This window comes from Sphingobacterium tabacisoli (assembly GCF_017908035.1).
GTDB lineage: Bacteria > Bacteroidota > Bacteroidia > Sphingobacteriales > Sphingobacteriaceae > Sphingobacterium > Sphingobacterium tabacisoli.
On the sequence record NZ_JAEQMU010000006.1, the window covers coordinates 1 to 115343 of the forward strand.

Annotated in this window: 86 protein-coding genes (1 of these 86 running past the window's edge); 24 read left to right on the top strand and 62 right to left on the bottom strand. The window is 40.3% G+C overall.

Features of this window, described 5'->3' with window-relative positions:
- Window positions 1-148: 148 nt before the first annotated feature.
- From JKG64_RS18825 to JKG64_RS18835, 3 genes are read right to left on the bottom strand one after another with little or no spacing between them, the layout of a single operon-like run.
- A complete protein-coding gene (locus tag JKG64_RS18825) occupies window positions 149-1528 on the bottom strand; it encodes a RagB/SusD family nutrient uptake outer membrane protein (protein WP_210355815.1) in 1380 nt (459 codons plus the stop codon).
- 12 nt (window positions 1529-1540) lie between these two features.
- Window positions 1541-4708: a SusC/RagA family TonB-linked outer membrane protein gene (locus JKG64_RS18830; RefSeq protein ID WP_210355816.1), complete on the bottom strand. Its 3168-nt coding sequence runs from the start codon at window positions 4706-4708 to the stop codon at window positions 1541-1543.
- Window positions 4705-5343, bottom strand: coding sequence for a TlpA family protein disulfide reductase (locus tag JKG64_RS18835; protein ID WP_210355817.1), 639 nt, complete (start codon window positions 5341-5343; stop codon window positions 4705-4707). Before JKG64_RS18835 ends, JKG64_RS18830 begins: the two co-directional genes overlap by 4 nt.
- Window positions 5344-6019: 676 nt before the next feature.
- On the opposite strand from JKG64_RS18835, the gene JKG64_RS18840 reads away from it, so the two are divergent.
- On the top strand, window positions 6020-6355 hold the full coding sequence (locus JKG64_RS18840; protein WP_210355818.1) for a hypothetical protein: 336 nt from the start codon (window positions 6020-6022) through the stop codon (window positions 6353-6355).
- Between the two features lie 1308 nt (window positions 6356-7663).
- Here JKG64_RS18840 and JKG64_RS18845 read toward each other — a convergent pair.
- The 25 genes from JKG64_RS18845 to nagA form a co-directional block, all read right to left on the bottom strand.
- Window positions 7664-8599 (bottom strand): hypothetical protein, encoded by a 936-nt coding sequence (locus JKG64_RS18845; RefSeq protein ID WP_210355819.1) that lies wholly within the window; start codon window positions 8597-8599, stop codon window positions 7664-7666.
- A 1039-nt stretch (window positions 8600-9638) separates the two neighbouring features.
- Entirely contained in the window at window positions 9639-10292 is a 654-nt protein-coding gene (locus tag JKG64_RS18850; RefSeq protein WP_210355820.1) for a hypothetical protein, read from the bottom strand.
- An 80-nt stretch (window positions 10293-10372) separates the two neighbouring features.
- Window positions 10373-11812, bottom strand: a complete 1440-nt coding sequence (locus JKG64_RS18855; protein ID WP_210355821.1) for a serine hydrolase domain-containing protein — start codon at window positions 11810-11812, stop codon at window positions 10373-10375.
- Window positions 11813-11880: 68 nt separating this feature from the next.
- A complete protein-coding gene (locus JKG64_RS18860) occupies window positions 11881-12921 on the bottom strand; it encodes a phosphodiester glycosidase family protein (protein WP_210355822.1) in 1041 nt (346 codons plus the stop codon).
- 2 nt (window positions 12922-12923) lie between these two features.
- Complete coding sequence (locus tag JKG64_RS18865; RefSeq protein WP_210355823.1) at window positions 12924-13763, bottom strand: DUF4397 domain-containing protein; 840 nt, start codon at window positions 13761-13763, stop codon at window positions 12924-12926.
- Between the two features lie 11 nt (window positions 13764-13774).
- Window positions 13775-15364, bottom strand: a complete 1590-nt coding sequence (locus JKG64_RS18870) for a SusD/RagB family nutrient-binding outer membrane lipoprotein (protein ID WP_246512687.1) — start codon at window positions 15362-15364, stop codon at window positions 13775-13777.
- A gap of 12 nt (window positions 15365-15376) precedes the next feature.
- Entirely contained in the window at window positions 15377-18481 is a 3105-nt protein-coding gene (locus JKG64_RS18875; protein WP_210355825.1) for a SusC/RagA family TonB-linked outer membrane protein, read from the bottom strand.
- A 376-nt stretch (window positions 18482-18857) separates the two neighbouring features.
- Window positions 18858-19406 (bottom strand): hypothetical protein, encoded by a 549-nt coding sequence (locus tag JKG64_RS18880; RefSeq protein ID WP_210355826.1) that lies wholly within the window; start codon window positions 19404-19406, stop codon window positions 18858-18860.
- A gap of 1 nt (window position 19407) precedes the next feature.
- Complete coding sequence (locus JKG64_RS18885; protein WP_210355827.1) at window positions 19408-20574, bottom strand: TlpA family protein disulfide reductase; 1167 nt, start codon at window positions 20572-20574, stop codon at window positions 19408-19410.
- Window positions 20575-20593: 19 nt separating this feature from the next.
- A complete protein-coding gene (locus JKG64_RS18890) occupies window positions 20594-21715 on the bottom strand; it encodes a TlpA disulfide reductase family protein (protein WP_210355828.1) in 1122 nt (373 codons plus the stop codon).
- Between the two features lie 15 nt (window positions 21716-21730).
- Window positions 21731-23005, bottom strand: a complete 1275-nt coding sequence (locus JKG64_RS18895; RefSeq protein WP_210355829.1) for a zinc metalloprotease — start codon at window positions 23003-23005, stop codon at window positions 21731-21733.
- A gap of 18 nt (window positions 23006-23023) precedes the next feature.
- Window positions 23024-24502: a RagB/SusD family nutrient uptake outer membrane protein gene (locus JKG64_RS18900; protein WP_210355830.1), complete on the bottom strand. Its 1479-nt coding sequence runs from the start codon at window positions 24500-24502 to the stop codon at window positions 23024-23026.
- Window positions 24503-24507: 5 nt separating this feature from the next.
- The gene (locus JKG64_RS18905) at window positions 24508-28041 is read right to left on the bottom strand and encodes a SusC/RagA family TonB-linked outer membrane protein (RefSeq protein WP_210355831.1); all 3534 of its coding nucleotides are present in this window, start codon (window positions 28039-28041) and stop codon (window positions 24508-24510) included.
- 50 nt (window positions 28042-28091) lie between these two features.
- On the bottom strand, window positions 28092-29120 hold the full coding sequence (locus JKG64_RS18910) for a FecR family protein (RefSeq protein WP_210355832.1): 1029 nt from the start codon (window positions 29118-29120) through the stop codon (window positions 28092-28094).
- A gap of 624 nt (window positions 29121-29744) precedes the next feature.
- Window positions 29745-30323 (bottom strand): RNA polymerase sigma factor, encoded by a 579-nt coding sequence (locus JKG64_RS18915; protein WP_210355833.1) that lies wholly within the window; start codon window positions 30321-30323, stop codon window positions 29745-29747.
- A gap of 163 nt (window positions 30324-30486) precedes the next feature.
- Window positions 30487-31518 carry a TlpA disulfide reductase family protein gene (locus tag JKG64_RS18920; protein ID WP_210355834.1) on the bottom strand — a complete coding sequence of 344 codons (1032 nt, stop codon included), beginning with the start codon at window positions 31516-31518 and terminating at the stop codon, window positions 30487-30489.
- 6 nt (window positions 31519-31524) lie between these two features.
- On the bottom strand, window positions 31525-32658 hold the full coding sequence (locus tag JKG64_RS18925) for a TlpA disulfide reductase family protein (protein WP_210355835.1): 1134 nt from the start codon (window positions 32656-32658) through the stop codon (window positions 31525-31527).
- 70 nt (window positions 32659-32728) lie between these two features.
- Complete coding sequence (locus JKG64_RS18930; RefSeq protein ID WP_210355836.1) at window positions 32729-33655, bottom strand: hypothetical protein; 927 nt, start codon at window positions 33653-33655, stop codon at window positions 32729-32731.
- 4 nt (window positions 33656-33659) lie between these two features.
- Window positions 33660-35123, bottom strand: coding sequence for a RagB/SusD family nutrient uptake outer membrane protein (locus JKG64_RS18935; RefSeq protein WP_210355837.1), 1464 nt, complete (start codon window positions 35121-35123; stop codon window positions 33660-33662).
- A gap of 14 nt (window positions 35124-35137) precedes the next feature.
- Window positions 35138-38698: a SusC/RagA family TonB-linked outer membrane protein gene (locus JKG64_RS18940; RefSeq protein WP_210355838.1), complete on the bottom strand. Its 3561-nt coding sequence runs from the start codon at window positions 38696-38698 to the stop codon at window positions 35138-35140.
- A 95-nt stretch (window positions 38699-38793) separates the two neighbouring features.
- On the bottom strand, window positions 38794-39975 hold the full coding sequence (locus JKG64_RS18945) for a FecR family protein (protein WP_210355839.1): 1182 nt from the start codon (window positions 39973-39975) through the stop codon (window positions 38794-38796).
- A 152-nt stretch (window positions 39976-40127) separates the two neighbouring features.
- Window positions 40128-40724: an RNA polymerase sigma factor gene (locus tag JKG64_RS18950; protein WP_210355840.1), complete on the bottom strand. Its 597-nt coding sequence runs from the start codon at window positions 40722-40724 to the stop codon at window positions 40128-40130.
- Between the two features lie 635 nt (window positions 40725-41359).
- Window positions 41360-42067, bottom strand: a complete 708-nt coding sequence (locus JKG64_RS18955) for an N-acetylmuramoyl-L-alanine amidase (protein WP_246512689.1) — start codon at window positions 42065-42067, stop codon at window positions 41360-41362.
- Between the two features lie 31 nt (window positions 42068-42098).
- Window positions 42099-43763 carry a glycoside hydrolase family 10 protein gene (locus JKG64_RS18960; RefSeq protein WP_246512691.1) on the bottom strand — a complete coding sequence of 555 codons (1665 nt, stop codon included), beginning with the start codon at window positions 43761-43763 and terminating at the stop codon, window positions 42099-42101.
- An 11-nt stretch (window positions 43764-43774) separates the two neighbouring features.
- Window positions 43775-44884 carry an N-acetylglucosamine-6-phosphate deacetylase gene (nagA, locus tag JKG64_RS18965; protein ID WP_210355841.1) on the bottom strand — a complete coding sequence of 370 codons (1110 nt, stop codon included), beginning with the start codon at window positions 44882-44884 and terminating at the stop codon, window positions 43775-43777.
- 881 nt (window positions 44885-45765) lie between these two features.
- On the opposite strand from nagA, the gene JKG64_RS18970 reads away from it, so the two are divergent.
- Together JKG64_RS18970 and JKG64_RS18975 are read left to right on the top strand one after the other, a co-directional pair.
- On the top strand, window positions 45766-46152 hold the full coding sequence (locus JKG64_RS18970) for a RidA family protein (protein WP_210355842.1): 387 nt from the start codon (window positions 45766-45768) through the stop codon (window positions 46150-46152).
- Between the two features lie 210 nt (window positions 46153-46362).
- Entirely contained in the window at window positions 46363-47064 is a 702-nt protein-coding gene (locus JKG64_RS18975; RefSeq protein ID WP_210355843.1) for a hypothetical protein, read from the top strand.
- Between the two features lie 4 nt (window positions 47065-47068).
- On the opposite strand, the gene recG is transcribed toward JKG64_RS18975, so the two are convergent.
- Together recG and JKG64_RS18985 are read right to left on the bottom strand one after the other, a co-directional pair.
- On the bottom strand, window positions 47069-49174 hold the full coding sequence (recG, locus tag JKG64_RS18980; protein ID WP_210355844.1) for an ATP-dependent DNA helicase RecG: 2106 nt from the start codon (window positions 49172-49174) through the stop codon (window positions 47069-47071).
- A 110-nt stretch (window positions 49175-49284) separates the two neighbouring features.
- A complete protein-coding gene (locus JKG64_RS18985) occupies window positions 49285-50271 on the bottom strand; it encodes a hypothetical protein (RefSeq protein WP_210355845.1) in 987 nt (328 codons plus the stop codon).
- Between the two features lie 198 nt (window positions 50272-50469).
- On the opposite strand from JKG64_RS18985, the gene hflX reads away from it, so the two are divergent.
- The 3 genes from hflX to lipB all read left to right on the top strand — a co-directional run bounded on the left by hflX (window position 50470) and on the right by lipB (window position 52839).
- The gene (gene hflX / locus JKG64_RS18990) at window positions 50470-51660 is read left to right on the top strand and encodes a GTPase HflX (protein ID WP_210355846.1); all 1191 of its coding nucleotides are present in this window, start codon (window positions 50470-50472) and stop codon (window positions 51658-51660) included.
- A 36-nt stretch (window positions 51661-51696) separates the two neighbouring features.
- Complete coding sequence (locus JKG64_RS18995; RefSeq protein WP_210355847.1) at window positions 51697-52047, top strand: four helix bundle protein; 351 nt, start codon at window positions 51697-51699, stop codon at window positions 52045-52047.
- Window positions 52048-52137: 90 nt separating this feature from the next.
- Window positions 52138-52839 (top strand): lipoyl(octanoyl) transferase LipB, encoded by a 702-nt coding sequence (gene lipB, locus JKG64_RS19000; RefSeq protein ID WP_210355848.1) that lies wholly within the window; start codon window positions 52138-52140, stop codon window positions 52837-52839.
- Window positions 52840-52891: 52 nt separating this feature from the next.
- Here lipB and JKG64_RS19005 read toward each other — a convergent pair whose 3' ends face one another.
- The 7 genes from JKG64_RS19005 to JKG64_RS19035 form a co-directional block, all read right to left on the bottom strand.
- Window positions 52892-54661: a RagB/SusD family nutrient uptake outer membrane protein gene (locus JKG64_RS19005; RefSeq protein ID WP_210355849.1), complete on the bottom strand. Its 1770-nt coding sequence runs from the start codon at window positions 54659-54661 to the stop codon at window positions 52892-52894.
- A gap of 12 nt (window positions 54662-54673) precedes the next feature.
- Entirely contained in the window at window positions 54674-58207 is a 3534-nt protein-coding gene (locus JKG64_RS19010) for a SusC/RagA family TonB-linked outer membrane protein (protein ID WP_246512693.1), read from the bottom strand.
- A gap of 133 nt (window positions 58208-58340) precedes the next feature.
- Window positions 58341-59462, bottom strand: a complete 1122-nt coding sequence (locus tag JKG64_RS19015) for a FecR family protein (RefSeq protein WP_210355850.1) — start codon at window positions 59460-59462, stop codon at window positions 58341-58343.
- Window positions 59463-59546: 84 nt separating this feature from the next.
- Complete coding sequence (locus JKG64_RS19020; RefSeq protein WP_210355851.1) at window positions 59547-60068, bottom strand: RNA polymerase sigma-70 factor; 522 nt, start codon at window positions 60066-60068, stop codon at window positions 59547-59549.
- Between the two features lie 154 nt (window positions 60069-60222).
- Window positions 60223-61422 carry an SH3 domain-containing protein gene (locus JKG64_RS19025; protein ID WP_210355852.1) on the bottom strand — a complete coding sequence of 400 codons (1200 nt, stop codon included), beginning with the start codon at window positions 61420-61422 and terminating at the stop codon, window positions 60223-60225.
- Between the two features lie 59 nt (window positions 61423-61481).
- The gene (locus tag JKG64_RS19030) at window positions 61482-61922 is read right to left on the bottom strand and encodes a hypothetical protein (protein WP_210355853.1); all 441 of its coding nucleotides are present in this window, start codon (window positions 61920-61922) and stop codon (window positions 61482-61484) included.
- Window positions 61923-61939: 17 nt separating this feature from the next.
- Entirely contained in the window at window positions 61940-62344 is a 405-nt protein-coding gene (locus JKG64_RS19035; protein WP_210355854.1) for a hypothetical protein, read from the bottom strand.
- Window positions 62345-62466: 122 nt separating this feature from the next.
- On the opposite strand from JKG64_RS19035, the gene JKG64_RS19040 reads away from it, so the two are divergent.
- The 3 genes from JKG64_RS19040 to JKG64_RS19050 are packed head-to-tail and all read left to right on the top strand — an operon-like array spanning window position 62467 to window position 66031.
- Complete coding sequence (locus JKG64_RS19040) at window positions 62467-63747, top strand: hypothetical protein (RefSeq protein ID WP_210355855.1); 1281 nt, start codon at window positions 62467-62469, stop codon at window positions 63745-63747.
- 29 nt (window positions 63748-63776) lie between these two features.
- A complete protein-coding gene (locus JKG64_RS19045) occupies window positions 63777-64328 on the top strand; it encodes a hypothetical protein (RefSeq protein WP_210355856.1) in 552 nt (183 codons plus the stop codon).
- A gap of 11 nt (window positions 64329-64339) precedes the next feature.
- Window positions 64340-66031: a HEPN domain-containing protein gene (locus JKG64_RS19050; RefSeq protein WP_210355857.1), complete on the top strand. Its 1692-nt coding sequence runs from the start codon at window positions 64340-64342 to the stop codon at window positions 66029-66031.
- Window positions 66032-66227: 196 nt separating this feature from the next.
- Here the strand turns inward: JKG64_RS19050 and JKG64_RS19055 are convergent, their stop codons facing one another.
- The 20 genes from JKG64_RS19055 to JKG64_RS19150 form a co-directional block, all read right to left on the bottom strand.
- Entirely contained in the window at window positions 66228-66509 is a 282-nt protein-coding gene (locus JKG64_RS19055) for a Txe/YoeB family addiction module toxin (RefSeq protein WP_210355858.1), read from the bottom strand.
- Window positions 66491-66739, bottom strand: a complete 249-nt coding sequence (locus tag JKG64_RS19060; RefSeq protein ID WP_210355859.1) for a DUF2683 family protein — start codon at window positions 66737-66739, stop codon at window positions 66491-66493. Before JKG64_RS19060 ends, JKG64_RS19055 begins: the two co-directional genes overlap by 19 nt.
- An 82-nt stretch (window positions 66740-66821) precedes the next feature.
- A complete protein-coding gene (locus tag JKG64_RS19065; RefSeq protein WP_210355860.1) occupies window positions 66822-67601 on the bottom strand; it encodes a hypothetical protein in 780 nt (259 codons plus the stop codon).
- Between the two features lie 417 nt (window positions 67602-68018).
- Window positions 68019-69206: a TlpA disulfide reductase family protein gene (locus tag JKG64_RS19070; RefSeq protein ID WP_210355861.1), complete on the bottom strand. Its 1188-nt coding sequence runs from the start codon at window positions 69204-69206 to the stop codon at window positions 68019-68021.
- A gap of 119 nt (window positions 69207-69325) precedes the next feature.
- Complete coding sequence (locus JKG64_RS19075) at window positions 69326-70642, bottom strand: RagB/SusD family nutrient uptake outer membrane protein (RefSeq protein ID WP_210355862.1); 1317 nt, start codon at window positions 70640-70642, stop codon at window positions 69326-69328.
- 11 nt (window positions 70643-70653) lie between these two features.
- A complete protein-coding gene (locus JKG64_RS19080; RefSeq protein ID WP_210355863.1) occupies window positions 70654-74220 on the bottom strand; it encodes a SusC/RagA family TonB-linked outer membrane protein in 3567 nt (1188 codons plus the stop codon).
- A 126-nt stretch (window positions 74221-74346) separates the two neighbouring features.
- Window positions 74347-75453, bottom strand: a complete 1107-nt coding sequence (locus tag JKG64_RS19085) for a FecR family protein (protein WP_210355864.1) — start codon at window positions 75451-75453, stop codon at window positions 74347-74349.
- A gap of 52 nt (window positions 75454-75505) precedes the next feature.
- Window positions 75506-76057, bottom strand: coding sequence for an RNA polymerase sigma-70 factor (locus tag JKG64_RS19090; protein ID WP_210355865.1), 552 nt, complete (start codon window positions 76055-76057; stop codon window positions 75506-75508).
- Window positions 76054-77370, bottom strand: coding sequence for a chloride channel protein (locus JKG64_RS19095; protein ID WP_210355866.1), 1317 nt, complete (start codon window positions 77368-77370; stop codon window positions 76054-76056). The genes JKG64_RS19090 and JKG64_RS19095 overlap by 4 nt, the downstream gene beginning before the upstream one ends.
- Before the next feature lie 48 nt (window positions 77371-77418).
- Window positions 77419-78240: an MBL fold metallo-hydrolase gene (locus JKG64_RS19100; protein WP_210355867.1), complete on the bottom strand. Its 822-nt coding sequence runs from the start codon at window positions 78238-78240 to the stop codon at window positions 77419-77421.
- Between the two features lie 287 nt (window positions 78241-78527).
- Window positions 78528-79994, bottom strand: a complete 1467-nt coding sequence (locus tag JKG64_RS19105) for a PKD-like family lipoprotein (protein ID WP_210355868.1) — start codon at window positions 79992-79994, stop codon at window positions 78528-78530.
- A 24-nt stretch (window positions 79995-80018) separates the two neighbouring features.
- The gene (locus JKG64_RS19110; RefSeq protein WP_210355869.1) at window positions 80019-80792 is read right to left on the bottom strand and encodes a DUF4843 domain-containing protein; all 774 of its coding nucleotides are present in this window, start codon (window positions 80790-80792) and stop codon (window positions 80019-80021) included.
- 5 nt (window positions 80793-80797) lie between these two features.
- Window positions 80798-82285 carry a RagB/SusD family nutrient uptake outer membrane protein gene (locus JKG64_RS19115; RefSeq protein ID WP_210355870.1) on the bottom strand — a complete coding sequence of 496 codons (1488 nt, stop codon included), beginning with the start codon at window positions 82283-82285 and terminating at the stop codon, window positions 80798-80800.
- A gap of 3 nt (window positions 82286-82288) precedes the next feature.
- A complete protein-coding gene (locus JKG64_RS19120) occupies window positions 82289-85690 on the bottom strand; it encodes a SusC/RagA family TonB-linked outer membrane protein (RefSeq protein ID WP_210355871.1) in 3402 nt (1133 codons plus the stop codon).
- 10 nt (window positions 85691-85700) lie between these two features.
- A complete protein-coding gene (locus JKG64_RS19125) occupies window positions 85701-86843 on the bottom strand; it encodes a FecR family protein (RefSeq protein ID WP_210355872.1) in 1143 nt (380 codons plus the stop codon).
- Window positions 86844-86855: 12 nt separating this feature from the next.
- Window positions 86856-87893, bottom strand: coding sequence for a TlpA disulfide reductase family protein (locus JKG64_RS19130; RefSeq protein ID WP_210355873.1), 1038 nt, complete (start codon window positions 87891-87893; stop codon window positions 86856-86858).
- A gap of 123 nt (window positions 87894-88016) precedes the next feature.
- The gene (locus tag JKG64_RS19135; protein ID WP_210355874.1) at window positions 88017-88589 is read right to left on the bottom strand and encodes an RNA polymerase sigma factor; all 573 of its coding nucleotides are present in this window, start codon (window positions 88587-88589) and stop codon (window positions 88017-88019) included.
- A 38-nt stretch (window positions 88590-88627) separates the two neighbouring features.
- The gene (locus JKG64_RS19140; protein WP_210355875.1) at window positions 88628-90055 is read right to left on the bottom strand and encodes an L-serine ammonia-lyase; all 1428 of its coding nucleotides are present in this window, start codon (window positions 90053-90055) and stop codon (window positions 88628-88630) included.
- 328 nt (window positions 90056-90383) lie between these two features.
- Complete coding sequence (locus JKG64_RS19145; protein ID WP_210355876.1) at window positions 90384-92087, bottom strand: glycoside hydrolase family 3 protein; 1704 nt, start codon at window positions 92085-92087, stop codon at window positions 90384-90386.
- 96 nt (window positions 92088-92183) lie between these two features.
- Window positions 92184-92726, bottom strand: coding sequence for a TetR/AcrR family transcriptional regulator (locus JKG64_RS19150; protein WP_210355877.1), 543 nt, complete (start codon window positions 92724-92726; stop codon window positions 92184-92186).
- Window positions 92727-92948: 222 nt separating this feature from the next.
- On the opposite strand from JKG64_RS19150, the gene JKG64_RS19155 reads away from it, so the two are divergent.
- On the top strand, window positions 92949-95771 hold the full coding sequence (locus tag JKG64_RS19155) for an outer membrane beta-barrel protein (protein ID WP_210355878.1): 2823 nt from the start codon (window positions 92949-92951) through the stop codon (window positions 95769-95771).
- Here the strand turns inward: JKG64_RS19155 and pncA are convergent.
- The 3 genes from pncA to JKG64_RS19170 form a co-directional block, all read right to left on the bottom strand.
- On the bottom strand, window positions 95743-96333 hold the full coding sequence (gene pncA, locus JKG64_RS19160; RefSeq protein ID WP_210355879.1) for a bifunctional nicotinamidase/pyrazinamidase: 591 nt from the start codon (window positions 96331-96333) through the stop codon (window positions 95743-95745). The genes JKG64_RS19155 and pncA overlap by 29 nt on opposite strands.
- Window positions 96334-96527: 194 nt before the next feature.
- A complete protein-coding gene (locus tag JKG64_RS19165) occupies window positions 96528-97205 on the bottom strand; it encodes a response regulator transcription factor (protein ID WP_210355880.1) in 678 nt (225 codons plus the stop codon).
- Window positions 97202-98596: a sensor histidine kinase gene (locus JKG64_RS19170; RefSeq protein ID WP_210355881.1), complete on the bottom strand. Its 1395-nt coding sequence runs from the start codon at window positions 98594-98596 to the stop codon at window positions 97202-97204. Before JKG64_RS19170 ends, JKG64_RS19165 begins: the two co-directional genes overlap by 4 nt.
- 148 nt (window positions 98597-98744) lie before the next feature.
- On the opposite strand from JKG64_RS19170, the gene JKG64_RS19175 reads away from it, so the two are divergent.
- Together JKG64_RS19175 and JKG64_RS19180 are read left to right on the top strand one after the other, a co-directional pair.
- On the top strand, window positions 98745-100109 hold the full coding sequence (locus JKG64_RS19175; protein ID WP_210355882.1) for a DUF4270 family protein: 1365 nt from the start codon (window positions 98745-98747) through the stop codon (window positions 100107-100109).
- Between the two features lie 4 nt (window positions 100110-100113).
- Window positions 100114-101112 (top strand): Kelch repeat-containing protein, encoded by a 999-nt coding sequence (locus JKG64_RS19180; RefSeq protein ID WP_210355883.1) that lies wholly within the window; start codon window positions 100114-100116, stop codon window positions 101110-101112.
- 584 nt (window positions 101113-101696) lie between these two features.
- Here JKG64_RS19180 and JKG64_RS19185 read toward each other — a convergent pair.
- Window positions 101697-102686 (bottom strand): aspartate-semialdehyde dehydrogenase, encoded by a 990-nt coding sequence (locus tag JKG64_RS19185; protein ID WP_210355884.1) that lies wholly within the window; start codon window positions 102684-102686, stop codon window positions 101697-101699.
- Between the two features lie 295 nt (window positions 102687-102981).
- Here JKG64_RS19185 and JKG64_RS19190 point away from each other — a divergent pair, with 295 nt between their 5' ends.
- The 11 genes from JKG64_RS19190 to trhO all read left to right on the top strand — a co-directional run bounded on the left by JKG64_RS19190 (window position 102982) and on the right by trhO (window position 113949).
- Window positions 102982-104637, top strand: coding sequence for a lamin tail domain-containing protein (locus JKG64_RS19190; protein WP_210355885.1), 1656 nt, complete (start codon window positions 102982-102984; stop codon window positions 104635-104637).
- A 158-nt stretch (window positions 104638-104795) separates the two neighbouring features.
- Entirely contained in the window at window positions 104796-105746 is a 951-nt protein-coding gene (locus JKG64_RS19195) for an NAD-dependent epimerase/dehydratase family protein (protein WP_210355886.1), read from the top strand.
- A gap of 2 nt (window positions 105747-105748) precedes the next feature.
- Complete coding sequence (locus JKG64_RS19200; protein WP_210355887.1) at window positions 105749-106474, top strand: YebC/PmpR family DNA-binding transcriptional regulator; 726 nt, start codon at window positions 105749-105751, stop codon at window positions 106472-106474.
- 171 nt (window positions 106475-106645) lie between these two features.
- Window positions 106646-107857 (top strand): hypothetical protein, encoded by a 1212-nt coding sequence (locus tag JKG64_RS19205; RefSeq protein ID WP_210355888.1) that lies wholly within the window; start codon window positions 106646-106648, stop codon window positions 107855-107857.
- Window positions 107858-107887: 30 nt separating this feature from the next.
- Entirely contained in the window at window positions 107888-108631 is a 744-nt protein-coding gene (locus JKG64_RS19210; protein ID WP_210355889.1) for a DeoR/GlpR family DNA-binding transcription regulator, read from the top strand.
- Window positions 108632-108652: 21 nt separating this feature from the next.
- A complete protein-coding gene (locus JKG64_RS19215; RefSeq protein WP_210355890.1) occupies window positions 108653-110125 on the top strand; it encodes a lipopolysaccharide biosynthesis protein in 1473 nt (490 codons plus the stop codon).
- The gene (locus tag JKG64_RS19220) at window positions 110122-110994 is read left to right on the top strand and encodes a glycosyltransferase family 2 protein (protein ID WP_210355891.1); all 873 of its coding nucleotides are present in this window, start codon (window positions 110122-110124) and stop codon (window positions 110992-110994) included. The genes JKG64_RS19215 and JKG64_RS19220 overlap by 4 nt, the downstream gene beginning before the upstream one ends.
- A 3-nt stretch (window positions 110995-110997) precedes the next feature.
- Complete coding sequence (locus JKG64_RS19225; protein WP_210355892.1) at window positions 110998-111906, top strand: glycosyltransferase family protein; 909 nt, start codon at window positions 110998-111000, stop codon at window positions 111904-111906.
- An 8-nt stretch (window positions 111907-111914) separates the two neighbouring features.
- Window positions 111915-112667: a glycosyltransferase family 2 protein gene (locus JKG64_RS19230; protein WP_210355893.1), complete on the top strand. Its 753-nt coding sequence runs from the start codon at window positions 111915-111917 to the stop codon at window positions 112665-112667.
- On the top strand, window positions 112648-112884 hold the full coding sequence (locus JKG64_RS19235; protein ID WP_210355894.1) for a DUF3820 family protein: 237 nt from the start codon (window positions 112648-112650) through the stop codon (window positions 112882-112884). Before JKG64_RS19230 ends, JKG64_RS19235 begins: the two co-directional genes overlap by 20 nt.
- 90 nt (window positions 112885-112974) lie before the next feature.
- Window positions 112975-113949, top strand: coding sequence for an oxygen-dependent tRNA uridine(34) hydroxylase TrhO (gene trhO, locus JKG64_RS19240; protein ID WP_210355895.1), 975 nt, complete (start codon window positions 112975-112977; stop codon window positions 113947-113949).
- A gap of 38 nt (window positions 113950-113987) precedes the next feature.
- Here the strand turns inward: trhO and trmB are convergent, their stop codons facing one another.
- Entirely contained in the window at window positions 113988-114635 is a 648-nt protein-coding gene (gene trmB / locus JKG64_RS19245; protein ID WP_210355896.1) for a tRNA (guanosine(46)-N7)-methyltransferase TrmB, read from the bottom strand.
- Window positions 114636-115051: 416 nt separating this feature from the next.
- On the opposite strand from trmB, the gene fcl reads away from it, so the two are divergent.
- On the top strand, window positions 115052-115343 hold the beginning of the coding sequence (gene fcl, locus JKG64_RS19250) for a GDP-L-fucose synthase (protein ID WP_210355897.1). Its footprint extends 638 nt past the window's final position; 292 of the gene's 930 nt are visible here — the first part of the coding sequence; the start codon lies at window positions 115052-115054; the stop codon falls past the right edge of the window.

Here is a 115343-nt window from a genome sequence, read left to right on the forward strand (position 1 = left end):
AAAAATCAGTATGCCTACGAAAGCTACTAAGACAACCCTTGGCTCTTCCTCTTCTCACTATATAAAGCAAATCTATAAAACAAAAAATGTCTCCTATATTTGCTTACAACAAACATAGGAGACAGTCTCTTAGTAATTTAGCACCTGCCTATCTTGGATTTTGTTTAACCCTACTTATATCTACAATATCCTCAGGAATAGCGATTGCATATCGTTTATCATTAGGCTGTAATGTATATGTGTCACCGATTATCCGTGTCAACGTTATTTCAGCACCATCTCTATTAAATCTTTTAAGATCCCCCCAACGTAGCCCTCTAAATAGCAGTTCTTTCCTTCTCTCTTCTAGCACGATAGTCAGCGCATCTTTAGTATTTTCAAATGTATATGGTACAAAATGGCCATTATCCCATCTCTTAACCAACAGCTTATTCAAAACGAATGCACCATCAGAGAGCTTCTTCAAACGCACATTGCACTCCGCTATAATCAACATCAATTCACTTGTAGTAATTCCAGTTATCAATCCGCGATGCCCCATATGAGTTCCCTTAAAATAAAAGTTACCAGCGTTATCCTTCCTAAAATAGATATCCCGTCTCAGATCACCTTGCTTATACAATTCATAAAGCGAACTTGATACCCTCGCTATATTCAAGTTATTGACAATCTCGGAAGAATACATTCTTGTAAAAAAAATAATTTCTTTGCTCATTTGATTAACGACTGGAATCGGGAAACTCGCTTCCACACTCAAACCATTAAAATCAATCAATTCTTCATTATACTTCAGTGATTCTTCAGCGTGTCTCAACGATTCAGCATAATCACCAATTACCAGATAAACCCGCGCTAATAAACCGTGAGCAGCAGCTTTCGTTGGCAAAGCAGGTGACACTGATGTCAGAGGCAATAAAGGAAGTGCTTCCTCTAGGTCCTTAATAATCTGACTATAGGTCTCTCCCACAGTAGCTCTTGCTGAAATAATATTCACATCAGGATCTAGACGGATCACCATCCCTAGCTCCACATCAGCAGTCTCTTGTCGATATACAGGCGACCATATCTGTACACCGTCTAGATATCGAGCGGCTCTAAAGGTCAGTGCCTGCCCTTTCAATTTATCCGTTTCATAACCTTTCAGACCATTCTTCTCTAGACCGTCCAACACAGCATTACACACATATATCGCATTATAACAATGAGCCCACTCATTCCCTGCCGAAGCGACACTTCTCGACACATAATCAGGTTGCCATGTGTAGAGCCGTTTATCGCTCTCATAATGTAGCCCGTTATAATCCTCTGTTGTCAAATAAAGATCATCACTACTAGCATCACCTAGAGAAGAAAAAGTAGAATTCAAAACTCCCCAATCATTCAAAAGTGCTTCAAAATCCTCTATCGTAGAGGGAGTACCCAAGCTTTTATCAGATTTTTCCGACAAGAAACTTTCACAACCTGACAATACCATAGTCAACACTATAGTTAGCACAAGCTGAAAATCAATATTTTTCTTTTTTTGCATAGTTGTTTATTTTTAAAAACTGGCCCTAACTCCAATTGTATAATTTGTAGGCTTTTTAACCCGTCCTACCCCTATGTTAAAATCCGGATCAATACCTGCCTTATTTGCTTTCCATAAGATGCCCACATTATCGATATTGAGGTTTAGCCTAAGTTGATGAAACCCTTTTCCCACATTAAGATCATAACCTAGATTAATGTATTGCAGACGAACATGATCTCCTTTCTCCACTAGTACACTTGAGCCTGAATAAAATCGATCTCTATTATTATTTGTCGTAAATAGATTAACGGGAACATCGGTCATCTTTTCATCACCAGGGTTTTGCCATCGCTTAGCGTAATCAACATGCCCAGACCTACTATTGAACAAATCTGTATAGTTGATAGATGGGCGTCTAAACCAATACCCAAGCTTATAAGCAAGTCCAAATTGCAATTGGAATCTTTTATAAGAAAATGTATTCACCATATTACCGTAGTGAGTGGGAACTGCAGATCCAAAATACACTAAGTCTTCTACCTTCGTACCTGTTCCAGTTATACTACTATAGTTCTTACTGATTTCACCATTTAAATATCCCTGTGCTTCGCCAGTATTCGGATCCAACCCTGCCCACCGATAAGCATATATTGTATATACAGGGTGGCCGGCTATCCCTGAAATGGGCGGTATCGCTGTATTAACATATTCTCGAGCCACAGTACGCTCGATATTATACTCTTCAATCTTATCCCTATACAAGCTAAAATTCAAAAGTGTATTCCATCGGAGCATCCCTTCAAGATTCACACTCTTTAACTCAATATCCAATCCCCTTCCAGACATATCGGCAACATTTCTTAAAAAATAAGGAGGCACTCCTGTGGTATAATCAATTGGTGCTACTCCAAATAAGTTTTCACCCTTTTTATGAAAGTATTCGACACTACCTGACAAGCGATTTTTCTGTAGACGGAAATCAATTGCGATATTAAACATTCTTGTTGTCTCCCATTTCAAATTTGGGTTGTACCAATTATCGAATACAGCAATCGGATCGCCCGTAAATACAGAAGGATCTACAAACCTTATCGTATTGACAGCCACCATCGCAGGATCCACATTACCACTAAACCCATAGGTAGACCTGATACTTACATAAGGAACAGCTTCCCATTGATAGAACCTTTCGCTAGACAATTTCCAAGAGGCACCTGTCGACCAGAAAGGATTCCATTGATCATTTGTTTTTAGCCCAAACAAATTACTGGCATCCCTTCGTGCGCTCCCCGATACAGTATAACGATCCCCATATGTATATGCTGCATTCACAAACTGAGAGACAAATCTTGTATCTATATCCGATAGAGATTGATTACTCGGTATATATGCACCTCCTCCAGTGATAAAATTCGGATAAGGCCGAGTATAATCAATATTAGCCACCGTTAAATTATGGGTATTGTATCCATAAAATCTATTTCCCTGCCCCTGCGAATGCGCCAATCTACCCTCAACACCCGCTAATGCATTCATGTAATGATCTCCAAACTTATTGTCAAAGCTCAACTTACCTCGGATATTATGGGCATCCATCCAGCCACTAGATTTATCTAGAATACTTCCTTTAGGGATTATAAACTTAATTTCATCCCCTACCGTTTGAGCAAAACGATTTATGTAATCTCTAGCTACATAGCCTTTCTCATCAGACAAACTCGTCACTAAAGTCTGCTGTCTTTCATACTGATAATTTACAGCAGCATTGAAACCTTTTAAAAGTCCGTACTGTATTTCAGTGTTAACCAAGACATCTGACAGCTTATTGTTTCGCACCTGATACTTCCAGTCTGTTAATGGATAATAACTCCAATCCAACAATTTTCCTTCTTCCAATTTTTCCACGAAACTCTGCCGATAGTTTCTAGGTACCGCAAGAGGATCCCCATCTACGTCCGCCAAATGCATATAAGGCAGAAGATTAGGCACGTCATTATACCCCAGCCTACCAGAGGCACTTATCGATTGCGTATAATACAAATTTGCGGCTAAGGACAATCGTTCAGAAAAACGATATATGTTTTGCAATCGCAGATTTAGCCGCTGATAAGTCTCCCCTAAGCTTTCTTTATTATGATCATACCCCATAAAAGATAACCAAGAGAATTTCGCTGTACCCCCCGATGCGTCCAGAAAATACTGTTGCCTTACTGCTGGTTTATACATAAATCGGCTAAAATCATCTCTAGAATCGACCTCCCTCCAGCTATCGATGATATTTACAACATCCTCCTCAGACATCTTTCCCTTATCAGAAAGATCCAACAAATCAACAACAGGGCTAAGCCAAGGCTTACCGTTCGAATTAATACTACTCTTATAAAAACCACGGGAATACAACTCTTTTTCTACATCTATAAAATCAGAAGAAGACATCTGAGGAATATAGGACAGATCTGGCTTCTTTCCGATAGTGACGTTGGATCTAACCCCAACAGATACCGGCGTGTTAAACTTTCCATTTTTTGTTGTAATCACAATAACTCCATTAGCAGCCCGAGCTCCCCAAATACTAGCCGCTGCTGCATCCTTCAGAATAGTGATGCTCTCCACCAGATTAGGATTGAGATTGATCAAATCACCATCATAAGGGAAATTATCAACCACTATGAGTGGATCCTTAGGCCCCTTGATTGTACTCAACCCTCTTATCATCATCTGTGGGCTATATTGACTTCTTCCCGCATCCATTACCACACTATTAGCAATAGCAGGCAATCTTGATAAAATATCTGTCCCCTCTTGTTGATTGAAAAGATCGCCAGTCACCAGGGAAAAAGAGCCTGTAGCACGCTCGCGAGGAATATTCTGATACCCCGTAGAAACAATAACTTCCTCAATATCTACAGAACTAGCTTTAAGTACAATAGAAAATTCTCGAACATTAGAATCAAACACTTTCGATACCTGCGTATACCCCACATGCTGAATCAACAATTGCCCTTGGTTATGTATGGTTTGAACTTGAAATCTACCTCTCGCATCCGTTTTTACACTTCTACCTCCTAGTTTCTCCGTTACAGTAGCCTTTTCCATAGGATTACCCAAACTATCTTTCACCACTCCAACCAACAAAACCTGAGCTTGTACAACAGTCCCTAGAACCAGTACCCCCAATAACAAGCTTATTCCCTTCATGATTTCTTATCAATAAATGGAGCAATATATTGTCGATCAAGTAAATTTCGGAATGTCTTTAACTGATACAAACCAATATCGTTTATCCAACAATAACTAGGATATGCGGAAGGCGCAAAAAGCCTCTCAAGATAATCGTCCTCAATAACCGAGATTAGGTTGGATAATTTGAGATTTAGAAAAGCTTCGCTTTTAGTAAAGCGATTAAGCTTTTCCTGATCCTCCTTCGTTCGTTTTGTATTAACCATAACCACGACCAATTCATCTGCATACTTCTCCTTAAAAAAGTCTATCTCGTTTTGGTGCAACAGACAATTGAAACAACCAGAAAACCAAAAATCAAGAACAACCATTTTCCCTCTGTGTTCTTCAAATGTCTTTCTTACTGTATCACCATTGATGTAAAAAAGATGTTCCTTCGTCCAAAAATCATCTGGCACTTTCTGCCCTACACTTAGAGGTTTAATCCGTAAAAGGCCAGTAGCCTCCTGCCCTTGAGCAGGAGTAACCAAGGCCATACTAAACAACACACAGTATATTATAGTTAGTGATAATGTCTTAATTGTTGTTGGGATGAATGAGACATCGTCTTCTAAAAAGAGCAGACCTCTCCCACCCTTATTAAAATTCATCATTTTAGGGTTCTTTAGGTGTGACCTAATAAGGGCGGGTCAGAGCGTTACTTCCATCAATAACCAACCGTACCTAATCTTGATCAGGTCACACGGTTTAATAAATAAAATTGATTCTTAAAATTCGGCAGTCTTCTCTTTGTGGTGTATATCAGGGATTTCATAATGTTTATAATTGGAAGCTGCACCGAAAAGAATGGTCATCTAGACCACATCCGCCGACCGAACTATTCGGGGGCACAAATTAGATTTTTTTGAAATTGCTTTTTTAAATTCATACTCGTTATCTGCTAAACGAGCCTTGCTTTTGGGAAAGACTAAAGCAATAAGCATGGAGCCTGCATCCCGTGTCCCACATAAATTTTCTGACGACTTACGGCTTCACAGGTAAACAGCAGACCCCACACTTATCTTATTATTGATGCCAAATATAGCACTTTATAAGATAGTGTTAGGGCATATCCTGCTGCCTTGCTAGCCGTCGTCAGAATGTGAGAGCAAGACTTTAATAAATATGCCTTTTATTCTGTAGTAACACACTACAGAGTTTTAACTATACAAATATAGTTAAAAACTTACATATATGTAAGTTTTTACAAACATATAAGTAATTATAAATTTACTTATATGTTTAGGATGTGCAAATTGGAATTTCATAGTGTTACAAATAATCGATATTATGGCAATACCAGATAGAATTCATCAAGAGTTTTTGATGATTAAAGCCGCATTCGAAAGTGGTTCAGTTACAAAAATGAGTCAATTAGATAAACAAAAATCCACGAGAATAGCGGCATTAATCGGAATGAATCAAGGACGCTACGGAGCAAAACTATTAAACCCAGAAGATTTTTCACCATCGGAGATAACCCGAATGTCTTTGATTATTAATATTGACCCTGGGTTAATCATGAATGTCATCAAAAATCAATTGCTAAAAACCGAAATGGAAAGAGTATTAAAAAACATCAAAAAAGAAGAAGAGAAAAAGCTAGCAAAAACTAAAAAAGACTAATTAGAAAAGCGAGTAATTCGATAGCATTATAATAGATCTTGTAGCTACAAGTCGAGCCATCAAAGCTAAGTTTCAAATAAATGACTTACATTTCATTAAGTACGATGGGAATCATTGATCAGAAACTGGTGTGCAAAGAGAGTATCTTTCTTTATCCTCAATGTAATCGCAACTACACTCCCTATCTTCAACCATAATCTACAACTAACACATTCTAGATTCTTACTCAAAGTACCTTGGATCCGTGTTGAGTGCGAGTCTACCTTAGACACAGGGTAGTAGCACCTAAGGCTCAGTTCGCACACAGTTGCCTTCTTAATAGGTTCTTAATACGATCTATAGTATTAGCAGACTAAATAACCGTCCTCTAAACCATATACATCCATCGCTGAACCATATAACTACACTATAGGGAGTATCTCGCACTCCAATATAGGTATACTATACTTCCATATAGGTACGCCGCAAAACATTATACCCAAATAGCAAACCCGTATGGTTCCGGAGTGAAACATTTTAGCTATGTGGCAGTTCCATATAGGTGCGCCACAAAACCTTATGCACAAATAGCGAAACCATATCGTGCCAGAGAGTAACACTTTAGGTATGTGGCAGTTCCATATAGGTACACCACAAAACCTTAGGCATAAATAGCGAACCCATATCGTGACAGACTGAAACATTTTAGGTATGAGGCAGTCCCATATAGGTATGCCACAAAACCTTAGGCATAAATAGCGAACCCATATCGCACCAGAGAGAAACACTTTAGGTATGTGGCAGTTCCATATAGGTACACCACAAAACCTTAGGCATAAATAGCGAACCCATATCGTGCCAGAGAGAAACACTTTAGGTATGTGGCAGTTCCATATAGGTACACCACGAAACCTTAGGCATAAATAGCGAACCCATATCGTGACAGAGAGAAACACTTTAGGTATGTGGCAGTTCCATATAGGTACACCACGAAACCTTAGGCATAAATAGCGAACCCATATCGTGCCAGATGCCAAGTAAAAACATCAAAATAACCATCCTCTTTTGGAAAATAAGTGACACCTTTTTCAGAAAAAGGTGTCACTTATTGCGAACTTGTAGTCACTTATCTGTAAAAAGGGACTCCTTTTTACTAAAATGGAACATCTATTTTTAAACGACAGTCCCCTTTTCTCTACAAAGAGATCGGTTGTTCTAAACAAGGAACTATTATTTTATTTTGCCCTTTGTAGAAAGCAAAATTGTTTTCACAAGCCATAGTTAATCCTGGAGAACCATTCCTTTTAACCCTAATTCGGCAAGAAAGCTTTACTGCACCTCTTTGGCGAGCATCACCTTTTCATCAAATATATTCTGTTTAAACTCCAACATATTGATCTTCCGGCGCGCTACAGGTTTATATTCTCTCGATAAAGGATCCTTAAAATAGAAATCGTACGAGCCCCCTACAATACCTTTGCCCGGAACATACACAAACCGATCTATGCCACGCTCCCACTCATGATCATCCATGACACGCCCCCAAGGGACAAAAGTCCAAAACTGATACCCTACCTCGCCATTTTGCAAAGCTGGCTTTGAAGATAGGTAAAAACGTTCCAGACTATAGTTGTCATATTTCCGAGCATATACACCCGGGACGATAGGAAACTCGCCTCCCTTGAATTCGTTTTCATAAATACCCTTCATCTGCTTGATGGTAAGCAAGGGTTGATTGATATCGATGACATGACGCGGGATGGTAAATACATCAGGATAATCCTGTACATAAAACACCTGCAAGAAAGAAGCCCTGGACCTATAATATTTATTACCTTTTTTAAACAGAATACCATACTGTGCAGGCACATCCACATAGGGAAGATCGTGAAGAGTTTTTCTCCCTAATGTCTGCAACCGTTCAAAGCTCAAGTAATCTATATCGTCTGGCTTCTGGTCATATTCGATCCACTTGGATTTCCCATCAAACACCGGTAGCACAGAAAAAGTAAAAAGGTAACGGGTAGGCGCCATCAAATACTCGCTATCAAATCTTGGGTTTTCCTTCAGTATAGGCAAGACATTAAACACATCGATATCGAGATCAATCCCATAGAGTTCCTGTGTCGAAAGAGTAAAATGAGTGATTTTGTAATCTGCAGACACAGAATCCATATCTACTATAAAACACCTCTGTTGCCCCGCTGCCACAAATGGCATACAGATCAATATAAATCCTCTTAATAAAACTACTGCCTTTTTCATTTTTACATTAATTTTAATTTAACGTGACTCAGACACAACAACACCATCACCAACTTTAACAGACTCATAATAAACAATCTAAAAAAAACTTTTTTAAATAATCGCATCCCAACACCAGACTCTAAAAGATCCCGATATACATGATTTTTTACACCTCACCGAAGATTACAAAGAACGTGATATAGACAAACAACAATACGGCACATTATCCACGTCTTATTAAAGTTAGGCAAATGATTTGCTTTTATCGGTGGGGAGATGAATTTATAGTAATTTTCTTAGAAAATTTTATCCGTTAGACCTAAAAAGTAATACTCAATTCCCCATCTACAACCAGACTTTAGTAACAATCCGCTACTTGATGATTTCACGAGAGATGAGACTAAAAATTGGAATTCTCATTTAGGACAACATTTTGTTCACAAAGGTTTGTTTTTCGGCCAAATACGTGGGGAGGTTCAAAATAATTTTTGCCATTTTCCAAACCTTTACACGTCATTATTTTCTTCAAAAACAGCAAAAAATAAAGGCTAAAACTACTTTAAACCCATATTTAAGACTTCAAAAAACGTCTTAAACAGAATTTCGTCGAGCTACATCGCAAACGCTACGCGCTAGCGTACAGAGCCTACACGCTAGCGTATAGAATGCAACAACTAACACGTAGAGTCGAACTGCTATCATCTAGAACATACAAGCTAATGTACCGACCGCGACAGCTAGCGTATGAAACCAAACAGCTGGCGCATGGAGACGAACGACTAATGTCTACTATCAAGCAGCTAACGTGCCGACCACAGCAACCAGCCTCTGAGACACAACAACTAGCGCCTAGCGTCTAAGCTTTAGACTCTGAAGTCTACAAGATCTCACTACGAGGAGTAACGATAGCGCGCAAAGCCCAAACACTTGCACATGGAGGTGGTGCGCCAATACGCGGCCTGCAATCGCAATTCCTTATGGTTAAAAAGCAATACTACCGCAACTAAACAAAGAGGTATATCTTGCTACTTGCAATAATATAAAAAGAGATTAGCAATTATTTGGGGAGCAAATAAAAATAAATTCGTCCCGTTTGAATACTACTTTCCTCAGCACTTGTATTCGAACCTATTAAAAAAGAGACTAGATCCTTGGTATTATTTCCTTTATGAATTATAGGTGCACTGTACTGACCATTATCATTGATTACTGATACAACCTCATCCACATAAGGGAAATCTGGATAGACATAGGAATAATATAAACCAAAATGATTTGATTTGTATAGTTCTTCATAAGCTGTATGTCGGTTATAAACCGGCTTTTCCCCTTCTTGTATTGGCAACTTCACATACACACAGGTTAACTTAGCTTGTCCGCTGTGGATACCGGGGCTCCAAGGTTTCTCTCTACTAATAAAATCGTTAATAACCATTGATGTAGGAGAGACATTTTCTACATAGAGTTTTCCATTCTTTGCAACATAAAAGTACAGGTAAGTACCAGATCGCTCTGCTGAAGGTTCAAGAAACCTAGCAAGACGATCAAAAAACAAATCCATTCCACCTTTTGGTTCAAGTGGTGCCTCAACTGAATAGAAGATTTTGTCTATAGTATCCCGTGGCACCCCAACAGATATAGAATCTGAAAGATCGGTTGATTGCAAATTCCATGGAAACATAATTAACAATAGAAACTTTAATATTTTCATACTCTTTTATAGTTAAAGGAATATCCTATTTTTTAATCCTGTTTGTAAAACCATATCGCCTATAAGTTAAAATATAACATTTAAAGATTCAACTCCTTAGCTTTATCCATGATATTTTTTGTGAGGACGATAAGATCAGAATCGAAATTAGCATCGTAAGATCTTGAATTTAACAATACAGCAACACTATATTCTTCACCATAAATCCAAAAAGTTGCTGTACCGGCCAAATTCCCCCCATGATAATATCCTTTAAATAAAGTATGGTTAGTTCGCCAACCTTTCGCATAATTATTTCCTGACACGGTAGACTTAGTAAACATTAGATTCCGTATAGACGAATTTAATATATCCGCTTTTTTGCTCCCTCCATCTATTGCATAGAGTATCTTAAATAGATCTTTACTATTAATGATAATACCTCCAGCAGCCTTGTATACTTCCACGAGGTTGCCATAGGCATTATTGTTATTCTGTGCATAGCTAACTACCTCATTTTGTTGTCTTGTAGATGCCGAATTAGCAGACAAATATATATTTGAAACACCTGCAGGTCCATATATCTCTTTCAGATAAGTCAAGTAATCTTTACCCGTAACAACTTCAATTATCTTTCCTAAGGTTCCATATCCCATATTATAATACGCATACTTTGTACCCGGAGCAACCTGTGAAGAATTAAGCATAAGCTGTATACGTCTTTCTAAAGTATTAGGGTCAGCAGCAGAAAACATCGGGTCACCGCTATAACCAGCAGTATGCTCTAATAAATGTCTTACAGTAACTTGAGCGGACATAGGCCCTACTGTCGGCCACAGACTCTTCAATATTCCTCCCGGACCGAAAACCAAATCATCAATCCCTACTTTACCATCTTGGATTAATTTCATAATTGCAATAGCTGTATGCTGCTTAGACATCGAAGCCAGTCTAAATAAATGATCTGGTGTAGCTCTCTCTTTAGTTTCAACATTAGCAAAGCCAGAGGCATTCTGATAAACAATATCTTCCATACTGTTACGACCAATTGCATAGGATACAGCCGGCATACCGTATTTTTCTATAAATGGATAGATCATCGCATCAATTTCCTTTATCCCTCTCTGGGCCATAATTGTGTAAACTGGCGAAACAGAGCCATCTTCGGCTACAATAGTAATTTCTTTTGTTCCGCTGAGATCAACAAATCCGGCATTATTATTCAGCGAAGCCCCATTGATCTTGACCGCTGCTCTTGAAGAAATATTAAAACGTATAAATACTTTGGTTAAATCGACCAGCATAGGTACAGTAACATAACACTTAAACCCAGAACGATAAGTATAAGAAGCTTCCTCCAATAAGCTGTTATTTTCTGACTTCATTATAGAAATACTAGACAACTCCTTACTGGATGATTTCATCTCAACGTCAACTGGAGGCTTAACTTCCTCAGGTACAACATCATCCTTCTTACAGGACACAATAAATAGAAAGAAAAAAAATAAAAGAGAGAGACTAGATAAATATAATTTTCGCATAATAAAAGCTATGGTTAGGAAGTTTTGAAAAAAGAACTCACTTGAAAGGATCAAGTGAGTTCTACATCCTATTTAGGAACAACAATCGCTATTCCATTCGCCAAGGTTCCTGGGGCTATTACTCCAGCACTAGTTGTAGGCGCATTCACTAAAGGAAAAGTAGTCTTTCCTTTAGAATCCTCTTGTCTAATTGTCATTTGACCATACTGTGAGTAATAAGGCATAAATCCTTTATACATCCCCCACCCCCTTAATAATGTGGCCATATTTGGAAGCCCCATACCAACCGACACATTTGGGCGGTTGCCTTCTAAAACCACAAAAAACAACTTACTTTCATCTTGATTAACTCCAACGATACTACGCGCCAGAACTGATGTCGATGCTGTATTGGTATTATTAGGACCATACATTAACCATGTGGGGCCTGAAACCTGATGGACTAATTCACTTTGCTCTACCCAAGTTGTAGGATAAGTGGTAATATTTGGGCTATTTCCCAAGAATACTTCTCCACTTTTCTTAACTCCCAAATAAGGAATAAGTTTGTTCGCATTCGTACTGGCAACAGCTTTCATCACTTTATCATAATACACAAAACCATTGGTAGTAATCCCGTAGGTATTTGTTGTAGATGTACTCATATTATCTCCATTTATTGATGCTAGGATTTTACCCCCAATCCCTTCATTATCCGCTGTCATCTGGTCTAAAACCTGCCTATTGTTTAAAGCCACACCATATGCCGACATCGAAACCACTTTTACTTTAGGATTCTTGATATCCGCTTGAACGACATGTATCATTTGACGTTGATCCAATCCATCAATAAAGACAATTTTAGCATATTCCACACCCTCTGAAAGAGTCCATGTTGTGTCAGAGATAAAACTTTTAAACATTTTATTTTTACTGTCCTCTAAAGTTGTTACATACCAAGACTTCTGCGTATCTATAATCTCTTTATCCTTTTCTTGACTTGCCTTAAAGTATGCCTCTCTATCAAACTCCGGATAATCATCCCGTTGCTTACACCCCCCTATTAATAAACAACCAATAATCCCCAAACCTAACGTATATTTTAAACTAATTTTTTCTAAATTTCCCATGACTATCTCGTTATTGAAAATGATAAATATGGCATTTGATCTGAAGTTGTCATACCTGCATAACCCATAGTAAAAATGGTGAGCACTTTACGATCCAAATACTCAAAATAATTTGAAGATGATGTTGCACTACTGCTATAACGAGCCAAAACGTTTGACTCAATTACGGGTGCTTGGTGCGGACGAATTTTGAATGTCCGTTTAAATCCACTCCGAATTACGAAAGGCTCACTAACCTCCATATATTTAATGTTACTCATTATTAATGTATCCATTTCTGAAGAATGGTTAACAGCAGTAGTACCTGACGCCCACTTACCGATATACAGATCCACAGATTCTACATTCGGTATCATATTAATAATTTGATATCTAAATGTACCAGAATCTGGAACTGTTAGGTTTTCCTTAATAATTGTAGCCTTTGTTGCTGATAGTGTATCAGAAAACAACAAAGTATATTTCCCACCCTTTTCCAAGTCAAACCTCGCTCTGTGAAATACAATAGAGTCTTCACCATTATCTACTTTTTGGGGTAATGCCAATTCGAATTCAGTTGACCCCGCATCTAGTAAAATAAACTCATTTGTTGCAGCACCATTTGTCCCAAACCCTCCACCTGGATAAGGCTGCCTCATCAATATTTTTGGTGTAATGCGCTTGCCATTTGCTTTTACGTACATCCTAGGATTCCCCGGATATGCTGAACCAATAATTACTTTTACGACTGCCTTTGTCTCATCAAGTGGTTTCAAATCCCCATAATCTTCTACGCCAGGTTTACAAGCACTAGCGAAGATCAAAGAAAAAAGAACCAATATTAAATAATTAAAATTTCTCATAATTCACATTTTTAGTTATCTGGTGTTACAAACCATACTTTTTTTGTCCCATAATTAGGCTCTAATCCGCCCCATTTTTCCAATTCCTTTCTGTTCCAATTATATTCAGAATAGTATCTTGGCTTTAATCGATACGCGTATTCTCCATGTAACAAATTAACTGGGTGAAAATGTTTATAAATACTTAAATCATATTGATATTTTCGCATATCTGACCAAGTTTCAATTGATCCCCACGGCCACAGCGCAATGTACTTTTGCAACATAATGTCCTTTATACCCAGGCTCAATTTATCTGTTGACTGAACGACTTCAGAACTTGACACATAAGCCAAAGCTTCTGGTTCAGAAATTCTAGCTTCATCGCCCATTCCTGTTGCTGACAAATATGAATTGACAAAATCCATACTAGCAATAATACCTCTTCGATAGCAATCGTATGCTACATCCATATCTCCTTTATAAAACGCAGCTTCGGATCTAATAAACAACATTTGGGCATGTGTAATGATTGGAAAACTAGCATTATTCTTAAAAATAAACTTACCTAAATATTCATTATTGTCCATTCTACCCACCATTGCTGGAATTGAAGCATTTGCTGCCCCCGCTCCTGGCGTAGCAGCCCTGAAGACCGAATCAGAAAAAGTTCTAACAAGCATTCTCATTAATCGTGGGTCAGTCGAACTTGTCGTGTCGGCTTTAAACTCTCCATGTATTCCCCCTGTTAGATACTTCAAAATTGGAGTTCCAGCATGCATAAATTGAGTATTTCTCAATCTCGAAATCTCAGTTCCCCAAACATTAGAGGTTGCTTCGCTACTTGCTCTAAATCTAACCCTCGCATCATCATTCAAATTTGCAAAAGACAAGTCGGTATATTTCAAAACTGAATCTGCATAAGAGGTTTTGAAAGCAGGCTTATTTATAAGTCGACTATATTGAATTGCACGAATAGCGTGTGTAAATTTTGTCCATTTAATCAGATCTCCTCCATATATATTATCTCCGGAATAACTAGCCAAATGTTTTGCCGAGCTTTGAATAGGCTTAGCGTTTAGATATTTTAAGGCTGAATCACACCACTGGCGAACCTTTGCATAAACTTCAGGTTGATCCTGATAGGCAAAACTAAGCCTGTTTTCCTCGAATGCTTGATCCAATACAATGGGACCATGTAAATCTGTTAACATTTGGTACGCCCAAGCTTTTATGGCATAGCCAATTCCAACAAATTCTGTTTTGCCATCTTCCTTACCTAAACGTATCATTTCTTCTAGATTTTTACCTAGATCGAAATAAACAGTTCGCCACATCCGTTCACCTACATTTTCTTGTGGCTGATTATGTCCGTGTCTTTCCCAGTACAAAGACCCCTCGACATTATCACTACTCCCTACAAAATATTGTATGTATTTGTTGACCGTTCTATTATCAAAGCTGAGCCCCTCAGCCATTCTAAAAGTGATGGGAGCAATTAGCACCTCAGGACTTACCTCTTGTGGAAATGTTTTATCGGTATTAACATCTAAGAATTTTTTACAACTACCAAGAGACGTAGCTATTAAAATAATTACAAGACCTATATTTTTAATTCTCATACTCTTCAAATTTTATAGTTTTAATCTTAAGCCAAAGTTATAGCCTCTTGGTTTACCCATACCCCCACCGTCAATACCGAAACCACCAACTCCACCAATACCTGGCGTATTAGAGTTGGTTTCTGGATCAAAGCCAGAATAATTCGTAAACAAGAAAACGTCCGTAGCAGTAAAAAACACACTCATCGTTGTATTTTTACCAAATTTAGTAATCCATGATTTTGGTAATTGTTGACTCAAAGTGATATCTCTCAACCTAAATGTCCAGATATCTTTTTCAATGAAACTCCTACTGAGAAAAGAAGTATAATAAAGATAGTTGTAATATGGAGTTACCGCTATATTATTTAATGTCGGATTAGCTGTGTTCTCTAATCCGTCTTCCCACACACCCTCTATTACCCGAGGTTGCTCTCTATTTAAAGTTTTCTTAGACAACCCTAATCTGACCATGTTATACTCTAAACCGTTAACCACATCACCACCTACCCGCAAATCCCACAAAAATGTAAGTGACGTATTTTTATACCTTAAACTATTTATTGTTCCTAAAGTGTAATCAGGAATACGATTACCAACAGGTAAATAGTCATCTCTACCAATTACAGGTAAGCCAGTTTCAGGATTGATTAATACCAACCCATCGTTGTTACGCTTGTAATCCGTTGCCATCAAATTTCCAATGCTATAGCCTGGAGCGGCTCCCGAACGCATACCACCAAAGATCCATGTATCTGAATCATAAGTTTCAGGAAGCTCTTTAGCTAAGGAAATTACCTTTCCTTTATTCTGGGTAAAGTTAAATGTCAAATTCCAATTAAAATCTGGCTTTTTAATAGGATTAAGTTTAGCTTGGATTTCAATACCCTGAGATTCAACAGTACCACCATTCATCATTTTTAAAATATATCCAGTAGCATAACTTGTCCGAGGTCTAAAGATCTGATTTTTACTAACCCTCGTGTAATACGTAAAATCGAATGTCAAAAAGTTTTTAAAAAGTGAAAATTCAATCCCTGCTTCCTTATCTATTGTCGTCTCCGGCTTAAGAGTAGAATTAGCACCATTCACATCGTAAGCCATCCCTGCTCCTGTGGATGTTTGCCCAGTATATTTTGATAGAGTTTGGTAAGGTAAAAATGGTTGTTTACCTGTCATGGATACAGAAGCCCTCAATTTACCATCTGAAATAAATTTCTGATCCTTCATAAAATCCAGATCGGTAAAATTGAATGCAATAGAGCCCGACGGATAAGAGAACCAAGGTTTATTCGGCATTAATCTGGACGAACCATCGACCCTTAATGTTCCGGTTAAATAAAGAAGCGTTTTATAACCGAATACTGCCTGACCAAGAATACCAACATTCCTCGTTTCCGTCATCGACTGCTTCGCTTTCCGTTCTTCAGGATCGGTCACATTGATACTGTAAAAATCGGGATCCGCAAATTTTCTCCCATATTGAGAGTGCGTTCTAGTTTGATATGAATCAAAAGTTGACGCAACTACCGCATTTAAAGAAAAATCTTCACCAAATTTAAAACGACCTCGAGCTGAAAACTGACCATTCATCACTCTAGCTCGTTGATCGTATTGTGTAATTTCACCGGCGTCCGCATCAGCATCATCTGCACTGGTACCAGATCCTTTATACGACTGCGCATGGTAAACCTGTTCACCATGAGTCGTAGCATAATCCACACCAAATACCCCATTCAATGTTAACCACTTTAGTGGAGTATAGGTCAAATTAGCTGTAGCTCTTGTTCTATTAACATTATCAAATGATGTATTCCTGTAAACATCCCAAAATGGGTTATCCAATTCACTATAAATACTACCCGAATTTAATACACGATTACCAAACATATCAATCCAGTCTCTCACATCATAAAGAGGATTGAATCTTAATAATGTATACATAAAGCTAGATTGCCCCCTTCTAGTTTTATCATTCTGAGAATCCATATAATTAAAAGTCGTGTTCAACTTTAGATTAGGAGCAATATCAACTGAGTTATTTAAACTCGTTTGTAAACGCTTATACCGAGTATTAGGGACAACCCCTGTATTGTCATTGTATTCTGCCGACCATCTAAAACTCAAAGGGCCCGCTCCCCCTTCAGCTCCGATATTGTGCTTATTCGTATAACCCGTTCTAAAAAAATTCTTTATATTATCTGTATAAAGAAATGTTCCCTCTGGATACATTGGACCTTCTGCGTACGTAGAAGTTCCATTATAGATACCATTTACTCCATTCGAATAAATATATTGTCTCTCGGGAAACTTGTCTACATATTGTAAACGGCCCGCGTAGCTATAATTTACAGAAGTGCGTCCTTGTCTACCTTTTTTAGTGGTAATCAATATAGCCCCCCCTGCACCTTGACTACCATACAGCGCAGTTGCTTCGGCACCTTTCATAATAACATAAGATTCGATATCCTCCGGATTCAAATCAATACCTCGATTAGAATAGTCCATTGTGGTATTTGTCATTTCGCCGGCGTTATTGGGCCCCGTGGCAAGATCACTTTCATTCATTGTGCTATTGTTTACAGGAACTCCATCTACTACAATCAAAGCATTATTGTCTCCGGAAACAGAAACAAAACCTCTTAAAACTATTTGAGCAGAGGCACCTGGTAGTCCACTTGTACCATTAACCATTAATCCTGGAACACGTCCTTGTAAACCGTTAAAAAATTCAGCTCGTTGTGTGGCGGCAACTTCATCTCCATCTACTTTAGGAACCGAATACCCTAAAGATTTGCGATCACGATCGATACCAAATGCAGTGACCACAACTTCATCGATAGATGACTCATCGTCTTTCATCGTCACATTTAGCACATTATCGTTTCCTATTTTCATTTCTATTGTTGTAAATCCAACAGAACGAAAAATTAACACAGCTCCGTCTGAAACTTTAATTGTGTAGGTCCCCGAAGCATTGGTTGCTGCTTGATTAGATTTTCCCTTTTCTTGCACAGAGACGCCAGATAGACCAACCCCAGATCCATTGCTGACTTTTCCGCTGATACTTCGTTGGGCATACGCCTGCGTGCTAAAGAATACTAGCCCAAAGACGAAAAGAAGTAAACGTCCTTTCATAAATTTATTGATTTTAGGTGTATAAATAAATTGGCCAAATATGTTTGCACTACCGACACACATATCATCATAATTTGGTTGACACAATATTAAATAATAATCTTTTATATTTCTGCATTTTATTAAACAAACAATAAAAAAAATGCAGAAAATCGCACAACAAACGCAGAAACAACCGATTGCAAAGCGCAGTAAAATAGCAAACAACCGCATAAACAACTATTCCGACACAATACCGCATATCATATCCAAGTCAAATACACTTTGTAACAAAACATATCAGGAGAGATTCTCAATCACCATTCATGAGTATGAAAATAAAAAAGGTGCTCCTATATTAGGAACACCTTTCAAAATAACCCATTTCAATAGTAAACTATTTCATACTGACAGCAGGCACTGACTTGGGCTTGCTCAAGTATTTAGTATATCCAATCTTATATGCTTCAATCTCAGCTTTGAACTGTAGTATCAACAGTTCCTTAGCATCCTTTGAGCCTTCGATATTAACACGCCAATTGAGCTCCGAGATTGCATCTCCCTTTTCCTTGGTAAATAAAGCAAACTGAGCAGACTTAATACCCTTAGGCAAGGAGGTATCTTTCAGCTTGAATACCAAAAAGCGATGTTGATCCTCGACCTGACTTAATAATTCTTCACGCTTGCTACCATCCTTGAAGATCGCTTCACGCAATATCGGCATGATATCATCTTTGTTGACAAGCGATACCACATACCCATTGGATAATTTCTCTACCAAACTGTAATCTTTCATCGCAGCCCATAGCACATCACGCTCGACAGGGACCTCCAGTTTTTCATCAATAGCCCACTGCACCTGCTGTGCTGCCGCCATCTGAGCATAAATAGGTTTGATTGCTATCCCAATCAGCACGCAGCATAATAACAAAATCTTCTTCATCATACTATTTGTCTAAAAGTTTTGCAACGGCCTTTTCTAAATCATCACCCCTCAAGTTTTTAGCAACTACTTTACCATCACTATCCAATAGGAAATTCATAGGAATAGCTGTAATATTATAGAATTGAGCAGCTTCATTTTTCCAACCTTTCAGATCGGACACTTGTGCCCATGGCATCTTATCATCCTTCACCGCCTTCACCCATCTGTCTTTATTGTCATCTAGAGAGATTGCAAATACATCAAAACCTTTGCTCTTATACTTATCATAAACCTTCAATACATGTGGATTCTCGGCACGGCAAGGTCCACACCATGATGCCCAAAAATCTACCAATACATATTTCTTACCTTTTAGGTAATCGTACAGGTTGATATTCTTACCATTAGGATCCGCTTGGGTGATGTTGATGAATTTAGCGCCATCTTCCGTTTTCTTAGCGGCCGCCTCTGCACGATCGATTCCCTCTTTGACTTCCTTCGCTTCTGTCAACCAAGGGTATTTTGTGATCAAGGGATTGATATATTCTAAGATAAAATCCTTTTCCCGCTTCGAGCTCATATACCCAAATGCATACACCACTTGTGGATCATTCTTGAAAGTTCTTACATACCATTTAGCACGTGTAGCCATATTATCGTACTGTTCCATCATCATATCGGTCAGCGATTTGGTCATGGCTGTATCTTTTGCCTGCATAGCCATATACTGACGCTTGCCGATAGCAATCGTATTTTGGTAGTTTTGATAGTTCTCCCAGTTGATCATATTGATCAATTGGTTGTCTTTACCTTCAGACTGGATAAAGATATACGGCGGGTTCTTAATCTTCATCTTTGCCGTATCTTCCCCTCGAAAATCGATTTTCAAATCATCATTACCGGCCCAGAATGTAATACGATCCCAACCATATACGTCCAGTGAATATAGACGAGGTGTCTTGGCAGGTACTTTAATTTCGTATGTACTGTCAGCCTTGAGCTGAATCGTCTGGAATACCTCCGCATCCTTCATCGGCTTTGCCTTCAATGTAAAAGGGTATTTTTCCTGATGCTCTTTAGCTGGAGGGAAATTAACTTTACCCTTTACTGTGATATAATCACGCGTCTGTGCAAATAAACTTGTAGCCATCAACAGACCCGCTGCCACACTTAAAACTATTCTTTTCATCTTATATAATAATAAACGTTTAAAATTTAACCTTGAATATTTCTTCGAGTTTCTTCTCCATTTCGCCACCACCTTTTGGTTCAAAACCGATCTCTTTCATAATGATCTTGCCCGACGGATCTATCAAATACGAAGTAGGAACGGCACTAACATTAAAAAGCGAACTGGATATCTTCGTATCGTCGTACAGCTGCGGCCAAGGATTAGACTCTTCCTGTACCGCTTTCAACCAAGCCTGCTTATTCTGATCGATGGAGATATTGACAATTTCAAAATTCTTGCCCTGCAGTTTGCTATACACCTCTCGAATACGAGGAAAGGATGCTCTGCAAGGAGAACACCAAGATGCCCAGAAATCTAACAATACATATTTGCCTTTAAACTCACTGAAAGAACGCTTTTCACTTTTTTCATTAGGCAGTTGAAAATCTTTAACCACTGCGCCTATATAGGCATTCTTTAATCCTTCAATCTTGGCATAAAGGGTCTTGCCTTCTTCGGTTGTTTTCAATTTGTCTGACAACCGATTGTAATAGTCTTCAGCCTGAGCTGTAGATAGATTGGATAGGGTACTCAACACTAGAGTTGTCGAAACGACCTTATTCCCATCAAAATACTTATTCAATACAGAATCATACCCTTTATTGATTAACTCATTTTGATAAGTCGTAGCAGTCTCAAACTGCGCATTGCCTTTCTTCAAAGCTTCTTCACCATACTTGGTAATAGTAGCCTGTCTGGCCCCCATAAAAACCTTAGGCTTGTCTGCATTATAGTTGTAATAAGTCACAGCAGAAGGCATTCCCTTGATCGTCGCAGATGATAATCCTTTCACCACATCAAAAGCAACATTGATCGTACCTGACTGATCGTAAAACAAGACCAGCGGTGAATACATACGTCTTTTAGCTTGATCATATTGAATAGAAATAGCTCTGGATCCTGCGACCGGCTCATTGACATTGATTTCAAACTTACCGTTTTTGATAGTTGCAGAGTCTTTGGCCATACGGTTATAGAAATAAACCATATTGTGGCCTTCGGTGTCTCCTGTCACGGTTCCTACCACTTTCACTTTTAATTGGCCTAAAGCCATCTGACTGCATAGTATTGCCAGCCCAGTATATAATAATTTTCTCATAGTTCTTACTTTTTATTATTGTAATGACCAAGCTTTACGTACCGGAGAGCGCTCCATAACGAGTCGCAAACGCTCTACCTGTCCTTGAGTAAAATTGTTACGCAAGGAAGCATAGCGTATATCATCCATTGCGTTATTGGCTAAAAACTTATATCCATCGACACTGACTTTCATTAGCCCCGTTGAGATATTGGCTGTTTGTGTTGATCCTGTTAAATACTTACGTGTATCTGAAACGTAGTCGACAACCGTATTACCTGTCGAACTCGTTGGATAAGTGGCATAATATGCGGCAAGGTATGACGCAATCTCCACACGGTTACTCGGGTCTGGAAAAAATGCGGTACGATGTATACCTAGACCATAGTTTAAAAAGAAATCAGTAGTGGGTACATCTGCTACTGAATTCACTATTTTAGGAATTCCAAGAAGTGCCTCCTGACCAGCGGGAACAATCTGATAAGCCGCTTTCGTATCTCCTAAAAACGTGTTCGCAGCTGTAGGAAAGATGTAAACATTCAAAAACTTATCCTTATCCCATTGATAACTTGCCGTACTATTTATTTTTACAGTAAAATGCGATGGATTAAAGAGACTTGCAGTTCCTTTCCAGGTAGAATCATAAAATATCCGGTTATATCCTGGGATTGCCAAATTGACTCCTGAAGCATTTTTACGAGCCAATCTAAACTCAATCTGCGCATTTCCTCCATTTGGGTCGTTGCCAACCGAATTATTAAAAATAGCATTAGCATAATCTAATCCTTGTTGTAATAGTTTTGGCGTTACTTCCTGATAAGTAAGAGGATCATAAGCCGCATCAGTTCCACTTAACTCAAATACATGAAACACGACATCTACATAACGCTTTTCGCCCACATCTTTGGGTTTACGTATAGTGACCTGTCTTGTCTCCGATTTAGCATCCCCGATTTGCGCATAACAGCTTATCGTACCCTTGGATAGATCTGTCGTACTGTAACTTGTACCTTCAATCAATTTGCCTTCGACAAAGACCTTCACCTCATTCTTAGGCAACGCTCTGTAGTCAACGAACATTAGTGTATCTTTAGTTACTCCTGCCTTATTTTTAACCTCAACTCTACGGAAGGCCTCTAACACAAATTGCAGAGATGCTTTTCCATCTGCGATCAACGTAGGACTACCCGTAGAAAACTCAACGACATCAATATCTGAGGCACGGGGTTGATATACCTGATAGTCAAACTTTTCTTTTTCACAACCTTGCAGTACAAACAATAGTACAAGGACATATAATATTCTTTTCATCGTTCCTCTTTCTAAAAATTAAAAAACAATTGTAGTCCAACCCTCATTCGGAAAAATATCGGGATTCTCCTGCAGTTCACTTAACGGTATTGGTAGTGCATAGTGATAATCCCCAGGCTCGACTTTAATATTGTAATTCTTGTTAAAAAAACGCAAATTTCGCTCCATTGCTCCTACTTTATAACGTTTCATGTCCAACCAACGCTTGTCCGTATCGCAATAAAATTCTTTGCGCCTTTCCTTAATAATCTCATCCAATAGAAGCTCGCCACTTAATCCACTTTTAGCTACGGCACCTCTGAAACTTTTAAACTTATTTAAGGTTGTTAGAGCCAAATCTGCCTTACCATTGCGATAATAGCTCTCCGCCAATATCAAATAGGCTTCTTCTGGCGTGAACAAATGCAGGTGCAGAGTCTTGGAAAAAGTATCATCAGGCCAATTGTGCGAATGTACATTGCCTACAAAATAGGTCTCCTTTCGAAGATCACCAGCATCAAACGAATTAAAGAAATCTTGATTTACTTTAAGATTTGCTGGAGCCGCATAAGGTGATCCATAAATAGGTGCTACTGTACCAAATCCCACACTCTTCATATATACAGCCGGATATTCTGGGTCTAAATTCTTTTGTACATTCCTAAAGCTAACTACAGTTTTTGGAATATATCCCTCTGTACCATCAATAGCAGCCAAAGCGTACTTCTCAGATTCTATATAATCTTCCGCCTTTTTAGAGGAAGATTCCGCCTTAAACCAGTATACTTGTGCTAATAAGTTCTGAATGTAACGCTCGTTGAAAAAACGGGAATAGCCAGCATTAGGCCCAACTTCCTGAAAATATGCTAAAGCTCTTTTTAAATCTTCAGTTATTACAGCATATATCTCTGATGATGCTTTACGTTTCATCTTGATACCAACCACTTCTTTTCCTGTATGCAAATACAATGGAATCCCCAGCTCTTCGTTGTCCATTGGCGCGAAATACTGTTGCAACTTAAAGATGTAATATGCACGGTGTACGAGCATCTCTCCTTGTACGCGCTTCAACTCCGCAGGATCGGCCTCGCGCAGCTCTTCAGACTGGTCAATAAGTGCATTTAGAAATCCAATGACTTCATAATACTTCGTCCAGATCGCATCTATAGTAACTCGGTCGTTAAGCAATAATTTGTCTGCATAAAATGCTTCTTTAGCATGGGGATTAGCTCCTGGATTCGCAACATTCACATATTGACTCATGTTTGCTTCGAAATCAAAATTGTCCGAATGTGCTTCAAACATCATTTGATGTGCCTCCGTTACTACGGGCATTACCCCATATATAGGCTGTGTGTTAGATCTCGCAAAAGCGTCCAAATATCCTGCTAATACGGATTTCAAATCGGCCAAAGTCTCTACAGCACGTTGATTTTTAGGAGGTAAATCCAAAAACTTCGTACAACTATTGAGGAACAATCCTCCAAAAAACACATATAAAATAATTATCTTTCTCATGCCCGTTAAAAACCAATAGTTAGTGAAAATGTATAACTCCGTGTCGTAGGGTAGCCAAATGCCAACTGCGTCTCCGGATCTGTACCTGAATAAGGTGATATGGTAAATAAATTATTTGCCATTAGCCCCAACTGTAGTTGCTTAACTACTTTTTTGAACATCGCTGGATTGGCACGCCATTGCAAAGCAATCTCTGTACATTTAATATAAGCGCCCGACTCGATATCCTTGTCCGTCAAATAACTAACGTAATTTGAACTATTTTGAGAATAAAAAGGAATGTCCGTCACATCACCATACTGTTTCCAACGGTATTGCTGATTCTTAAGACGATTGGTACGGCTAGCTGTAACATCATCAGTCGCACCACTAGGTCCTTCTCTACGGTCCTGAAACCCTTTAATCATATTGCCATCAGCAAAGACAAAATTGCTGGTCAGTGTATAATTTTTATAACGTATACGCGTATTAAAACCGCCGTAAAGTTTCGGATCCTGCTGTCCCAAATGATAGGATCTATATTTTGTCTTTAAATCGGCATCTACAATGGTGGATAAGTCTATCAATTCATCACCTATTACGTTTTGATCCGCATCCAAGCGTTGTGCAAAAACCATCATATGTCCATTCGTCGGATCAATATGACTGTATTTATAGCCAAACCAAGAGCGCATAGCATAGTTTTCCACATTCTGCGGAGTTAAACTTGCTACAGAAGGGGTTCGATTGAAAAACACCTCGTCCAAGTTATTTTTTACCGTCGTCAAGTTGGCACCAACTTCCCATAACCAATCTGTATTTTTGATTGCCTCTACACGGGCAGACAACTCCCATCCTTTATTCGACAAAGACCCCACATTCACGGCTGCTGATTTACGACCAACTGAAACAGGCAACGTTACGTTGTCTAATAGATCCGTAACCTTATTATCATAATAGTTGGCTTCCATGTTTAATCGACTACTGAACACAGATAGCTGTACGCCATAGTTGATATCCCGCTTTTTCTCCCATTTTAATACTGGATTACCATAATCAAAGCCATTTGCTTTTACGACATCATCATACACCAATGCGGACAAGCGGTAGGTATGGAAAGGATATACCGATCTATTAATACTACCTGTGTAGCCGTATCCATAGGAGAAAACCAATCGGTTCAGCCACGTCACATTTTCTTTGACGAAAGATTCCTCATGCGCATTCCATTTTGCTCCAGCCGACCATAGTGGTGTAAACTGATTCGCAGAACCTATGATATCTACACCATCTGAACGAAAATTGGCATTCAACACGTATTTATTATTATAAGCATAAGCAGCCGAACCGATAAAGGAGACAGAACGGTCTTTTTCATAATAAGTACCTCCCAACCGGGTCAAATCCAACTTTTTGTAGGTTGAAGCTGGCACATCATCCCAGGAAGGGTAGCCTGCCATGCGATAGTCTTGTAGGTACACTGGATTGTAGTGAAAGAATCTATTGTTGGTACGCTCTGACACCTCGTTAGCAACAAATCCTTGCACAAAATGCTTTTGTCCAAATGTACGGTTATACTCTACAGTATTACGGACCGTATAATCAATGGTCTTACCAGAGTTCTCTTCCAAAAATCCGTAATTAAATTTCTCTAATAGCCCGGAACCACCTGTTTTAGCGGAATTAAGCCAATTCTCTGTGTAAGATCGATGCGTACCTGCACGCGACTCATCCATCGTCTGCACATTGGTATAATTCAACACTGCTGAGCCACGATATTGAAAGCCTTCTAAGAATTTCCATTCGACACCTATCTGTCCTCTTATGTTTCCATAGTCTGTACTTAACGTATTCTCACGTAGCTCACGCACCATATTAAAGGACTGATGATTCAAAAATGCAGATTCACCAATCTTATTACTCATATCCCTATAAGTATCATCCCAGGCATATGATCCATCTGCATTGTACGGCCGCTCATATGGATTTGCGAACATCGCATAGCGAAAAGGATCTAAAGCCGGTTGCCCTTCTTTATTCTTTTTTATCGTAGAATATAAGTTAAAATCGACCAATAATTTATCACTGATATTACGGGTCAACTTTGCATTCATCCCTCCCAGCTTAAACTTATTTTCCATCAGTGTACCACTAGCATCCTGATAATTAAGCGATACATTGTATTGTAGCTTATTGCTACCACCTGACATAGCTACATTGTGAGATTGCTGATAAGCAGGATCATATAGTTCATCTACCCAATCCGTATTTACCTGCTCGAATTGAGCAATTTGCCTTTCAGCCTCTTGACTAGTAATCATACCATTATCAACTTGTCTTAAAAGTTGAACCACTCTACCTCCATAAATCGGATGAAAATCATTATAAACCTGTCTTTCAAACGCAATTTTCTCCTTGGAGTTCATAAAGTTAAAACCATTTTTAGGAGCCATCGTCAGACCTTGATTGGTAGTATAAGTAATATAATCTTTACCAACCTCACCACGCTTAGTTGTAATCACAATAACTCCATTGGCAGCACGTGCTCCATAAATCGAGGCTGCTGTAGCATCACGAAGGATATCAATACTAGCAATGTCTTCTGGTGGAATATTGCCAATACCATTGGTCAGTAAATTATTTATATTTGAACTGGTCTTGTCCATACCCGCTACATCCCCATTCTGCAACGGCATACCATCTAGAATAATTAAAGGTTCTGCACTACCGGTCATCGTATTACTCCCCCGGATTACGATTGATCCTGTTTCACCTGGCCTACCCGACCCTGAGCGCACGTAGACACCCGTCATTTTACCTCTCAGGGCTTTATCGATAGTCGTGATTCCAGCTCCCTCTAAATCTTCACCTTTGATGGATGACACATTTCCCACGAGTTTACTACGTTCACGCTTTTGGAGTCCCGTAGATATGACCACGTCTTCGATTTCCTGCGCCCGGATACGTAGAGCCAATGTCACCATCTTCTGCGCCCCAACCTGTATTTCTGCGGGATGATAACCAATACTATTGGCTACAATTTCCTGAGCAGGAGCAATTCGCTGCATTTTGAAATTCCCCTCTTTATCTGTAGATGTTCCGATTTTAGTTCCCTTAATCAATAAAGTTGCACCTACGACTGGCTTGCCATTTTCATCAACAACCTTTCCTCGTATAGTATCTTTCTGTACCGCCTGCATAGCGACTGCCGCTGTCGAGGTACTGTTTGCTTTCTCTGCCTTCTTCTTTACCAATACTTGTTGTCCAGAAATTTTAAATTCGAGATTCGTTTCTTTCTCTAATAGCTGGATAACACGCTCAATGGAACAATTACTACAATCGAAAGAAATTACAGGAGAATTTGCTACGGCTTTGTCGTACAAAAAAACATATCTACTTTGCTTTTCAATCTGATTGAAAATAGCAGTCAATGACTTTTGCTTCACAGAAATGTTGATCTGGGCTAGAGCCATTCCCACTTGACAAATAGCTAGGCATAGTAGTATCGTTTTTATCGGATACTTCCTCACATGCCTGTACTTCATGAAAAAATGCTTCATAATGGTTTTGAGGTTAAATAAATTATAGTTGATTGATTGTTAGTTTTACATTAGTTCTTTTCGACCTGTATTTCGATATCAAAGAATCGAAGCATATCGACCACTGCTTTCATCGAATCCGTTCGTTTGATACGTCCAGATATTTTCTTGGTTGTATCTTGCTGTTTTATACCGATAGATACAGGGTACCATCGCTCCAACTCCTTAACGATAGTCTCTGCATCAGCATCATCAAAATAGAAATCTCCCTCTTTCCAGGCTATCACCGCTCCCGGATTACTCAACGTCTGTATAATAGGTCTTGTCTTTCCATCCAACTGAATGAACTGCTCAGCAGGCTTTAGCACAACAGGTTTACTGCCTTTATCAACGCTGGTCACTTGCACTGCCCCCTCTAGTAAAGTGACTGCCTTCGCACCTTCTCCCTTATACTGCCTGATATTAAAATGGGTACCCAGCACCCGCACTTGCTGTCCATCTGTTTTTACGATAAATGGTAACTTCTGATTATGCGCAACTTCAAAATACGCTTCTCCGTCAATTGTTACTTCCCGTCTGTCACCTTGAAAACGAGCAGGAAAAACAATCTTCGAAGAAGCGTTAAGCCATACTGCAGTACCGTCTGAAAGTATAATCCGCAGTTGCTTTCCTCGTGCGGTCTCTACAATTTGTTCCTGATCAAGTAAATCCTCTTGATTTAGCTTCCGAAAATCCAAAGCTTGATCAGCACTAGCCAAATAGGCAATATTAGTATCTAATCCATTTTGATCATCCAATAAAATGGTGTCTCCATTTGATAGCACAAGCTTTGATAAAGCCCCTGCATCCGCAAAAACTTCTCTCAATTGATTTTCACCGAGATACTGATGGTTAGTCGTACCACGATAAATCCAGATCGATGTAGACAAGAATATCAGCAATGCCGCGGCAACTACAGCCCATCGGCTTCTATAGAACGGAACAACTTTAGCATCGACAATAGCATCGAGACTGTAGTCTCCGTCCCGTTGGGCTTTGGCAACAATACCGCGCCACAGTTCATCCTTTTTGTACTTATTCGGTCTATTGGATAGCATCATATTTTTGAGTTCTATAGGTATAGTCTGTCTTTTTTTGAAAACATACTATGTTGGAATGAAATTTTTTGATTTTTTTTATTGTTTCTAGAAAAGTGAGGTATATAGTATTTAAGGAAGGTTTAAAATCAACATCTTCTTGTCGCTTGAGCCGCGACCAGGCTCTTCTTTCTCCTTGAACGAGAAAGAAGCAAAGAGTCAAGACGATGTAACCTATGTTCATCACGGCACATAAAGCTATACGTGCGGTTTCCTAGGTCGCCACAACGGTGCCCACCCATAGACTGGAAATCCTTGGTAACTGCAATATGTACGATAATTTGTGGATAGCTTTATGGCCTTAGTCTCCATATTTTACAAGGTCGTTTCTTTCACTTCTTCTTAATTATACACAAATAGTTATTTGATGTCCGCCGTTCTCAAAATGGTTTTGGCTTATTTGAGCTTGAAAGTTGTCATGATTAGAAAACAGACTGTTTGCATTTGCTTCCACTTTGGACATGGTCACCTTGGCGGGTTGCCAATTGTAGGAATGGAAATCCGTTGTGGCAAGCCGGCACAGTGACGAGTTTTGGTTACTTTTGAGGGAAAAGTAACATGCCTTGCGCCGGCAGAGAGGCGCACCTTTTAAAACTTAATGAAAAACAAAAACAGCAACCAAGTAGCTTTATCTCCAAACCGCAGCTTTAAACGTTTCAAAGCAGATGAGATTTGGTTTCTCACCGTTTGAACCGATATACCTAGTTTATCGGCGATCTGTTGAGCAGAAAGATTTTCAAAACGGCTCAATAGAAACACTTCCCGCATCTTATCAGGCATTGATTCAATTTCTTTCTTTACCAATTGATTTTCTTCTGAAAAATCATCCTGTTCACCCTCCTGAAAACTATAATCCCAATACTCTTCTTGCTCATTGAGCGGTACAAAAATCGGAAGCTTGTCTCGCTGTGCATAGAAATCATATATCTTATGCCTCAACATAGACAATAGATACCCCTGTATATTAGTCTTCACATGCCAATATCCTCTATTTTTCCATATAATATAAAATACGTCTTGAGTTATATCCGACGCATCCTCTTCTCGGGGGAGTTTCTGAAGAGCCATACGGTACACTTTTTTCCAATAGCTATCGAATAGCTTTTTAAAAGCTATAGGATCAGCATCATTGATCGCCTGTACCATTTCAAGATCTTCCCTGTTCAAAATGCGATGGGTTTATCCGTATTTAGATGAGTTAGTGTAAATTCAGATGCCAAGTATAAGAAAAAACACGTAAAAAAAAAACCGTTGATGAAAATGATCACCAACGGCTTTACACACTAACTATTAAGTATCACTTATCAAAGTGACAATCTTATATCTCTACTTAATTCCCAAAAAGCTTCACCAAATAGGCCTCAAGCTCTTTACCACGTAAGTTTTTCGCAACAATCTTACCATCAGGTCCGATTAAAAATGTCGTTGGCAACGTAGTCACTGCAAACTGGCTTACCGCAATCGCATCATCACCTGACTTGTCGTGCATCTGTAACCAAGGCAATTGCTGATTCTTCAACGCATTCTTCCAAGCCGTTTCACTTTTATCTGTTGAAATACTCAGAATCTCAAAAGGTGCCTTTCCTTTATATTTGGCATACACCTCTTTTAGCGTCTTGAATTCTTCAATACAAGGACCGCACCATGATGCCCAAAAGTCCAACAAAACATAATTACCGCGAAGCGAAGCAAAGTTCAACTGTTCTCCTTTTTCATTTGCCAAAGCAAAATCCTTGACGATAGCCCCTTCTTTAGAAAGCAAGGCCCCTTTAATCTGGTTGCCGGCCGACTTGCCAAAATAAGTTTGCTTCACCGCAGAAGAAAGACCTTCATACGATTTTAACGCATCTTCTGGCGTCATCACTTTACCATAACGCTCTAACAAAAAAGCGGACCCAAAGACATCTTTGTTTTTAGCAACTACCTCTGCGATAATAGCAGCTCCATTATCACCATGCCCTTCTAGTGCAGCAAAATACTGATTCAACACATCATGCGACTTTGAACCAGATACTTTCGACGTGTAGAATGACTCTAGATCACCTTCTACCACAACTGTTCCAGGCTCATCCACTAAAACACCAAAAGGTGCATAGCCCCCATGTTTTTTGGACTCTGCTTCTGAAGCCAACATATGTCTCGTTGGCACAGTAAATGGAAGCTCAATACGCCAAGCCCCATTTTCAACAACTGTCGTATCGTTATCTCCGGTGATATTATTGTATAAATACACTTTAGTACTATTGTACTTTGGATCGACTTTCCCAACCAAGACTACTTTATCTGAAGTCTGTGCCTGTACACTGAAAAACGAAAGTACCGATAAGGTGAATACACCTACAATTGATCTTAACTTTATCATAGTATACTAGTTTAAAAGTTCTGCTAATTTCTCATGCAATTGCTCACCTCTCAAGTCTTTAGCAACAATTTTCCCTGTTGGATCGATTAAGTAGTTCTGTGGCACGCCACGTACTCCGTACATTTTAGCAACCTCGTTATTCCAAAATTTCAAGTCACTCACATTTGTCCAAGTCAACTTATCGTCCTCTATAGCTTTCAACCAGTTTGCTTTCTTACCGGGTTGATCTAAAGAAACTCCTAGAACTGTAAAGTTCTTGTCTTTGAATTTTTCAAATGCAGCTACCACGTTCGGGTTCTCCGCACGGCAAGGTCCACACCATGAAGCCCAAAAATCCAAAAGCACATATTTACCTCGGAAATCGGATAATTTCACTGGATTATCATTCACATCGTTCTGTGTGAAATCAGGTGCCATCACACCTACTGCTGTAGTTTTTGCTGCGTGAATCTGCTTTGCGAACTCCAATCCAACCTCTGATTCACGTATTGATGTTGCCAAAGCATTATAAGCGGGCTCCATTTCTAACACCGTCTTTCCTGCCTGCAATTGATCCTGTATAGCGATCAAGCTAAAATAAGAAGATGGGTTTTTAGCGATATAGTCTTCCTGTAGTTCACGCTTTTTGTTTGCAAAAACCATGTACTGATCACGAAGAGGTGTCGCAAATGACTCGTCCTGGCGCTGCTCTGGTGTAGCACTACTGTATTTCATATTGATATCCTTGATTCCATCCTCAGACTCTTTCAGCATATTTTGATAAGCTGTATAAGCCGTCTGCAATGCAGAACCTTTAATAACCGCCGTTTTCAAAGAATCTTTCGCCTGAATAACAGTTTTACCCTTATCCACATAAAAGCCTACCATATCCGTATTATAGCTCACACGGTTCCAACCCTTATTTTCTTGATCGTAGATCATGTATACCATCGTAGGACCATTAGCCTCCCCTTTAAAAGAAAACTTACCCTTTACTACTGCTACTGAATCCAACACTTCGCTACTTGGCGTACGGATCGACATAAATACCTTGCCTTCTTTTTGAGGGGATTGTATTTTTCCTTCAATACTGAAATTTGACTTTTGTGCCATCGCTGCACCTGGTAGTGCCAACAACAACATCATTTTTAAAACTCTCATCTATCTATTAATTTTAACGTATTAGCATATATCAAGATCGGCAGGTCAATGTACCTGCCGATCGTACTTTCTATTGAAAGCTATTTAATTTTTCACGGTATTTATTACCTGCTGCCTGGATATCCCAGTTGTACTCCTTTTTCAGATATTCGGTAAGTACTTTATACTTTTCCGTTCTCTTTGGACTATTATCCAAATACTTCGTTTTAATATTATCAAAAGACTCCAAGACAAGTAAGCTCAACCATTGCGATAAATCAGTATCATAAGTTCTAGAGCCAGATGCTGAAACATAGCCCCTTTCAGCGGCCATCTTGGTCAATTCTGCTTGACGAATTTCAATTGCCTCTTCTGAGTTTCCAGGGTAATTTTTAGAAATCTCATCCATTATCTTTCCATTATCATAAGGCATACCCGCAGCCTCAAATCCTGGAATCTCTTGTTCCATCCGCTGTACAAGCATATTAGACAAACTACTCCAAACCATACGCGTCACCACTGAATCTTGATAATAATGCGTTTCAGGAACCGTAATAGGCTGTGCATCCTTTACCTTATTTGGCCAACACACGATAAGCCGGGTTCGGCCAAGTGCATGAATATTCTTCTCCCAATATGATCCATCATACGTTTTCACAAAGAAAAATTCTCGAGGAAATACCCGACGGACGTAGTCGGTCGAAACATTATGCAATAACGTGTCTACAAACATAATAGCACTGGGCTTCATTTCTTCTGCCAAAGGTGTAGCTCCATAACGATTACCTGGGTCTTGCATTAAAATCGAATTTGTTACTTCTTTCGCATCTTTGAAGTTAAGGCGTAACCACAAATCATAGGTTTTAAACATTTCCTTAATGACTGGTAACTCATCTTCTTTAGGTGAAAAACGCTCTTCAAAACCAAATTCTTCTGAAGCGCTTATCTTATCGTCCTTTTTACATGCATTTACTAGGAGCAAAACTGCCACTAAGCAAATTGAAAATATCTTTTTCATTTTTCTATCTTGGATTAATTGGCATATTCGGTGAATTATTCTGCTCAGATTCTGGAATCTGCAACACATATCTCGGGTCGTTTTTCTTCAGTACAAATTCCTGACTATTTTTATAGATATGCTTGATTTCCGGTTTTCCTAGACGTCTCAAATCAAAGAAACGCAAACCAGCGTCGAAAGCTGTTTCGAGGCGACGCTCATCAAGCACACGTTTCAAAATATCGTTCTTATCTGTATAATCAGATTCTTGAAGCCCGACGAAACTTCCTTTCTTGTATCTCGTCACCAACAGCTTATTGATATCAGCCAACGCCTTACCGTATTCCAGTTTACGGGCATATGCCTCTGCTCGTATTACATAGGCCTCACTTGCTTTCAGTCCAATAAAGAACCAATTTCTATCCTGTGTAGCAAACATATTATAGACGGTCTTTCCCACTAGAGCTGCCCCCTGTATACTAAAATCCTCAAATGAATCAAAGATATATTGGCGGTAGTCTACCAAATCCCCGTTACGCTTGGTTAACTGTAATAGTTCTTCTGTTGGTTTAGCTGCTGCCTGATAATAATAAAAGAAGTTTTGATTTGCTCTTCCAGCCGTAAAAAACAAAATTTCATTATTATAATCGGTATCAATAAAACCAAAATTACCAGAAAACGCATATTTGAGTTCAGCTGCTTTATCAATATGAGTCTGCATGGTATTCATATCCGATAGACGGACTGAAGCCATTACTTCGGAAGCATAATCGATCGCCTTGTCATACTTACCCATAAATAAGGCTACGCGAGCGTTCAAAAGCTGTACCGTTGTGATATTAAATCTAAAACGATCATTCCCTGGCTTTCCTTGTAATAAAGTTTCTGCCTGTTTTAGATCGCTTTCAATTTGTGCCCAAACCTTTTCAATGGGCTGCCGTACGTTATCTTTGCTAAATTCGTTGACATCTTCCGCATCCAATGGCATCGGTACTCCAGGAAGATCGAGGTTTTCTGGAGCGTACACATCCGCATACATATTGATCAGGTAAAAATACGCATAAGCACGAAGGGCATAAGCCTCCCCTTTTACCTGATCATATTTCTTCTTCTCTGACGCATCCGGGGTTATACCTGCAAATTTATCCAATACAGTATTCGCATAGAATATAGTCTGATACAATTGCCCCCAATAAGGATCAATAGGCTCACCTAACATATGCGAAGACGAAAACACAAACCAAGGCTCTTCCGCCGCGCCTAATTTATATGTTGTATTGAGGTTAACCATAGCGTTATCAGTCATCAACTCCGTTCTAAGGAAATAATCCCTTCTAGGATACCCTCCAAGCAAGATAGATTCGTAATCGCTTATCGTCTCTGGCTTCATGCCATTGACTGGTGTAATATCCAACAGGCCTGTACAGGATGATAGTCCGAGACCAACAGTCATAGCAACAAAAAGAAATGATTTAAATATATTTTTCATATTATTTACCGAGTTTAAAATTGAACTTGTAATGTTGCTGAATATGATCTTGGAACTGGTAGATAGGTATTTCCAAAAGACACTGCAACATACCGAGTATCTCCATAAGTCATATTACTACCCTGTGCTTCAGGATCCTGACCTTTCAACTTACTATTTTTCCATACATACAGATTGTTCCCTTGCAACATCATTCGAATATTCTGGATTCCCATTGCTCTCAATCTTGGTGTAAAATAATCGTAGGAAATAGAAAGATTCTGTAAGCGAAGAAAATTACCCTTCACTGTTCTCAGATCCGAATTATCATACATCTTAGCATTATAAGGATTGGCTCCTGTAACACCTAGTTCAAAAGCACTATCTTCTAATTTTGGAATGTCCGTAATCAACTCATCTCCGGGTTTACGCCATCTATCCACCCACTCTCTAGACATATTCTGTGTTGGCTCTGGGAATGACAAGGCCCAGCCGTTTGAAAGATTACGTAAACGCATCACATTTCCATAACTACCAATTAATAATCCAGAAAGGGTAAAGCCTTTATACGAGAAAGTATTGGTAAAACCAAGCTGTGTTGTTGGTGTTACCGGACCTTCGTATTTCAATCCGTCCAATTTGTTCATACCGTACAACACCTTTTCACCTTCTTTATTCGTATAGAAAGTAGCACGTCCATCTTGGTTCAGTCCAGCATAACGGTACGACCAAAGCCCGTCAATTGGCTTGCCTACTACCGCAGATGCTGCATATTTCGAACGCTTGGCATCGGTCAAACTACCATAGGAAGGAGCAGAGTTGACATCCAATACTTCGTTTTTATTATAGCCATAATTAATATTTGTAGACCATCTAAAATCCTTGGTATCTATATTAATCGAGTTAATTGAGAATTCCCAACCACTGTTGCGCATCGACGCCCAGTTTACCTGGATCTCATTGAAACCAGTTACTTGAGAGACTTGCTTTGAGCCTAACAAATCGGTTCCCTTTTTATTGTACCATTCCACATTGGCCATCAAACGACGCTTAAAGAAACCTGCCTCTAAAGCAACGTTGCTCGTATAGGTTTGTTCCCACTTTAAATAAGGATTTTTAGGAGCACTAATTACCAAGAAGTTCACAGGATTATCCACATTGACTTGACCAACCCGAGCCACTAAATCAGAATAAGCTTGTGACGCGACATTTCCTTGACTACCATAAGATCCCTTAAGTGTTAAATAAGACACCCAATTTACATCACGAAGGAATTCTTCTTCTTTCATCTGATAGTTTGCACCTATTGCCCATAATGGCTGAAACATTTGATTCGTTTTCAAACCAAAGCGATTAGAACCATCCGTACGCATATTAAAGCTTACTGTATAGCGATTGTCGTAAGTATAGTTGGCAGCTCCAAAATAAGAAACTGCAGCAGACTCGTCCAATTGCTCTGTCCAATATGGTAACCCCATCTTTTTCATAAGATCAAACTGCGGAATCTGTTGATGGGCACGATCATGGGCATAACCATACACTTCTGTAGTCTCTCCTTCTGTTTTAGATTTGCGGATTTCCTGTCCAACCATCAAGTTCAAGTAATGTTTCTCTTTAAAGAAAGGATTATATATCAATTGATTTCTAAATGTAATGGAACCATTTTTAGAGCCTTTTCCTTTACGGTAACCACCGTCTCTCCAAATTTCGGTATAAACACCGTCGATCAACTCTGTATTAGTCTGTTTTCTACTACGCACGAAAAAGCTATCTTCCAAAGAGATATCGATATCTGTAGTATGTTGCTTTGAATAGCTAAATAGAGAGGTAAATGTTAAATCTTTATAGAATTTCCACTCTAAATCCACTGACGAACGTAACCCAAAGTTTTTCGAATCTCTCCAGCCCTGCTCCCTATTCTCCATAAAGTTATACTTTAAGGTATTTTGATAGAAATAGCTGTATTTTCCATCTTCGTCAAATGCTGGTTGTGCACGGGTTGTATAAATAGCCCACTCATAAGGGTTCTCTCGGGAATCCATCGCAAAGAAACTCTTATTATCCCGCGCATTGATATCCATCATCACACCCAAACGCATTTTTGGGGTCAAGTAAGTATAAGCTTTCAGTGATCCTGTATAGGTCTTTTGTCCCACGCCTTTAGCTGTCGCTTGGTCATCCAAGTAGGATCCAGACGCGTAAAACGTCGTTTTCTCATCACCTCCTGAAATACTCAAGTTCTGGCGATTCGTCAACGAATTTCTGAACAAATGTTGGAACCAGTCCGTATTTACTTCTTCCAACATACGTACTTTATCTTCAAACTGATTCCAAGTAATTTTCTTATCACTGGCATCAATAAAATAACGCTCGAAGTCAGACACTGTACCATATTCTCCTACGCGAGGGCTTGAGGCATTAAATAAACTCCTGTCCAACATCTCCAAGTTCACACCAATACGCTCCTTGGAGTTCATCATATAGGCATCCTCGATACGTGGACGCTCTCCCATCGATAAAGTACTGGAGAAATTAATACGTGTTTTTCCGGCTTTACCTTTTTTGGAGGTGATCACGATTACCCCGTTGGCGGCTTTTGTACCATAAATCGCCGTAGCGGCGGCATCTTTCAACACGTTTATACTTTCGATATCCTCGACGTTAACGCCACCAATACCCGAAGCGATCAGGTTACGGTTGGTCATGATATCATCTACGGATACATTTACCGCGTCATCCAGGATAATACCGTCTACCACCCATAGCGGCTGCACGTTACCACTCAATGCTGCTGTACCACGAATACGAATCTGTGGCATCGCACCAGGGGCACCTGAGGTACTCATCACCGTCAATCCCGGGACCTGACCCTGAAGCAACTTATCGATATTCGGCTGGAATATCGTCTCCAGCTGCTCCATATTGACCGAAGCAACCGATCCTGTCAATGATTTTTTCTGCAAACTCTGATATCCCGTTACCACGACATCATCTAATTGATTCTCTGCAGGTGTAAGGCGTACCTCGGTCCAGGTTTTTCCCTGTAATGGGATCTGCAAAGTCTCAAAGCCCATGCTTTTGAATACCAAAGTAGCATTAGCATTGCTGACATTGATCACATATGTACCATCCACATCGGTACCTACTGTATTACGCACATTGTCCTTTTCGCTTACTGTGATTCCAGCAAGAGGTTTCCCCTTGTAGTCCATCACCCGTCCCCGGACCTGCACTTTTTGCTGTGCAATCGATTGTGGTTTTGCAGAGATCACAATCGTTTTATTATCTATACTATATTGCAACGGTTGATCCCTAAAACAATAATCTAAGACCTCTTGTACCGTAGCATTCCGCATATCGATATCGACCGATCTATTGGATTTGACCAATGATTCATTGTAAAAGAAATCACAGTTGCACTGTCTCTTGATTTCACTAAAAACTTGAGAAAGCGTCATGCCCTTTCTCGTAATGCTGACGCGCTGTGCGAAAGCGGCCATGCCCATTTGCGCAAAGGTAAGCGCAACTAGTAGGATAGTTGTACGTTTTCCCAAAGCCATACCTTTCAGTAATGCTCTGGCATTAGATAAATTCATTCAGTAATAATTTATTAGTTCAATATTTACGGTATTCGACTGCTTGTTCCCATCAAAGCAGTGGTTAGTTAGATTGAATTCGGCTTTTCGTAAATTTACACCATCAAGACGACCCTCCTTTCTTTAATACCGACAGGAACGATGTGATATCGGATCTGCCCGGTTCTATTTAATATCTCCAATACTTCTTCTAAGCTTCGTTTTTTAGAAATCGCCCCTGTAAATCCATATCCCTTTCCTCGGGTTACAACCTGTACCTCTACACCATACCATCTCGACAGTTCATTTCCAATCTGGTCGAGGCTGGCGTCAAAGAAGGCAAACTCACTATTACGCCATGCATTTACCTTATCCATCTGAGCAGGCCCGACCTTAATATCAGCGCCGCCCCAAGTGACCACGCTACTTTGACCGGGTTTTAAGGTATAAGCCCTATGATCTGTAGCGACCTCTACACTTCCTTCCATCAATGTCGTTGTTGTACGGTTTTCTCCATAAGCCTTCACATTGAAATGGGTACCTAAAACTCGAACTTTCTGATCATTAGAAAACACCAAAAAAGGCTTATCCTTATTCTTGGCAACTTCAAAATAAGCCTCTCCTTCTAATTCTACTTTACGGACACCTCCGATAAAGTTTACGTCATAGGTTAACTTCGAACCCGCATTCAACCACACTTTAGTACCGTCTGTTAGCAATAAGGCACCTGTCCTTCCTGCAGGTACGCTCACCACCTGAATCATCGGCTCTGTAGCTTCGCTTAATTTTTTTATCTCAAAGAATGAATCACCATTCTGCTTCTCAGTACTAGTGTAGTCTGTCTCCGAACCATCCGACAATGCTACCACCTCACCATTAGGCAATGTTAGTGTTACACCATCCGTCCCAGAAGGCTGTTTTTCCACTCCCGCAACGACCACATCTTTATTTTTAACAGGTGTTGCTGTTTCATTATTTCTTTGATAACCAACAAAAGCAACAATTACCGCTGCCGCGACTGCTCCCCAGCGCAAAAATGGCTTTAGGAAACGCTCTTTTACAGACGTTTGCTCTCCAAATATCAATGCTTCTACGTTGGGATACTGTTCTTTCGATAGTTCAGCCAACCCTTCGATTCGGTCTTCCTTCTCCAACTTCTCCTCAAATACCTCATCGACATACTGCTCCAATTCGGCACGAAACTCTTCTTCAGAAAATGTATCGACCAACCAAGCTGCTTGCTCGGGCGTACATTTACCTACCAAGTATTGTTCAAAAACTTGCTTTTTATTATACATAACTTCAGTTTTCCTGTGCCGCACTATGATGCGCATTTATCTATATACGCAGCAATACGACAAAGTCTATGCTCTAAAAATTATTTTTTTTTAAAAAAATATAAATGATGTGGAATCCCCCTCAAAGAGGGATACTTCAGAAAAGTAGAAACCTACCTATTATTAACCCAAAAACCCAATAGGACTACCAATAAGGCAAATAGCTTTTCGCCTAATTCACTCTTTAAAAAACGCATTGCTTTGGCCATGTGATCCTTAACCGTTCCTACAGATACACCATGTGCCTCCGCGGCTTCTTCATAGCTCTTCCCCTGAAACTTACAATACAGAAAAATCTCCTTACGCTTGGAAGGTAACCGATCAATAGCTACCGACAGCGCTTCGGTCATTGACTCTACATGATCGCTCCCCTCTTCCATTTCGTAATATAATGTTGCTTGCGTCAACAATGCTTTGCGTACAGCCTCATTCGATGCTGATTTTCGGAAATAATCGACTACTAAATTACGGGCTATCGTATGCAATAAAGGCCAGACCCCCTGCCCTTCCTGTATGCGCTCGCGCATATCCCACAAACGGACAAAAGATACCTGATGCACCTCTAGCACACTATCTTCGTCAGGAAGAAGCTGATTCAGCTTATGCAATAAAGATGGAGAGTGAAGGTTATAAAGCTTAGAAAAAGCGACACGATCTCCCTCTATCAATAGAGAAATCCACTTACTTTCACTAAATTCTTCTTTTTCCAAGCGTCCTTACTTTAAACGAAACAAAATTATGAATTTTTTATTAATAACGATTTTATAAATGTTTATGCTACATAGCGTCTGATTGAGAGGATACTATAATGAAGGTTTAAAATATTCCATTTGTCCTTATCAGGACAGGACCTTCTTTATTCCTTGATGAATAAAGAAGCAAACAAATCAAGGCTTGGGTATTGTTACGCTAAAAACAGTTCGAAATCCGGAATGTATTTGAGCCGTTTCACTTCTTAAATCCATTCTAATCGGACTTCTTCTGTTTTCTTAACGCTACAACACCCTAGGCCGGTTTAGAGCCTGTGGATAGCAAAAGGAACAGGCGATCAATAATCAACAGGTGAAAAAGACGACCTTGTAAGATATGGAGACTAAGGCCGTAAAGCTATCACACAGATTATCGTACATATTGCAGTAACCAAGGATTTCCAGTCTAGGGGTGGGGCAGTGTTGTGGCGACCTAGGAAACCGCATGTATAGCTTTATGTGCTGTGATGAACATAGGTTACACAGTCTTGACTCTTTGCTTCTTTCTCGTTCAAGGAGAAAGAAGAGCCCGGTCGCGGCTCAAGCGACAAGAAGATGTTGATTTTAAACCTTCTTTAAACTTTGACCTTATCAAACTATTGCGATGGCAGTGGTGCAATTTTCAGCGTCACAGGAAGCCCTAACTCTTTACGCAACGCATGCATAAATTTATCTCCTGGATCCCGCTTCGAAGTGATATATGTAGGGTTCGTTTCCTTCCACCAAAGCGTCTTTTTAAAAGCTTGATATTCATGATGCCCTATCACATACTCAATAGCATATTTTTTACGGAGATACCTGATCAGCTTTGTATTAGCTTCTAATTGTTTTTCAGTTAAAGGATTTTTAGGTGTACCGATATTCTCGATCCCGATAGCACAATAATTAAGACCTATAGTATGTCTGGCAAATTGATTTTCCTCCAGTAGCTGATAGATGCGGCCATCACGTCCGATCACAAACTGCGCGGATACATTTAAAGAACTTGCAGTCTGCAAATCCCTCCTTCCAGGAAGAAAGACAGGATTGAACGTCTTAATTGTCCCTGCTACACTCATATTCTCGGTATAATGCACCACCACTATGCGTGGATCAATAAGCGCTGTATCTGCACTAATACCATGTCGTTTCAACAGATATTCTAAAGAAAGACGCTCGCGATCCGCATCCCATTGTATAGGTCGTTTTATGACAGTAGGCTTGGTCTGTCCGGAAAGCAATAAAACACTTCCGACGACCAAGCCTACCATTGTTATTATTCTCCATGAAAGCATCTTCTTTTTAATAACCCAAGTTACTCCCATGTATAGTTCTTTTATATTTAAAAGCTATTTTTTAATTATGCTGCACACTTTTAGCGATATAAGCACTCTCATTACCTAAGCGATCTACTGCACGCACAGCCACATCATATAGCGTTTTGCCATCTTTCTGCTTCGGCAATTCCAATGAAGTAACCCCAGTATCAAGAATATCTGTGGTCCAGACTTCGCCATAGCGTGTATAAACAATCCAGTGCGCCACTTGATCCGGCTGTTTTTGCAACCACTTCGCGAATACCGTATTCTTCTGATTCGTCAACAATAACGTTGGACGTAATAATAGATTAGCCTTAAGCCATGGACTCTTTGGAATCAATGCTTTCTCTTTATACGGACCGTTTTTTAATGCAGGCAACATCGCAGGATTCTTCGTCAGACCAGCAATACTCCAGTGTACCGCTCCAGGACTATTCGGAACGATATCACGGGATGCCGCAACTTGATTTACGATTTCTTTTGTGCGATCTGATGACCGTACCTCCACCGTATTCAGGCCTGGCCACAAATGTCGATTATATCTATTTTCAGATTGCCACCATTTCAACAGCGCCGTAAAACTCTGTCTCTGTGGCTCAATAGGCCAGTAGAGCTGTGGCGTAAAATAATCAATCCACCCCTCGTTAAGCCACAATTTCGCATCCGCATACAATTCATCATATTGTGAAGAACCTGTTACTCCCGAAGGATATCCTGGCTTCCAAATACCAAATGGGCTCAATCCGAACTTAACAAAATTCTTCTCCGCTTTTATTTCCTCGTAGACACGTTTGATAAAACGGTTTACATTATCTCTACGCCAATCTCCTCTGGACAGCGTACCGCCATCTGCTCTATAAACATTCCATGTTTTATCATCTGGAAAATCTGCTCCACCATTGTACTCTGCATAGGGGTAGAAATAGTCGTCAAAATGTATCCCGTCAATATCATAGCGTTTTACGATGTCATTAACAACCTTCGATGCATGGTCTTGCGTCCGTTGATCAGCAGGATCAAACCAATACATACCATTCCGTAATCGAACAACATTCTCTGGTGTACGTTTCACCATAGATTCTGCCGTCACCGTACCTCCGTTAGAGTGGTGCGCGCGGTAAGGATTCAACCATACGTGCAGTTCAAGCCCACGCTTATGTGCTTCCTGTACCCAAAAATCTAGCGGATCATAGTAAGGTTCTGGGCGCTTACCAATCTCTCCGGTCAAGAAGTACGACCAAGGTTCAAATTGACTATTGTACATCGCATCTGCGGACGGACGAGCCTGAAAAATAACCGCATTGAAATTATTATCCTTCAACATATCCAATAAAGCGATCGCTTCTTGCTTTTGTTGTTCTGTAGTCAGATTACGTTTAGAAGGCCAGTTGATATTGGCTACTGTTGCTACCCAAGCAGCACGAAATTCGCGAGGCACGGACGGTAAATCAACCACCAAAGACTCTTCTTCCTTTGCTTTTACTGGTGGCGCCATCTCGGCCGACTGAGCTACTAATGGAGGTTTGACATCCTTTTTTGGAGTATCCTTCTGCACTGCTGCAGTCGCCTGAGAATTAGAGACCTCTGTCTCTGCTTTCTTTCTACCCTGTGTTTTCTTATCCTTGCGAGAAGCACAAGAAAACATAAAAACAGAAATTAACATGGCAGCAATGACTGCGCTTTTAATCGTATTTAAAGTCATAGTACGCAAAACTACACTTTCTCTCCCTCAAAGTAAACCTTTTTCACATTAAAGTATTGATCAAAAACCAATACATTCGCTTTTGCCCCTTCAGCCAAATGTCCAATATCTTTTCTCTCTATCAGTCGAGCCGGATAAGTGGTTGCCATACGAATAGCTTCATCTAATTGAATACCTACTTTTTCCACACAGTTTCGGATAGCCCCTAACATGGTCAAAGCAGATCCGCTCAGCGTTCCGTCGGGCAACACATAATGATCCTTGTTAAAAACATGTTGATAGATTCCATTTTCGCATTCCGTAACCGCATCTGTAATTAGAAACAATCGCTCTCTCAATTGTGCTTTACTGATCTTTATCACTTCATAATCCACATGAATACCGTCTGCGACTATTGAAGCACATACCTCCTTGTGGTTGAATATGGCACCCGGTACACCTGCCTGTCGATGGTGCAATGGCGACATCGCATTCCAAAGATGCGTAGCAGCTTTAATTCCCTTGTCAAATGCTTTCGAAGCTTCTTGAAATGTCGCATCAGTATGTCCAGCACTGATTAAAACGCCTTTTGACAGCAAATAATCCAAACATTCGTCCTCTAGCAGTTCGGGAGCAACAGTTACAATCCCTATCACATCTTCGTTACCTTCAAAGAGATGCCGTAGTGTAGGCAAGCTGGCTTTAAAAATCAACTCTGCGGGGTGAGCACCTCTTTTCTTCGGATTCAGGAACGGCCCTTCCAGATGTAGCCCTAGTGCTACACGAGGCGAAGCATCTTTAAAAACACGAATAGCCTCATCGAATATTTGAATGGTATTCGTTGCCAACGTTAGGTAAAAAGAGGTACACCCCTGTTTCAATAATTCCTTTTGTATTTTCTCCAGTGCATCGACACTTAGGATTTCGGAAAAGAGATTTCCTCCGGCACCATAAATCTGTAAATCGATCAGTCCGGGGCAAATATTACAACCTTCCACATCTACTTTTTCAAATTCATCAGAGACATCCCCTACAGGTACAATACCTACTATTTTATCTCCTGAAATCAGTAATGCTTGATTCTGTATAATATCATAACCAGAATAGATTGTTCCGTTGTGTAAAGCTAGCTTTCTTTCCATACTGCAATATAAAAAACTTTCATGATTCCTTCTGTTCATCAACAGACATGAAAGTTCTTGATGTCCATTAAACCGAACGAAGAGAGCTCATTGATCCCTCGGAATATAGAATCGAATCAATAATACAGACACTTTCAGAAAAAAAAGAAGATTTAAAATATTCTATTTCTCGCTCGAGCCGCGACCGGGCTCTTCTTTCTCCTTGAACGAGAAAGAAGCAAAGAGTCAAGACTGTGTAACCTATGTTCATCACGGCACATAAAGCTATACGCGCGGTTTCCTAGGTCGCCACAACACTGCCCACCCACAGACTGGAAATCCTTGGTTACTGCAATATGTACGATAATCTGTGTGATAGCTTTACGGCCTTAGTATCCATATCTTACAAGGTCGTCTTTTTCACCTGCTGATTATTGATCGCTTGTTCCTCTATTCTATTCACAGACTACAAATCAGCCTTAGCTTATTTGGCTGTGAAAGCAAACAGGATTAGAAAACAGGTTATTGGCATTTCCTTTCATTCAGTAACAATGTCGCCTTAGCGTATCGGCGACAGCAGGTATGGAAATCCTTTGTGCCGATACGGTACAGCGACACGCTTTTGTATACTTTTGGCAAGACAAAAGTATAAGCCGGTCGCGGCTCGAGCGACAAGAAGATGTTGATTTTAAACCTACTTTAAACTTTGACCTTATCAATTTACCATCTGCTTAAAAGTAATACAGAAAGTTTGTAACTTCGTTTCACACAAAACCTCAGACTATGGACAATCCAAAACAAAGCGCAAACAGCAGCATAAAAGCCATGCGTATTATCAATGTCATTGCGATTACGGTTTTTGTCCTAGGAATCCTTTATAAAATATTTATAGCTAAATAACAATGTCACAAAAAGAAATCTTCAACACAGACAAGGCTCCAGCTGCAATTGGGCCTTACAACCAAGCAATCAAAGCAGACAAAACATTATATGTATCGGGTCAGGTACCTTTCAATCCAGAGACAATGGAGCTGGTCAATACAGGTATAGCAGATGAAGCACATCAGGTATTAAAAAATGTGGGTACCATCTTAAATCATGCAGGATACGATTTCAAAGATGTTTGTAAAGCCACCATCTTCTTATCAAGCATGGATGACTTTGCTACGGTCAATGAAGTGTATGCACAGTACTTCAACGAGAACCAGCCTGCACGTGAATGTGTAGCAGTAAAAACATTGCCCCGCAATGTGAATGTCGAAATATCGGTTATTGCCTGGAAAGGGTAATCAAATAAAAGTTACACAAGGGTATCCCTGATATCAGGAATACCCTTGTCAAAACCAAACAGCGACTCCACATATTCACTCCACGGCTGCTACCCTTCCTCCTAGAGCTATCGCTTCTAAACTAAAAAAAATCTCCATTCTTACTTACAACTGTAGCGATTCTTATTCATCTACCGTATTAAGTACATTATAAATTTTAATTCAAAAATAATGGCAAGAACTAACCTCTTATTCTGCTACCTATTAGGTATTATCACCTTATTTGCGGCCTGCGACAAGGATGACAACAAATACGAAGAACTAATCCGCCTTGCTGATCTCAAATTGCAGGAAGCTATCAAGTTGGCCGAAAACCAGCCTTGCAAACCGATAGAAGAATGGCGCATAGACACACTTTCCTATAGATACGTTCCCGTACACCCAAGCTTTGAAAAAGAATATAATACCCTGATAAAAGAATATCGGGATCTATCCGAACAGGCCAGCAAGGTCTATAAACCAGGGAAAAACGATCCTCTCGTCTACAACACCTCCCCTGTGTCTCTACCTCCTCACTTCGGTCTCCGTTGTAAAGATGGGAAAATGATTGTCGCCTCTTCTCTGGATCTTGAGCTAACCGAGATAAACCAACTCATGGATGAACTATTCCCTCAGGTTCGTGATTTTTTCAAAGATGTACCCTGTACCGATGTCAGCAAATGGAATATTCTCACCATAAGGAAAGATTGCGAATTCGTATCAATTGCTGTTACCGATACTCCAGATTACAGAATCTTTGGGCAAAAGGCCGAGCGTCTCAATCATTTAAATTACGCTAAAGTTCAAAAAAGCGGGATGAACTGTCCTACAGAGAATCCCAATCATCCAAAAGGGATCATCTGCAAAGACGGTAAAGCCAGCATACAATATTAAATAGTTACGAAATTTTATCCCAGGAGATTCCTGGAGCCCTTTGATTAAGATAGATAGACAATTGCTGGTGCTGAGATGCCAGTAATTGTGGATCTTCTTTAAAGATTTCAATCACCCGATTACGGGCTTCACTTAGTATAGCCTGATCCTTCGCCAGATCGGCTATCTTCATTTCCAGCACTCCCGACTGCTGGGTTCCCGACAGATCCCCTGGACCGCGGAGTTCGAGATCCACCTCTGCGATTTCAAAACCGTCATTGGTACGCACCATCGTTTCCAACCGTTTACGCCCTTCTTTACTCAATTTGTCACCTGACATCAAGATACAAAACGATTGCTCAGCCCCCCGCCCTACACGCCCGCGCAACTGGTGAAGCTGGGATAGACCAAAGCGTTCGGAATTCTCAATGATCATGACCGACGCATTAGGCACATTGACCCCCACCTCGATCACAGTTGTGGCTACCATGATCTGAGTTTCTCCTTTTACGAAGCGTTGCATTTCAAAGTCTTTGTCTTTCACAGGCATCTTTCCGTGCACAATACTGATATGATATTGCGGTAAGGGGAATTCCCGCATCAATCCCTCCAGCCCTGCTTCTAGATAAAGCAGGTCCATTTTTTCACTCTCCTTGATCAGTGGATATACGATATACACCTGCCTACCCTTTGCCACCTCTTCCCGTATAAAACCAAATACACGCAAACGCTGGTTTTCAAAAAAGTGAACCGTTTTAATCGGCTTACGTCCAGCTGGCAATTCATCGATAATAGAAATATCCAAATCCCCATATAAGGTCATTGCGAGAGTGCGCGGTATAGGTGTCGCTGTCATCACCAGCATATGCGGCGGAATCACATTCTTTCGCCATAGCTTCGCCCGTTGTTCCACACCAAATCGATGCTGCTCATCGATCACAACAAAACCTATATTTTTAAACTTTACCTTATCTTCAATCAAGGCATGGGTCCCGATGAGGATATCTAGGGTACCATCTTCAAGCCCCTGATGTATCAGACGCCGCTCTTTGGTCGGTGTAGACCCCGTCAGCAATTTAATCGAACAGATATCCTCTCCGATTAACTCTTTAAGTCCATTATAGTGCTGTGTCGCCAATATTTCGGTAGGGGCCATCATACACGCCTGACATCCGTTATCCAACGCGATCAGCATGCTCATTAACGCTACAACCGTTTTACCAGACCCAACATCCCCCTGCACCAGTCGATTCATCTGCGCACCTGTATTGGTATCCTGACGGATTTCCTTGATAACCCGCTTTTGGGCATTGGTCAATGGGAAAGGCAACCGCTCGTTAAAAAAAGTATTGAACCGATCTCCCACCTTATCAAACCGATGCCCTTTGAATTTTTGGGTATTCAGTTGCTTATTACGTAAAAGCCGTAACTGTATAAAGAAAAGTTCTTCAAACTTCAACCTCCTCGTAGCGGCATTCAATTCATTTACATTCTGAGGAAAATGTATGGCCAACAATGCCTCCTTATGCCCAATAAGATTGTGCTTTTGAAGAATATAGGCGGGCAACAATTCTTCTATTCCGTTATATACCGATTCCAGCGCAGTCTGCTGCAGTTTTTGCAGTCCTTTCGTATCTAGATTAAACTTCTTTAGCTTCTCTGTCGACGAGTACACGGGTTGCATCGTCATATTGCCAACTTTCTTCTCGGCAGAACTATACAGCTCCATCTCTGGATGGGTCATCGAGATTGCTCCGTTGAACTCCACAGGCTTACCATATATAATATACGGACTACCGATTTTTAGACTTTTCCGAAGCCAGGGAATACTCTGAAACCACACCAACTCCATCGTGCCGGTCTCGTCACGAAACTGCGCCACTAAGCGTTTTCCGCGGCGCTCACCGACTTCTTTCAACGAAATCAATCGCCCCAATATCTGTGCACCGATCAGATCTGCATGCACCTGTCGTATTTTATGGAATTTTGTACGATCGATGTAGCGGAATGGGTAATACTGCAACAGGTCACCAATAGTGAATATCAGCAGCTCCTTTTTGATTACATCAGCTTTCTGCGGACCTACACCTTTAAGGTATTCTATCGGGGTTATTAAAGATAAATTAGCCATTCCTAAGAACGGCTAATTTACAAAAACTAAATTTAAAACGCTTCTGTATTTCGGTACACCATGAAAACCGGCACAGAAATGCTTACTGTTATATATAGAATTGGTAGGTTTTATTTTAGATTATTTATCATATTGACCAGATTGCTCTTTGTATCTCTCTGTACCTCTTCCTTATTAATGGTAATCAAACCCTTATCCTCAATCTTAACCTTTTTTATGACATAAGCTACAGCCCCATTACTTTCAGAGACAAACACGATATGCAGATTCAGTCCCACAGGCACAAAACCATAATGTTCCGAAAAGAAATGGTCTTTACTATCATAAGTATCCAACAGTGCCAATACATTCGGTTCGCCTTCATAGGCTAAAAACACGCCTGAGTTCTCTTTGTTATATCCTGCAGGCACCACCACTTTGATTTGCGTCTTTGGTCTTGCGTCATTATAAAAACGATCCACATTCGCCCATCCGAAGCTATTTCCCCATATATCATAACGGGCGGTCTCTGTGTTAGGACCTATTCCAGCTTCTTTTCCCTGTCCCCCCGGATTGACCTCATCCCAGACTAAATCCCCTGCTTCATTAATATTTCCTTTCCATAGCTTCATATTCATGTCCAGACCGCCTGTATTAGCTGCCGGAACGGTCACCGTAAATGTACAGCCAGGCTTAAGGGCCTTATCCCCCTGCTTAACCTGAATATTGTATTCTCCACCTGTTACCAAAGGCAATAAATTACCAGACGCATCCTTTCCCATCACAGGTTTATTAGTCATCACCATATTGCCTCTGTCATAGATCTCTACAAAGGAGAGCGAGACATCTCCAGAAACCAGATTATTGCCTGCATCCCGCAAACAGTTGGGATGTATCGTCACTTTAGCCCCTTTGGAAGAAGTAAAGACCACACCATCTTCTGCCTTAAAAGTTTTTGTCTGCGTAAGATCTTGTAGAGACTGTGCTCTCATTTCTTTGAAAGCAGCTGCTGATGGACCTGCTATTTCGGAATCTATTCCGTCATTCTTACAAGAAGTAGCGATAAAAGATACGGAAAGCAATATCGCTAAAATTTTAAAAGTAGCTATTCTTTTCATGTCGTTAGGATTTTAAATGTTTTATATTTAACCTGTTTACATGATGATATAAACCCTTCTTACAAATTGTTACCCCCTTTGTAAATATTTTTTGTAAAAAACATTCGTCCTCCCAATTATTCAACTGCTCCGCAAAAAAACCATTATCTTTGTTTCCTTGTTCTTAGTAGACAGTAAGACAAGTATTAAAAGACATATATGGGAAAAACTAAGATATACGACACCGCAATAAAACAAGAAACCGCTATTTTGGTATCGGTTATCACACCCGATATTTCAGAGGCTATAGCACAAGAGTACTTAGAAGAGTTACGCTTTCTAGTAGAAACCGCTGGTGGTGATACCAAAGGTATATTTACACAGAAAATGGCAAAGCCAGAACACGCTACGTTTGTCGGCACAGGTAAATTACAGGAAATCAAAGAATATGTAGAAGCGGAAGACATCGACATGATCGTTTTTGATGATGAACTTTCCCCTTCTCAACTTCGAAATATCGAGAAAGAACTGCAACGCAAGGTCTTGGACCGTTCCAGTTTAATCCTCGACATCTTTGCCAAACATGCACAGACTGCACAGGCAAAAACACAGGTCGAGCTTGCTCAGCTGCAATACCTACTGCCTCGCCTTACCCGGCTGTGGACTCACTTAGAGCGCCAGCGTGGGGGTATCGGGATGCGCGGACCGGGAGAGTCGCAGATAGAAACCGATAGACGGATTATCTTAAATAAGATCTCGTTACTGAAAGAGCGGTTAAAAATCATCGACAAACAGAACGAAACACAGCGCAAAAACCGTGGAGAGATGATACGTGTCGCTTTAGTCGGTTACACCAACGTAGGTAAATCGACTATCCTCAATATGATATCGAAGGCTGACGTTCTTATCGAAAACAAGCTATTTGCTACCTTAGACACGACAGTACGTAAAGTGGTCATCGACAACCTTCCTTTTCTAATGTCTGACACCGTAGGTTTCATACGCAAATTGCCGCATCACTTGGTCGAATCTTTCAAATCTACACTGGATGAAGTTCGTGAAGCAGACGTATTGATCCATGTGGTAGACATCTCTCACCCCGACTTTGAGCATCATATTATAGCGGTCAATGAGACGCTAAAAGATATCAAAGCATTGGATAAGCCAACTATTACGGTATTCAATAAAATCGATGCCTATAAACCACCTGTCGAAGTTGATGAGGAAGGCGAAGAGATAAAGGTAACACTTGATGACTTTAGAAACTCCTGGATGGCCAAAAACGCCGATCCAGCAATCTTTTTATCAGCGACAAACAAGACGAATATTGAAGAGTTTAAAGAGAAACTGTACGAAGTAATTGCTGACCTGCATAACAAACGGTATCCGTATAATAATTTGCTATATTAGGTTATAGAGTTATAAGAGTTAAGAAGTTATATAGGTATGGTAAAGTCACATAAGGATTTAAAAGTTTGGAAGGAGAGCATGCTTCTTGTAAAAGATGTATACGAAATGACCAATTCTTTTCCTCCAGACGAGCGTTTTACTTTAGGTCAGCAAATGCGGCGCTCTGCAATTTCTATACCTTCCAATATAGCCGAGGGGGCTGGGAGACGCGGGAACAAAGAGTGGATTCGATTTCTAAATATTGCCCTTGGTTCTATATCCGAGCTAGAAACCCAATTAGAGATAGCTAAAGTCCTAGAATTTGTTAACGATCCTACAAAAGAAATCGAACAGCTTATTTACTTTAGGCGAATGATTCTTAAATTAATTGCAAGCCTAAATTCGTAACTTTGCCAATTAAAACTTATTTCGATAACTCGATAACTCGATAACTCGATAACTCGATAACTCGATAACTCGATAACTCGATAACTCAAAATGCAAAATAAAATTGTTCAATTCACCGACTGGGGCTTGGTTGACTACCAAGAGGCTTGGGATAGGCAAGAGAAAGTCTTTGCGGAAACTTTGGCTATTAAGCACGACAATCGGGTAAACGACACGAAAAATCCCACCCCAAACCATCTTATATTTACAGAGCATCCACATGTTTATACCTTGGGAAAAAGTGGGCACCCTGAATATCTTCTTTTAGATGAGGAGGGACTAAAGGAAAAGGATGCTAAATTCTACAAAATAAACCGTGGCGGTGATATTACCTACCATGGCCCTGGCCAAATTGTAGGTTATCCGATATTGGACTTAGACAATTTCTTTACCGACATACACCTCTATTTACGCACCCTCGAAGAGGCTATCATATTGACATTAGCAGATTACGGCATACAGGCCGGGCGGTACGACGGTTTTACAGGTGTATGGCTTGATGCAGACAACGACAAAGCCCGTAAAATATGTGCTATGGGCGTACGTGCTTCCCGTTGGGTGACTATGCACGGTTTTGCATTCAATGTCAATGCTGACCTCAATTATTTTGGCAACATCATCCCCTGCGGTATCGATGACAAAGATGTCACCTCCATGGAGCGCGAACTGGGCTACAGACTAGACATGGACGAGGTCAAGGCTAAGCTCAAAAAACATATTGCTGCACTGTTCCATATGGAACTGACAGATTAAACGAAAGTAAATAAAAAAAGCACCTTATGAGGTGCCTTTTTTATTTAAATACTTATTCCAAAGTCGGATTAAATGTACCTCCCCAATCTTTGTTTTGCAACAGTTTTGGATTTTTATCAATCGACGATTGCGAAATAGGAAAGAAATAATAACTATCCGGGAGGATGTTTTCTTTCGCTCCTGTATTAGGTACCTGACGTACAATATACTTGAACTGATTCTCTTTCAATTGATAGGTCTTCGCCAATCCTGCGGCTACAGTCAGATCCATTTCCGAGCCATCCGCATTAATCGCTATAGCTTCTACTCCATATTTTGTCTTATTGTTTAACACATCAAGACGTCTCATTCTTCTCAGGTCCCAAAAACGATGGCCTTCGAAACAGAATTCAACGTTACGCTCTGCCAGTATAGCATCGCGCATCCCCGCCTTATCTGTTGCTTTGATACCATACAGACCATCGCTACCAGCCTCAATTCCAGCACGTGTACGTATCTCTTTCAATATTCCCATCGCAGTATTAAAATCTCCTGTCTCATTTGCTGTCTCCGCATAATTCAACATGACCTCTGCAAAACGCATGACCACATAATCCACGTCATACTGTGTCTGCACCTCCGTTTGTTTCAGTGATAATTTTGAATTTTTCAGGATAAAGAACCCACTGTATCTATTCAAGTTTTCTGAGGGCGTATTGGCTTTTGGATTTACCCCAAAGTCATCCAATGCCGGAGCTACCCCTACAGAAGTATATTGCCGTTTTCCGGCCTTACCTGACACCTCATAAAGCTTACCGTTCCAAACAATTGATTTATCAAAGCGGGGATCTCTATTTTCCCAATAAGATTGTAAGAAATCTGCATCTGTTTTATAATAGGCACTAGTAGGGTCATTATAAAGCTTACCATCTTTCATCGGAAATGCTTTCACAAAATCCCAAGAAGGGACAGCCGCTGCTGGTCCACGGCTTTCCGAGCCAGGCCGTACTCCATTATCCCAGTTGGCTACTTTATTTGGATATTGATTGATCACTGCAAAAACCACCTCAGGCCCCTTCTCTATCAAAGCAATATTCTGATAATCCGAAGTCAGGCTATAACCATTCCCCTTCAAGCGATCATACGCGGCCTTATTTGCCGTATGCGCCTCTGTCCAATAGGCATTACCAAAAGGATTGCTCGGATTGAACTGCGGAGAAGCCTTATATAGCAATACCTTGGCCTTAAAAGCGACCACAAAATTACCATCAATCCGGCCATAGTCTTCACTCGTCTTAGCAATAGTACCTGGCAACAAGGCCAACGCATTATCCAAATCCTTCACCATCAACTCAAAACATTCTTTAGTACTATTACGGGTGACCTGCAAATCGTCCTTTACCAAATCCTGTGGCACTGTAATATATGGTACCCCACCATGGTGCTTGACCTTATTGAAGTACGTATAGGCACGCATAAAAAGAAGCTGTCCCAAAGCTTTATCCTTATGCTCTTTAGCAAGAGCCGTACTTTCATTTATTTTATAGATTGCGGTATTAATCTTCCGTATCGTCGCATAATCCCAGGCTTTATAATTTGTACTATTTACCGTAACCGCATCCAAGGGAAAGTGAATTCCGATCAGCTGTTCCGAATTATTATCTGCAGTAGTATTCCAATTACCAAATATCTCATAGAGATTCGACAAATAGGCATTCACAAGACTGGGATCATTCCATACCTTATCTTCGTCCAGCGAATTTAAATCATCGATATCAAGCACGTTTTTACAGGAAGTAGCAATTAGAACCGATGCTATAATTATATAAAATATCTTCTTCATTGTCGTTCACATTTAAAATTTAACATCAATACCTACCGCATACGTTTTCATGACCGGATAAGAATCGTACATCTTCTGCTCAGGGTCATGAAATTCGGTCATCTTAGAGAATACGAACAGATTCGTGCCATTGAAGAATACATTCACTCCTTTAATCTTCATGCGATCCGTCAAGGTCAATGGAAGACTGTAAGAAACATTCAAATCACGGAGGCGCAGATAAGCTCCATTACGGATCCAGAAAGAAGAAGCTTCCGTTCCTGACTCCGCCCAGTTGGCACCGACCACTCTCGGGTACTGAGCCCCTGGATTTTCGGCTGTCCACACATCACCTGCCCATATCGGGTAGTACGGTCTGAACCCACCTCCATGCTGACGAATACCAGGGCCATCTAGGTTACTGATAATACGATCGTAGGCCAATACACCTTGGAATAATGCCGAAACCGAAATTCCTTTCCACGAACCATTCAGACCGAAGCCATAGTTGATACGCGGGGTATTATTTTCGGACAATAAGACCATATCATTTTCATCAATCTTTCCATCTGGTCCACCGGCATAGTTTGCTCCGCGCTGATCTTTATAAAGAATCATCCCCATATAAGGATCCCGACCATAGGTTTTAAACCCTTGGCTCTTTAGCGCATCCAGCTGGTCTTGGGTACGGACGATGTCAATAGCTTCAAGGCCTATAATCCGGTTCTCTGGTCTACCGACCCTAGATCTAAAATTCTGCACTCCGCCAGCACCGTAAGCTGGCTCTTCATCATAGATATCCCACTTATCTTTAGCATAGCCCATATTCGCACTGATACCATAAGATACCTCCCCAATACGGTCATTCCAATTCAAGGACACCTCGCCCCCTCTATAACTTCTAGCAGCATAGTTTTCTGGCGCCAATTCCCGACCGTAGGTATCTGGCATAGCATTCTGTCTACGTCCTAAAATATCCGTCTCTTTCCGTACAAATCCATCCAAAGACCCGCTCAATCTACTATTCAACATTGCAAAGTCTATACCCACGTTATAACTTTTAGAAGTAGTCCAAGTTAGATTCTGTGTAGGATTATTGCCATAGGCAATTCCATTATAGTATCGATCGCCAAAAATCGAACCTCCGCTTGGTGTATACTTTTCGCGGTATAAGAACTGTCCGATACGCTCCGCACTCACATTCAAATCATTCCCTGTTGATCCATAGGAAGCACGAAGCTTCAGGTCATTCACCGTATTTTTTAAATTAGCAAAGAAGCTTTCTTCCGACACACGCCAAGCCGCCGACATGGATGGAAAGAATCCCCAACGTTTATCATTTGGAAACAACGGCGAGCCATCATAACGGAATGAGAATTCAGCAATATAGCGGTCCGCATAATTATAGTTAACACGTCCGATTACACCTCTCCTCGAATCGATCGTTTCTCTCGCTGTAGTCGATCTATAATTACGATCCGTTGGATAGATAAACATCTGATCGAGGCTCACAATGGGACTTTCGGCACGGGAGTTAATAAAAGTACCACCTTCTTTAAATTGCTCGTAGACCAAAATTCCATCCACAGCATGTTTATTGAATTTACGGCTATAGTTCAGGAACCAGTTGACCTGATACTGCCAAGTTCTTTCGGGAGCATAATCCATAAACGGCTGTGCCTGACTAAACGTAAACACATTGATTTTGTCTTCCGAAGGAGGCGCTGGAATAAACCTATTTCCATTCGGGTCTAAAGAAGTAAAAGTATAGTTCTTCTGGAATGTCATGAATCTCTTTTTCATGTAATCCTGCGCCACGTACGATCCCACCACTTTCGTAGATAATCCCTCAATCAGCTTATCCAGCTTATAATTGAGTGTCAGAATCGGGTTCACCTGTCTCACTTTACGATTAACGTAGCGATTACCGATTACCTGATCGATGACATTCCAAGCCTGCCAGGATCCCATTGGTGTCTGTACAGGATATTCGGTCGGAGTATCACTTGGTGTTCCATCAGCATTCAGATAGAACGGATACATTTTAGGCCAGTTAAAGGTCACCCTATAAAAATCTGCCACATCAAAATCGGCATCATCTGCTGAGGTGCTAAACGGCCAGAAAAAGCGCTCTGAATTCGTCTGATTCATGGCGATATTTACATCCACACTGAAATCGTCCGAAAGCTGGGCACTGACATTACTTCTTAAATTAAACTTTTCATGTTCCAAAGTTTTATAAGACCCAAGCTCCTTACGATAGCTCACCAGATTATAATACGTAATCTTGTCACCACCACCGTTTACAGAAATGGATTGACGGTGACTGAATGGATTACGCCATATCACATCATTGACACTATATTTTTTATCCAGAAAATAATCAAACTCTTCCTTCCCATTGGGGGCCACAAAAGGGTTCTTACGATCTCCTTGTTCCCAGTTAAACTGAGCGACCCTGTTCTGATAAGTCAATTCGTCCGCTGCAGTGGTAATATCCGCCAGCAAAGTCTGCGTTGGTGCGCTGAAGTTATAGCTACTCTGGACGTTAAACACAGGTGCTTGGTTAATTCCTTTTTTAGTGGTCACCACCACCACTCCATTCCCCGCTCTTGTTCCATACACTGCTGCCGTAGCGGCATCCTTTAGGAAACTCATCTGATCCACCTCATTGGCTTCTAGTGCATCAAAAGCGGCCTTATCCCTTACTATACCATCGATTACATACAAAGGCTCCGCAAAGCTTCCTCGTATGCGCAAACTCGATGAAGCCCCAGCCATCCCCGATGTATTAGTCACATTCACACCAGGAGCGCGTCCTGCTAGTGTATTTGACAAATTAGATGGTGCAATATTCTTCAATTGATCTGCATTTACCGAACTTACCGGTCCCGTTAGATTAGCTTTACGTTGCCGTCCATACCCTACCACAACAACTTCGTCCAATGCATCAACTTCCTCTTCCAAGGTAATCCGCAATCCTTCGAGCTTTTCTACCGTAACGACTTTGGTCTTAAACCCAAAATACCGTACTTCCACAATATCACCCAGCTTACCTGCCACAGTAAAGTTTCCTTCTCCGTTAGATGCCGTAGACTTACCTCCTTGTACAGCCACTGTAGCTCCTGACACAGGATTCCCCTGTCCATCCACTATGTGGCCAGAGATCTGTTGCTGCAACTTGTACATAGCAGTAGCACGTTCATCTCTTTTAATGACCACCGTATTATTATGTATGGTATAGGTCAGATTGGCCTTATTCAGCACCTTAAGCAAAGATTGATCTAGCGATTCATCCTTGACCTGTACGGTGGTACGTTCCTCAGCCAACAATCCATGTTCGTACACAAAACGTACCCCTGTCTGTTTAGAGATTGTACTTAATACCTGTTCAACTTTCCCGTTCTTAACACTTAAAGTTACTTGACCATTGGTCGTAGCGAAGCTGGTGAACATTGAGGTTACTAAAATTAAACCTGTCAATTTCATCTTAATCAGCGTTTTCAAAAACCGTCTTTCCCTCTTGGTCAGGGACATGCCGATTTTTGAATATTTCTTAATATTCATAAATTTGTAAAGAATTTAATGGTTTATAACAAATTTGAATTCATCGTTAGCGGAGGTATGGCAGTACCTTCGCTTAGTTTATTCATTGGTAGCGTATCCTATCTCATATATTATCCTCCATATTTTAGGTTTATTATTTTACAATTAGTCTATTACCCTCTATTAAATACTGATAGCCCGTAAGATCCTTCAATACAGCACATACTCTTCCCAGAGTTACATTACGCTCAATACTGCCCGAGTATCTTTTTGGCTCCATTTTCCGTTCAATATCCAGATCTACACCATACCATCGTTTTACTTCTTCCAGAATGGTTTCTATATCCTTATTATTGAAATTAAAAAAACCATCCTTTATCCCCAATGCATCTTCTAGATGAGTCGATATACCCGCATGCAGTTTACCTTCAATCAAATCAGCCTGATATCCTGCTTCTATAATAGCTTCACTATGGCGTGCAGTCAGCTGCAGACGTCCTTCTGTCAATAAAACCTGAGGCTCTGACTTATCATAGGTATTCACCGAAAAAGCTGTCCCGAGTGCACGTATCTCTAAGCCATCCACTTCTACGATAAAAGGTCGTGTAGCATCCTTAGCAACCTCGAAAAAAGCTTCCCCTTTGAGGCTTACCCGACGCTCTGCCAGAGAAAATGCCGATAAATATTCAACTTCAGACTCTGGACTAAGCCATACTTTGGTTCCATCCCATAAGACAATAGAATAAGAAGAACGTGTTGGTGTAATGATCTTATGTTTACGGCTACCTGTATCAGAAGCTATCGGTTGCTTGCCCAATTCATTTCTTCCCAGCCGTCTAAACACCTTACCATCTACTTCAAAAATTGCCTGTTCATCGTTGGGCAGGATATCATTCTTATGTCCATACACTTTATCTTCCACAATATAATCCGGTTGCTCATTTCTAGCGAACCAAAGGATACCGAGCATCAAGACCGCAATTACTGCTGCGGCCACTGATGCATACCGCTTCCAATTAGGCCTGACCACCACATCTTCAACTTTATCGGTTACATTGGTCTGAAATCGCTTCCATTCTTCGTGAGAATCTATATTTCGTAGATCCACAGGGGTTTCAATCGCTCCGTTCTCGATAATAGTCCGCAGATAAACATGTCCATCCGGATATCTATCCAGTAAGACGGACAGCTCCATTTCCTGCTGGGCATCGAGTTCTCGTCCAGCAGCCAACATAGAAGCAAGTTCTGCAAATATAATTTTATCGGTTTCTATCATAATTTGTAGTTAAGTAACCTAAAAATCAAAAAAGGGTGAGCGGAAGTTAATCTTATTTACAACAAAACTTCAACAAACTGATTATTAGATAAATAAAATTTTTAAGAAAGCAACAAGATAAAAAAGAAGTTTGCTCTTCAATAGGCGGAGAGCACGCTGTCGTTGGCTCTTTACTGTATTTAGACTTATATTCAACAACTTAGCTACCTCTTCATATTTCTTTCCATCAAAATAGATGAGTTTACAGACGTGCTGGCATTTATCGGGCAATGTAGAGAGTTCACTATGAAGAACTCCTATTATTTCGGCACGGATTAAATCGGTGAGTTGATCTGTTTCACTTTCCTCCTTCCCCTTTAACTCGATATGTATCTTTTCTGCTGTGGCTTGTCTTCGTTTATAATTTAGGCATTGGTTTTTGACTGTACTATATAGAAAGCTTTTGATGACCTGCTCGGGGCGAGCAAGGATATCCGTTCTATCCATTAAGACAATAAACGCCTCCTGTACGATATCTTTAGCGACTTCTTCAGAGTCAACGAAGGGGTACGCATAAACCGTCAACCTTGCAAAATACTCTTTGAAAAGCGTTTCTATTCCCGACATGCCCAATCAATTAAGATTTTCAAAAATTGAACTCGGAGAAGTATCCAAGACATGCCAAATTATAAATTTTTTATCGATTTCAAGCACCTGATTATCAAATCTGCAAAGGCACGAGAAAATCTTTATCGAAAGCCAGGACGCTAATCAATTTCCATTAACAGTAATAAACCGATTCGAAAGATACGGGCACACCATTTTTGAAGGTGATGGCAAAGAAGCCCGCATCCCCATTGGCGATACGGTAATAGTGCGGGTTCGCAGCCCAATCTACTGTAAGGAGATGTCCAAATTTAGTAACGAAATCTTTCTCGCTATAGCTGCCATCAATAATTTCCTTTCCGAGCACCAGAGCATGCTGTTCCACAAAGTTCATCGAATATACCGAGCCCACCATCTTATTCTTTGCAGGATAATTTTCTTCAAATGCCAGAATCACATCCGCCGATCGGTAGAAGAACAAAGGTTCCCAACCGCATTCCGGTGAATCGGGAATATCTTTAACTTTTTTCAGATTCAGATCAGCCGCTTCCCTTTCGGAAATCTTACCATCCCAAAGCCTTCTGCCATGTATTAGGTAGTACATAGAAAGCTTACGCATTTCCTTTTCATAAACCTCATAGTCCAGATTCTCGAGCTTAGAGGCTAGAAGGAGCTCAAACTCGATATCCACTTTGGGATTGGTCCTTCCCGATCGCTCCCAGGACTCTTTGTAATAACGTAGCGCCTGCAACATATCTGCTTTGTTGCTCGACCATCCGATTTCACGCAGACGGCTAGCCGCATTCAGTTCTTCTGTGATATCCTTATCTTTAACTTTCAGATACGCTTTCAAAAGTTCTGCGTAGGTCAGTTCCATTCCCAGATACTTGGCCTGTATGTACTCCGGCTGTTCATGAAAATGATCACCTATATATACCCATCCATCATTATACAGTGGATAATAATCCAACGAAGTATGTTCATTGAGCCTAGCCTTACGTACAATCTTTCCTTCGGTCGAAGGCTGATTACGTACACGCAGTTCGGCCACCTGCACATAGAGGTGCGGCCCTTGCTGACCTTCAGGTCCCCGGTAGAAATACTGAGCCGGCTCACCAGCAGACCTCTTACTGAACATCCGCGTATCTAGCGGCTGCTTGGCTATATAGCCTACATCGCCATTACTGACCCTGATTTTATAATGCGTACGTGTCGAATCCAGTACCGTAATCGATGCTTCGGTACAAAGGACACCTAATATGGAGCTTTTATTGTCTGGTGAAGACAGTAAGTGATCCCATTTTGAAGTATATACTGGTCTCCATTCTTTAGTCTGTGCATTTCCTAAAAACACAGCCAGTACGCAGGTTATCATTCCTGCAAAAATTCTTTTACTTATACGCATCATCCGATTCTCGGCGAGCCCGCCGATCTTTACTTTTTCTTTTTCTTCTTTTTCTCGTCCTTTCCCTTCTTCTCGAGCACTTCCACCCGTTTTGTCAAGGCCTGGACATATATCGCTTGCTCTGCAATCAATGTGCCAAGCTCTTTGAGCGTATCGTACAATGCGAGATGTAATTCGCTATCGGACAATGGAGCAATATATTCTTTTGCCGCGATGGGCTTTTTCTTAACCGCAGGCACTTCTGTTTTGGTCATCTCCCCTTCTCCCAGCAACAGCCAGGACGGGTTTATTTCGGGATACTTGGACAATATCTTGAGCAAGGCATCCGAACTCAAACCTGATTTCTTCTGCTCACCTTTAAAATTAGCATAGGACATTCCTAAGTCCTTAAAAAACTCGATTTTACTCAACTTTGCGTGACCTGCTATCAGCAATATACGCTCTTTAACAGTAAGTGATAGATTGTCCATATAACTTTGTTTTATAATTAGTCTTTTCTTAACAGCGCTATTTCGCGCTCTAATAGCGCTAATTGCTTCTCCAAAGAGATAATTGTCTTCTCCTGGGATTTAATCGTCACTTCTTGGGAAGATATAACACGCTGCAACGAATGAATGACCGCATTACTCACCCCTTCCAGCTCAGCATTTAAATAGGTCTCCGTGCGTTCTTCCGTTTTATTGGCTGCCTGCAACATCTCTCCTTTGCCCGTCAATAACCAATCCGTAGAATACTGCGGATAATTTTCCACTACATTCAACAGCCATTTACTTTGAATATCAGTACCATTAGCCAAAGCTCTTGAAAAAACACCTTTACTCGCACCAATTGCCGCTTCAAAAGCTGTTACACTCATCCCTTCATTATCCGCCAAAACCTTAATTCTCTTCATTAAAGAGCTCGTACAAATATATTTTTCGTCAACAACTTTGTTTTGAAGATAATTAATTCTTAAATTAGATTTTGAAAGAAGTAAATTATAAACACAAGAGTTAATTACCCAAAACTTACATTATGAAAAATACGCAAAAGAAACTAAAAGCGAAACACTTTAGGTATTTAAATAAAGATACCGTGAAGAATCCGATGATATATCTCGTGGATTTTTTCTCCCATGAATCAGATTTCAATCGATGCCTTACGGATATAGACACCATCATCAATGCCTCTATAAATAAAAAAATGAGGAGTTCTAAATCGATGTTCTTTGGAGACAACATTATAGAACTCATTCGTCGGGTAGAAATTGCATACGTTATTTACAAAAAGTACAATATCCCAAAACAGAAGGAGCCTTTGGACTTTTTCTACAACCGACAGGATTATGTAAACTTTAGAGAGAACAAATCCATAACCAAAAATAATGAAGAAACACCCTACGACTCCATCAGTAAATTCTTTTCCTTTCAAAGTTTAAAAAAATGGTATGACACACTTGATACCCTGTGGATAAACATGATAGATAGAAGAGAAGAAATCGATATGCACGAAGCTCTAGGCGAAGACTACGTACTCGCAATCAGAGAGCTGTTCATGCGACTGACAATTTCTCTCCACCATATCTACGAAATAGGAGAGTTCCCTAAATATGAAACTAACGATCAGCTCGAAGAGAATGTAGTATCCAAAAACAACAATCAAAATACCAACGCAGCGACTGATTCAAACGACTTGGATACCCAGTCCAGCTCTGAAATCAGGAAAACCCAGATTAGTGACCCTCATAGAGATAGGATCCTAGAGGAGCTTAGAAATCGATTTGGAAAAGACGATTTAGAAACATGGCAATATGAACTTCATATTCTTCATTTAGGAATAAATACGGAATACGACAGTTGGAATGAAGCTTTTAAATTATCTGCCCCCGGAAGTACGTTTTACTTTTGCGCAAGAATCCATAAAATCATAAGATTGATTGGAGAGGAAATTAGATACATATGTGGTCCAAATAAATTCCCATTTGAACCTGCTACTCGGCATAAATCCTATAAACAAATCATTCATAAAAAAAGAACCATCAAATTACAGTATCTATCTCATGATGAAACACTACAGCCCGAATATTATTTATATCAACTTTTTGAAGAGCTTCCAGAAGATGAGTGGGAAGACAAATTCAATGAACTTATTGAAATATTTCTCTCTTTAGATAATAACGAAAGTTTTGACGGTAATGGAGGTTATTTCAAGTTCTTACAGCAGCTCCAAAAATGCATTGAACTCAGCTTCATTATAGCCTTCAAAGATGAAATAGAATTCATAAGTTCAACTGAATCAGAGAAACTAGAAATGTAGCACAAAACAATCACAAACCACACACAACAATGGAAACAAAAACACACAAAATCAAAAAGCTTCGGTATCTCGCTCCAGAACACGCAAGCGAACCCAATAGATTCCTTAAGGAGATTGTCCACGGTTGGGGTACCAATTGGTCTCTTAATTTTGGATTTCTATTCAGTTACTCCATGTGCCCCATGTTGGACAGAAACCGTGTCTTCGATTATGGCTTTACCTACCTCCATCTCGCACAGATGATAGAAGCAGCCTATGCCATACTTAAAATGCGGAATTGGCAACCGACAGCGAAGAAAAAACTGTTTCAATATAAAGATATTGAAGAATTAAGTGCATTACTATTAGAGAAAGAAAAAGTAGATGCACAACGCATCATCTGCGATTTCTTTGGCTTTATGAGCTTAAGCGGTTGGTACAATTTCCTCGATGAGCTACTTCTATCCAGCGATATCAACAATAAAAGGAAACAGGGCTATGAAATTGATCAGGAGCTCCTGATAGCCCGCGAATTCATCCTCCTACTTCCCGATGCTCTTCTACAAATCCACAAAGACAATGTAACCTATTTTCACCCTTAATCTTATTGGACATGACAGCAACACTGGAATCTAATTTTGAAATCATTTTCAAACATCTCACCGTCGACGAGATATTCTTATGGACCTACAACCGCAACGGAATCGTACAAACAATCGTACAAGTACATACGCACAACAAGCAACGCAGCAGCACCCTAAGGGAAAGATGCCAACGTGCACTGCAGCCCATGGAGGACCACTATTTTACCTTCTACAACACCAAAGAAGTACAGTCAAGAATTAATGATGGACTTGGCCGCTTATACCTCAACTGTCAGTCTAGAAACCGGATTTATGTAAATCCCGAACCGATAAATACCGTAATCCTTCCTGTGCTTAGTTCCGACGAGCTTCTTGAGCAAACAAGAGCATATATAAAAAGAGAAAAGGACAAAATCACCGCCTTTATGGAAGGATACCATCTTTATTATAGCAAGGAAAACTATCCCAATGCGGCATTTATGCTTCATCAAGCGCTTGAAATATCATTACGCGTAGCACAGAAATTGTTACTAGGTGTCGAGGAGCGCTCACACTCCCTTAAGCAGAACATCGATTTTTTTAGACCCTATGACTCCGTCTTGAGTACGCTGATCAGCACCAAAGAGGAGGAACAGGCCATCAATAGGCTCACAGAGTCTTATACCTGCTCACGCTACAAGAACAACTTTACGATGGATCTCCAGAAAATTGAGTTCTGCAAAGACATAACCGACCGTACAATGACTTGGATAGTAGACTACGAAGAGGAGCTACTGCAAGAAATAGAAGAAAAACTTTCATCCATCCAGGAGCTCCATCAACAAACCGACATTATTAAAACCAAAATAGATATGGAAAAGTCAACAAACATCAACAACAACCACCGCGACCTTATCCACAATGCGCTGGAAACCTATGGTCAGGTACATGGGCTGTACTGCTTTGCCTATGTAACCCGCCAGGACAGTATGTGCAACTTACTAAATGTACAACAGTCACACCATGAGATTCATCATTATTATCTCTTCGCGATTATGTCCAATCAGAATAGACCAATTATGGATCTTCAAAACTGTATTATGCAGTTACTACCGGATAAGATTAAAGTGACTTTAATCCAAGAGACACCGGAGCAGGTGGAGAAGAAACTGAAAAAGGGAGATGTATTTCGCACCAACCTACTCCAAGCTGGAGAGTGTTGGTATAGGGATAGGGAGTTTATAGGAGAGAAAACGGGGACTCAAACAGTAGATTTAGAAAAATCTAGAAAAGAATGGAATCAACGGTATCATAATGCTATGGACTTAAATTTCGCTTCCGCGGAGTGTTCTGATGATATCAATCGAGAAACTCAGGCTTATTTATCCGCAATAACCATAGAACAAATATGCCTAGGAGTAATAACTCTGCTTTTACACTACACACCAGCAACAAGCAATCTAAATTATTTGATGAATATCTGTGATATTTTATGTCCAGATATTACCATCATTTTCGATCGTGAAGATCCTATTCAGAAACTACAGTTCAATCTACTGATGGAAGCTCAAAACAAATATAGACACTCATCCCACTACTCAGCAAAAGACATTTGCTTGGAAAATCTAAACGATCAAATATTATCGTTCTTTGAAGAAGTAGACGACTTCGTTCAAATCTATTTCGAACAACAAGATCTACAAGAAGCCAATAAAACCGAAAACATCGAACAATGCGCATAATAGAGACTAAAAAGCCTTGGTGCATCTTATGCATCAAGGCTTTTTAGTCTCTGAGTTTCTAGATTTGCTTCGCAGAACCCTCCGGGGCACCTCTATTACGGCTACGCTTCAATCGGAACGATGATCAATCTGACAGCGTCTTTACCCCAGTTCTTACCGTGGTATCTAGGGACTATCAAAAAGCTTAACGAGAGGGTTACTTATCCTCATAATGCCCCTTCGCTCTAACGACAAATACCACAACCTCATCTTCCATGATCCGATATACCATTCGATCCTTTTTATTCAGACGTCGTGACCAAAAGTCTGCATAATTGCCTTTCAGTCGTTCGGGGTTTCCGGTACCGGTTTCTGGATGCTGGGCCAACTCGGCAACAATGTCCTGTATCTTTTTAACATCACTCTTCCTGCCACTTTTCTTATGGTATTCTAAATGAGTAATTGCGAGCTTGGAGAATATTACTTTATACTGTCCCATACATTGGTAGGGTCTTTTATTGTAACATAGTCACCTTCCTTATACTCTTCCATTGCTACTTTGATGTCATTAACAAATTCTTGGCTATAACCTTCGTCCTTTAACTCATTAATGGGCACAATCGCGAATGCCTGCCCTGGCCCACGATTTACCAATACCTTTTCCTTCTCTGCCACTTCTGCCCAAAACTTGATATTTTTTCGAAATTCGCTTACTGTTATTATTTTCATCAGAAGTATCTTAAATGTATTTCTCCTAAAACTACATTCACAAAGATAACAAAAAAAGTACATAAACATGTACACACAGAGCTTACACCCACTCGGTTCCCCCTTCTTGAGCAGATTTCTGCACCGGTGTTGATTCGCGGACCACATCTTTCATAAACTTTCCATTACAAATCCGAAAAACTTCCAGTATATCCGCTGCCATAAAAGCCTGACTATTGGACAAATAATCTTCCTTACCACCAGCATGCCATACGCGACAACGAACCACCCCTGTCACAACAATCAAGCAATTGTCCCAATCTGGCACCGAAAACGCTGTTTCTTTTGCCGGCGGTTCTTTACCTGGAAACACATGGAGTTCCTTCGAGTAGAGAAAGTCAATTTCATCCTCCAATTCAAAGGGCACTTTCAAAGCATGATAACGAATGCATAATGAACTTATCCCTTTATCAGTGCTTGCAACACGCCACAGCTTGTCGTCTAGAATTTTCACTAAAATATCTCTTTGATCCTCTCTATACCGAATCTCCGTTTGCCACGGAACAAGCCCGTAGAAGGTTCGTTTCTTATTCCAACGGAAATCTTTCAAAGTGGAGCTATTACCGTACCCTATCCGTAACTGCCCTAGCTCATGCTCCTCGTCCAGCCGAACGAGTTGACTTACCTTCTTCGTCAAACGATTAAAAACAGATCGGCTAGTCATCTCACGCCAATTTTTTTTACTGTATTGATATATCTTAGAACTCACCTTGCTAGCATAGGTAAAATCCACATTCGCAAGCTTGCTATTTTCACCAAGATTATAGTCTCCACCACGCTTACGCAATTTTTGGGAAACAACTTCTTTGATAATTTCGTCCATAAAAGAGACAATTGGGTTAAAAAAACTATAACACACTTAAAACCTACAAGTTAACAAAAACTAGACAGCAGAACAAATACCACTCACAAAGTCCGTTCAAGTCTCCTTAAGTCTGCTCAAGTCCCCTCAACTCCGTTATAGCTTCGACTACTCTCCGATACTCCTCCGTACCATCCTCGGGATTCCTTCGAGACAGCTTCGACTATCCTTCGGTGATTCTTCGGCTACGCCTTGACTCAAAGGCAAACGATAGCCGAACAACAACCGACCATGGCCCGAATCTGTCTCGAACCTGTGCCCTAGCATTCTCGAAGCACCATGCAAGAACTGTCGAAGGGCATAGCGTAAACCAGAACAGAAAAAAATGCCTTAGATAATACTTTATCTAAGGCTCATTCTTATAGGGGCACCGCTATGTTAATAGCCGTATATATCTAACAATGCTGCATCCAACTTGGATCCTCGCATGTTAAAATTCACAATACGCCCTTCGGGGTCTAATAGTATCGCAAAAGGGATTCCCTGAATATTATAAGCTTTGGTAATCTCTCCCTTAAACCCATTTGGATCGTTGAGCTGTGTCCAGGTCATTTTCTCCTCTTCCATCGCTTTCTTCCAGTGCTCATCCTTTTCATCGATAGAAATACTGATGATTTTAAAGCCGGAGTCCTTATATTTCTCATTGATTTTTACCAGATGTGGGATTTCGCCGCGGCATGGTCCGCACCAAGATGCCCAAAACTCCAACATACAATACTCTCCTTTAGGCACCAATGAGGACACACTGACTTTATTACCATCGGGATTGACTAATTCAAAGTCCTGATATCTGGTATACAAAGCCATCTTCTTGGCTCTTTCGGACAGCTCCATAAAGTTAGTATAGCGTTCTGTACCTTCCCATCCCTTCTTAATGATATGCTGAAGCTCTGTAATCTGATCCACCGTTAGCTCGACAAACATCCCCAAGAAATTCATTCGGGCCTGATCATAGGCTACCACTGAATTTGGATTTGCTCGGATAAAATCAAAGGTTGCCGATTTGATCTTCTTCTCCACAGGCTCCATGGCTTTCGTAAGACGTATACCTTCTTCTGTATTATAGATTCCATCCATTGTCGGCAGATGGTATTTTTCCATATAATCTTTATACAGATCGGCCATTTGCGCCCTTTCTTCTTTCAATGATTCCTTAAAGGCGGTGTATTCGTCTTCTGTTTTGGACCCTTGTACAGTAGCGGCTTTCTTTTTTGGATTGTGATAATAAGTACTCATGCTATCGATATGCGCTGTTATAGTAATCGGCGAATTCTCTAGATAAAAATGTGTACTGGTCCAGTTTTTCTGGTAAGAAACCTTTCCATTTGGAGTGCGATCGATGATAACACGGTAATACATAGGCGAAGGTACAGCCCCGGTAAACTTGAACACTCCCTTTTTGATTATTGCACTATCGACTTTGATATCTTCGGCATAGTCATTCTTGTATAGATAAACTTTGTTTCCTTCTACGTTCCCTTCAATATTTCCCGTAATTGTATATTTCTCCTGAGCAATGGTAGCAATACTGCAGAGAAGCAATGCTGCTGTTATCAATTTCTTCATCTGTATTTTTCTTTTTATTTCTTCGATCAAAAGACGTCCAAAAAGTAAAGCAATAAGAAGTTTGTAAACTGTTTACTTTCTTAGTAACTGCAAATACTTTTCGGACAACTCCCTATATTTTAAAAATTCTTTGGCATACCTGGATTAAACATTAAGACCCGTGAAGGTACTTCAAACGTATAGCTGTAAGTGGCAGGATCGATACTCAAGAGATCTTTATTATCAATAGATTTTCTGGTCGCCTTTGCCCCTAACCCTAATTTCGCCAAACGCTTCATATCCATCCAACGGTTAGAGCCAAAAGCCAATTCTCTTCTACGCTCGGCCAGCACCCAATTTAGAACTTCGGCTTTATCTGTAGACACCAGGGGTTGATACGACGATTTTGCAATGCGCAGTACCCGAAGGTCATTAAGAATCTTCAATGCACCATCCAGATTGCCAGCCTGGACCATAGCTTCGGCCTGCGTGAGTTTTAATTCCGAAAAACGTATACCATACAGCCCCCAATAATTATCAAGGCGCATATACGTCCCGTCAAGAAAATAGGAAAACAATTTCATTCTTAAATCATTTGCGCTAAAAGTATTGACAAGGTCGCTGGAGTAGCGAAGATCATATATCAACACATGATAAGTGGTCGTTCTCAACCAAAGAATCTCTGTATTTTTTTCTTGGGTAGGGTATGCGTAGGTATTGTAATCAATAATTTCATGTGGCTCTTTTAGGGCTAGGTCAGCATAATTCTTCGCCTTTTCAAAATCGCCCATATAGAGATATACTCTAGAAAGTATCGCCTGTACCACCGCTTTATTAAAGCGTGTCTTGTTCAAACGGTTGGATACTAAGTATCCTTCAGCTTCTTTGAGGTCTGTCAAGATGTGGTTCATGGTTTCCTGTAGCGTGGTACGTGGCGGCGTAGCTGTGGTCACGTCCGTATAGGTTACCCAAGGGATGCCAGGAAGACTTCCTGCAGTCGCTGGATCATAGGCTTTTGTAAATGCTGTTACGAGGACAAAATGTGCGTTGGCACGCTCTGCCAAAGCTTCTCCTAACAATTGTTTCTTTTTATCTTCACTGACATCTGTAACAGCAGCAATATTGTTGATGATAATATTGGTATTGTAGATCTGGCGATACAATGGCCCCCAAATAGCCGGTGTAGCATCATTGTCCACATCAATTATATCTCTCCAGAAATATGCATTGGCCAATGGATCCTGTGCTATTAATGAATGTGGTGCATATACATCATCACTAGCATACGCTAAATGATCCGGGTAACAATTAGTGTTGATCTCGGCATTAAGGATAGCATTAAACTCTTCAAAGCGCTTGGGTATCACGATCCCTTTGGGCTCTACTTCCAAGTATTTGTCGCAGGACGAGAACATGCTCACTGCAACAATAAATCCTAATATATATTTAAAGTTCATGTGTTGGTCGATTAGAAATTAGTGTATAAAGAAATACTGTACATCGCCTGTCTAGGTAGCGAGCGCTTACCAGTAGTACGCTCAATCGCATCGGGATCTATCCCATTATCGCTAAATGTATACTTGAGCGGATTCTGCACCTGAAAACGAAGCATGGCATTGGACAACTTGAATTTGTTTGCAAAATCCTCTTTCAAGCGGTATGTCACGACGATATCCCTCAAGCGTATGAAATCTGCTTTTTTCACAAACTTATTCGCATACGTATATCCTGTCTTCGCATAGGTGTTAAAATAGTTCGGTGTCCCTATTTCAGCAAATCCAGGTATATCTGTTGTCGCTTCATCACCTGGCTTTTTCCAGTAATTCAGTGCTTCTTCCATAAATGACCTATTGGTAACATTAGGATCTGGCGCCTGTGTACGCATCACATGCCCACCGTAGTACATAAACAAGAAAGACAGATCAAATTGTCCTAAGCTGAACTGATTGTTTAGTCCCGTTACATACTTGGGAGTGGTAGTCCCCATGTACAGCATATCGTCAATAGTAATCTCACTATTACTTCCACTGCCCGCTGTACTTACCATACGACGTACACCTTTTTTATCAATTATCTCAGGTTGTCCTTTTTCATTGAGCCCGGCATAGTTGTAAGCGTACAATGCTCCAATGGGTTGGCCGGCAGTATACTGCACCTGCGATATCAATGGCAACAGAGCCGCATTTCCCGTTGGTTGTGCTGTCAGTACTTCTTTGACTTTATTAAAATTAAAAGAACCTGTAAGTTGCGTCTTCCACGAGAAACCAGATTGTTGGATATTCGAAGATGTCACTTGCATTTCGAAACCGTTATTGACAATTGTCGCTGTATTGGCATTATATCCATTGAAGCCAGAAGTTGGATCAGAACTTAATAAGCCGATTACATCTGTAGAATTCTTATAATAATAATCTAAACTACCAGATAGACGGTACTTCCACAAAGCGAAATCTAGACCGATATTAAACGTAGATGTGCGTTCCCAACGCATAGAGCTATTTTCTGGAGATAGCACATCATAGAACTTCTCGAATGGAGAATAGGTATAATTTATATTTGAATTTAAAATGAGGTATTTTCCATTAGCTGAAGTTGGGGTATTTCCATTTACTCCATACGCTGTACGAAACTTCAATAAAGAGATCCAGTTCAGATCTTTCATAAACTCTTCTTGATGCATACTCCAGTTGGCCCCTAGTGAGTAAAATGGCTTGTATCGATACTGCGGATCGGTTCCGAAGAGATTGGACTGATCAGTACGGATACTGCCCGTTAACGCATAACGATTCTTGTACAGATAAGTACCGTCTCCATAAAAGGAAACAAAACGCCTATCATCGTAATTCTCTCCGAAATAGTTTTGATAAACAACAGCTGGAATCGATGTATTTGGCAGTGTGGTATCAAATACAGGCTTACTACTTGAAGCAAAAGCTACAAAATCAATCGGTGTATAAATCAATGTTTGTCCATCGTAACCAAATATGGAAGTTAAGTAACTACTATTTTCAATCCGACGGATTTCTGAGCCTACGACACCAGACAACTGGTGATCCTTAGAGGGGCTCGTATAGTTAAAGTTGAACTGTCCTCTTACAGTATAGCTTTTGATTGATTCATTGTTCCGGGATAATAAATCTCCTTTAGGAATCTTATTGAATACCGCCAGACCAGAAGCCGGATCTTTGGTCGCTCTATAATTCATCAATCGACGCATGTCAATATAATTCTCCTGTTGCAGGGTGTTCACAAGATTACGCTCATCTTCATATGCTCCACCAAAGTCAAAATCCAACCACGAAGTAATTTTGGTATTCAATCGAGCCTGAAAACGGACAGCAGAAGTATTCCGACCGATATTTGCTCTGAAGATATCAGCATAGGGATAATACAACTGATCATAAAGCCCTTTTTCTATGTTCAAATCATTGTTACTAGGGATAATGCTATGGTAGATACTACTTCCGCCTCCATAAGGATTCACACCCCATGCCACAGGTAATGCATTACCGTAATCGTCGACCAGTCTTTCGTAAGACTGGAAATCATTAATACCAACTCTACGATAAGGAGTATTGTTTTTTCCATTACGATAAATACCTTTAAAGTCCAGGTGCATCAAGCGATTCAAATGATGGGTCGACGCAAAGTTGAGTAGAATACGCTTATTGTCGGTTTCAACATAATCTCCTCGTTCGCCTAAATAATTGGCTCCCAATAGATAGGTATGCTTATCGGATCCTCCACTGAGATCAAAATCAACCTGATTGGTCAATGCATTTCTATAGAATAGCTTTTTGTACTGCTGTAGGTTATCAAAATTGCCCAAAGCTGTCACTCTAGCATCGAGCTCAGCCTGTGTAATCTTGCCTTCCTTATAGTCAAACACGGCATCATACACAGGTGTTGTAGCCAACAGACGTCCAGTATAGCCCGATCTCACTGCTGTCTCGTCCATCAAAAGATTGTCTTTCAGAATGGAAGTCAACATAGATGAGCTCGCGTAGTTCATATAATCGAAATCGGGACGTGGCTGTATCGCTGTGGTAGCACGCAGATTAAACTTTGTCTCCCCCATTTTACCTCTTCTAGTTTCGATTACAATAACGCCATTGGAAGCACGTGACCCGTAGATAGAAGCCGCAGCTGCGTCCTTTAGTACGTTGACGGATACAATATCATTGGGATTGATACTTTGTATATCGATTTCTGTTGGAAAGCCATCCAATACGATCAATGGTTTACGTACGGCATCAAAAGTGGACACTCCACGAATGGAAAGATCATTGGACTGGGGATTGTAAACTAATCCGGCCAACTTACCTTCCAGATTCTCCAGAAAATTACCGGATACAGCAACACGCTGATCATAGTCTTTTTGGTTAATGTTGGAAACAGCCCCTGTCAATTGAGCATCGGTCAATGCGCGATATCCTGTCTGTACAGTAACAACCGATTCGTCCAATGCATATTGTACGGCATCGAGAATGATATGCGACAGGTTACTGCTGACACTCAGCTCTTTGGTGTGATACCCCAACATGGAGATTTCGATATACTTGTCGCCCGGAAGCACGCCGATAGCAAATCGCCCCTGCGCATTGGTAGCAGAAGCCCGAAATGTGCCTTTCACACGTACTGTAGCATTATGAACAGGCGCACCTTCTTTATCAAACACAAACCCGACGATTTCTTTGGTTTGCTGTTGGTTAGCTCCTTTTTTCAGAATGATGGTATTATCGATTATCTCGTATTGGATAGGTAAATCTCCGATCGATGTGCTCAGCACTTCTCGAACGTCCTTCTGCTCAAAACTGACATCTTGAGCCCGCATGGAGCGTATGAGTTCGTCTTCATAAACGAATCTATAACTAGACTGTCGTTCAATTTTCTGAATCAGCTCCTTAAATGATATATTCTTGGCGCTAACATTGATCAACTGTCCATACACAGCAGCCTTAGTCTGCAAAAGTGCAGCTCCAATAAGGACACATACTAAATGGATTTTCATTAGTATTCCTCTTTTGTAATTCATAAATTTGATTGGTTTTGTTAGTTATTTAGTTCTCACGACATAGTATTAAATATTGACAGCCATCGAGGTCAGATATGTTCGAGCATATTTGGCCTCTTCTTTTGTCTATCAATGGTTAGTTTATTGTTATTTAATGATTATTTTTCTTCCTTCGATTTTAAAGCTTAAAACATCTGTAGCCTCTAATACCGCTATAACCTTAGTGAATGTTGAATATCGGGGGATACTTCCTGTAAAACGTTTCTCTTTTAGGTCTTCACGCTCAAACTCTACCTCTAGATTGTACCATCGCCCAATATCATTCATCAGTTCCTCAGCAGGTTTTTCATTGAACACGAATTCTTTATTCACCCAATCGACCTGCTGTGTCTCTCTCGATGTGAGCAGTAGTTCATTTCCTTTGTTGACGACCTGATCTCCTGGCTTCATCATAATCTCCTTACCTGTTTCATTACTGCTCACCTTCACACTTCCACGCAATAATTTGGTTGTGGTTTCCGACTCGATCGGATAAGCTTTAATGTTAAATTGTGTCCCCAACACGGTTACTTTTTGCTTCGCTGTACCCACAACAAAAGGTTTACTTGATTTTTGCACATCAAAAAAGGCTTCACCCAAAAGATCAACGTTTCTCTCATTTTTATTGTAGCCTGCCAATAATTTCAACTCCGAATCAGCATTCAGCTTTACCAAAGAGCCATCCGGCAAAGTGACCTCAAACTCACCTCCTTTAGGGGTCTTTATCACACTGGGTTCAACTTTCTCGCCGCCATTTTCTAACTGTCGAATCTGTATTCCTCCAGTAGCCAGCTTAATAATCTCCATTCCTCCTTTATTGAGTCTAGCACCAACAAGCATAGCCTTCAAATCGACTTCCTGCCCATTATCTGTCCGCAGAACAGCCGTCTCCTCTCCAGGCAGAATGCTATCAAGGGAAACCAATGGCTGCTGTGTGTCTTGAGTGGTATTCCGCATAACGTAAACACCAACTATAAGCATCAATACCGCAGCGGCAGTGGCAATCTGCTTCCACACAGGAGTTAGTTTACGGACCTTGTACAACTGTTTTATCTCGTCACGTCCCTGCGAATAATGATCCTGCAAAATACCCTGATGGATTGACTTAGGCTTTTCTCCAACAGCTAGATACCAACGTTCGACTTGTTCTCTCTCCTCTTCAGAGACATTGCCCTCGTTATATCGCTTTAGTAAATCTTGGAAGTTGTGGTCCATAACTTGTCTTTTGAGATAAGACAGGTAGCTCAGGCAGGGGGTGTAGAGATTTTTAGAAAAAAAGTAAATTTATTTTGGATCGTATGATTTTCAAGGCATTAACAATCTGTCTTTTTACCGTTTTATCGGAGATATTAAGCTGTTCGCCTATTTCCCTGTGGCTAAGATGTTCAAATCGGCTCAACTCAAACACCAGTCGCATCTTCTCAGGAAGAAGGTCTATTCCCTCCTCGATCTGCGCTTTCAACTCTTTTTCAAACATATACCCCTCAACGGAGCTGTAGCTTTGCTGCTGATCCAAAGTTTCTAAATAGCTGCTACGTACATTTTTCTTTTCTAAGAAATTTAGAATGTTGTTCTTTAACGAGACATATAGGTATCCGGAAAAATTCTGTAACTCTCCAATGATCTCTCTTTTCTGATATAAAGCTGTAAATGTGTCCTGGACCAGATCCTTGGCTTCCTGTGCATCGTCTAACTTGCGAAGGGCATGTACATATAATAAAGGAAAAAAGCGTTCGTAAAGCACATCAAAAGCGGCATTATCTCCATTTTGAACCAAGGAGAACAGGTATTCGTCGCTATATCCGCTATAGGTTTTCATTGCTTCAGAGGAAATCCAGTAGGTAAAGATAAGGAATGTTCCTCTTTATAGGTATATACATTATAAGGGTATACCCATTTGGCAAAGACTTTAGCAATAAAACTGGCGATCAATAAAGGGATAAACAATTGAATACCATTAGGTACTACACTCATGATGATAAACAAAGCCGCAAACGGTGCATGTATAGCGGCAGAAAGCATCGCCACAGCACCAAACAGTGCAAAATTAAGCAGGATTAACTCTGTACCGAACCAATGGTTGCACAGCTGGGCAAATAACATCCCCAAGAAGGCTCCCGCAACGATACTCGGTGCAAAGACGCCTCCGTCTCCACCAGCGCCCAGTGTCAATGATGCGGCCAGCGGCTTAAGAAATAGCAATAGTATTAAAGGCAGCCATGTCAGTTGGCTCATCGGATGGAGCTGGCCCCAGGTGAGCAATTCATGCAGACCAGCATAGCTGTCGCCATAGAGCTGAGGCAGGAAGAATATTAAAGCACCTAACGTTATCGCCCCCAGATTGACCCGGATAAAGTTGCTTTTGATTGTACCGAAATAATGTTTCGCATAGATGACCAACTTGGTAAAATAAAGCGCTAACACCCCTCCCAATATCGCTAATAGCAATATATAGGGCAAGGCTGATAAGTTCCAGTGTGTCACCTCAAAAGGTAAGATCGGCTTACTATAAAAAAAACAGACGAATGCATAGGCTAAAATCATCGACACCATACCACTGAACAAAAGTGTTTTGCTGAACCGGCGTGCGATGACTTCAAAAGCAAAGAGCAGACCGCCTATGCCACTTCCAAACAGTACGGTAACCCCGGCCGTAACCGCAGCACAGATCAGCTCGGTCTTAAACGCCCAAGCAGAATGTATCCGCTTATACGCTTGATTGCCTACTGTCGCGGTAGCGACCACCGTAGACACCTCCACTCCGGTCGATCCACCAAAGATGACGGTTAAAAAACCATTGATAAAATGAGACGGAATCTTAAAGAACGGCAGGTGATCTTTTCGCGTTTCTAATGTGGTATAGATCTCCTTAATTCCTTTGTTCTTACGATTCTGAAAAACATACTTACGCAGAAAGTAGATACTGGTAATTCCAATTGATGGCAACAGAATAAATAGAGCGGCCTGTTGCCCTTGAATATAATGATAGATATAGTGTTGAAAAAACTCGGTCAGATGCTTTAGACTAAAAGCCAATATACAGGATATTAGACTAACAAGGACGACGGAAAGAAAAAGCTTGAAATAGTTGTAACGAATGACACGCTTCCGAAATGTTTGTTGTTTTAACATATTGCGTTGAAAATGACCGTGCAAAGTTAAAACTTATTGGGGACTTTTTTAAAACTGTGTCAACGTTATCTGCTGTTCTACATACACAAACCTGGATATAGTCTGCATGGCCGGCACGTATTCGTACAGTGGTGTTTCTTCCGTCCGTAGCGCAATGGACAGCTCAATTTCTTCACAATGTGGTGCAAAGGTCTGCTCAACGATATCCACGGTATTATTCTCTCCAGACAGGTGTCCTAGGATCAGGTGCCGGAGTCGTGGGCTTCTGTTTTCTAACAACAACTCCAGTGCTTCTCTATTGGATATATGGCCCCAACCGGAGCTGATCCTATTTTTGAGGTAATAAGAATAACGCCCTGTACGCAACATCTCCTCGTCATAGTTAGACTCCAACAACAATACATCTGAGTGCTTTATGACATGCTTCACATTGTCACAACCTCGCCCTAAGTCAGTTAAGATGGATACATTGGTCGTACCATCCGTAACCACAAAGCTACAAGGCTCTTTGGCATCGTGATACTTCGGAATACCGATTACTGTCAGATCTCCGACGGCGGTTCGCGCATCCGCATGGATGATATGTACCAAATGCTCTGGTAACCTCAGCTTGGTTCCTTTGTATGTTCCTTCTGTCAGATAGACCGGTATTTGGTACCGCTTACAGAATACCGAGAGTCCCCGGATATGGTCACCATGTTCGTGGGTAATGAAAATAGCCTTGATCCCAGCAGGAGATAAACCCAACTTGGCCATACGCAGCTCCACATGCTTGGTATTGATCCCTATATCAACCAATACGACATCCTCTCCCTTGGCTACATAGTAGCAGTTCCCGTTCGACCCTGAAGCTATTGCGGCATATTTCATATGTATTTAATTTGTCTTTTATCTGTCATATGGAATATCCAAATTACATCAGTAGTGTTTGTGCAGTTCTGCTACATAGATATTTCATATGTATTTAATTTTTTCTTTAATGGCCATACGGAATACTCATGGGTGTTTGTGCTTCGCTAAACATGAGTATTTCATACTCACAAAAGTAAAGAAAAAAGCCTTAGCTTGTTAGGCTAAGGCTTTTGTTCCGACTTGAAATAACCGAATAGCAGCTTATAAAAGCATAAATTCACTTTAACAAATCATGCTTATACCTATTAATTCTCTAAAATACCAAGGTGCACATCCACAATTTTATCCAAGATATTTGGAAAGGATTGCTCTAATTGCATTGTTTTTGCATTATAAATATAAATAGATCCCGGCTTTGCAGCAGATGAATCATTGACCGCGACCATAATCTTGCCGTCGAAAGCCTTAAACTTAACAATACTTCCTTTTTCAGAAGCGGGCAGGGATAAAAACTTTTGAAACTGAACACCCATATAGGATGCGGAATAAATGGTATTATCTACTGTCATATACCAAACATCGGTCATAATGTCGTAGAATACGTAACCTATATTACCAGCAGCAGGCATTGATCCAGTCGCTTGCATGACCAACTGACTGGGCGCATAAGAAGCATCATAATCCAATCGATATGATGTTAAGTTATCACCATCTCTAAACAGGTATATTTGATTTATCGAAGGTATACCTGCGAAACTACAAGCCAAGAATTCCTTTCCATCGGGAAGACTTATGCCTGGTATATTTTCATAATCATGGGTATATGCAAAGCTATTTCCAGACATCCCATTGCCCCAAACCCTGATTTTCTTGTTTTTTTGGTCGTAAATACTCATAAAGTATTTTCCATATCTAAAAGGAGTGGCAATACCATTGGGGGCAATCTCATAATCCGACTGCTCGAATGCACCAATAGGAATAACTCCTTGTTGTAAAACATGGAACTTGCCATTATTGACAACATATACCATCTTATCAAGGGGGTCCGTCACTACCTGGGTTGGCTTAAAAACAAAACTGCCCGTACCCAAATAACTGGATGAGCTATAAAACAATGTCGGCGTAAACTCTCTAGAGTCGATAACCACAACCGGATTAATCGCATCCTTAACTCCTAGCGTCAGGATATTATAGAAGTCACTTGCAGAAGAACCGTATTGCTTCCTTCCACTTAATGTTATCGGATTTTTACCCAGATCGGGATAGGTTGGCATAAATATAGATTCCCACTTAGGTGATTTACTGATTGTCGACAGACAATATATAGCTGCGTTATACTCCTTGTCTTCTGTCAATGCATAGTACCCCCATTTATAAGGGTTTACTACGTTGAAGAAACAGTTATATTTGGTAGTGAGTCCTGTTGATTTATCTAAAACAGAAAATTCTGCGTTGATTCTACCATACCGTTTATCGGCAACATACACCAAGTCTTTGCTTGCTGTTACTTTAACCGAATCTACCATCCAACTAAATTCCAGATTACTCATATCACTTTGAGATAAGGTACCGACCACGGAAGGATTCACTGTCAGCGTATCCTTATAAGGAATCTCGAAAATCCTATCTGTAGTGTGATCTCCTTCTAATATTCCCGAAATCTCAATCTTATTCACATCTTGGTAATTATAATTACCAAGATCTTTGGAACACCCCCCCAGCAATAGCAGCAGGGCGGCCAATATATATGTAACTTTACTTCTGTTCATCATTTATTTTAATAAAAAAGACAATACTTATGGCAATAAGATCCGCTCTTGCGTTGTATCTCCGTTAGGATATACTACATTGTTCTCAAAAAACTGCTTTAATATTGTTATATAATTAAAGGTAACTGGATACGAATCCGCATTTGCATACGAAGGCATATTGTCCCAGTAATAAAATGGCCCTGGATTATTACCACCCAACTCAGGAGATGGGTCCGCTCCAAGATAATACAGCTGCATCCATTTTTGAAAGACTTCTTTTTTAAATGGGCCAAAATAATTTTTCCAAGTGTTCCACCACTTGGGCTCTCTCAGGATATCATCGACAACTATTTTCATCGTACTATTGTGTACATTACCGACTTTAAAGTCATCATTTGCCTGAAGGCCCAGATGTAATACCATTTGATTTGTCAACAGATACGGATCTCGCTTCACCGTCACATAAAGTGTGTCGTTGTATTTACCTGCTTTGATAACTGGCGATGTCAATTTTATCATATCTGGATCATATTGCGACGCTCCATCGACTACTAAGGCATACATTCTATCCTTATCCGCAGCGGCACCACCTATATGTACAGGAATCTTTAATACCTTTTCTGTTATAGTGATATTCTCATCTAATGAGAAGCTATAATAGGTACTGTCGATATATCTCTCAACAGATTTTGTATTATCGTCTGGTAAAGCAAAATATACATAACTGTCGGCTATGTCAAATTCTAACATATTATGGCTATCCTTACAGGCTACCATCGTCAACAGCAGAAGGCATGTTATTATAAAGTTACTTTTCATCTTATTTAATTTTGAGGATTGAACAATAATTCATCATCAGGAATCGGAAGGTTAAATATTTCCTTCTTGGGCTGCACTATGGGAGAACGATCTATAGCTCTAAAGAGTCGCTTATACTCCGTAAATAAATACCCTTCAGCAATATTCTCTTTTCGCATTTCATCAAAAATCAAATCCTTTGTCTCTTTCTCTGTTGTGCTTGAAGTGTAAGAAAGATCTGTCGTTATATTTCTTGCGTTCCGAACTTTGTTCAAATACGCAAAAGATTTTGTCGGATTTGTACTGGCATAACTCTCAGCGGCAATCATATATATGGTATGCAGCGATATCACCTTGTTCTCATAAAAAATTTTATACGATTTATCGGTATAAGGTTTTGTAAAGTCAAACAGATATTTGGACAACTTCCAAGGATAACTCGTATTTGGTCTACTGAACCAATTAGTCAACCGATTATCATTAGTCGATCCCGATCCACTCTTATTATAAAGGTTAGTATTCAACCAGCTGTAATTAGGAAACAAATACGGACTGGTGCCGGCACTTGTAGAACTTTCCAAGGCTACAAAGCTTTTTGGCACATAGGTTGCCAGCTTATTCGTAAACAATGCAAAAACACTTTCCATAGGTAACCGGACGTTACCCAGGTATGCAAAATCCGTATTTATAGCTAAGCGGATACTTTTCAATTTATCCACCTCAGCAATTAATTCTTCCGCAAATGTACCTGCTGCAGCGAGATCCCCCTCCCACTGTGCGACCATAGCTTGTAATGCTATAATCGCATAATAGTTCATCCGAATCACTCTATAATCAATCAAGCTATTATATTTTTCATAGTTGAATTGATCTTGCGTTTCACCTCTCCCTTGCGTTCTGATCGGATCATTTTCAAGCAGCGCGCGTGCCTCAATCAAATCTTTTTTCAACAATTTGATCACCTCACTAGCGGTAGAAAACTTTACACCTTGAAAAGAAACCTCCGTCTTATAGGGAATTGCCAGACCTGCGCTTCCTTCATTTGCGAAAGAAGGTCCAAACAGTTTCAATAATTGGAAATGCGCAAATGCTCTTAAGCCAATAGCTTCTCCTTTTACTAGATTATAGTTTGGATCCGATTGAATATGGTCAATGTTCTTAAGGATTACATTCACCTGATTTATAGTTTTATAAAACTTAGACCATATCTCCTTGATAAACTTTTTCGACTCCTCATAATTATATTCGTATCTGGAGGGTCTGTAATATTTATGTCCAGCACTCAACGAAGAATATGAACCTACCAAGGTTTCCATGAGACCATATTTCATATCCCTTCCGTACAAGGTATCGCTTGCCAGCGATTCATAAGCACCACCCAATGCCGCTTCAAAACCAGACCTGTCCTTGAATAGGTCTTCCTCATAGGCCTTGTTAATCGGGTTTACATTTAAAAACTTTTCGCAACTACTTAAACCTACAAGCAGAGCGATTGCTATCAATACTTTCTTCATCAGTTAAAATTGTATCATTAAACCAAGATTAAACTCACGCGCATAAGGATAGTCTACACCTCTTTCCATACGAACGGTACTCCAACGAAAGGCGTCATTCATGGAAAAATTCAACCGTAGCCTTTCTAATTTATATTTCTGTAAGGTTACATTGCTAAAAGAATAGTTTATATTAATACTGGATAGTCTTAGAAACGATTCTTTTTGAACAAACCTGCTTGATGGTTGTGTCGCCGTAAGGTCATCTATAGCCTTGTATAGTGCTTGATCTCCAGGCTGCTTCCAACGCTCTTCTAAAACACGCTTATCTGCATTTTTATATGGATTGTTGTTTTCGATCTTGTTCATTAAGGTTTTATTAAAAGTATCGCCCCCTAAGGAGTAGTTTCCATAAAGCTGTACCGAAAGACCTTTATAATTAAAAGCCGTACCTACCGATCCAAATAAATCTGGTTCTTCATCTCCGCTGACCACTTGATTATTGGCTTGCCAAGTATAGGTTACATTACCATTACGATCTAAGAACAACTCTCTACCATTTGCCGGATCTATGCCGAGCGATGGGACTGCTCGGATAACACTCAGAGATTCCCCTTCTTGGTAGTACTTAGATGGTGCGATAACATTTCCTTTTTCATCTTTTTTTACCAAGGATTCATTCATCATTCTCAACTCATTGGAAATTTCCTTTAGTGTTCCTCGATTCTGAGCCACACCTAATGATATATACCAACTCATATCTTTTACCGTATTATTCAATACTCTCATATTAGCCATTGTCTCCACTCCTTTATTCTGGACCTTTCCGAGATTTTGGAAGAAATAATCATCTGCAAAGCCATAAGATGGTGCAACAGTGGTTTTGGATATCATTCTATTGGTCGTTTTATTATAGACGGAAACATTCAACTTCAAAAAATCACCTAATACACCTATATCTGCACCGATACTTTTTTCCTGTTGCTCTGGCCATCTCACTGCCGGATTTCCCTGTCCTGAATATATAGCTGCATATTGATTATAATAATTGCTACCTGTTATGAACCGATAAGACGTACTGACCATACCTACGTTAAAGTCATTAATCGTACTGGAAGTACCGGTGTTGACATACCATCTGAACCGCGTAACAATGTCATTTTTAAACCATTCTTCATTGTGCATATTATGAGAAAAACCTGCACTCCAAAATGTACCAAAGCGATTTTGCGAACCATAGATGGATGCTCCATCGGATCGTAAAGTTCCACTTACATTATACCGATTATCGTAGGTATAAAAAAGTGACCCCAAGAACCCTACCGAACGTACAGGACGCGAAGTGGACTCTGGCAACGATCCTGCGGCATACTGTAAGGCCATTTGTGGTGTCATAAAACGATCATCGATGAAGCCATTCATCGTCACGGAGTTACCTTCCTCATTTTGCATACGCAGCTCCGCTATCCCATTGGCAACGATTTGATGTTTTCCAAACATATTAGAGTACTGCATATCGAGTTTTCCTTCAAACTTAGTCTGCGCATCATTTCCGAATACATACTGTCCTTTTTGACTGGCATCAACAATGTTAGCGTATTGGGTATGAAAGGGGGACGTGTATTTATCTCTTTGGATTGTCGCGCGAGACATCATCGCCGATCCTCGTAGAATAAAATTGGGTGAAATATACCAGTCCACCATCGTGTTGTTCTGTAGTGTTTGTGTTAGATTTACGTTTTTAAAACCTAGACTGGCATTGTACAAGGGGTTGAATAATGTCGGTCCCCAGCTATACCAAGGTCCCAGTTCGCCAAAACGAATATTGTAATCTCCATTTGCATCATAAATTCGTTCATAGGGGTTGAGCTCCGTATAGGCGGCAAAACTACCATATGGGCTATTATACTCCTTGGTATTCATATAAGTAGCTACATTTCTAAAAGTGATAACATCTGGAATACGGTATATCAAAGTAAATCCGGCGTTACCTCTCTTCCTTCCAGATTCTTTCATCACTCCTTTAAAATCGTTGTAACTTCCCTCTAGACTATAGCGTACTCCAGCACCACCACCTTCCATACGTAAACTGTTATTGACAGAAAAGGTATTTCTGACGGGTTGCTTCAACCAATAGGTATCTACTCCCGCTTGTATGTTTCTTTCTCGAGTTGTCAAGAGATTATCGTAGAACTCTTGTTCAATATGATTAAAGTCAGGATTTATACCCTTCGACCGATAAAGGCCAGCAAATTTTTCATAATCCAGTTTTTCACGGGCATTCATTAAATTATAATCCGAGAGATCAACCATACTGAAAGAGGGCTTCATATCATAAGTCACCGTAAACTTCCCATCCTTGGGCAAGCGTGTTTCGATAACGACAACACCATTCCCCCCTCTAGAGCCATATAGACTCGTCGAACTGGCATCCTTCAGAATCGAAATAGACTCAATACGGTTCACATCTATATCATACAAAGTAGTAATAGGTACCTCAAACCCATCCATGATAATCAACGGTTTACTGTTGGAATATTCTCCTACACTGGAAACACCGCGGATATTAATCTGAGGCAATGCATTGGGGTTAGATCCTACATCTACGCGCTCATCCACTTTAAAGGAAGGGTCAAGCGCCTGTAACACGGTGAAGATATTGTTTGAGTTAAATTTCTCTAACTCTTTTCGTGTCACCACTGTTGCAGCTCCAGTAAAATTCTCTCGTCTTACCTTAGTATACCCTGTCACGACCGTCTCTTCAATCTCATTATCTTTTTGCCTGAGGATGATATTGATATGATTTCGTCCATCGACTTTTACAGTTTGAGGTTCATAGCCCAACATCGAAAACTGTACCTGTGCTTGTTTATTTGTCCGCACGGAGTATGTACCATCTTCTCCAGTGGTACTCGCCCAATTGCTGGAGTTAAGTAATTTTACGGACACACCTTTTAGTGGCTTGCCTTGCTCATCAGTCACCGTACCTACTAAGCTATACTCCTGTTGAACTGCTGTCTGTTGTACAGCCTCTACACTGCTGACAGTCTTTGCTGGAGCAGTCGCTTTTTTCTTTACAATGATTGTATTGTTCTGAAAGGAAAGCTCTACAGGTTGGTTTGCCGATATTTCTTTCAGGACAGCCTTGAGGTCTCCATTCCTGATGTCAATGCTAAGCGGCTTTGCTCCCTTTAGGAGTGCCATATCACCAATGAGGTCTACGTTGGCCTGTTTGCGGATTTTCTCTAGAACCTGATGCAATGATGCTTTCTGTTCTTTCAATGTAACAGTCTGCGCAAGAGCACCGCCTAAGACATTTGCCATAAATACCCCACTAAACAGAAGCATAGCAGTCCCTCTTCCAATGTCTTTTTGGAGCTCCCGCCAGCCGTTTTTTAGGCTATAGCGGTAAAAATTTTTCTTCATTCAGATTAGATTATTTGTTAGTGTTAGCTTTGTTGATATATACTTTATTATTCTTTAAATAAAACTCTATAGGAGAAGTCTGAGCGACCAACTCCAAGAGTTCTTTTAAATCTTTATTCCTGTTAATTCCTCCAAACAGACGGTGACCTTCCAACCCACTGTCAACCGTTATCTCCACACCATACCAATTGGATAACTTTGTTGCCAGATCATATAGTGTCAACCCATTCAGATCAAAATACCCCTCCTTCCAGTCGATATACTTTTCAATATGATCCACGGTACGGACCTTTCCGTGTTGATAGAGTTGATTGGCCTTCAATTGAGTCGCATATTGAATATCTTTAGGACCACCGACGCTGGTCCCCTCATCTGCAATAGCTACATGGCCTTCCAACAAAGCGGTTATATGCTCATCCGTAAAGTTGGCATTAAATCGAGTTCCCAAGACTTTTATGCTCTGCTCATCTCCTCTCACATAGAATGGCTCTCGCTGTCCAGCATCTGTATTTACCTTAGCTACTTCGAAATAACCCTCCCCTTTCAGTTGTACCTCACGTTCCTTCCCCTTAAAATCTATCGGATAGACCAACTCGGAATTGGCATTCAACCATACCAAAGAACCGTCAGACAGTTTGACAAAGGCAATACCTCCGGATTTGGTCCGCAATGTATTGTAAACGACGGCATCTGTATCCCCTGCATGCGTAATATAATGCAATTCTCCGGTCGCCAACTTGGTAATCAAATATCCTTTTGCAGACAGCGTATCTCCTACACGTATGCTGTCTAAACTATATTCGGTATCATCCTCCAATACGACGATAGCGTTGGACGAGAGAGGGGCTTTAATTTCCTCTAATGCAAAAAACTGAACTTCTTCGCTTCGAAAAAAATTGAACTTTAACATAGTCAACATCCCAACAAGCAAAACAGCAGCCGCAGCTCCCCACTTCCAATAGGAAAGCGATCTGACTTTGACACCATGGATACGACGATCTAACGATGTCAGTCTTTCCAAGAACTTTTCTCCAGATACCTCTCCTGCTCCTTCTCGTTGGTACTGATCAAACCATTGTTCGACCAATGCCTTTTCTCGCGAAGAACACTTTCCTTCTGCGTATCTTTTCAGAATATCATTATCTATCTTCATCCAGTTGGCAATCTACTTTTTCAATATATTCTCTAAAAATTGGAGCAGCTCTTCTCCTCTTAGATTCTGTGCAATAATCTTGCCTGTGGGATCAATGAGGAAGTTGGAAGGCACAGCCCTTATTCCATATTGAATCGCTACTTTGTTTTTCCAGCCGTTTAAATCGGAAACGTGCTCCCAGCTTAAGCCATCCTGCTCAATAGCAGCCAACCAATTTTCCTTTTTATTATCCAGCGAAACACCCAATATTTCGAAATTATTGGCGTTAAATCGATTGTAAGCTTTCACGAGCGTAGGATTCTCGTTACGACAGGGTACACACCAAGACGCCCAAAAATCAATCAATACGTATTTGCCTCTATAATCGGCCAGACTTATGGATCTACCGTCCGGTGTTTCTTGGCTGAAGTTCTCCGCTGTAACGCCGGGCATTATTTTAAAAGTCTCCACGAGGTGCCTTAATTTTGTTCCTACATTGGAATGCTGCAGATCTGCTCCCAGTAGATTATACAGACCAATTGCTTCGTCATAATTCTTACTATGGCCTACATACTCTTTAAACTTGTACAAACTATACACATCATCTGGATGTTCCGCGATAAATTCCTTCAGCAGCAGATAGGCATTATGTTTTCCCCTCTCCTTCTTTAATTTTTCAAAAGCACGCTCCGATTCCAAACCAGAATTAGCACCCAGTATTTGGTTTTTGCCGTCTTCAAAAGAAATAAGCGTTTCTCCTTTGAATAAGGTAAACCATATATTCTTTTTATCAGCCCATCTTTGCGAGGCTGTATTAAAATCAGAGCCAAACAATACGCCTCCATAGCACGGCCCTTCTATCTGCCCATGAAATGAAAACTTACCATTAGTTACTGTAGTAGAGTCAATCATCTGATTGTCTCCGTCAAAGGCATAATACATCAAGTAAACTTTCTCGTCTCCCGATTTACCTACTCCATTTATGGTGAAAGGCGCAAAAACCTGCCCTTGAGAATAAAAAAACAGCGAGCAAAATACAGCTGGGAGTAGAAATCGACAAAGTTGAATCATTGTAAACGGTTTTTTTCATTTGATTAGTTTTAGAGGTTTTTACCAAACGCTCTATATACTATAACGGGATAGCGAAAAGATTGTCCCGAAAAAAGAAAATATTTTTTTGTCGTTGGAGGACGACTATCTGGCTGTCAACAGTAAAATAAGCAGGAACGGCAATTTATCTTTTAGATACTTTAGAATAATAGAGTATTGGTTTCGAACAGTTTTTTCGGACAGTCCTAGTTTTTTTGCAATTTCGGGGTTACTATACCCTTCTATACGCAATTTGAATATCTCCAAGTACTGCGGATTGAAATGCTGTAACAACAATTGGATCCCTTCGAGAAAGAGTGCTTCTCTTAACTTGTCGTCTGCCCTATCCATGGAATAGGTTTCGGCAAATGTACTCAATGCATCCAGATATTTCTGTGCACTGGCGTCTCTGGCCATGTGATCAATAATTATATGTCGCAGCGATTTAAAAAGATAACCGGCAAACTTTTCACTGATTTCGATCTCGTTACGATTGTTCCAGATGCGAATAAAAACATCATGAACGAGATCTTCGGCAATCTCTAGAGGCACGCGCTTTGCTGCATACATCAACATCGCAGCCTTGTAGCGTTCATATATAACATGAAAAGCTGCACGCTTGTCTTCCAACATTAAAGCGTACAGCTCTTCATCCAATAAATGCTCCAGGTTAGACATATAATTGTATCAATGGAGCAAATATAGTTTTTTTTATATTAACACTCCGGTAAGCTCAACGGTACTTTTACCGCCAAACCACCATCGGCTGTTTCTTTGTATTTGACATTCATATCCTGAGCAGTCTCCCACATTGCAGACACTACCGCATCTAGACTAACTTTTGCTTTATCGGGGTTGGATTGTAACGCCAATTGAGCTGCTGTAATAGCTTTAATCGCCCCCATGGTATTACGTTCGATGCATGGTATCTGTACCAATCCGCCGATCGGATCGCAGGTAAGTCCCAAATGATGCTCCATAGCGATTTCTGCGGCCATCAATACCTGACGTTGCGAACCACCCAGACATTCGGTCAATGCGCCTGCAGCCATTGCTGATGACACTCCAATCTCCGCCTGACAGCCTCCCATTGCCGCTGAAATCGTCGCATTTTTCTTAAAAATAGAACCGATCTCTGAAGCTGCAGCGATAAACTGTATGACCTTGTCGTCATCATAAGCATCGTGAAAAGTAATGTAGTATTGAAGTACGGCTGGTATAACTCCTGCTGCTCCATTGGTAGGCGCCGTGACAACACGTCCAAAGGATGCATTTTCTTCGTTCACAGCAAGTGCAAAACAACTCACGCAGTCTAAGATATAACCAAAATCCTTTCCGCCCTGACGGATAGCATCAATCCAGGTGTCATAGTCTGTGTACTCGCGTCCCTTCAGCATGCGCTTGTTCATCTTAGCGGCACGACGTTCGACATGTAGCCCTCCTGGCAATACGCCATCGGTATGACAACCTTTATAGATACATTCTTTTATGGTCTGGAAAATACGTAAAATTCCGGTTTTGGTTTCTGACTCCGGGCGCCATGCACATTCGTTTTCTAATACAATTTCAGATATTTTCAATCCTGTGCGCATACAGGCACTCATCAATTGTTGTGCAGAGTCAACCGGAAAAGCGAGATCGACTTCGGAAAGTACCGTCTCGGAATCATTTTCCTGCACTACAAAACCGCCACCAATAGAGTAATAAGTTTCTGAAATCGCTTTCCCATCGGTCAAAAATGCCTGGAAAGTAACGGCATTAGGGTGAAAAGGTAAACTCTGGTCAAATAAGAACAGAAGCTGTTCTTCGTAACTAAAATCGATCTCCTGATTTCCGCCCAGAATAAGCTTATTGGTAGTTTTTATATTCTCCACTTTTGGCATCACTTGTGATACATCAAAAGTCACAGGATCATCTCCACTAAGTCCTAGTAAAACAGCAATATCTGTTCCGTGACCTACTCCTGTTTTGGCCAAGGAACCATACAGTAGAATATTGATCTGCTGTACCTTCTCGAAAACGGCTGTATCTACAAGTTTCTGCACAAAACGCTGCGCTGCTCTCCAAGGCCCCAAAGTATGCGAACTAGAAGGTCCGATACCTATTTTAAACATATCAAATACAGAAATTTGCTCTTGTGCCATTACGATAACTTAAGTCTATTTTATAAATCAGGTTCAAAGTTATCATTAATATGAATGAAATAAAAAGAAGCATTCACAAAAGAAGAAAATGTTTACATTATGATGCTTTTAGGTGTGCCCTTTGGGAATTCTTTCGGTAGGGAGGTAAGTTATCATGTTAACGAGTGATTGTGCTAACAAGTTATCGTGTTAACAAGTTATCGAGTTATGGGAATTATGCAGTGATGGAGTTAGGAAGTTAGATTAGGTTAGAGGATAAAAGAAGAAAACCGTAAAACTGTCTTTCTTTTTGACAATTTTACGGTTTCACTCCTTACTACTTTACGAATTATACTCCTTTTCCGTAGGAGAATTCCTTGTTAATAGTCACAGGTAATTTACCCGTTGCTTTAATCTGTTTCAATACCACTTTCAATGCAGCACGTTGCATGAAATCATCATTCTGATAAGCTACAACTATAGATGCACTGCGCGCTACATCAACAGAGTTGATCGCATAAGGATTAGTAAACATCACAGTAACAGTACGTCTTCCTGCAATCTTATCAATGAATTTTTTCACTGGAGCTTTCACATCTAACTCACTACGAGGACGAGAACGGTTATCATGTATAGCAAGTACGATTTGTTTGTGCTCTCTGATCACTTTCACTAAACTATCTAATTGCTCTTCCGTCTCATTACCTTTAATATAATAGTTTGTTCCCTGTGTTAACTGTAGACCTAACCCTTTTTCGAAATCCTGAGCTTGGTCTATACCGATACTGACCACAGCGGTTTCTTGCTTAGAATCAAAGGATTGAATGCGCTTGTTTGATTTCAACACCGTAATGGAAGCATCTGCCATTCTCTGAATCAAAGACTTAGTCGCTGGTCTGTTCAAATCTTCGATTAAGCCATTACGATTTGTAGGACGATAGTTGTTCAACCCTAACCAGTACTTAGCGGCCAATACACGTTTGACACGTGCATCAAGCTCAGCTTGTTTAATTCTTCCACTTTTGATTGCTTTTTCTACGAGATCAATAGCACGGCCACTATTCTCAGACACTTCCAATAAATCGTGCCCAGCTTCGATGGCCATTACATCGGCTTCTCCATTGGGGAAAAATTTCTTAACACCTTTCATATCCATTGCATCAGTCACAGCAAGGCCCTTAAACCCTAACTCGTTGCGAAGCAAATCTGTAACGACCTTACGGGAAATAGAAGATGGCATATTGGGAGTGTTATCTAAAGCTGGAATATTCATGTGTGCAACCATCACCGCTGGCGCCCCTTGCTTAATCAATTCTTTGAAAGGGTACATTTCTAACTCTTCTAATCTCTTCTTAGAGAAATTAAGTTGCGGCAGATCATGGTGCGAATCTACGTCTGTATCCCCATGCCCAGGAAAATGCTTCAACGAAGCTATAATCCCTCCGTCGACCATCCCATCCATATAAGCCTTGGATTTGCGCGTTACATTCTCTTTATTATCTCCGAATGAGCGGAAGTTAATAACGGGATTTTTAGGATTATTATTGATATCTACTACTGGAGCAAAGTTGAAATGCATTCCGATTCGTAAAAAATCTTTTGCGACTTCACGGCCCATATCATAGATAAGACTATTGTCCTGTATCGCTCCCAATGTCATCTGATAAGGAAAGGATTGTGTAGAATCTGGTAGACGCATACCTAACCCCCACTCGCCATCAAATGTCATCAACAGAGGTACTTTTGCAAGCTTTTGATACTGGTTAAACATATCAACATGACGTACCGGACCTCCCTGAAAAACGACCAATCCACCAAGTTGCTCTTTTTGGATCACGGTCGCCACAGAATCGATATATTTTTGTCCCAAATTGGTATGTGCACGTACCAAAAACAATTGTCCAATACGTTCTTTGGGGGTTAGACTATTAAAAACCGAGTCCACCCATTGGTGTTGCTGATTGATAAAAGGAACAAAGGCTGGTTTCTTCTGTGCGAATCCTACCATTGTCAAACCGCACAAAAATGCACTGGTTATAATTGACTTTAGCATATTATTTGTTTTATAATTAAGGCTCTAAAATAACACTTTTATATATAAATGCAGTATCATGCAAGAAAGTTTTTACAAATACGGCATAAAAACGCATCACACTAAATTGTATTTTTCTTCTAGCATCATTGCCAAATCTAATGAATTCGTAATATCACCACAAGCTTCTTTCTTCCATAACATATCGATAATAAGAAGCATGAACTGTGTTTCTAACTCGGGTTCTTTATAACCTAACTCTTCGAATGCGCGCTGTATAATAGGATGTACAGGCTTCATGAACTGCTCATGCTGTTGCCTAGAAAACGGTGTATGGGACAGCCGTTCTTGTAGCTTCCAAAACAAAGGTTCGTCGGCCACGAGTTTGCTTGGAAGAAATATCATTGTCTTTAAAAAGTCTTTTGCATTTTTATAGGTCATCATTCCCCTATGATGCTGTAACACCCTTCTGTATCCGGATTTTATCAAATGCGCCAATAGGGCATCCTTATTCCCGAAATGCTTAAAAATTAAAGCTTCGGACACCCCAGCCGCGGCTGCGATTTCTTTAGTAGAAGTAGCCGCATACCCGTTTTCTGCAAACAGGGTCAATGCTGTCTGCAAAATCTTCTCCTTTCTACTTAACGTGGTTTCCTTCATATAACAGTTTAGAACAGCACAAAGATATTGATTTTAGACCCAGAATACGATAGCAGGGTTTAACTCGAATGTCATTTTAAAACGGTTCGAAACAAAAAAAGAACATCTGCTATATGATGAGCAGGATTCAAATCAACTAATTCATTTAGCCTTAACATAATGTAACAGTAATTAACGAATAAAAAACTTAATATTGCCCCGAAAAGTATAAAGACCAAACCTGTGAGACCAAATATTTTAAAACACTTCTGTACGGCATTATTGCTGCTAGCAGGCTTACAGATGATGTTCGCACAGAATAGGCTATCTGGGAACATTGTGGACAAGACCACCTCCAAGCCTCTATCTGGTGTGACATTGCATATAGTAAATCTCAAAGACACTGCTACAATCAGGCTCTCTTCTAATGAAACTGGTTTGTTTTCACAGCAGAATCTTAAAAAGGGGGATTATACCATCAGCACCAACTTCATTGGTTTCAAATCCGAATCAAGGTCAATTTCTATTGACAGCAAACCTGTATATCTGTTCTTTCGGCTCGAACCTTCGGAAATCGCCATCGAAGAAGTGGAGATCGTTGCCTCTCCTGCCATTGTCTTAAAAGGTGACACCATGGAATTTGACGCTAAGAATTTTTCTACACGGGAGTATGCTGAAGCAGACGAATTGGTAGCTCAGATCCCTGGTGTAATGATCGATGAAGAGGGAAATGTGGAGGCACATGGAGAAAAAGTGACCCGTGTCATCGTGGATGGCAAGGAGTTCTTCAGTTCGGACCCGCGTATTGCCTTAAAAAATCTGCCTGCTGAGATCATAGCAAAGATCCAGCTGATTGATGAAAAGTCGGAACAATCCCGCTTTTCAGGGTTCGATGATGGCAAACGGAATAAAATCATCAACATCGTCACCAAGCCAGACAAACGACACGGTTATTTTGGTAAAATCAACGGCGGAAAGGGAGATGGGGATAAATTCGGCATCAATGTATCTTTAAATGCATTTGATGGCGACAAAAAGTACGCAATCAACCTTATGGCCAACAATATTAATGAAACTAATTTTGCAGAACAGGGCCGTGGCGGTAACCGTCGCGGAAATAACAACACGGAACGGGGACTTTCAGAAACCTACGCGGGTGCGCTAAACTTTACGAACACGTATCTCAATAAAAAAATGGAGGTTAGCGGGGATTATAATTTCAGGTCACTCTCTACATTAACAAATACGGTGTCGAATATAGAATACCTAAGTGAAAAACAAGCCAATCAATTCAGAACACAAGAACAGCTATCGGATGACTTGAACAAGGAGCATAAATTTAATGGTCGGGTAAAATGGAACTTAGATTCGACCAACCGAATTGACTTTTCTCCCAACCTAAGCTATACCGAAGTCCACAAATTGAACAGTTCTGATAGCCGAACGAACCGCAACCGCACGGAGCCAATCAACCACTCCATCCGGTCGGGCGACAGTAACAACAAAAGTTTCAATATCGGCGGTTCTCTCACCTATATGCATCGGTTCAACAAGAAGGGGCGATCGCTTTCGCTAAACGTAACAGCGAATAAAAGTACCAACGATGCACTGGCTCTCAATCTAGCTACCACATCGTACTACAAGAAATCAATGTCCGGCACCTTAGATGGTACCGAACCAGTATTGAGCCGCATTGACACGAACAACAACCGCAGCTTGACCGAAGGGTATGGATCGGGTATAAATAGCCGCCTATCCTTTACGGAGGCGCTATCTGCCCAAAGCCGATTACAGACAAACTACAGCTTTCGGAACACCTCGAACTATTCCAATCGAGAAACGTTTGAATTTTTGGCGGAGACAGGACAACTGGGAAAATTACGGGAACGCCTTTCCAATGAATTTAGAAATGATTACAACTACCACAGTGCTGGGCTATCGTATTCGTACAACAAAAAAGATGCGCTACGCATCCAAGCAGGCCTTAATTACCAACATGGTATCCGCACGAATAACCGTACTGTCCCAATAGACCTGAAAACCACGGCTGACTTCAGTAGCCTACTACCGGAATTCACGACGGCATATAAGTTTTCGAAGGATAGAAATATTGAATTCAACTATAACACCCAAACAAATACACCAAACATCAATCAACTCCAGGACTTTGTCAACAATAGTAATGAGCTGCGCATCACAAATGGTAACCCCGATCTAAACCAAGAATACGCACACACCTTACGCTTACAATATAAGGATGTGAATAAGCTATCGGGACGTACACTGACTACCAACGTGAACTTTGAGTACATCAACAATAAAATAACGAATGCTGTAATAACCACCAACCGAGACACTACTTTGATTTTTCAAGACACTTCGTTTTTACTAGGTGCCGGCGGACAATACACAACTCCCATCAATGTCAACGGTGCTTACAGCTTCAAGCTCAACAATAGCTATGGGCTCCCAATAAAGCCGTTAAAGATTAATCTACACACGAATACTAGGTTATTTTTTGACAATGACATCGCAGAGAATAACGGGGAACTGATTAATAGTACTTCTTATGGATTTGGACAGAGCATTGGATTCAACTCTAACTTTAGTAAGCAATATATCATAGGCCTGAGTTATAATATCAATGGAAGATACACGCATAATCCATTGGGCAGGCTACCAAAATATGAGGTATTCACACACCGGTTGAATAATAACATCACTGTGGAGCTTTTCAAGAAACTCGTGCTCTCGTCTCAATTCACCTATTTATTAAACGGTGGAATCATGGGAGCCCCCGGCATAGAGACCACGCTATGGAACGCTTCAATAGGTTACAAGCTTTTCAAACGTAGAAATGGGGAGCTTGGACTAAAAGGTTTCGACTTATTGAATAATGCACAGAATGTAAACAGACGGGTCAATGTCGACAATATTTCGGACGTGACATCGAATACCCTAAACCGTTATTTTTTACTATCCTTTACCTATAATCTACGTCAATTTGGCGGAAAGGCTATCGCTGAAAAAAAAGAATCTAGAAAAACAGCCCTCCCGCATGAATAAAAGTTTGCTTTTTATCCATGTATTCTTCTCTATTAATGGGCTTTGTCGCCTTGGATAAGATAACTGTTCTATACCCTAGACTAAGTGCGTCCATTGCGGTAAAATGTACACAGAAATCTGCTGCTAGTCCACATATATGGACTTCCGCAATACTACGATCCTGCAAATAGCCGTGGAGTCCGGCATTTTTACGCCGTCCATTGTCGTAAAACCCACTATAACTATCTATCAAAGGCTCTACTCCTTTCCGAAACACGGCTTCTACCCTAGTCTGATCAAGGCTATCGGCCAATTCGGCGCCTCTGGTTCCTTGGACACAGTGGTCCGGCCATAATACCTGCTCCAGACCATTGAGATTGATCTGATCAAAAATATTATGCTCCACATGTTGGGACGCAAAACTTTTATGGGCGATGGGGTGCCAATCCTGTGTTGCAACAACCAAGTCGTATTTGGACTGTAGACTGTTTACTGTTTCAATAATCTGGTCTCCATTTGGGACTTCAAGTGCTCCTCCTGGAAGGAAATCATTTTGAATATCAACGATTAACAATGCCTTCATCTGTATATCTATTTTACCGAAAGTGTCCACTATCTATAACCACTAAGAATATCCCCCCTCTTTCAGCACTATTCAACAAGTGGTTGTAGTTTTTCAAAAAAGTAACGTTACAGCAGACATCTCGAATCTCATTACCATTCTTCATGCCTTTGTATTGACCATAAAGCTAGATTCCACTGATTGACAGCATTAAGTTAATCAATATTCATGATATAGCCAATGCCTCTGACATTTGTAATCTTGATCCGTTCATCCTGTGCGAAGTACTTACGTATCCTACTGATAAACACATCGAGGCTACGTCCGGTGAAATAGGTATCATCTCCCCAATAGGCTTTGATGATATCTTCACGTGGAACGACATTATCTTTGTTCTCAAAGAGACGTCGAATAAGTTCGACCTCACGATAGGATAATTTCTCTTCTGCAGCCGCATGAGTCAACATGTTTTTATTGGTATCCAACACATAATCACCTATTTCATAGGATGCATGCACAGGCCTCTTGACCCGCCTAGAAAGTGCTTCGATACGAACAATCAACTCCTCTATCTTAAAGGGCTTGCGGATATAGTCATTTGCTCCCATATGAAAGCCTTTGACGACATCTTCCGTCTGCGTGAGCGCGGAGAGAAATAGTATAGGTACATGTGGATTGGTTTTGCGGATTTCGGCGGCTGCGGTGAAGCCATCCATCAATGGCATCATCACATCCAGTACAATGACATCCGCATTTTCCTTTTTAAAATAGTTCAGCGCTTCTTGTCCATTCTCGCGGTGTATGACATCAAAACCGTGATCTTCCAAACTATCAGCCACTATCAATGCTAAACTTTGTTCGTCCTCAACGTATAGTATCTTTACTTTGTTCATTGTTTTGGGATTGTTAGAATGAATACAGTTCCTTTTTCTAAAATACTGTCTACTTTTATCGTACCGCCATGCTGTTTAATTACCTGTTTGACATAGGCCAACCCTAGACCAAACCCTTTTACGGGATGTAAATTGCCATTGGGCACCCGAAAGAAAACCTCAAATATATCTTTAAAATAAATAGGATCTATCCCTAATCCATTATCTGCAATAGATAATATGATATTTCCATTCTCTTCTTTCAGCCCAACCTGTATTTTTACGGCATCGCCAGAGTATTTAATGGCGTTATCAAATAGATTACTGATTACGTTCTTGAGGTGAGCGGAATCTGCGACAATAGTCAGCTTGGGCAGTTCACCAATGAAATCGATACTGACATTTTTCTTTGCCCCTAACTGCGCAATTTCGACACCTTCTTCCAATAGCCTGACCAAGTCTACCTCATCTCTGCGTAAATTAACCCCAGTCACCTCGTCGATATCAAGCTGTAATACCTTTTCTATCATATTTGCCAGGTGCTCAAGCTCTCGGTGTGATATCCTCAGATATTGCTCCATTTTCTCCTTGTCATCTCGTGCTCCATAACGTTGGATCGACTCTACAGCGGCCATTACCGTCGCCACAGGAGTCTTTAGTTCATGCGTCATATTATTAACAAAGGATTTGCGCAGTAAAGCGAGTTTATTCTGTCGATTAATCGTCCATAACAGATAGATAAAAGCACCGATCAATGCGAATATCAAGAGAACAGATACCATTACCTGCACCGCCATTTTACCCAGAAGATAAAATACCGGTTGCTCAAAGCTCGCTATGAGATACTCATCTTCTGTAGGATTGACCAATATAGGACGGGTTAAGATGGTTCCATCGGCTTCAACTTTAACACGATATTTTCCCTGTCCTCGCCGCCCATCTTTCAGTGTCTTGATTGCTATTTGGACAGGTGTAGCTACACCTTTGGCATCTAGGCTCTCGGCTAACAGTTTATTAATCTCTGCTAAGGTATTATCATTGAAGGTAATATTCTGTAACATAAAGGAAGGCATGATTGCGGTAGGTTCACCTGCTTCCTTTTTTGCCTCTCTACGTTTAGTATATCTACGCATACGCTCCTGAGCAAGACTATCCCACAGCGTCTGTATTTTCTCTTCATCGATGTTGCTATACAAGGACTTGATCCGCGCTACAAACACAGCACCTTCCTTTGAGATCCCTTGATCTCGCTTATCGTTTATCATGTTTTGGTGGTCATCGTAATAGGTCTGTATTGCATTAAACAGACTTCTCTCGACCTCAGTGACTAAAATCTCCCGCTTATTGACATACCCACCATAAAGCCAAACACCTACGATTCCTCCGATCCCGACAAGGGATAGAACAATCATAACTACCAATATTTTATACTTTTTTAACATGATTAAAACAAATTTAAATTCTTAGATTTGCACGACGAATTGTTTAGGGTCATATTTAACAAATTATAACACATATTAACAATACGTATTACTTACATTTGCATGTCAACTAATATATATGAGGCAATTATTACGTTTTAGATACCTTTTCTTTTTATCCTTATTTGCTGCGACAGTTTCCTTTTATAGCTGTGATAAAGATATGAGTGTTTCTTTGGAAAATTCCAATGATAACTTAGGTGTCGTCGTTCTTGATTCGATGACAATCAATACATCGACCTATCAATTGCTCAATCTTCCTTCTTCTGCTACGGGATCTTTATTAGTTGGTAAATCGACCCAGCCAGAAAATGGATCGGTCACTTCTTCGTCTTATTTCAGAGTACAATTACAAACATTGACAAATGACATTCCTGCGAATGCGGTATTTGACTCGGTAAATCTAGTGGTAAGACCTAGTATCAACAAGTATTATTATGGTGATACGACTAAGACGCAGACCATATCGGTACACCGTGTCACGGAAGAGATTGTTCTGAAAGACATCACAAATAGTATAGACCAATACAATACACCAATATATGTCACTGGTCCTACTATTTTTAATGATCAGAAATTCAATTATGATGCAACGCCTCTTGGAGACCAATCATTTCTACCTAAAATACGTTCGATAGATAGTATCAGTATTAAACTGGATCAAGCTTTTGGTCAAGAGATTTATGATATGGTCAAAGCCAACGATTATAACGTCACTACGAATCAGTCCTTTCAGCAATACCTTAAAGGTCTTGTATTAGTTCCTGGAAACCAAAATACGGCCATATTAGGATTGAATGACACCTTACATGTGAATATCAACTATTCGTACATGGGAGCAGATGGTTTTATGAAAAAGGGGGCTAAAGTGATCACTTCGAGCTCAAAGGCTTACCAGTACAACAATATTGAATATGACCGTACAGGCACGCCTTATGCAAGCATCAACTCAGTCAACAGAGAGCTAAAAAGTTCGGCAACGAATGGCGAAGTATTACTTCACGCTGGAACTGGACTTGTAGCGAAAATCAACATCCCTTCGTTAAATGATTTTATGCATGAAGAAAATCTAGCGATAAATAAGGTGGAGTTGATTGTAGAAACGGCTGGTCATAATTTTGGTTCGTACCCGGTTCCTAATGCACTGATGCTTCTTATAGCAAACAGTAACGGGGTTCCGATTTCTTATGTACGCGCACCATTCTCAACCGCGATTCAGCAAGCAACCTTTATTCCGGGTAATGATGTAGGTATAAATGGCCGTTACGTCTTTAACCTAATAGATTATACTAAAAACGTCAACCAATCGGAATATCGCGGAACTTCTTTATTATTATCTACTGCTTCCCCATCCTTGTTTGGAACCGTAAATAATACTATTATTGCGACAGAAAATGGCAAACCGAAAATTAAATTAAACATTGTATATACTAAATTCAAATAATCGTATGAATAAGAAAAATTGGCTTTTTGTAGTTGTAGCCTGTGTTTTTTCATTAACTGTTTTCAACTCTTGTAAAAAAAGCAAAGATAATGACAATGAGGATACTGGCCCAACAGAATGGGTAAAAGCTTCAGCTTTTGACGGAGATCCAAGATCTTCTGCTGCATCTTTCCAAATTGGCGAAGTGGGATATTTGGCTACTGGTATCTTAACAACAAATGAAAGAACTAAGGATGCTTGGACTTTCAAGAATAACTTATGGTCACGTATCAAAGAATTTGGTGGTGAAGCTCGTAATGGTGCAGTTGGTTTTAGCATCGATGGTAAAGGTTATATGGGAACAGGTTTCAATGGTACAGATGTACTTAATGACTTTTGGCAATATGATCCTGCAACTAACGAGTGGACAAAAATTGCAGACTTCCCTGGAGAAGCACGCTACGGAGCTGTTGCATTTACATTGAATGGTATCGGTTATGTAGGTACTGGTGCTACAAAAACACAGAAAACTTTAAAGGATTTCTACAAATACGATCCAAAAACAAACACGTGGACTTCTATTGAGTCTCCTTTAGAAAACAAACGTGTAAATGCTTTTGCATTTGTGGTAAATGGCAAAGCGTATATCGGTGGTGGTACAGACAACAACCAATTTCCAGAAGATTTCTATTCTTTTGATGGTGGCAATGGTGCCACAGCATGGAACAAGTTAGCACCGTTGAAAGACGCATCTAATACCTATGACCTAACTCGTCAATCTGCTTCAACATTTGCTATTGGTAACTTCGGTTATGTAGTAGGCGGTAAAAAAGGTTCTGTATTGGGTAACGTTTGGAAATATGACGTTGCGGCTAACAAATGGGAAAGCAAACACCAAGCATTGCCTCAGAACGCAAGAGAAGGTGCAGTTTCATTTTCTATCGGTGGAAAAGGTTACCTAACAACCGGTATGAACAGTGCTACAAAATTTGACGACACTTGGGTATTCACGCAAGTTAGATAGTTAACATTACAATATTCTTTAAAAGGCGGGCACTATTACAGTATCCGCCTTTTTTCTGTAAATAAGGTTGCTTTGCTAATAACCTGAGTTCGAAGATTACTACACTGATTATCAATAGCATTTCATCATTGATAATCAAGCCGGAGGGGCTCATACTTTTTATCCAAAGATTTTTTACTTTCAAAGGAATGGATGAGGACTTCGTCGTTTTCCCCAAAAAAGCATACAAAAACCGAAACGAAGTGGAGCTCAGCGAAGCTAAACTCGTCGCTGTACCGTATTGGCAAAACGGAAGTACACCCTAGTGCTATTGCCAATCCGCTACTGCGCAAGCAGGCATCAAGGTCGAGTGCGCGCCTATGTGGACTGATGCAACATTGGCGACTTTTTATAAGATGTAAAGCTTCTGCATTAATCGAACTCAGATTAGTAGATATTCCAACCGGCCTCATTTTATACCAAAGATTAACGGAAAGGCTTTTGAAAAGACTATGCGCTCTATATCCGCCCATTAACTGCATAAAAAAACGCCCTCGAAGAAGGACGTTTTTTGGTATATATATGATTACGGTTAGTTCGTTATTTTATATCAAGCCTTTTTTATTCAATAGCTCAGCAACCTGAACAGCATTAGTCGCCGCACCTTTTCTCAAGTTATCAGCTACAATCCATAGGTTCACCGTATTGGCCTGAGATTCGTCTCTGCGTATACGCCCTACAAATACTTCGTCTTTTCCATGTGCATCCTTAGGCATTGGGTAAGCCAGGTTGCTTGGATCATCCACAACGATTACACCCTCCTGTGCTGCTAATGCCGCACGTAACTCCTGTACATCAAAATCATTTTCGAATTCCACATTGACCGACTCCGAGTGTCCTCCCATTACAGGGATACGCACTGTAGTAGCGGTTACTTTAATGGAATCATCCTGCATGATTTTATTGGTCTCCTGAATCATCTTCATCTCTTCCTTAGTATAGCCATTTTCTTGGAATACATCAATATGCGGAATAACATTCAAATCGATTTGGTAAGGATAAGCCTTTTCACCCTCTACACCTGCACGTTCATCATTTAATTGCTGTACGGCTTTTACTCCCGTACCTGTAACCGATTGATAAGTCGATACAACAACACGTTTGATTTTATATTTCTCGTGCAATGGCTTTAAGACAACCACCATCTGAATGGTCGAACAGTTTGGATTTGCAATAATTTTATCTGCGGCAGTCACTACATCGCCGTTTACTTCGGGTACGACAAGTTTTTTAGAGGGATCCATCCGCCAAGCAGATGAATTATCGACCACTGTAATTCCTGCTGCTGCAAACAAAGGAGCATACTCTGTAGATACGCTACCTCCTGCCGAGAATAAGGCTACATCAGGTTGCATTGCAATAGCTTCATCTGGTGTTACCGTCTTGAACTTCTTACCCTTGAATTCAATTTCCTTGCCCTTACTTCTTTCAGAGGCTACAGGAATCAATTCTGTTACGGGGAAGTTTCTTTCCGCTAGTACCGTCAAAATTTCTGACCCAACAAGACCTGTTGCGCCAACTACTGCTACTTTCATTGTTATATGATTTACTGTTTAGTATATAGTGTGAATTCTATTTCTAACTTCACGATGCCAAACATAATAAATAAACAGGAGTATTTAATACAAAAAATTACATTTTTATCATTTTAACTCGGCAAATATTAAGATAAAACCACCATTCGAACCGTATAAATTATTAATTTATCAATAAAAAGAGGACCTACGCCGAATATTTGCTATACGAAAACCTAATTTGGGCAAAATATATTCTTTATATTGCCTAAGTTAACGAAGTTATACTTTCGTGAAAAAACCAATTATAACTGGGATGAAAACCAAACTCTATACACTCTGTATTTGGCTCACGTCTGTAACATGTGGGTATGGTCAGGATATTTTGATCAATGAGATAATGGCTAATCCTAAGAATGGTCAGCTCCCCGCCTTCGAGTATATTGAACTTCTGAACACCTCCGCTTCGGTTGTAGACCTCTCATCAATTCGTCTAGACATTAACAAAAAAAGCTTACAACTTCCATCATATTTCCTTGCTCCTCAACAGTTCGTTATTCTGTGTACAACAGAAGGTGAAGAACTGTTGTCCAATTATGGTAATGTCATCTCTTTCGGCAACTGGCCCAGCCTTAACAATTCGGGTGCAACAGTAGGGCTCTATCGAGAGGATACCGTATTGGATGAGCTTTCCTACAAAGACAGCTGGCACCAAGGGAGCGTTCAAAAAGCAGGTGGTTGGAGCCTAGAACGGATTAATCCCAATTGGAAATGCAATATTGCGGCAAACTGGTCTTCATCGATTGCACGTCGTGGAGGAACCCCCGGAGGCCCAAACTCAATAGCGGATAGGACTTTTATACCCAAAGTCGCGATCACAACTGTAGAGACTGCAGACAAAGGCGTTCATATCCGCTTTAATACGGATCGGACCTTTCTGCCTCATTTTGAACGCGAACATTTCCGTATTAATCCCGGCAATATTATTCCAACAGCGGTTACTTGGGACGAAGAAGCTGAACAGCTTATCCTCGGTCTTGATAATGAGCTGAAGCCCCAGGAAGCGTATGCACTGACCACAAAAGAACTGGATATATGTGGCCTAAGACTTCAAATCCCAGATTATTTGATCTTCAATCAGCCAAAAGTTCACTATAATGATGTGGTCATCAATGAAGTTTTGTTTAATCCGCAAAAAGAAGGCAGTGATTTTGTCGAGTTATATAACAGAACCTCTCTCCCCATAAATCTTCAGGGCTGGAAATTAGGAAATCACACCATATCGCAAGAGATATTACTTCTACCTGCTCAGGATTTTTTGGTGCTCACAGCAGAGCGAGATAAAATCATCAACACGCATGCGAACGCAATGACCGAACGTATCCATGAGATGAAAAGCATCCCCTCCTATCCAAACCAACAAGGAGTCGTCACACTGTTCTCGCCAGATGAACTGGTTGATTCCTTGTATTACAATGCGACAATGCATGCGCCATGGATCAATAATCCCAAGGGTATTTCCTTGGAACGGCAATCCTATGAAGAGGATAGTAATCAACTGGACAACTTTAAATCTGCGGCCACACTCGTAGGTGGATCCACGCCTGGTTATCGCAACTCCATCGCTACGGACAATCTCTATAAAAAAAATGAAATATTTTTGACGGCAAAAACAGTTTCACCAGACGGTGATGGCTTCGAAGACGAACTCGAAATAAACTATATATTGAACGATTCGGACTATCTATTCAACCTAAATATTTATGCCGAAACCGGAAGATTAGTCAACCGATTGATTCGACAGGAAAGTGGGGGTTCTGAGGGAAAAATCACCTGGGATTGTAAGGATGAAAAGAAGCAAAAATCACCCTCAGGACACTACATCTACTGGATGGAAATCTATCGGGAAAATGGCTCCAGAGAGATCTTTAAGGGAGCTTTTATCCTAGTCCATAAATCACATCACAATTAAGAAAAACGCGATAAAACACCTATCTTTGCAACAGGAGAATAAATGGTTGGTTTTGAAATATAAAAAGGTAAAACAACACGTATCTCCATATTACTTTAACAAGAGAAACCGAGTTCGATAGAACTGCTAAAAGCTATCTTCTCGTAAATATTTATTTAATGAAAGAAACTATTATAATCTTAGGTTCCAACGGTCAGATTGGCACAGAACTAGCCGATGCTTTAAGAACCAAGTTTGGTGCAGAAAATGTTATCACGACAGATATTAGAGAGCCTCAAACTACGGTTGCTACTCAAAACTTTGAAATTATCAATGTACTGGATAAAGGTGCCTTAAAATCACTTTTTGAAAAGCATAAACCTACTCAGGTATATCTATTGGCAGCAATGTTGTCTGCTACAGGAGAGCAATATCCGCAGAAGGCCTGGGATTTAAATATGAACGGACTACTGAATGTATTGGATCTCGCTGTAGAGCTGGGTGGAATAAAGAAAATATTTTGGCCAAGTTCGATCGCCGTATTTGGTCCAAATTCTCCGAAAGTAGATACTCCTCAGTACTGTGTGATGGACCCAAATAGTATCTATGGCATTAGCAAATTAGCTGGAGAGCGCCTTTGCGAGTACTACCATGAAAAATACGGTTTGGATATCCGTAGTATCCGTTACCCAGGAATAATATCCTGGAAAACTGCTCCGGGAGGAGGAACAACAGACTATGCTGTACACATCTTTTTTGAAGCATTGGCCAAAGGGAACTATGAGAGTTTCCTTTCTGCACAAACGGCGTTGCCAATGATGTATATGGATGATGCTGTTCGCGCGACAATTCAATTGATGGATGCTCCATCGGAGAATCTAACCATACGTTCCAGCTATAATCTTGCGGGTGTTTCTTTTACTCCGGAGATGATCGCACAAGAAATTAAAAAAATTCTTCCTAATTTTGGGATGTCCTACAGCTCGGGAGATCCTCGCCAAGCTATTGCCGACTCTTGGCCGCAAAGTATTGACGATGAATATGCCCGTAAAGATTGGAACTGGGAAATAGCATATGACCTGGAAGCCATGACCAAGGACATGATCGAAAATCTTAAAACAAACAAATAAAAATGGGTAGAGCTTTTGAATTTAGAAAAGAAAGAAAATTTAAGCGTTGGGCCAAAATGGCTGTCCAATTTACACGCTTAGGGAAAGAAATCGCAATTTCTGTAAAAGAAGGAGGCCCTCACCCTGAAAACAACTCTCGCCTACGTACTGCTATTCAAAACGCGAAGGCTGTAAACATGCCCAAAGACCGTGTGGAAGCAGCTATTAAGAGAGCTTCGGAAAAAGACTCGAAAGGCTATGAAGAATATGTGTACGAAGGTTATGGTCCGCACGGTGTGCCCGTATTGATTGAGACTGCAACAGACAACACGAATAGAACAGTTGCTAATATCCGTAGCTACTTTACAAAATCAGGTGGCTCACTAGGCAAGACTGGTTCCCTGGATTTTATATTCCAACGTAAATCTATTTTTCGTTTTCCAGCTACTGAAGAACTCGATGTAGAGGAATTGGAACTTGAACTGATTGATGGCGGACTGGAAGAGCTTTATGTAGAGGCAGACGAAGAAGGCAATGATACTGTTGTAGTACAGACTTCTTTCGAAGACTTCGGTAACATGCAACGTCTTTTGGAAGAGAAAGGTATTGAAACAACGTCAGCAAAGCTTGAGCGTATCGCTCTGTCACATACGGCATTGACCGAGGAACAAGCGGCAGATGTCTTAAAACTCATCGATAAGATTGAAGAGGATGACGACGTACAGGCGGTATACCACAACATGGAATAATAAGATACCCTAAAAATAATTGTATCACAGAACCTTCATACTTTAATGTATGAAGGTTTTTAATTACCTAGAAATAGTACTTTCGTCCTTGGCTACACGTCAGATATAACGTTATAGCATTTTTTAGAGGATACATTGTGCGAATGCAAAGCATTTTATTTAAGTTTGAGTATGCTCAGTTTTGAAGAATTTTTTATAAAAAAGAAAATAGATCTTTTTGCATTGAAATCTGCAAACGAAGAGCTGTATAATGAATTTAGGGTACACTATAATTCAATGGGTGAGAAAAGTTTTGATCACTCTAAGAAATTCTGGTTCAACAAGCTTAGAAAGAGCTATTTATTAACCGAGGAGATAGTCGCTAACTCAACGCCTAGCCGAGAAGAAACGACCTCCAAATCAGTCGAATCGACGAGTAAAACCTCTGCCCCTGCGGGTTTCAAGCCTAGGTCTATTCCGAAACCTGTAGCAACATCAAGCCAAGAACAAGACGAAGAAACACAACAAGTAGCTGCTCCTACAGGATTCAAGCCTAGGTTTAAGCCAGGAGTGACCAAAACAGCCGCTACGGCACCTGTAGAAGCGGAAGAGAAAACTGCAGAAGCTCCTGCTGAACCGGTCGAGAATACGACTGAGGTAAGCAATAAGCCAGCGGGTTTTAAACCCAGGTTTAAAGCAGGCGTAACCAAAACAGCCACTACGGCACCTGTAGAAGCGGAAGAGAAAATTGCAGAAGCTCCTGCTGAACCGGTCGAAAACACGACGGAAGTAAGCAATAAGCCAGCAGGATTCAAGCCCAGGTTTAAAGCAGGCGTAACTAAAACAGCCGCTACGGCACCTGTAGAAGCGGAAGAGAAAACTGCAGAAGCTCCTGCTGAACCGGTCGAAAACACGACAGAGGTCAGCAATAAGCCAGTGGGTTTTAAACCCAGGTTTAAAGCAGGAGTCACTAAAACAGCCGCTACAGCACCTGTAGAAGCGGAAGAGAAAACTACAGAAGCTCCTGCTGAACCGGTCGAAAATACGACGGAGGTCAGCAATAAGCCAACGGGATTTAAACCCAGGTTTAAAGCAGGAGTCACTAAAACAGCCTCCACAGCACCTATAGAAGCGGAAGAGAAAACTGCAGAAGTCCCTGCTGAACCGGCCGAAAACACGACGGAGGTCAGCAATAAGCCAACGGGATTTAAACCCAGGTTTAAAGCAGGAGTCACTAAAACAGCCTCCACAGCACCTATAGAAGCGGAAGAGAAAACTGCAGAAGTCCCTGCTGAACCGGTCGAAAACACGACGGAGGTCAGCAATAAGCCAACGGGATTTAAACCCAGGTTTAAAGCAGGAGTCACTAAAAACATCCCTCCAACGGATAGCCCCGAGCAATAAACAAGCAACCTTATATAATTCGCTAAAATTATGTTAAAAGAAGAAAGACAGGCTTATATTGTCCATCAAATAAACCTTCACAACAAAGTATTATCATCAGACCTTAGTATACAACTGAATGTATCAGAAGATACCATTCGTCGTGACTTGAATGAGCTTGCCGAGAATGGACAGGTTATCAAAGTCTACGGCGGTGCACTATCTAAATCCTTTCAATTCCCTTTTCAGGAGGGAAATGTGTATGCCAAAGAAGGTAAAAAAGAAATCGCCAGCAAAGCGCTTTCTTTGATTGCAAATGGCATGAGTGTATTGATTGGTGGTGGTACGACTATGATTGAATTGGCCCGTCTCGTGCCCAATGATCTCCAATGTACCTTCTTTACAATAAGTCCGCTAGTAGCTCTTGAACTTGCTGAAAAAGATAATATCGATGTTTTTTTATTAGGTGGAAAATTGTCCCGTAATACAAATATTGTAACAGGATCTCAAGTCGTGAATGAGCTGGCTGACATCCGAGTTGACCTTTGTCTATTGGGAACAAATAGTCTTTCTCTTGAGGAAGGAATCACAGATTCGGACTGGGAAGTGGTACAGATCAAACGAGCGATGATCAAATGCTCTAAAAGTCTAGCTATCCTCAGTATCGCGGAAAAGCTTAATTCCAATCAAAAGATGAGAGTAGTGCCACTTAAAGAAGTTACTTACCTTATTACGGACCTTGCTCCAAATGACAGATCATTAAAAGATTTTGCAAATAGTATTAAAGTAATTTAAAATTAGACATTATTATCATTAATGAGTACTCAGGATGAGAGTGCAAATAGCTCACTAAAGAGCAAGACGACGAAAGGACTTGTCTGGAGCGGACTTTCAAACGGTCTGCAACAGATCCTTGGTGCCCTTTTCGGAATCGCATTGGCGCGTATGCTGACTCCATCGGATTATGGGATGATTGCTATGGTGACCATATTCTCTCTTATTGCGTCAGCCTTTCAAGAGAGTGGTTTTGTCAACGGAATCGCCAATAAATCGACAGTAACCCATCGAGACTATAATGCCGTTTTTTGGTGTAGCATCAGTGTCGGTAGCATCTTGTATATACTACTATTTTTATCGGCTCCCTTGATAGCATCCTACTATAATATCCCCGAACTTACGCCCTTATCGAGGTTAGTCTTTTTGGGATTTTGGACAGGGAGCTTTGGTATTGCCCACAACGCATACCTATTCCGCAACCTAATGGTTAAGGAGAGGGCTATCGCAATGTTGACTGCAATTGTTTTCTCCAATATTGTAGGGGTTATTCTTGCTTATCTAGGTTTTTCTTATTGGGGCATCGCTATACAGACTATCCTCTACGCGGCGACGACTTCCGCCTTATTCTTTTATTTTTCAAAGTTCAGGCCATCATTTAATATTGATTTAAAACCCATCCGTGAGATTATTGGATTCAGTAGCAAAATATTCATCACCAATGTATTCATCCATCTCAACAACAATGTGTACTCTTTAATATTGGGAAAATTCTATAAACCTGAGGACGTGGGAAATGTCAACCAAGCTATAAAATGGAATCTGATGGGCCAGTCTGTGATCACGAACATGGTAAATAATGTGACCCAGCCTGTCCTCCAAAAAATACAAGCAGATCAAGATCGGCAATTGCGTGTTTTTCGAAAAATATTAGCTTTCACCTCCTTTATTGCTTTTCCTTCTTTATTTGGCCTGGCACTGGTATCCAATGAATTTATCCTGATTGCATTAACCACTAAATGGTCAGATAGCGCTGCTTACCTCCAACCCTTATGCATAGGAGGGGCTTTTTTAGTGGTGTCAAACGTGTTTGCAAACTTTATATTAAGCAAGGGAAAGTCTAACTTGTATATGTTCAGTATTCTTTCTTTCGGCATTTTACAGCTTCTTATTCTATTAGTTGCACATAGCTATAGTATCCTATTTATGATACAGCTCACAGTACTACTTCAGTTTTCTTGGATTTTTGTCTGGTTCACCATCGCTAAACCATATGTCAAATATTCTTTAAAAAATATGTTTCGTGATATATTTTCGTACGCTATATTAGCCGCTTTAGCAGCTTTGGTAGCCTATTTTACATTTTCTCTGACTACCAATATTTATCTCCGCTTTGTTATAGCAGTTTTGACGATGGGATTTTCATACATAGCATTAAACAAACTATTTTTGCCTGCGATACTGGACGAGGTGTTAGAATACGTTAAAAATATCAAACGCAAAAAGACTGCATGAAAAAAGTCCTCACCATCATCGTAACCTACAATTTTGAACCCTGGCTGGATAAGTGTATTCAGAGCCTCCTCAACTCGACGTACCCTAACGATATTCTTATTTTAGACAATAACTCTCAAGACACAACGATACAGTCCATAAACCAGCGTTACCCTTCCTTACGTGTGATTGCCAACTCGTCTAACTTAGGTTTTGGACGGGCTAATAATGTGGGACTGAATATAGCACTGGAAGAGGGTTACGATTTTGCGTTTCTAGTCAATCAGGATGCCTGGATCGCTAGCGATTGCTTGGAAAAACTAATTACTAACTATCAACCTGAATTTGGTATAATCTCTCCCATGCATTTAGATGGGACCGAGCGTAACTTGGATAAAGGTTTTGCTGAATACATTAAAAATGCGACAGAAAAAGATAACTATGGTGTGGCCCCATTTATTAATGCTGCTTTTTGGTTGCTACCGAATCAAGTATTAAAGAACATTGGGGGATTTTCGCCTATTTTCTTTCATTACGGTGAAGATAAGGACTATGCTAACCGGATTGGGTTTCATCATTTGAAAATTGCTTTCATAAAAGACGCCTTTGCATATCATGATCGCCAGAATCGCCCGCTGAAAAGAGAAGCACATTACAAAGGTGAATTTGTCTACCATCTTACGGAGTATTGCAACATCAATTATAACTGGATGACAGCATTTGCCAAGTCATTTGGTGCAGCCCTTAAAAAGGGGACTATTGCTTTGGGAAAACTAAATTTTTATGATGGAGGTTCCTATCTTAATATAGCTTGGCGGATTTTTTGCTTGACTCCTAAGGTAATACAAACACGAAGCTTTAATAAAAGAACTCAACAAGCAATTCTGTAGCATATGGATATATTAGCGCCCATTATATTATTTGTCTATAATAGACCTAAACATACGAAAAAGACGTTAGAAGCCTTGGAGAAAAGCATTGGTGCTTCTGAATCGGATATCTATATCTATTCAGACGGGGCAAAAAACGGAGAGGAAATCGAGCATGTCAATACGGTACGTGCGCTCATACGAGAACCTTGGAATTTTAAAAGTATACATATTATCGAAAGGTCCAAAAATCTAGGACTTGCAGCGAATATCATAAAGGGAGTAACAGAAGTAATTTCAAAACATGGCAGAGCTATTGTATTGGAAGATGACCTGGAGATTTCGGAATTTGGCTTGCAATATTTCAACGATGCGCTTACCTGCTACGAAGAAGATGAGCAGGTGATGGAAATCAGTGGTTACATGTATCCTGTAAACCATGCAGAGCAACTACCGGAGAGTTTCTTTTTCCGGGTTGCAAATAGCTGGGGCTGGGCCACCTGGGATCGGGCATGGAAGCACTTTGAAGCAGATATTGAAAAATTGACTGCTGATTTCTCTAAAGCCGATATCAAACGCTTTAGTATCGACCATAGTGAAAACTTTTGGAAACAGGTAAAGCAGTTTAAAGCTGGAAAGATTAATTCCTGGGCCATCCGCTGGTATTTGTCTATTTTCAAACAAAATGGCCTGGCCCTCTATCCGAGAACGTCAATGATTCAAAATATCGGAACAGATGGTTCTGGCACACATTCGGATGAAGATCTGGCCTATAGGGTAACATTGGCAAGTCAAAAAGTAACTCAATTTCCAAAAGAAATAAAGGAACACCAGGAAGCTTACGAAGCTATTAAGTACTTTTACAAGACCCGTAAGGGATCTTTTGCAAAACGTGTGGTTCGCTACCTGCGCAAACACTGGAATAAACGATAAAAGAAACTGTGAACACTGTCAAAATATCCATAATCACGATTGTATACAATAATGTCAGGGACATTGCCTACACCATTTCTTCTGTACTCCAGCAATCGTATCCAAATATCGAATATATCATTGTAGACGGTGCCTCTACTGATGGTACACTAGAGGTAATACGCCGCTACGAGGACCGTATCACCCGTGTCATCTCGGAGAAAGACAAGGGTATCTACGATGCTATGAATAAAGGATTGGCACTCGCAACGGGAGATTATGTACTGTTTTTGAATTCGGGCGACGAGCTCTATGCTCCGGATACCATCCAATGTATTGTCGAAAAAGGTAATGGCGCTGATATTATCTACGGAGAGACCAAACTCGTAGATGAGCAACGTAATATTGTCGCGGACCGGAGGCATAAAGCACCAGAGCAGTTTAACTGGAAATCATTTCGCTATGGAATGAATATCTGTCATCAGGCAATCTACATCAAAAGGGAGCTAACAACGCCTTATGATCTAAACTATCAGTTGAGTGCTGATATCGATTGGGTAATCCGTGCGGCTAAAAAGGCGAAATCTACGCAAAACGTACATCAGTATGTGGCTAAATATCTCGTAGGAGGTATGTCCCAAAAACGACACCGTCAAAGTCTAAAAGAGCGTTATGCAATATTTAAAAAACACTATGGGATATTTGCGAATTGGTTCAACCATGGGGTGATTGCATTACGATTGATCAAATACAGAATGAAACATGGCAAAACAAGAGAATAACGGTTTGAACCCAGAGTTGCTCATCGAGCTGGCGAACAGTAAAATGCCGTATGGAAAATATCAGGGTTGGACCTTATATAAACTACCCGAGCCGTATCTTGCCTGGTATCGACAAAAGGGCTTCCCTGCTGGAAGAATGGGCATTTTATTGGCTACATTGTATGAAATTAAAGTCAATGGTTTAGAATACTTGTTGCACCCTCTCGTTAAAAAGTGACGAGCATCATTTTTTGGTTTCTCCGATTTAGTTAACTTTGCATAATTAATTCAAACATTAAACGCCGTTTGCAGCGGTATCAATGCACATATGACAAAATATCAAACATTGCTGTACTACTGTTACAGCCCTATCGAAAATGCGGAGCAATTTGCTTCAGATCACCTCGAATTTTGTAAATCACTCCATCTAGTAGGTCGTATCATTGTTGCGGATGAAGGTCTCAATGGCACCGTATCAGGCTCTCCTGAGGCTTGTAAAGCCTATATGGATGCCATATATGCGGATGGAAGATTCAATCATACAGAGTTTAAAATAGATGATGTCGATGAACCATCATTTATCAAAATGCACTGTCGCTACAAACCAGAGATTGTCCATTCGGGATTACGTGACCCCAAAGAAATAGATCCAAACCAACAGACAGGAATTCATTTGGAACCACAAGACTTTATGGAGATGAAGGACCGCGAGGATGTCGTTGTTCTTGACGTGCGTTCAAACTATGAGCATAATGTAGGGAAATTCAAAAATGCCATCACTTTGGACATTGAAAATTTCCGGGAGTTTCCAGAGAAAATAAAAGAGCTTGAACAATATAAAGGCAAGAAAATCCTAACCTATTGTACAGGTGGTATAAAATGCGAAAAAGCATCTGCCCTACTATTAAAGGAAGGTTTTGAAGATGTATATCAATTGCATGGCGGTATCATAAAGTATGGAAAAGAAGCCGGCGGAAAGGACTTTGAAGGAAAGTGTTATGTCTTTGACAACCGGGTTACCGTTGAAGTGAACTCAACTAATCCTGTGGTCATCTCTACCTGCAAAAACTGTGGGACGACTACACCAAAGATGATCAACTGTGCCAACCCAACCTGTAATGAGCACTTCACACAATGTGATGCCTGTGGTGAGAAACTAGATGGCTGCTGTTCAGAAGCCTGTATGGAAAGCCCTAATAAAAGAGAGTATGATGGAACGGGATACTATGTAAAAATCCCGCAACCTGTAAACATAGAGAAGATATCTAAGCGCAAACACAAGAATTTTGCTCCAAAAATATAGATAATAAAAGCCTTAGGAAATCCTAAGGCTTTTATTATTTAGAACTTCCATTCTACGTAATTGATGCTCTTATCGACCGCCAAATACTTTCTTTCATAGTATGTTTTTATAGAAAGAACCTCATCAACCAGGTCAGACTTATACAGGTCCGTTGTTTCTTTGATTACAGGAAGATTTTGTAAAGCAATCTGCTCTCTAGTATAACCATAAAAGAAGTCGCTATCTGTTTTTAGATGCATAAGCCCATCTTCCTTCAAGATAATCTTATACCGTTCTAAAAACACAGGATTGGTCAAGCGCTTCTTCTCCCGGCTATCTTGTGGTTGCGGATCGGGAAAAGTGATCCAAATCTCTGAAACTTCATCAGCTTCAAAGAATTCCAAAATGGTTTCAATCTGTATACGTAGAAATCCTACATTCTCTATCCCTTCTTCCAATGCGGTCTTCGCCCCTCTCCAAATGCGGTTTCCTTTATAATCTATTCCAATAAAGTTAGTCTCAGGAAAGAACTTCGCTAAATTCACCGTATATTCTCCTTTTCCACAGGCCAGTTCAAGTATTAATGGTTTGTCATTACCAAAAAATTTGGTAGACCATTTCCCTTTATACTCCTTGCCAGCGTCCAACTGTACTACGTTTTTAAAAGTCGCAACCTCAGCGAATTTTCTCAATTTATCCTTACCCATAACAAATATTAAGTCGCAAAAATAATCTTATATTTTCATATGTATATAATTATTTATAAAAGTGTTGGTTTTCAATTGTATAAATGAGCTCGCTTCACTCGGTTTGTTTTTTAATTGTCATTAACTTGTTCCGATATATCGGAATGAAATGTCCAGATTATCTTCGATGAAACCTTCGGAATTATTTTCATTCGTGTTTGTGTCTTGCAATCATGGACATTTCTCTATAAAAATATAATTGGATGTGAGGCGTTACAAAATTCAATTTCGCCTGTAAATAACGAGGTCAGTTCATGAACTAATTACATTTACTCATCGCTATGACAACGCTGCAACGTGGATATCTTTATTAAACACTATTATATTGCGTACAATTTTGAATTTATGTAGGTTTGCACTAATTCAATACTTTGGACGTGGAAAAAGAAGCTAAAATCTACGTAGCCGGCCATAGAGGTATGGTTGGATCTGCGATATATGAGAAATTAAAACAAGAAGGATACACCAATATTGTGACACGAACATCTAAAGAACTGGATCTTCGTAATCAACACGATGTAGCAGCCTTTTTTGAAGCCGAGAAACCGGAATATGTTTTTTTGGCTGCGGCAAAGGTAGGTGGTATCATAGCGAACAACACGTACAGAGCAGATTTTATCTATGAAAATATTGCTATTCAAAGTAATGTCATCCATCAAGCACATGTTC

What these genes read in the sequence shown, in the direction of transcription:
- JKG64_RS19165 (WP_210355880.1), bottom strand. Translation starts at nt 97,205, where the DNA reads ATGAACAAAGTAAAGATACTATACGTTGAGGACGAACAAAGTTTAGCA.
- JKG64_RS19050 (WP_210355857.1), top strand. Translation starts at nt 64,340, where the DNA reads ATGACAGCAACACTGGAATCTAATTTTGAAATCATTTTCAAACATCTC.
- JKG64_RS19190 (WP_210355885.1), top strand. Translation starts at nt 102,982, where the DNA reads ATGAAAACCAAACTCTATACACTCTGTATTTGGCTCACGTCTGTAACA.
- JKG64_RS19015 (WP_210355850.1), bottom strand. Translation starts at nt 59,462, where the DNA reads ATGATAGAAACCGATAAAATTATATTTGCAGAACTTGCTTCTATGTTG.
- JKG64_RS18880 (WP_210355826.1), bottom strand. Translation starts at nt 19,406, where the DNA reads ATGATGAAGAAGATTTTGTTATTATGCTGCGTGCTGATTGGGATAGCA.
- JKG64_RS18945 (WP_210355839.1), bottom strand. Translation starts at nt 39,975, where the DNA reads ATGTATAATAAAAAGCAAGTTTTTGAACAATACTTGGTAGGTAAATGT.
- JKG64_RS18910 (WP_210355832.1), bottom strand. Translation starts at nt 29,120, where the DNA reads ATGATGCTATCCAATAGACCGAATAAGTACAAAAAGGATGAACTGTGG.
- JKG64_RS19090 (WP_210355865.1), bottom strand. Translation starts at nt 76,057, where the DNA reads ATGAAAACCTATAGCGGATATAGCGACGAATACCTGTTCTCCTTGGTT.
- JKG64_RS19150 (WP_210355877.1), bottom strand. Translation starts at nt 92,726, where the DNA reads ATGAAGGAAACCACGTTAAGTAGAAAGGAGAAGATTTTGCAGACAGCA.
- JKG64_RS19010 (WP_246512693.1), bottom strand. Translation starts at nt 58,207, where the DNA reads ATGAATATTAAGAAATATTCAAAAATCGGCATGTCCCTGACCAAGAGG.
- trmB (WP_210355896.1), bottom strand. Translation starts at nt 114,635, where the DNA reads ATGGGTAAGGATAAATTGAGAAAATTCGCTGAGGTTGCGACTTTTAAA.
- JKG64_RS19030 (WP_210355853.1), bottom strand. Translation starts at nt 61,922, where the DNA reads ATGGACAATCTATCACTTACTGTTAAAGAGCGTATATTGCTGATAGCA.
- JKG64_RS18995 (WP_210355847.1), top strand. Translation starts at nt 51,697, where the DNA reads ATGGTAAAGTCACATAAGGATTTAAAAGTTTGGAAGGAGAGCATGCTT.
- JKG64_RS19095 (WP_210355866.1), bottom strand. Translation starts at nt 77,370, where the DNA reads ATGTTAAAACAACAAACATTTCGGAAGCGTGTCATTCGTTACAACTAT.
- JKG64_RS19135 (WP_210355874.1), bottom strand. Translation starts at nt 88,589, where the DNA reads ATGTCTAACCTGGAGCATTTATTGGATGAAGAGCTGTACGCTTTAATG.
- JKG64_RS18865 (WP_210355823.1), bottom strand. Translation starts at nt 13,763, where the DNA reads ATGAGAAATTTTAATTATTTAATATTGGTTCTTTTTTCTTTGATCTTC.
- JKG64_RS19215 (WP_210355890.1), top strand. Translation starts at nt 108,653, where the DNA reads ATGAGTACTCAGGATGAGAGTGCAAATAGCTCACTAAAGAGCAAGACG.
- JKG64_RS19140 (WP_210355875.1), bottom strand. Translation starts at nt 90,055, where the DNA reads ATGGCACAAGAGCAAATTTCTGTATTTGATATGTTTAAAATAGGTATC.
- lipB (WP_210355848.1), top strand. Translation starts at nt 52,138, where the DNA reads ATGCAAAATAAAATTGTTCAATTCACCGACTGGGGCTTGGTTGACTAC.
- JKG64_RS18960 (WP_246512691.1), bottom strand. Translation starts at nt 43,763, where the DNA reads ATGACTTTAAATACGATTAAAAGCGCAGTCATTGCTGCCATGTTAATT.
- JKG64_RS18825 (WP_210355815.1), bottom strand. Translation starts at nt 1,528, where the DNA reads ATGCAAAAAAAGAAAAATATTGATTTTCAGCTTGTGCTAACTATAGTG.
- JKG64_RS18975 (WP_210355843.1), top strand. Translation starts at nt 46,363, where the DNA reads ATGGCAAGAACTAACCTCTTATTCTGCTACCTATTAGGTATTATCACC.
- JKG64_RS19210 (WP_210355889.1), top strand. Translation starts at nt 107,888, where the DNA reads ATGTTAAAAGAAGAAAGACAGGCTTATATTGTCCATCAAATAAACCTT.
- JKG64_RS19020 (WP_210355851.1), bottom strand. Translation starts at nt 60,068, where the DNA reads ATGTCGGGAATAGAAACGCTTTTCAAAGAGTATTTTGCAAGGTTGACG.
- JKG64_RS19195 (WP_210355886.1), top strand. Translation starts at nt 104,796, where the DNA reads ATGAAAGAAACTATTATAATCTTAGGTTCCAACGGTCAGATTGGCACA.
- JKG64_RS18985 (WP_210355845.1), bottom strand. Translation starts at nt 50,271, where the DNA reads ATGAAAAGAATAGCTACTTTTAAAATTTTAGCGATATTGCTTTCCGTA.
- JKG64_RS19045 (WP_210355856.1), top strand. Translation starts at nt 63,777, where the DNA reads ATGGAAACAAAAACACACAAAATCAAAAAGCTTCGGTATCTCGCTCCA.
- JKG64_RS18895 (WP_210355829.1), bottom strand. Translation starts at nt 23,005, where the DNA reads ATGAAAAGAATATTATATGTCCTTGTACTATTGTTTGTACTGCAAGGT.
- JKG64_RS19085 (WP_210355864.1), bottom strand. Translation starts at nt 75,453, where the DNA reads ATGGACCACAACTTCCAAGATTTACTAAAGCGATATAACGAGGGCAAT.
- JKG64_RS18955 (WP_246512689.1), bottom strand. Translation starts at nt 42,067, where the DNA reads ATGGGAGTAACTTGGGTTATTAAAAAGAAGATGCTTTCATGGAGAATA.
- JKG64_RS18905 (WP_210355831.1), bottom strand. Translation starts at nt 28,041, where the DNA reads ATGAAGCATTTTTTCATGAAGTACAGGCATGTGAGGAAGTATCCGATA.
- JKG64_RS18855 (WP_210355821.1), bottom strand. Translation starts at nt 11,812, where the DNA reads ATGCGAAAATTATATTTATCTAGTCTCTCTCTTTTATTTTTTTTCTTT.
- JKG64_RS19185 (WP_210355884.1), bottom strand. Translation starts at nt 102,686, where the DNA reads ATGAAAGTAGCAGTAGTTGGCGCAACAGGTCTTGTTGGGTCAGAAATT.
- JKG64_RS18875 (WP_210355825.1), bottom strand. Translation starts at nt 18,481, where the DNA reads ATGAAAGGACGTTTACTTCTTTTCGTCTTTGGGCTAGTATTCTTTAGC.
- JKG64_RS18930 (WP_210355836.1), bottom strand. Translation starts at nt 33,655, where the DNA reads ATGAAAAAGATATTTTCAATTTGCTTAGTGGCAGTTTTGCTCCTAGTA.
- JKG64_RS19055 (WP_210355858.1), bottom strand. Translation starts at nt 66,509, where the DNA reads ATGGGACAGTATAAAGTAATATTCTCCAAGCTCGCAATTACTCATTTA.
- JKG64_RS18845 (WP_210355819.1), bottom strand. Translation starts at nt 8,599, where the DNA reads ATGAAAAAGGCAGTAGTTTTATTAAGAGGATTTATATTGATCTGTATG.
- JKG64_RS18830 (WP_210355816.1), bottom strand. Translation starts at nt 4,708, where the DNA reads ATGAAGGGAATAAGCTTGTTATTGGGGGTACTGGTTCTAGGGACTGTT.
- JKG64_RS18970 (WP_210355842.1), top strand. Translation starts at nt 45,766, where the DNA reads ATGTCACAAAAAGAAATCTTCAACACAGACAAGGCTCCAGCTGCAATT.
- JKG64_RS18870 (WP_246512687.1), bottom strand. Translation starts at nt 15,364, where the DNA reads ATGAGAATTAAAAATATAGGTCTTGTAATTATTTTAATAGCTACGTCT.
- JKG64_RS18925 (WP_210355835.1), bottom strand. Translation starts at nt 32,658, where the DNA reads ATGAGAGTTTTAAAAATGATGTTGTTGTTGGCACTACCAGGTGCAGCG.
- JKG64_RS19180 (WP_210355883.1), top strand. Translation starts at nt 100,114, where the DNA reads ATGAATAAGAAAAATTGGCTTTTTGTAGTTGTAGCCTGTGTTTTTTCA.
- JKG64_RS18850 (WP_210355820.1), bottom strand. Translation starts at nt 10,292, where the DNA reads ATGAAAATATTAAAGTTTCTATTGTTAATTATGTTTCCATGGAATTTG.
- JKG64_RS19205 (WP_210355888.1), top strand. Translation starts at nt 106,646, where the DNA reads ATGCTCAGTTTTGAAGAATTTTTTATAAAAAAGAAAATAGATCTTTTT.
- JKG64_RS19120 (WP_210355871.1), bottom strand. Translation starts at nt 85,690, where the DNA reads ATGAAGAAAAATTTTTACCGCTATAGCCTAAAAAACGGCTGGCGGGAG.
- JKG64_RS19115 (WP_210355870.1), bottom strand. Translation starts at nt 82,285, where the DNA reads ATGAAGAAAGTATTGATAGCAATCGCTCTGCTTGTAGGTTTAAGTAGT.
- JKG64_RS18840 (WP_210355818.1), top strand. Translation starts at nt 6,020, where the DNA reads ATGGCAATACCAGATAGAATTCATCAAGAGTTTTTGATGATTAAAGCC.
- JKG64_RS19060 (WP_210355859.1), bottom strand. Translation starts at nt 66,739, where the DNA reads ATGAAAATAATAACAGTAAGCGAATTTCGAAAAAATATCAAGTTTTGG.
- JKG64_RS19075 (WP_210355862.1), bottom strand. Translation starts at nt 70,642, where the DNA reads ATGAACTTTAAATATATATTAGGATTTATTGTTGCAGTGAGCATGTTC.
- recG (WP_210355844.1), bottom strand. Translation starts at nt 49,174, where the DNA reads ATGGCTAATTTATCTTTAATAACCCCGATAGAATACCTTAAAGGTGTA.
- JKG64_RS19005 (WP_210355849.1), bottom strand. Translation starts at nt 54,661, where the DNA reads ATGAAGAAGATATTTTATATAATTATAGCATCGGTTCTAATTGCTACT.
- pncA (WP_210355879.1), bottom strand. Translation starts at nt 96,333, where the DNA reads ATGAAGGCATTGTTAATCGTTGATATTCAAAATGATTTCCTTCCAGGA.
- JKG64_RS19235 (WP_210355894.1), top strand. Translation starts at nt 112,648, where the DNA reads ATGGCAAAACAAGAGAATAACGGTTTGAACCCAGAGTTGCTCATCGAG.
- JKG64_RS19110 (WP_210355869.1), bottom strand. Translation starts at nt 80,792, where the DNA reads ATGAAAAGTAACTTTATAATAACATGCCTTCTGCTGTTGACGATGGTA.
- JKG64_RS19070 (WP_210355861.1), bottom strand. Translation starts at nt 69,206, where the DNA reads ATGAAGAAATTGATAACAGCAGCATTGCTTCTCTGCAGTATTGCTACC.
- JKG64_RS18885 (WP_210355827.1), bottom strand. Translation starts at nt 20,574, where the DNA reads ATGAAAAGAATAGTTTTAAGTGTGGCAGCGGGTCTGTTGATGGCTACA.
- trhO (WP_210355895.1), top strand. Translation starts at nt 112,975, where the DNA reads ATGACAAAATATCAAACATTGCTGTACTACTGTTACAGCCCTATCGAA.
- JKG64_RS19105 (WP_210355868.1), bottom strand. Translation starts at nt 79,994, where the DNA reads ATGATGAACAGAAGTAAAGTTACATATATATTGGCCGCCCTGCTGCTA.
- JKG64_RS19035 (WP_210355854.1), bottom strand. Translation starts at nt 62,344, where the DNA reads ATGAAGAGAATTAAGGTTTTGGCGGATAATGAAGGGATGAGTGTAACA.
- JKG64_RS19130 (WP_210355873.1), bottom strand. Translation starts at nt 87,893, where the DNA reads ATGATTCAACTTTGTCGATTTCTACTCCCAGCTGTATTTTGCTCGCTG.
- JKG64_RS19040 (WP_210355855.1), top strand. Translation starts at nt 62,467, where the DNA reads ATGAAAAATACGCAAAAGAAACTAAAAGCGAAACACTTTAGGTATTTA.
- JKG64_RS19225 (WP_210355892.1), top strand. Translation starts at nt 110,998, where the DNA reads ATGGATATATTAGCGCCCATTATATTATTTGTCTATAATAGACCTAAA.
- JKG64_RS18890 (WP_210355828.1), bottom strand. Translation starts at nt 21,715, where the DNA reads ATGAGAAAATTATTATATACTGGGCTGGCAATACTATGCAGTCAGATG.
- JKG64_RS18935 (WP_210355837.1), bottom strand. Translation starts at nt 35,123, where the DNA reads ATGAAAAATATATTTAAATCATTTCTTTTTGTTGCTATGACTGTTGGT.
- JKG64_RS19065 (WP_210355860.1), bottom strand. Translation starts at nt 67,601, where the DNA reads ATGGACGAAATTATCAAAGAAGTTGTTTCCCAAAAATTGCGTAAGCGT.
- JKG64_RS19100 (WP_210355867.1), bottom strand. Translation starts at nt 78,240, where the DNA reads ATGAAATATGCCGCAATAGCTTCAGGGTCGAACGGGAACTGCTACTAT.
- JKG64_RS18920 (WP_210355834.1), bottom strand. Translation starts at nt 31,518, where the DNA reads ATGATAAAGTTAAGATCAATTGTAGGTGTATTCACCTTATCGGTACTT.
- JKG64_RS19200 (WP_210355887.1), top strand. Translation starts at nt 105,749, where the DNA reads ATGGGTAGAGCTTTTGAATTTAGAAAAGAAAGAAAATTTAAGCGTTGG.
- JKG64_RS19145 (WP_210355876.1), bottom strand. Translation starts at nt 92,087, where the DNA reads ATGCTAAAGTCAATTATAACCAGTGCATTTTTGTGCGGTTTGACAATG.
- hflX (WP_210355846.1), top strand. Translation starts at nt 50,470, where the DNA reads ATGGGAAAAACTAAGATATACGACACCGCAATAAAACAAGAAACCGCT.
- JKG64_RS19175 (WP_210355882.1), top strand. Translation starts at nt 98,745, where the DNA reads ATGAGGCAATTATTACGTTTTAGATACCTTTTCTTTTTATCCTTATTT.
- JKG64_RS18900 (WP_210355830.1), bottom strand. Translation starts at nt 24,502, where the DNA reads ATGAGAAAGATAATTATTTTATATGTGTTTTTTGGAGGATTGTTCCTC.
- JKG64_RS19170 (WP_210355881.1), bottom strand. Translation starts at nt 98,596, where the DNA reads ATGATTGTTCTATCCCTTGTCGGGATCGGAGGAATCGTAGGTGTTTGG.
- JKG64_RS19080 (WP_210355863.1), bottom strand. Translation starts at nt 74,220, where the DNA reads ATGAATTACAAAAGAGGAATACTAATGAAAATCCATTTAGTATGTGTC.
- JKG64_RS19220 (WP_210355891.1), top strand. Translation starts at nt 110,122, where the DNA reads ATGAAAAAAGTCCTCACCATCATCGTAACCTACAATTTTGAACCCTGG.
- JKG64_RS18860 (WP_210355822.1), bottom strand. Translation starts at nt 12,921, where the DNA reads ATGGGAAATTTAGAAAAAATTAGTTTAAAATATACGTTAGGTTTGGGG.
- JKG64_RS19125 (WP_210355872.1), bottom strand. Translation starts at nt 86,843, where the DNA reads ATGAAGATAGATAATGATATTCTGAAAAGATACGCAGAAGGAAAGTGT.
- nagA (WP_210355841.1), bottom strand. Translation starts at nt 44,884, where the DNA reads ATGGAAAGAAAGCTAGCTTTACACAACGGAACAATCTATTCTGGTTAT.
- JKG64_RS18835 (WP_210355817.1), bottom strand. Translation starts at nt 5,343, where the DNA reads ATGATGAATTTTAATAAGGGTGGGAGAGGTCTGCTCTTTTTAGAAGAC.
- JKG64_RS19025 (WP_210355852.1), bottom strand. Translation starts at nt 61,422, where the DNA reads ATGATAACCTGCGTACTGGCTGTGTTTTTAGGAAATGCACAGACTAAA.
- JKG64_RS18940 (WP_210355838.1), bottom strand. Translation starts at nt 38,698, where the DNA reads ATGAATTTATCTAATGCCAGAGCATTACTGAAAGGTATGGCTTTGGGA.